General features: G+C 59.4%; 107 protein-coding genes and 1 pseudogene (2 of these 108 running past the window's edge). 59 read left to right on the forward strand and 49 right to left on the reverse strand.

Going from position 1 to position 113828, the window contains the following annotated elements; genetic code table 11:
- Nucleotides 1-439 carry the beginning of a LacI family DNA-binding transcriptional regulator gene (locus tag ABLV64_RS03395; RefSeq protein WP_004205987.1) on the reverse strand. 626 nt of this gene lie to the left of the window's left edge, so 439 of the gene's 1065 nt are visible here — the first part of the coding sequence; it begins with the start codon at nt 437-439; its stop codon lies off the left edge, out of view.
- A gap of 196 nt (nt 440-635) precedes the next feature.
- On the opposite strand from ABLV64_RS03395, the gene ABLV64_RS03400 reads away from it, so the two are divergent.
- A complete protein-coding gene (locus ABLV64_RS03400) occupies nt 636-3743 on the forward strand; it encodes a beta-galactosidase (protein ID WP_062913928.1) in 3108 nt (1035 codons plus the stop codon).
- A gap of 54 nt (nt 3744-3797) precedes the next feature.
- On the forward strand, nt 3798-5063 hold the full coding sequence (locus ABLV64_RS03405) for an MFS transporter (RefSeq protein WP_004205989.1): 1266 nt from the start codon (nt 3798-3800) through the stop codon (nt 5061-5063).
- A 30-nt stretch (nt 5064-5093) separates the two neighbouring features.
- Here the strand turns inward: ABLV64_RS03405 and ABLV64_RS03410 are convergent, their stop codons facing one another.
- The 3 genes from ABLV64_RS03410 to ABLV64_RS03420 form a co-directional block, all read right to left on the reverse strand.
- Nucleotides 5094-6182 carry an AAA family ATPase gene (locus ABLV64_RS03410; protein WP_004205990.1) on the reverse strand — a complete coding sequence of 363 codons (1089 nt, stop codon included), beginning with the start codon at nt 6180-6182 and terminating at the stop codon, nt 5094-5096.
- An 86-nt stretch (nt 6183-6268) separates the two neighbouring features.
- Nucleotides 6269-6529 (reverse strand): hypothetical protein, encoded by a 261-nt coding sequence (locus ABLV64_RS03415; RefSeq protein WP_004205993.1) that lies wholly within the window; start codon nt 6527-6529, stop codon nt 6269-6271.
- Nucleotides 6513-6644, reverse strand: a complete 132-nt coding sequence (locus tag ABLV64_RS03420) for a hypothetical protein (RefSeq protein WP_023318188.1) — start codon at nt 6642-6644, stop codon at nt 6513-6515. The genes ABLV64_RS03415 and ABLV64_RS03420 overlap by 17 nt, the downstream gene beginning before the upstream one ends.
- 181 nt (nt 6645-6825) lie before the next feature.
- On the opposite strand from ABLV64_RS03420, the gene ABLV64_RS03425 reads away from it, so the two are divergent.
- The gene (locus ABLV64_RS03425) at nt 6826-7686 is read left to right on the forward strand and encodes a broad-spectrum class A beta-lactamase OKP-B-7 (protein ID WP_057215100.1); all 861 of its coding nucleotides are present in this window, start codon (nt 6826-6828) and stop codon (nt 7684-7686) included.
- A 20-nt stretch (nt 7687-7706) separates the two neighbouring features.
- Here the strand turns inward: ABLV64_RS03425 and ABLV64_RS03430 are convergent, their stop codons facing one another.
- Nucleotides 7707-8468: a DeoR/GlpR family DNA-binding transcription regulator gene (locus ABLV64_RS03430; RefSeq protein ID WP_004205996.1), complete on the reverse strand. Its 762-nt coding sequence runs from the start codon at nt 8466-8468 to the stop codon at nt 7707-7709.
- Nucleotides 8469-8728: 260 nt separating this feature from the next.
- On the opposite strand from ABLV64_RS03430, the gene ltnD reads away from it, so the two are divergent.
- The 5 genes from ltnD to ABLV64_RS03455 are packed head-to-tail and all read left to right on the forward strand — an operon-like array spanning nt 8729 to nt 13729.
- Complete coding sequence (gene ltnD, locus ABLV64_RS03435) at nt 8729-9631, forward strand: L-threonate dehydrogenase (RefSeq protein WP_004205998.1); 903 nt, start codon at nt 8729-8731, stop codon at nt 9629-9631.
- Nucleotides 9632-9642: 11 nt separating this feature from the next.
- Complete coding sequence (gene otnK / locus ABLV64_RS03440) at nt 9643-10908, forward strand: 3-oxo-tetronate kinase (RefSeq protein WP_348842954.1); 1266 nt, start codon at nt 9643-9645, stop codon at nt 10906-10908.
- Complete coding sequence (locus tag ABLV64_RS03445) at nt 10901-11521, forward strand: aldolase (RefSeq protein ID WP_017900343.1); 621 nt, start codon at nt 10901-10903, stop codon at nt 11519-11521. The genes otnK and ABLV64_RS03445 overlap by 8 nt, the downstream gene beginning before the upstream one ends.
- A gap of 4 nt (nt 11522-11525) precedes the next feature.
- The gene (locus tag ABLV64_RS03450; RefSeq protein WP_043519529.1) at nt 11526-12308 is read left to right on the forward strand and encodes an HPr family phosphocarrier protein; all 783 of its coding nucleotides are present in this window, start codon (nt 11526-11528) and stop codon (nt 12306-12308) included.
- Between the two features lie 56 nt (nt 12309-12364).
- On the forward strand, nt 12365-13729 hold the full coding sequence (locus ABLV64_RS03455) for a GntP family transporter (protein ID WP_004206005.1): 1365 nt from the start codon (nt 12365-12367) through the stop codon (nt 13727-13729).
- A gap of 26 nt (nt 13730-13755) precedes the next feature.
- Here ABLV64_RS03455 and ABLV64_RS03460 read toward each other — a convergent pair whose 3' ends face one another.
- The gene (locus ABLV64_RS03460) at nt 13756-14664 is read right to left on the reverse strand and encodes a helix-turn-helix domain-containing protein (protein WP_048294827.1); all 909 of its coding nucleotides are present in this window, start codon (nt 14662-14664) and stop codon (nt 13756-13758) included.
- Nucleotides 14665-14975: 311 nt separating this feature from the next.
- On the opposite strand from ABLV64_RS03460, the gene kbvR reads away from it, so the two are divergent.
- Complete coding sequence (kbvR, locus tag ABLV64_RS03465) at nt 14976-15587, forward strand: LuxR family transcriptional regulator KbvR (protein WP_004206009.1); 612 nt, start codon at nt 14976-14978, stop codon at nt 15585-15587.
- Nucleotides 15588-15616: 29 nt separating this feature from the next.
- Here the strand turns inward: kbvR and ABLV64_RS03470 are convergent, their stop codons facing one another.
- The gene (locus ABLV64_RS03470; protein ID WP_137910593.1) at nt 15617-15736 is read right to left on the reverse strand and encodes a small membrane protein; all 120 of its coding nucleotides are present in this window, start codon (nt 15734-15736) and stop codon (nt 15617-15619) included.
- A gap of 397 nt (nt 15737-16133) precedes the next feature.
- On the opposite strand from ABLV64_RS03470, the gene ABLV64_RS03475 reads away from it, so the two are divergent.
- Complete coding sequence (locus ABLV64_RS03475; protein ID WP_135721955.1) at nt 16134-17351, forward strand: diguanylate phosphodiesterase; 1218 nt, start codon at nt 16134-16136, stop codon at nt 17349-17351.
- A 20-nt stretch (nt 17352-17371) separates the two neighbouring features.
- Here the strand turns inward: ABLV64_RS03475 and ABLV64_RS03480 are convergent, their stop codons facing one another.
- From ABLV64_RS03480 to ABLV64_RS03490, 3 genes and pseudogenes are all read right to left on the reverse strand, one after another.
- Nucleotides 17372-17884 (reverse strand): 2-oxo-tetronate isomerase, encoded by a 513-nt coding sequence (locus ABLV64_RS03480; RefSeq protein ID WP_023289595.1) that lies wholly within the window; start codon nt 17882-17884, stop codon nt 17372-17374.
- A 168-nt stretch (nt 17885-18052) separates the two neighbouring features.
- Nucleotides 18053-18526, reverse strand: coding sequence for an Hsp20 family protein (locus tag ABLV64_RS03485; RefSeq protein ID WP_044522839.1), 474 nt, complete (start codon nt 18524-18526; stop codon nt 18053-18055).
- A 452-nt stretch (nt 18527-18978) separates the two neighbouring features.
- Nucleotides 18979-19071: pseudogene (locus ABLV64_RS03490) on the reverse strand (hypothetical protein); the annotation flags it as partial.
- Here ABLV64_RS03490 and ABLV64_RS03495 point away from each other — a divergent pair.
- Nucleotides 19031-19126: a YnaM/YnfT family protein gene (locus ABLV64_RS03495; RefSeq protein WP_272481999.1), complete on the forward strand. Its 96-nt coding sequence runs from the start codon at nt 19031-19033 to the stop codon at nt 19124-19126. The pseudogene ABLV64_RS03490 and the gene ABLV64_RS03495 overlap by 41 nt on opposite strands.
- 338 nt (nt 19127-19464) lie before the next feature.
- Nucleotides 19465-20136: an SOS response-associated peptidase gene (locus tag ABLV64_RS03500; protein ID WP_004206016.1), complete on the forward strand. Its 672-nt coding sequence runs from the start codon at nt 19465-19467 to the stop codon at nt 20134-20136.
- 78 nt (nt 20137-20214) lie between these two features.
- Here the strand turns inward: ABLV64_RS03500 and ABLV64_RS03505 are convergent, their stop codons facing one another.
- From ABLV64_RS03505 to dcp, 4 genes are all read right to left on the reverse strand, one after another.
- Nucleotides 20215-20751: a GNAT family N-acetyltransferase gene (locus ABLV64_RS03505; protein WP_049093273.1), complete on the reverse strand. Its 537-nt coding sequence runs from the start codon at nt 20749-20751 to the stop codon at nt 20215-20217.
- A 110-nt stretch (nt 20752-20861) separates the two neighbouring features.
- On the reverse strand, nt 20862-21551 hold the full coding sequence (locus tag ABLV64_RS03510) for a VIT family protein (protein ID WP_032455996.1): 690 nt from the start codon (nt 21549-21551) through the stop codon (nt 20862-20864).
- Nucleotides 21552-21602: 51 nt separating this feature from the next.
- A complete protein-coding gene (locus tag ABLV64_RS03515; RefSeq protein WP_099441783.1) occupies nt 21603-22184 on the reverse strand; it encodes a cytochrome b/b6 domain-containing protein in 582 nt (193 codons plus the stop codon).
- 303 nt (nt 22185-22487) lie between these two features.
- On the reverse strand, nt 22488-24533 hold the full coding sequence (dcp, locus tag ABLV64_RS03520) for a peptidyl-dipeptidase Dcp (protein ID WP_348842955.1): 2046 nt from the start codon (nt 24531-24533) through the stop codon (nt 22488-22490).
- Between the two features lie 130 nt (nt 24534-24663).
- On the opposite strand from dcp, the gene ydfG reads away from it, so the two are divergent.
- Together ydfG and ABLV64_RS03530 are read left to right on the forward strand one after the other, a co-directional pair.
- Entirely contained in the window at nt 24664-25413 is a 750-nt protein-coding gene (gene ydfG, locus ABLV64_RS03525) for a bifunctional NADP-dependent 3-hydroxy acid dehydrogenase/3-hydroxypropionate dehydrogenase YdfG (protein WP_094311648.1), read from the forward strand.
- 91 nt (nt 25414-25504) lie between these two features.
- On the forward strand, nt 25505-26191 hold the full coding sequence (locus ABLV64_RS03530) for a GntR family transcriptional regulator (RefSeq protein ID WP_004206025.1): 687 nt from the start codon (nt 25505-25507) through the stop codon (nt 26189-26191).
- A gap of 51 nt (nt 26192-26242) precedes the next feature.
- Here ABLV64_RS03530 and ABLV64_RS03535 read toward each other — a convergent pair whose 3' ends face one another.
- The 4 genes from ABLV64_RS03535 to ABLV64_RS03550 form a co-directional block, all read right to left on the reverse strand.
- On the reverse strand, nt 26243-26674 hold the full coding sequence (locus tag ABLV64_RS03535; RefSeq protein WP_004206026.1) for a universal stress protein: 432 nt from the start codon (nt 26672-26674) through the stop codon (nt 26243-26245).
- Nucleotides 26675-26941: 267 nt separating this feature from the next.
- Nucleotides 26942-28405, reverse strand: coding sequence for a fructuronate reductase (locus ABLV64_RS03540; RefSeq protein ID WP_243826942.1), 1464 nt, complete (start codon nt 28403-28405; stop codon nt 26942-26944).
- 269 nt (nt 28406-28674) lie between these two features.
- Complete coding sequence (locus tag ABLV64_RS03545; protein ID WP_064150104.1) at nt 28675-29958, reverse strand: MFS transporter; 1284 nt, start codon at nt 29956-29958, stop codon at nt 28675-28677.
- Nucleotides 29959-30072: 114 nt separating this feature from the next.
- The gene (locus ABLV64_RS03550; RefSeq protein ID WP_072140454.1) at nt 30073-30435 is read right to left on the reverse strand and encodes a YnfA family protein; all 363 of its coding nucleotides are present in this window, start codon (nt 30433-30435) and stop codon (nt 30073-30075) included.
- Between the two features lie 108 nt (nt 30436-30543).
- Here ABLV64_RS03550 and ABLV64_RS03555 point away from each other — a divergent pair, with 108 nt between their 5' ends.
- Nucleotides 30544-30885, forward strand: coding sequence for a DUF1283 family protein (locus tag ABLV64_RS03555; RefSeq protein ID WP_085846172.1), 342 nt, complete (start codon nt 30544-30546; stop codon nt 30883-30885).
- Nucleotides 30886-30951: 66 nt separating this feature from the next.
- Nucleotides 30952-31512, forward strand: a complete 561-nt coding sequence (gene speG / locus ABLV64_RS03560; protein WP_004206037.1) for a spermidine N1-acetyltransferase — start codon at nt 30952-30954, stop codon at nt 31510-31512.
- Here speG and ABLV64_RS03565 read toward each other — a convergent pair.
- The gene (locus ABLV64_RS03565) at nt 31506-32216 is read right to left on the reverse strand and encodes a YnfC family lipoprotein (protein ID WP_017900332.1); all 711 of its coding nucleotides are present in this window, start codon (nt 32214-32216) and stop codon (nt 31506-31508) included. The genes speG and ABLV64_RS03565 overlap by 7 nt on opposite strands.
- A gap of 101 nt (nt 32217-32317) precedes the next feature.
- Here ABLV64_RS03565 and ABLV64_RS03570 point away from each other — a divergent pair, with 101 nt between their 5' ends.
- The 6 genes from ABLV64_RS03570 to clcB all read left to right on the forward strand — a co-directional run bounded on the left by ABLV64_RS03570 (nt 32318) and on the right by clcB (nt 38739).
- Nucleotides 32318-32587, forward strand: a complete 270-nt coding sequence (locus ABLV64_RS03570) for a DUF1161 domain-containing protein (protein WP_004206039.1) — start codon at nt 32318-32320, stop codon at nt 32585-32587.
- A gap of 150 nt (nt 32588-32737) precedes the next feature.
- Entirely contained in the window at nt 32738-35173 is a 2436-nt protein-coding gene (gene ynfE, locus ABLV64_RS03575) for a selenate/tellurate reductase subunit YnfE (protein ID WP_348842956.1), read from the forward strand.
- A gap of 10 nt (nt 35174-35183) precedes the next feature.
- On the forward strand, nt 35184-35801 hold the full coding sequence (locus tag ABLV64_RS03580; protein WP_004206041.1) for a DMSO/selenate family reductase complex B subunit: 618 nt from the start codon (nt 35184-35186) through the stop codon (nt 35799-35801).
- Between the two features lies 1 nt (nt 35802).
- Entirely contained in the window at nt 35803-36660 is an 858-nt protein-coding gene (locus ABLV64_RS03585; protein WP_048294820.1) for a DmsC/YnfH family molybdoenzyme membrane anchor subunit, read from the forward strand.
- 41 nt (nt 36661-36701) lie between these two features.
- Nucleotides 36702-37310 carry a Tat proofreading chaperone DmsD gene (gene dmsD / locus ABLV64_RS03590; protein WP_348842957.1) on the forward strand — a complete coding sequence of 203 codons (609 nt, stop codon included), beginning with the start codon at nt 36702-36704 and terminating at the stop codon, nt 37308-37310.
- Nucleotides 37311-37443: 133 nt separating this feature from the next.
- Entirely contained in the window at nt 37444-38739 is a 1296-nt protein-coding gene (gene clcB / locus ABLV64_RS03595) for a voltage-gated ClC-type chloride channel ClcB (protein WP_049003715.1), read from the forward strand.
- Here the strand turns inward: clcB and bioD are convergent.
- The 3 genes from bioD to ABLV64_RS03610 form a co-directional block, all read right to left on the reverse strand.
- Nucleotides 38692-39387 carry a dethiobiotin synthase gene (gene bioD / locus ABLV64_RS03600; protein WP_004206045.1) on the reverse strand — a complete coding sequence of 232 codons (696 nt, stop codon included), beginning with the start codon at nt 39385-39387 and terminating at the stop codon, nt 38692-38694. The genes clcB and bioD overlap by 48 nt on opposite strands.
- A 127-nt stretch (nt 39388-39514) precedes the next feature.
- On the reverse strand, nt 39515-40735 hold the full coding sequence (mlc, locus tag ABLV64_RS03605; protein WP_004206046.1) for a sugar metabolism global transcriptional regulator Mlc: 1221 nt from the start codon (nt 40733-40735) through the stop codon (nt 39515-39517).
- Between the two features lie 124 nt (nt 40736-40859).
- Nucleotides 40860-41762: a LysR family transcriptional regulator gene (locus tag ABLV64_RS03610; protein WP_004206047.1), complete on the reverse strand. Its 903-nt coding sequence runs from the start codon at nt 41760-41762 to the stop codon at nt 40860-40862.
- A gap of 130 nt (nt 41763-41892) precedes the next feature.
- Between ABLV64_RS03610 and ABLV64_RS03615 the strand changes: the two genes are divergently transcribed.
- Nucleotides 41893-43143, forward strand: a complete 1251-nt coding sequence (locus ABLV64_RS03615) for an MFS transporter (protein WP_004206049.1) — start codon at nt 41893-41895, stop codon at nt 43141-43143.
- A 30-nt stretch (nt 43144-43173) separates the two neighbouring features.
- Here the strand turns inward: ABLV64_RS03615 and ABLV64_RS03620 are convergent, their stop codons facing one another.
- Nucleotides 43174-43266 carry a hypothetical protein gene (locus ABLV64_RS03620; protein WP_004206050.1) on the reverse strand — a complete coding sequence of 31 codons (93 nt, stop codon included), beginning with the start codon at nt 43264-43266 and terminating at the stop codon, nt 43174-43176.
- A gap of 227 nt (nt 43267-43493) precedes the next feature.
- Here ABLV64_RS03620 and ABLV64_RS03625 point away from each other — a divergent pair, with 227 nt between their 5' ends.
- From ABLV64_RS03625 to ABLV64_RS03635, 3 genes are all read left to right on the forward strand, one after another.
- Nucleotides 43494-44981, forward strand: a complete 1488-nt coding sequence (locus ABLV64_RS03625; RefSeq protein WP_023318168.1) for a carboxypeptidase M32 — start codon at nt 43494-43496, stop codon at nt 44979-44981.
- 164 nt (nt 44982-45145) lie between these two features.
- Entirely contained in the window at nt 45146-45565 is a 420-nt protein-coding gene (asr, locus tag ABLV64_RS03630; protein WP_053810423.1) for an acid resistance repetitive basic protein Asr, read from the forward strand.
- Nucleotides 45566-46505: 940 nt separating this feature from the next.
- Nucleotides 46506-47318, forward strand: coding sequence for a serine protease (locus ABLV64_RS03635; protein ID WP_004206054.1), 813 nt, complete (start codon nt 46506-46508; stop codon nt 47316-47318).
- On the opposite strand, the gene ABLV64_RS03640 is transcribed toward ABLV64_RS03635, so the two are convergent.
- A complete protein-coding gene (locus ABLV64_RS03640; protein ID WP_225855523.1) occupies nt 47319-49421 on the reverse strand; it encodes a bifunctional diguanylate cyclase/phosphodiesterase in 2103 nt (700 codons plus the stop codon).
- On the opposite strand from ABLV64_RS03640, the gene ABLV64_RS03645 reads away from it, so the two are divergent.
- Entirely contained in the window at nt 49393-49506 is a 114-nt protein-coding gene (locus ABLV64_RS03645; RefSeq protein WP_224052065.1) for an ArsR family transcriptional regulator, read from the forward strand. The genes ABLV64_RS03640 and ABLV64_RS03645 overlap by 29 nt on opposite strands.
- A gap of 74 nt (nt 49507-49580) precedes the next feature.
- Here ABLV64_RS03645 and kpnF read toward each other — a convergent pair whose 3' ends face one another.
- Complete coding sequence (gene kpnF, locus ABLV64_RS03650) at nt 49581-49910, reverse strand: multidrug efflux SMR transporter subunit KpnF (protein WP_004206057.1); 330 nt, start codon at nt 49908-49910, stop codon at nt 49581-49583.
- Nucleotides 49897-50259: a multidrug efflux SMR transporter subunit KpnE gene (gene kpnE / locus ABLV64_RS03655; protein ID WP_004206058.1), complete on the reverse strand. Its 363-nt coding sequence runs from the start codon at nt 50257-50259 to the stop codon at nt 49897-49899. The genes kpnF and kpnE overlap by 14 nt, the downstream gene beginning before the upstream one ends.
- A gap of 442 nt (nt 50260-50701) precedes the next feature.
- Between kpnE and ABLV64_RS03660 the strand changes: the two genes are divergently transcribed.
- From ABLV64_RS03660 to mdcH, 9 genes are all read left to right on the forward strand, one after another.
- A complete protein-coding gene (locus ABLV64_RS03660; RefSeq protein WP_004206059.1) occupies nt 50702-51736 on the forward strand; it encodes an AI-2E family transporter in 1035 nt (344 codons plus the stop codon).
- 221 nt (nt 51737-51957) lie between these two features.
- A complete protein-coding gene (mdcA, locus tag ABLV64_RS03665; RefSeq protein ID WP_348842958.1) occupies nt 51958-53613 on the forward strand; it encodes a malonate decarboxylase subunit alpha in 1656 nt (551 codons plus the stop codon).
- Nucleotides 53613-54455 carry a triphosphoribosyl-dephospho-CoA synthase gene (locus ABLV64_RS03670; RefSeq protein ID WP_348851548.1) on the forward strand — a complete coding sequence of 281 codons (843 nt, stop codon included), beginning with the start codon at nt 53613-53615 and terminating at the stop codon, nt 54453-54455. The genes mdcA and ABLV64_RS03670 overlap by 1 nt, the downstream gene beginning before the upstream one ends.
- A 17-nt stretch (nt 54456-54472) precedes the next feature.
- Complete coding sequence (mdcC, locus tag ABLV64_RS03675; RefSeq protein WP_017900317.1) at nt 54473-54772, forward strand: malonate decarboxylase acyl carrier protein; 300 nt, start codon at nt 54473-54475, stop codon at nt 54770-54772.
- Nucleotides 54765-55598: a biotin-independent malonate decarboxylase subunit beta gene (locus ABLV64_RS03680; RefSeq protein WP_348842959.1), complete on the forward strand. Its 834-nt coding sequence runs from the start codon at nt 54765-54767 to the stop codon at nt 55596-55598. Before mdcC ends, ABLV64_RS03680 begins: the two co-directional genes overlap by 8 nt.
- Complete coding sequence (gene mdcE, locus ABLV64_RS03685; protein ID WP_153668912.1) at nt 55598-56398, forward strand: biotin-independent malonate decarboxylase subunit gamma; 801 nt, start codon at nt 55598-55600, stop codon at nt 56396-56398. Before ABLV64_RS03680 ends, mdcE begins: the two co-directional genes overlap by 1 nt.
- A 140-nt stretch (nt 56399-56538) precedes the next feature.
- A complete protein-coding gene (locus ABLV64_RS03690) occupies nt 56539-57498 on the forward strand; it encodes an AEC family transporter (protein WP_057215020.1) in 960 nt (319 codons plus the stop codon).
- 3 nt (nt 57499-57501) lie between these two features.
- Nucleotides 57502-58119 (forward strand): malonate decarboxylase holo-ACP synthase, encoded by a 618-nt coding sequence (locus tag ABLV64_RS03695; protein WP_017900313.1) that lies wholly within the window; start codon nt 57502-57504, stop codon nt 58117-58119.
- Nucleotides 58119-59021 carry a malonate decarboxylase subunit epsilon gene (mdcH, locus tag ABLV64_RS03700; RefSeq protein WP_064187270.1) on the forward strand — a complete coding sequence of 301 codons (903 nt, stop codon included), beginning with the start codon at nt 58119-58121 and terminating at the stop codon, nt 59019-59021. Before ABLV64_RS03695 ends, mdcH begins: the two co-directional genes overlap by 1 nt.
- On the opposite strand, the gene ABLV64_RS03705 is transcribed toward mdcH, so the two are convergent.
- The 4 genes from ABLV64_RS03705 to ABLV64_RS03720 form a co-directional block, all read right to left on the reverse strand.
- Complete coding sequence (locus ABLV64_RS03705; protein WP_004206070.1) at nt 59011-59937, reverse strand: LysR substrate-binding domain-containing protein; 927 nt, start codon at nt 59935-59937, stop codon at nt 59011-59013. The genes mdcH and ABLV64_RS03705 overlap by 11 nt on opposite strands.
- Nucleotides 59938-60093: 156 nt before the next feature.
- Entirely contained in the window at nt 60094-61704 is a 1611-nt protein-coding gene (gene mqo / locus ABLV64_RS03710) for a malate dehydrogenase (quinone) (RefSeq protein ID WP_228958665.1), read from the reverse strand.
- A gap of 307 nt (nt 61705-62011) precedes the next feature.
- Nucleotides 62012-62932, reverse strand: coding sequence for an N-acetylmuramic acid 6-phosphate etherase (locus ABLV64_RS03715; RefSeq protein ID WP_017900310.1), 921 nt, complete (start codon nt 62930-62932; stop codon nt 62012-62014).
- Nucleotides 62933-63131: 199 nt separating this feature from the next.
- Nucleotides 63132-63455, reverse strand: a complete 324-nt coding sequence (locus tag ABLV64_RS03720) for a hypothetical protein (protein ID WP_172972448.1) — start codon at nt 63453-63455, stop codon at nt 63132-63134.
- A 152-nt stretch (nt 63456-63607) separates the two neighbouring features.
- Here ABLV64_RS03720 and ABLV64_RS03725 point away from each other — a divergent pair, with 152 nt between their 5' ends.
- Entirely contained in the window at nt 63608-65224 is a 1617-nt protein-coding gene (locus ABLV64_RS03725) for a sensor histidine kinase (protein ID WP_004206077.1), read from the forward strand.
- Nucleotides 65221-65940 (forward strand): two-component system response regulator DcuR, encoded by a 720-nt coding sequence (gene dcuR / locus ABLV64_RS03730; protein ID WP_017900307.1) that lies wholly within the window; start codon nt 65221-65223, stop codon nt 65938-65940. Before ABLV64_RS03725 ends, dcuR begins: the two co-directional genes overlap by 4 nt.
- On the opposite strand, the gene ABLV64_RS03735 is transcribed toward dcuR, so the two are convergent.
- On the reverse strand, nt 65921-66871 hold the full coding sequence (locus ABLV64_RS03735; RefSeq protein ID WP_048324073.1) for an FAD:protein FMN transferase: 951 nt from the start codon (nt 66869-66871) through the stop codon (nt 65921-65923). The two genes, dcuR and ABLV64_RS03735, sit on opposite strands and share 20 nt — an antisense overlap.
- Before the next feature lie 65 nt (nt 66872-66936).
- Nucleotides 66937-69714, reverse strand: a complete 2778-nt coding sequence (locus ABLV64_RS03740) for a flavocytochrome c (protein ID WP_348842960.1) — start codon at nt 69712-69714, stop codon at nt 66937-66939.
- A 642-nt stretch (nt 69715-70356) separates the two neighbouring features.
- Between ABLV64_RS03740 and ABLV64_RS03745 the strand changes: the two genes are divergently transcribed.
- The 3 genes from ABLV64_RS03745 (at nt 70357) to ABLV64_RS03755 (ending at nt 75356) form a co-directional block, all read left to right on the forward strand.
- Nucleotides 70357-71868: an anion permease gene (locus tag ABLV64_RS03745; protein ID WP_049092623.1), complete on the forward strand. Its 1512-nt coding sequence runs from the start codon at nt 70357-70359 to the stop codon at nt 71866-71868.
- A gap of 54 nt (nt 71869-71922) precedes the next feature.
- Nucleotides 71923-73575 (forward strand): class I fumarate hydratase FumA, encoded by a 1653-nt coding sequence (fumA, locus tag ABLV64_RS03750; protein WP_048294808.1) that lies wholly within the window; start codon nt 71923-71925, stop codon nt 73573-73575.
- Between the two features lie 164 nt (nt 73576-73739).
- Nucleotides 73740-75356: a mechanosensitive ion channel domain-containing protein gene (locus ABLV64_RS03755; RefSeq protein ID WP_065904147.1), complete on the forward strand. Its 1617-nt coding sequence runs from the start codon at nt 73740-73742 to the stop codon at nt 75354-75356.
- A gap of 755 nt (nt 75357-76111) precedes the next feature.
- Here the strand turns inward: ABLV64_RS03755 and pcaC are convergent.
- From pcaC to ABLV64_RS03785, 6 genes are read right to left on the reverse strand one after another with little or no spacing between them, the layout of a single operon-like run.
- The gene (gene pcaC / locus ABLV64_RS03760) at nt 76112-76501 is read right to left on the reverse strand and encodes a 4-carboxymuconolactone decarboxylase (RefSeq protein WP_004886998.1); all 390 of its coding nucleotides are present in this window, start codon (nt 76499-76501) and stop codon (nt 76112-76114) included.
- A complete protein-coding gene (pcaD, locus tag ABLV64_RS03765; protein WP_048294806.1) occupies nt 76491-77258 on the reverse strand; it encodes a 3-oxoadipate enol-lactonase in 768 nt (255 codons plus the stop codon). Before pcaD ends, pcaC begins: the two co-directional genes overlap by 11 nt.
- Nucleotides 77248-78600, reverse strand: coding sequence for a 3-carboxy-cis,cis-muconate cycloisomerase (locus ABLV64_RS03770; RefSeq protein ID WP_017898693.1), 1353 nt, complete (start codon nt 78598-78600; stop codon nt 77248-77250). Before ABLV64_RS03770 ends, pcaD begins: the two co-directional genes overlap by 11 nt.
- 9 nt (nt 78601-78609) lie before the next feature.
- The gene (gene pcaF / locus ABLV64_RS03775; RefSeq protein ID WP_004887005.1) at nt 78610-79812 is read right to left on the reverse strand and encodes a 3-oxoadipyl-CoA thiolase; all 1203 of its coding nucleotides are present in this window, start codon (nt 79810-79812) and stop codon (nt 78610-78612) included.
- Between the two features lie 10 nt (nt 79813-79822).
- A complete protein-coding gene (locus tag ABLV64_RS03780; protein WP_004887008.1) occupies nt 79823-80479 on the reverse strand; it encodes a 3-oxoacid CoA-transferase subunit B in 657 nt (218 codons plus the stop codon).
- 10 nt (nt 80480-80489) lie between these two features.
- The gene (locus ABLV64_RS03785) at nt 80490-81176 is read right to left on the reverse strand and encodes a 3-oxoacid CoA-transferase subunit A (RefSeq protein ID WP_004887011.1); all 687 of its coding nucleotides are present in this window, start codon (nt 81174-81176) and stop codon (nt 80490-80492) included.
- Nucleotides 81177-81345: 169 nt separating this feature from the next.
- Here ABLV64_RS03785 and ABLV64_RS03790 point away from each other — a divergent pair, with 169 nt between their 5' ends.
- A complete protein-coding gene (locus ABLV64_RS03790; RefSeq protein WP_049116847.1) occupies nt 81346-82152 on the forward strand; it encodes an IclR family transcriptional regulator C-terminal domain-containing protein in 807 nt (268 codons plus the stop codon).
- On the opposite strand, the gene smrA is transcribed toward ABLV64_RS03790, so the two are convergent.
- Both smrA and ABLV64_RS03800 read right to left on the reverse strand, forming a co-directional pair.
- Nucleotides 82149-82712 carry a DNA endonuclease SmrA gene (smrA, locus tag ABLV64_RS03795; RefSeq protein WP_004887017.1) on the reverse strand — a complete coding sequence of 188 codons (564 nt, stop codon included), beginning with the start codon at nt 82710-82712 and terminating at the stop codon, nt 82149-82151. The two genes, ABLV64_RS03790 and smrA, sit on opposite strands and share 4 nt — an antisense overlap.
- A 101-nt stretch (nt 82713-82813) precedes the next feature.
- Nucleotides 82814-83722, reverse strand: a complete 909-nt coding sequence (locus ABLV64_RS03800; RefSeq protein WP_064177883.1) for a LysR family transcriptional regulator — start codon at nt 83720-83722, stop codon at nt 82814-82816.
- A gap of 166 nt (nt 83723-83888) precedes the next feature.
- Here ABLV64_RS03800 and ABLV64_RS03805 point away from each other — a divergent pair, with 166 nt between their 5' ends.
- The 3 genes from ABLV64_RS03805 (at nt 83889) to abgT (ending at nt 88293) form a co-directional block, all read left to right on the forward strand.
- Nucleotides 83889-85199, forward strand: a complete 1311-nt coding sequence (locus ABLV64_RS03805) for a M20 family metallo-hydrolase (RefSeq protein WP_032455958.1) — start codon at nt 83889-83891, stop codon at nt 85197-85199.
- On the forward strand, nt 85199-86644 hold the full coding sequence (locus ABLV64_RS03810; protein WP_186933910.1) for a M20 family metallopeptidase: 1446 nt from the start codon (nt 85199-85201) through the stop codon (nt 86642-86644). The genes ABLV64_RS03805 and ABLV64_RS03810 overlap by 1 nt, the downstream gene beginning before the upstream one ends.
- A 122-nt stretch (nt 86645-86766) precedes the next feature.
- The gene (gene abgT, locus ABLV64_RS03815; RefSeq protein ID WP_023318148.1) at nt 86767-88293 is read left to right on the forward strand and encodes a p-aminobenzoyl-glutamate transporter; all 1527 of its coding nucleotides are present in this window, start codon (nt 86767-86769) and stop codon (nt 88291-88293) included.
- 32 nt (nt 88294-88325) lie between these two features.
- On the opposite strand, the gene ABLV64_RS03820 is transcribed toward abgT, so the two are convergent.
- Nucleotides 88326-88484: a hypothetical protein gene (locus ABLV64_RS03820; protein WP_032455956.1), complete on the reverse strand. Its 159-nt coding sequence runs from the start codon at nt 88482-88484 to the stop codon at nt 88326-88328.
- A 267-nt stretch (nt 88485-88751) separates the two neighbouring features.
- On the opposite strand from ABLV64_RS03820, the gene ogt reads away from it, so the two are divergent.
- From ogt to uspE, 3 genes are all read left to right on the forward strand, one after another.
- On the forward strand, nt 88752-89267 hold the full coding sequence (gene ogt, locus ABLV64_RS03825) for a methylated-DNA--[protein]-cysteine S-methyltransferase (protein ID WP_004887029.1): 516 nt from the start codon (nt 88752-88754) through the stop codon (nt 89265-89267).
- A 194-nt stretch (nt 89268-89461) separates the two neighbouring features.
- On the forward strand, nt 89462-90214 hold the full coding sequence (gene fnr, locus ABLV64_RS03830; protein ID WP_004887031.1) for a fumarate/nitrate reduction transcriptional regulator Fnr: 753 nt from the start codon (nt 89462-89464) through the stop codon (nt 90212-90214).
- 138 nt (nt 90215-90352) lie between these two features.
- Nucleotides 90353-91303, forward strand: coding sequence for a universal stress protein UspE (gene uspE, locus ABLV64_RS03835; protein WP_004887033.1), 951 nt, complete (start codon nt 90353-90355; stop codon nt 91301-91303).
- 119 nt (nt 91304-91422) lie between these two features.
- On the opposite strand, the gene ABLV64_RS03840 is transcribed toward uspE, so the two are convergent.
- From ABLV64_RS03840 to pntA, 3 genes are all read right to left on the reverse strand, one after another.
- A complete protein-coding gene (locus ABLV64_RS03840; RefSeq protein ID WP_004887037.1) occupies nt 91423-91611 on the reverse strand; it encodes a YdiH family protein in 189 nt (62 codons plus the stop codon).
- A gap of 148 nt (nt 91612-91759) precedes the next feature.
- Nucleotides 91760-93148 carry a Re/Si-specific NAD(P)(+) transhydrogenase subunit beta gene (gene pntB / locus ABLV64_RS03845; RefSeq protein WP_348842961.1) on the reverse strand — a complete coding sequence of 463 codons (1389 nt, stop codon included), beginning with the start codon at nt 93146-93148 and terminating at the stop codon, nt 91760-91762.
- A 10-nt stretch (nt 93149-93158) separates the two neighbouring features.
- Entirely contained in the window at nt 93159-94688 is a 1530-nt protein-coding gene (pntA, locus tag ABLV64_RS03850) for a Re/Si-specific NAD(P)(+) transhydrogenase subunit alpha (RefSeq protein WP_023318147.1), read from the reverse strand.
- 521 nt (nt 94689-95209) lie between these two features.
- Between pntA and ydgH the strand changes: the two genes are divergently transcribed.
- The 3 genes from ydgH (at nt 95210) to folM (ending at nt 98479) form a co-directional block, all read left to right on the forward strand.
- Nucleotides 95210-96160: a DUF1471 family protein YdgH gene (ydgH, locus tag ABLV64_RS03855; protein WP_004887044.1), complete on the forward strand. Its 951-nt coding sequence runs from the start codon at nt 95210-95212 to the stop codon at nt 96158-96160.
- Nucleotides 96161-96337: 177 nt separating this feature from the next.
- Nucleotides 96338-97720, forward strand: coding sequence for an amino acid permease (locus ABLV64_RS03860; RefSeq protein ID WP_032455954.1), 1383 nt, complete (start codon nt 96338-96340; stop codon nt 97718-97720).
- 36 nt (nt 97721-97756) lie between these two features.
- Complete coding sequence (gene folM, locus ABLV64_RS03865) at nt 97757-98479, forward strand: dihydromonapterin reductase (RefSeq protein ID WP_004887050.1); 723 nt, start codon at nt 97757-97759, stop codon at nt 98477-98479.
- On the opposite strand, the gene ABLV64_RS03870 is transcribed toward folM, so the two are convergent.
- Nucleotides 98476-98811 (reverse strand): GlpM family protein, encoded by a 336-nt coding sequence (locus ABLV64_RS03870; RefSeq protein ID WP_004887053.1) that lies wholly within the window; start codon nt 98809-98811, stop codon nt 98476-98478. The genes folM and ABLV64_RS03870 overlap by 4 nt on opposite strands.
- Before the next feature lie 128 nt (nt 98812-98939).
- Here ABLV64_RS03870 and rstA point away from each other — a divergent pair, with 128 nt between their 5' ends.
- From rstA to tus, 4 genes are all read left to right on the forward strand, one after another.
- Nucleotides 98940-99656: a two-component system response regulator RstA gene (rstA, locus tag ABLV64_RS03875; protein WP_017898700.1), complete on the forward strand. Its 717-nt coding sequence runs from the start codon at nt 98940-98942 to the stop codon at nt 99654-99656.
- A gap of 232 nt (nt 99657-99888) precedes the next feature.
- Nucleotides 99889-100251: a hypothetical protein gene (locus tag ABLV64_RS03880; protein ID WP_004887058.1), complete on the forward strand. Its 363-nt coding sequence runs from the start codon at nt 99889-99891 to the stop codon at nt 100249-100251.
- Nucleotides 100252-100514: 263 nt separating this feature from the next.
- The gene (gene rstB / locus ABLV64_RS03885) at nt 100515-101816 is read left to right on the forward strand and encodes a two-component system sensor histidine kinase RstB (RefSeq protein ID WP_004887061.1); all 1302 of its coding nucleotides are present in this window, start codon (nt 100515-100517) and stop codon (nt 101814-101816) included.
- A gap of 75 nt (nt 101817-101891) precedes the next feature.
- The gene (gene tus / locus ABLV64_RS03890; RefSeq protein ID WP_057214892.1) at nt 101892-102824 is read left to right on the forward strand and encodes a DNA replication terminus site-binding protein; all 933 of its coding nucleotides are present in this window, start codon (nt 101892-101894) and stop codon (nt 102822-102824) included.
- Here the strand turns inward: tus and fumC are convergent.
- Both fumC and fumA (ABLV64_RS03900) read right to left on the reverse strand, forming a co-directional pair.
- On the reverse strand, nt 102814-104214 hold the full coding sequence (fumC, locus tag ABLV64_RS03895; protein ID WP_004887066.1) for a class II fumarate hydratase: 1401 nt from the start codon (nt 104212-104214) through the stop codon (nt 102814-102816). The two genes, tus and fumC, sit on opposite strands and share 11 nt — an antisense overlap.
- Nucleotides 104215-104552: 338 nt before the next feature.
- Complete coding sequence (fumA, locus tag ABLV64_RS03900) at nt 104553-106199, reverse strand: class I fumarate hydratase FumA (protein WP_023318141.1); 1647 nt, start codon at nt 106197-106199, stop codon at nt 104553-104555.
- A gap of 200 nt (nt 106200-106399) precedes the next feature.
- On the opposite strand from fumA (ABLV64_RS03900), the gene manA reads away from it, so the two are divergent.
- Together manA and ABLV64_RS03910 are read left to right on the forward strand one after the other, a co-directional pair.
- Nucleotides 106400-107578 carry a mannose-6-phosphate isomerase gene (gene manA, locus ABLV64_RS03905; RefSeq protein ID WP_004204108.1) on the forward strand — a complete coding sequence of 393 codons (1179 nt, stop codon included), beginning with the start codon at nt 106400-106402 and terminating at the stop codon, nt 107576-107578.
- An 86-nt stretch (nt 107579-107664) separates the two neighbouring features.
- Nucleotides 107665-109224 (forward strand): YdgA family protein, encoded by a 1560-nt coding sequence (locus ABLV64_RS03910; protein WP_100051032.1) that lies wholly within the window; start codon nt 107665-107667, stop codon nt 109222-109224.
- 39 nt (nt 109225-109263) lie between these two features.
- Here ABLV64_RS03910 and ABLV64_RS03915 read toward each other — a convergent pair whose 3' ends face one another.
- Nucleotides 109264-110292 carry a Mal regulon transcriptional regulator MalI gene (locus tag ABLV64_RS03915; protein WP_032455951.1) on the reverse strand — a complete coding sequence of 343 codons (1029 nt, stop codon included), beginning with the start codon at nt 110290-110292 and terminating at the stop codon, nt 109264-109266.
- A gap of 173 nt (nt 110293-110465) precedes the next feature.
- Here ABLV64_RS03915 and malX point away from each other — a divergent pair, with 173 nt between their 5' ends.
- On the forward strand, nt 110466-112058 hold the full coding sequence (malX, locus tag ABLV64_RS03920) for a maltose/glucose-specific PTS transporter subunit IIBC (protein WP_348842962.1): 1593 nt from the start codon (nt 110466-110468) through the stop codon (nt 112056-112058).
- Between the two features lie 52 nt (nt 112059-112110).
- Nucleotides 112111-113283 (forward strand): MalY/PatB family protein, encoded by a 1173-nt coding sequence (locus tag ABLV64_RS03925; protein WP_151385509.1) that lies wholly within the window; start codon nt 112111-112113, stop codon nt 113281-113283.
- A gap of 13 nt (nt 113284-113296) precedes the next feature.
- On the opposite strand, the gene ABLV64_RS03930 is transcribed toward ABLV64_RS03925, so the two are convergent.
- On the reverse strand, nt 113297-113828 hold the 3' portion of the coding sequence (locus ABLV64_RS03930; RefSeq protein WP_032455948.1) for a CorA family divalent cation transporter. Its footprint extends 497 nt past the window's final position; 532 of the gene's 1029 nt are visible here — the last part of the coding sequence; its start codon lies off the right edge, out of view; it ends in the stop codon at nt 113297-113299.

The following is a 113828-nucleotide window of genomic DNA, read 5'->3' on the forward strand; positions in this document are numbered from 1 at the left end:
AGGCCATATCCGGGTTCTCTTTAACCAGTCGCTCGGCGGTAGCGCTTTCCAGCGGCAGACTAACGATCACTCCGCGAATATGCTGGGCGCGCAGTTCGTCCAGCCGGGCCTGCAGCGCGGCGAAGTCGGCCTGCGCCGGCATCGCTATTGCCACCTCCAGCTGGTGCAGGCTGGCATGGCTCTTTACCGCGGCGGCGATCTGCGAGGGAGCATGCAAGGTCAGCGAGGCAGTGATAAGCCCAATGGAGGGCGCTGCTTTGCCGGCGAGCAGCTGCGCCGAGCGGTTAGGTACGTAGTGCAGCGCCTGCATCGCGCGGATTACCTGCTCGCGGGTGCGGGCTGACACCACTTCAGGACGGTTCAGGACCCGGGAGACGGTCTGTTGGGAAACCCCGGCCGCGCGAGCGACATCCTCCAGGGTAGCGGTACGACGCGGCATTTTTTCTCCTCAGCAATAACAATGTCGTGCGCTAACATTTTATGTTTAACGCGCGACAAAAAACAGCGCTTTACCCTCGCTTTCGTGATCGTCTGTTAATTTCATTTCCGCCGTCGTTGCTGGACAAAACAAATTATCCGATAACGTTCTTTATCCTGTTTAGCGATCGACATTTTCTGACTTACCGGGGATTACTATGCCAATAAGCGATACCAGTCGCCGCCACGCGCCTGACTTCCACGCCGTCCTCGCCCGCGAAGACTGGCAGAACCAGACCATTACCCATCTCAACCGCCTGCCAGCGCATCCCGCGTTCGCCAGCTGGCGCGATGAGCTTGCCGCCCGCGATAATCGCCCTTCGCCTCGACGTCGTCAGCTGGACGGCGAATGGCAATTTGCTTACGCCCGCAGCCCGTTTGCCGTCGATGCACAGTGGCTGACGCAAGACCTGCCAGGCAGCCGCGGGACGCCCGTGCCCTCCAACTGGCAGATGGAGGGCTATGACGCGCCGATCTACACCAACGTCCGCTACCCCATCGACACCATCCCGCCGCGGGTGCCGGAGGATAACCCAACCGGCTGTTACTCCCTGCACGTTGCGATCGATGACGCCTGGCGCACGGACGGACAGACGCAGATTATTTTCGACGGCGTCAACTCAGCGTTTCATCTGTGGTGCAACGGCGCCTGGGTCGGTTACTCCCAGGACAGCCGCCTGCCGGCGGCGTTCGATCTCAGCCCCTTCCTGCGCCCGGGCGACAACCGCCTGTGCGTGATGGTCATGCGCTGGAGCGCCGGCAGCTGGCTGGAAGACCAGGATATGTGGCGAATGAGCGGTATTTTTCGCTCGGTGTGGCTGCTGAATAAGCCGCACCAGCGGCTATGCGACGTGCAGCTGACGCCGACCCTTGACGCCCTCTGCCGCGACGGCGCTCTGCAGGTTCAGGCGACCGTCGAAGCGACAGAGGCGGCGCTTGCCGGGCTCTGCGTCGGGGTTAGCCTGTGGCGCGGCGAGCAGCCTGTCGCCGCCCATCGTCAGCCGTTAGGCACCCCGGCGGTGGATGAGCGCGGCCACTATGCCGAACGGGTCGATTTCTCCCTGGCGGTAGCGGCGCCGGCGCACTGGAGCGCGGAAACCCCGAACTGTTATCGCGCCGTGGTCACCCTGTGGCGTGGCGACGAACTGCTGGAGGCCGAGGCGTGGGATATCGGTTTTCGCCGCATCGAGATCGCCGACGGTCTGCTGCGCCTTAACGGCAAACCGCTGCTGATCCGCGGCGTTAACCGCCATGAACACCACCATTTGCGCGGTCAGGTGGTCAGCGAGGCGGATATGGTGCAGGACATTCTGTTGATGAAGCAGAACAACTTTAACGCCGTCCGCTGCTCACACTACCCCAACGCGCCGCGCTGGTATGAGCTGTGCAACCGCTACGGTCTGTACGTGGTCGATGAAGCCAATATTGAAACCCACGGCATGGTGCCGATGAACCGGCTGTCCGACGATCCGGCGTGGCTGCCAGCCTTCAGCGCCCGCGTCACCCGGATGGTACAGAGCAACCGCAACCATCCATGCATTATCATCTGGTCGCTGGGTAACGAATCTGGCGGCGGCGGCAACCATGAAGCGCTGTACCACTGGCTGAAGCGCAACGACCCGAGCCGTCCGGTGCAGTACGAGGGCGGCGGCGCGGATACCACCGCTACCGATATTATCTGTCCGATGTACGCCCGCGTCGAACGCGACCAGCCGATCCCGGCGGTACCGAAGTGGGGGATCAAAAAATGGATCAGCCTGCCCGGCGAGCAGCGGCCGCTGATCCTCTGCGAGTACGCCCATGCGATGGGCAACAGTCTCGGCAACTTCGCCGATTACTGGCAGGCCTTCCGCGAGTATCCGCGGCTGCAGGGCGGGTTTATCTGGGACTGGGCCGACCAGGCGATCTGCAAAACCTTTGACGACGGCAGCGTCGGCTGGGCCTACGGCGGCGACTTTGGCGATAAGCCGAACGATCGCCAGTTCTGTATGAACGGCCTGGTGTTCCCCGATCGCACGCCGCATCCGTCGCTGATCGAGGCGAAGCACGCCCAGCAGTATTTCCAGTTCGCCCTGCTGTCGACCTCGCCGCTGCGCGTGCGCATCGCCAGCGAATACCTGTTCCGCCAGAGCGATAACGAAGCGCTGCGCTGGCAGGTGCAGGCGGCCGGTGAAACCCTGTATCACGGCAACCTGACGCTGGCGCTTCCCCCGGAGGGCAGTGACGAGATAACGCTGCTTGATGACCTGATTATACCGCCAGGCGCCCGCGCGGTGTGGCTGACGCTGGAGGTGGTCCAGCCCCGGGCGACCGACTGGTCCCCGGCGGACCATCGCGTCGCCTGGCAGCAGTTTCCCCTGCCCGCCCCGCTGGCGCTGCCGGCGCCCACGGTGCCTGCCGGCGCCCCGGATCTGGTCGTCAGCGAGGAGGCCTGGCAGATCCGCGCCGGCACGCAGTGCTGGACCGTCGATCGGCGGACCGGTTTGCTGAGTGGCTGGTCGCTTGCCGGTCAGGAGCAGCTGCTGACCCCCCTGCAGGATCAGTTTATCCGCGCGCCGCTCGACAATGACATCGGGGTCAGCGAAGTGGAGCGCATCGATCCCAACGCCTGGGTGGAGCGCTGGAAAAGCGCCGGCCTGTTCGACCTTGAGGCGCGCTGCGTGCAGTGCGATGCCCAGCGCCTGGCGAATGAGACCCTTGTCGACAGCCGCTGGCACTACCTGCGCGGCGACGAGGTGGTGATTGTCAGCCACTGGCGCATGCGCTTTACTGCGGACGGAACGGTACGGCTGACGGTGGACGGCGAGCGCGCGGAAACGCTGCCGCCGCTGCCGCGGGTCGGACTGCATTTCCAGGTGGCGGATCAGCAGGCGCCGGTGAGCTGGCTGGGGCTGGGACCGCATGAGAACTACCCCGACCGGCGGAGCAGCGCCTGCTTCGCCCGCTGGGAGCAGCCGCTGGCGGCGATGAGCACGCCCTACATCTTCCCGACGGAAAACGGCCTGCGCTGTGATACCCAGGCGCTGGATTGGGGACGCTGGCACGTCAGCGGTCATTTCCACTTCTCCGTTCAGCCATGGAGCACCCGTCAGCTAATGGAGACCGACCACTGGCACAAGATCCAGGCTGAAGACGGGGTGTGGATCACCCTCGACGGCCTGCATATGGGAGTGGGCGGCGATGACTCCTGGACCCCAAGCGTGCTGCCGCAGTGGCTCCTGACCCAAACGCGCTGGCAGTACGAGGTCTCATTGCGTTGCCTTTAATCCGTGGGGGCGGCAGCCCCCACCCTACAAACAGAATAACAAGGGATCATGGTGATGAAATTCTCTGAACTGGCGCCGCGAGAACGGCATAATTTTGTCTATTTCCTGCTGTTCTTTTTCTTTTACTATTTCATTATGTCGGCCTATTTTCCTTTTTTTCCGGTGTGGCTGGCGGACGTTAACCATTTAACCAAAACGGAAACCGGGATCGTCTTCTCCTCCATCTCGCTGTTCGCAATTATTTTTCAGCCGGTATTTGGTCTGATGTCGGATAAGCTTGGCCTGCGCAAACATCTGCTGTGGACCATCACGGTACTGTTAATTCTGTTCGCGCCGTTCTTTATTTTCGTTTTCTCCCCGCTGTTGCAGATGAATATTATCGCCGGTTCGCTGGTGGGCGGGATCTACCTGGGGATTGTTTTCTCCAGCGGCTCCGGGGCGGTGGAAGCCTATATCGAGCGCGTCAGCCGGGCAAACCGCTTTGAATATGGCAAAGTGCGGGTCGCTGGCTGCGTCGGCTGGGCGCTGTGCGCCTCGATAACCGGCGTGCTGTTCGGCATCGACCCCAATATTACCTTCTGGATCGCCTCCGGCTTTGCGCTGGTGCTAGGTCTTCTGCTCTGGCTGTCGCGCCCGGAAAGCAGCAACAGCGCCCAGGTTATTGAGGCGCTGGGAGCCAATCGCCAGGCCTTTTCGCTGCGCACCGCGGCCGAGCTGTTACGTATGCCGCGTTTCTGGGGCTTTATCGTCTATGTGGTGGGAGTCGCCAGCGTCTACGACGTGTTTGATCAGCAGTTCGCCAACTTTTTCAAAAGCTTTTTCGCCAGTCCGCAGCGCGGTACCGAAGTGTTTGGCTTCGTCACCACCGGCGGCGAGCTGCTCAACGCGCTAATTATGTTCTGCGCCCCGGCCATCGTTAACCGCATCGGCGCCAAAAACGCCCTGCTGACCGCCGGGATGATCATGTCGGTGCGCATTCTCGGATCGTCGTTCGCCTCATCGGCGGTAGAGGTGGTGATCCTCAAGATGCTGCATATGTTTGAGATCCCCTTCCTGCTGGTCGGGACCTTTAAATATATCTCCTCCGCCTTTAACCCGCGGCTCTCGGCCACCCTGTTCCTGATCGGTTTTAACCTGTCGAAACAGCTGTCCGGGGTGGTCCTTTCCGCCTGGGTGGGCCGGATGTATGACACCGTCGGCTTCCATCAGGCCTATCTGATCCTCGGCTGCATCACCCTGAGCTTCACCCTGCTCTCGTTCATCACCTTACGCGGCGGCAAAAGCCTGCTGCCAGCAGCGGAGACGCAGACCCCCGCCTGATCCCGGCGCTCCCGTCAGGGATGACGGGGTTTACGCCACAATGCGCGTTTCTCCGCCGCTATTCTCCAGCGCATAGCGCTGACAGGGCGCCCCAGCGGCGATAAGCTCCGCCAGTTCAGCCGAGTGGCTGGTCAGCCAGATCTGGCTGTAGCGGGAGGCCTCGATTATCAGCCGGGCCAGCGCCGGGAGCATGTCGCGATGCAGGCTGTTCTCCGGCTCATTGATCGCCAGAAACGCCGGCGGGCGCGGGCTGAGCAGCGCGACGGCGAGACAGAGAAAGCGCAGCGTGCCATCGGACATCTCCGCCGCCAGCAGCGGCCTGCGGATCCCCTCCCGGCGCATTTTCAGGGCGAAACGCGAGTGCTCGTTTTCACAGTAAAACTGGCAGCCGGGAAAGGCGTCGGCGAGGATCTCGTGCAACATCTCCTCCGCGCCAATCTCGACAATGGTCTGAAAGGCAGCGGCCAGATTATGGCCATCGCTGTCGAGCACCGGCGAACGATACCCCACGGCCGGCTGGCGCAGCGGCGAGTGGCGACCAATGGCGAACTCATGGTAAAACCGCCAGCGGCGCAGGGTCTCCCGCACCCGCGACACTTCGGGAAAACGGTGCGGCTCGCCAAGCTGACCGAACACCGACTCGTTTTCATAAATACTCTCGGTGAAGGTGCTTTTCTCCCCGGTGACATCGACGAGGAACGCCGCCTGATTCTTGCGCTGCAGTACGCGGGAGGAAGGCCGACGGGAGTAGCCTGCCAGCCAGATGTGCTCTTCTTTGACGATGGGATCGAGCATGAACTGCGTCGGATAGGGTAATTTTTCCGGGAAACCTACCTGCAGTTCATAATCAAAGCTCTCCGTCCGACAGGCGATTTGCAGCCGGCGGGGATGGCGATCGAGGGGGGAACGATCTCCGGACCACATCATATTTTCCAGGCCGCCCTCTGCGCTGATAAACCCCGACAGCCTGCCGTCGGCAGCCGCGGTCAACAGATGGATGGCGTTGTAAATATTGGATTTGCCGCAGCCGTTAGGACCGAAGACAATGTTCAATGGCCCCAGCTCCAGTTCGATATCCCTGACTGAGCGAAAGTTTTGTATATGGATGTACTGAATCATGATGCGTCCTGGCCCGGAGAGAGAAGGCTGCCACAGTAGCAAAGCCGCGGCATGGATACTATCGCATCCCCTCACTCCGCCCGGGTTCAACAGAACATTTTTTTCATTCCGCGGGTCAGCGCCACCCGCGTCAGCTTATCGCTATCCTGATGGGCGTCACTAAAGACGCCAAAGAAATAGCGTTCATCGTCAATGGTTTGACTTACGATACGATAGCTGAGCGGTTGCCCGGACGGCGCACCGTATTGCGCAGGCGTCACCGAGACCTCGGTCGCATCGTCGGCGACGCTGACCAGCAGTCCATCCGCCTTACCGCCCACCAGCATGACCTTAATTATCGGGTGCACCAGTTCCTCCCGGGATGGCATAGATCATTGGCAAACCGCGCAGCGCGGCGGGCGTATCGTCAGCAATCAGCGGCGCCAGCCAGCGTGCGGTCTTAAGTACTTTCTTATAGTTCATTGCGGCCTTGAGTCAAAAAATAGCGTGCTTAGGCTGAGCTAAATATTGATTATTCGAAATAAAAGATGACAAATGATGAAGGAAAAAAGAGGAATTGTGAATCAGCAAAATACCGGGTTATTCTAATTCGTCACACCTTTTCTCGCCTTTATCGGCCCTTACACAAGGAAGTATTACGGTTATGCGTTATGTTCGCCTGTGCCTTATCTCCCTGATTGCCGCCCTGCCACTGGCGGTATTCGCCAGCCCTCAGCCGCTTGAGCAGATTAAAATCAGCGAAAGTCAGCTGGCGGGCCGGGTGGGCTATGTTGAAATGGATCTGGCCAGCGGCCGCACGCTGGCCGCCTGGCGCGCCAGTGAGCGCTTTCCGCTGATGAGCACCTTTAAAGTGCTGCTCTGCGGCGCGGTGCTGGCCCGGGTGGATGCCGGCGACGAACAGCTGGATCGGCGGATCCACTACCGCCAGCAGGATCTGGTGGACTACTCCCCGGTCAGCGAAAAACACCTTGCCGACGGGATGACCGTTGGCGAACTCTGCGCCGCCGCCATCACCATGAGCGACAACAGCGCCGGCAATCTGCTGTTGAAGATCGTCGGCGGCCCTGCGGGATTGACCGCTTTTCTGCGCCAGATCGGTGACAACGTCACCCGTCTTGACCGCTGGGAAACGGAACTCAATGAGGCGCTTCCCGGCGACGTGCGCGACACCACCACCCCGGCCAGCATGGCCACCACCCTGCGCAAGCTGCTAACCACCCCCTCTCTGAGCGCCCGCTCGCAGCAGCAGCTGCTGCAGTGGATGGTTGACGACCGGGTGGCCGGCCCGTTGATCCGCGCCGTGCTGCCGGCGGGCTGGTTTATCGCCGATAAAACCGGGGCCGGTGAGCGGGGCTCACGCGGCATTGTCGCCCTGCTCGGCCCGGACGGCAAAGCGGAGCGTATCGTGGTGATCTATCTGCGGGATACCGCGGCGACCATGGCCGAACGTAACCAGCAGATCGCCGGGATAGGCGCGGCGCTGATCGAGCACTGGCAGCGCTAGCCCGGCGAAGGCCGCGCGCCTTACCCGGCGCGCAGCACCTCGCAGGCGTGCCGGGTGATATGGGCGGCGGCGGCATCGGAGAGATGCCGGTCGGTAATGATGGTGGTAAAGCGAGTCAAGGGCAACGCCATAAACGTGGCCACCTGATTGTATTTCGAACTGTCGCACAGCAGGATGCTTCTGGCGCTAACCTGGCTGACGGTCTCCTTGACGGTGACTTTGTTCTCATCAGGGGTGAAAATTCCGCGGCTGTCCCAGCCGCTGGCGGAGATAAAGGCCGTATCGATAGCCAGGTGGCGCAAGGTGCGCGCCGCCGACTCGCCGACGCAGGAGCGGTTCTCCCGGCACAGGGTGCCGCCGGTGTGGATCACCCCGCACTGGCTGGCATCTATCAGCAGCTGGGTTATCTCAAAATCATTGGTGACCACCTGCAGGTCGTCCCGGTCGAGGATGGCCCGCGCCAGCGCCAGAGTGGTGGTGCCGGCATCGAGATAGATGCAGCTGTTTTTGGCAATGAGACTGGCCGCCAGCGCGCCGATGGCCTGCTTCTCTTCACTCTGCAGGGTGCTTTTCACCAGATGACTGGGCTCTGCGGCCAGCCGGCTGACGGCGCGCACGCCGCCCGAGACGCTGACCAGCAGCCCCTGTTCTTCCAGCTTACTGACGTCCCGACGGATAGTCATATGGGACACGCCGAGGATCTCCGTCAGCTCATTAATGCTTACCGCCCCACGCTGCTCCACCAGGGCTAAAATACGCTGATGACGTTCAATTGGAATCACCGCTCTCCCCTTACCATTTTTTCACACCAGACCACACCACTCACGCCGGGAGCCTGACGATACCCTGTACTGTTATCGCGCTTGACCACTGTTTTTACGCTATTTTAGGGCAAGAATCGCCGTCGCGCAGCCACTTTCCGCCTGTGAATTTTTTATATTCATGTGGGTTATTCGTGATAACTCTCACATAATTTCACATGATAACGCTTTATTCTATCATTAAATCACATTAATTAACGAATATTCACAAGGAGACCATCATGACTGCACACACTAACGTCTGCGTGATTGGACTGGGTTCGATGGGCATGGGCGCCGCCCGCGCCTGCCTGCAGGCGGGCCTGAACACCTGGGGGGTGGACATCAACCCCGACAACTGCCGCGCGCTGCTGGAGGCGGGCGCCAAAGGCGCAGGCTCCAGCGCGGTGCCTTTCGCCGCTGAGCTGGATGCGGTCGTACTGCTGGTGGTCAATGCCGCCCAGGTACGGGGGATCCTGTTCGGCGAGAGCGGCCTCGCCGCCCATCTGAAGCCGGGCACCGCGGTGATGGTGTCGTCAACCATCGCCGCCGCCGATGCCCAGGCGATAGCCGTAGCGCTGGCAGAATACCAGCTCTTGATGCTCGACGCGCCAGTATCGGGCGGCGCAGTGAAAGCGGCCGCCGGCGACATGACGGTAATGGCCTCCGGGAGCGATGCCGCCTTCGCCCGCCTCGCGCCAGTGCTGGATGCGGTGGCCGGCAAAGTCTACCGCATCGGGAGCGACATTGGCCTCGGCTCGACGGTGAAAATCATCCATCAGCTGCTGGCCGGGGTGCATATCGCCGTCGCCGCCGAAGCGATGGCCCTCGCCGCCCGCGCCGGCATCCCGCTGGAGACGATGTACGACGTGGTGACCCACGCGGCGGGTAATTCGTGGATGTTTGAGAATCGTATGCAGCACGTCCTGGATGGCGATTACTCGCCAAAATCCGCCGTCGATATTTTTGTCAAAGATCTCGGTCTGGTGAATGACACCGCCCGGGCGCTGACCTTCCCGCTGCCGCTCGCGACCACCGCGCTGAATATGTTCACCTCCGCCAGCAACGCCGGATTCGGCCGGGAAGATGACAGCGCGGTGATCAAGATTTTCAACGGCATTACCCTGCCGGGCCATAAACAGTGAGGAGAGACAAGATGCAGCTTGGTGTCATTGCCGATGACTTTACCGGCGCCACGGATATCGCCAGCTTCCTCGTGCGCAACGGCATGCCGACCGTGCAGCTAAACGGCGTACCGCCCCACGAACTGCCGTTGACCAGTGAAGCGGTGGTGATCAGTCTGAAAACGCGATCCTGCCCGGTGGAAACCGCCGTCAGCCAGTCCCTGGCGGCCCTGCGCTGGCTGCAAGCCCGGGGCTGTCAGCAATTTTATTTTAAGTATTGTTCCACTTTCGACAGCACCGCGCAGGGTAACATTGGCCCGGTACTGGATGCGCTGCTGGCAGAGCTGGACGAGACGCGGACGGTGATATCACCGGCGCTGCCGGTGAACGGCCGCACGGTCTATCAGGGGTATCTGTTTGTCGGCCAGCAGTTGCTCAATGAGTCCGGCATGCGCCACCATCCGGTGACGCCAATGGAGGATGCCCACCTCGGCCGCTTAATCGAACGCCAGGGCGGCGGTAAAGCGGCGCTGATAGCCTGGCCGATTGTCGATCAGGGGCCGGAAGCGGTCGCTGCCGCGCTGGCGGCCATCAGCGATCCGGCGGTGCGCTATGTGGTGCTCGATGCGCTTAGTGAACAGCATTTGCTGACCCAGGGGGCGGCGCTGCGGGAGATGAAGCTGGTCTCCGGCGGCTCTGGTCTCGCCATCGGCCTCGCCCGCGACTGGGCGCAGCGCCACGGAACCCAGGGTGAAGGATTCCTGGCGGGCATGCCGCTACCCGGCCCGGCTGTGGTGCTCTCGGGCTCCTGTTCGCTGATGACCAACAGCCAGGTGGCGGCCTATCGTGAACAGGCTCCCGCCCGCGCCGTTGACTTAAGCGCCTGCTTTACCGATCTCGAAGGCTATGTCGGGACGCTGGCAGCCTGGGTGGACGCAAACCGCGATGCGCCGCTGGCGCCGATGGTCTATGCCACCACCGAGCCGCAAACGCTGCAGCGGATCCAGGCGCAGTATGGCGACAAGGCCAGCAGCGAAAGGGTGGAACAGTTGTTCGCCGCCCTCGCCGCCGCGCTGAAAGCGAAAGGATTCACCCGCTTTATTGTGGCCGGAGGGGAAACGTCGAGCATCGTGGCGCAGACGCTGGGGGTCGAGGCGTTCCATATCGGGCCGACGATCTCCCCTGGAGTTCCCTGGGTGCGTGACACCCGCCAGCCGCTCTCCCTGGCGCTGAAGTCAGGGAATTTCGGCGATATCTCGTTCTTTGCCCGTGCCCAGCAGGAGTTTTGTCATGACTGAGCAACAGCTGCGAGATGAGATGGTGCAAATTGGCGCCTCGTTGTTTAACCGCGGTTATGCCACCGGCTCCGCCGGCAATCTGTCGCTGCTGCTGCCGGACGGCAACCTGCTGGCGACGCCGACCGGCTCCTGCCTGGGCGAGCTGCAGGCGCAGCGGTTGTCGGTGGTCACCCTGCAAGGCGAATGGCTCGCCGGCGACAAACCGTCGAAAGAGGTCGCTTTTCACCGGGCGGTCTATTTGCATAACCCGGCCTGCAAGGCGATCGTCCACTTGCATAGCCACTATTTGACCGCGCTCTCCTGCCTGCAGGGGCTCGATCCGCACAATTGTATTCGCCCCTTTACTCCCTACGTGGTGATGCGGGTCGGCGACGTCCCGGTGGTTCCCTACTACCGACCGGGTGACGACCGCATTGCCGAGGCGCTGGCCGGGCTGGCGCCGCGCTATAACGCCTTTTTACTGGCCAACCATGGTCCGGTGGTCACCGGCTCATCGCTGCGCGAAGCCACCAACAATACCGAAGAGCTGGAAGAGACCGCGCGGCTGATGTTTACCCTCGGCAATCGCGAGATCCGTTACCTGACCGCTGACGAAGTGGATGAACTGAGATAAAACCATGCCAAAATTCGCTGCAAATTTATCCATGCTGTTTACCGAACTGCCGTTCCTGGACCGCTTTGCCGCCGCCGCCCGCGCCGGTTTCGAAGCCGTGGAGTTTCTGTTCCCCTATGAGTATGCCGCCGGGGAAATTAAACAGCGCCTGCAGGAAAACCAGCTGCAGCTGGTGCTGTTTAATACCCCGCCCGGCGACGTTAACGCCGGGGAGTGGGGTCTCGCCGCCCTGCCGGGCAGGAGCGCCGAGGCCCGGCGTGATATTGAGCTGGCGCTGGAGTATGCCTGCCAGCTGGATTGTCCGCAGGTGCATATCATGGCCGGCGTGGTGCCGCCGGGGATGGATCGCGCGGCCTGCGAGGCCGAGCTTTTCGATAACCTGCGCTACGCCGCCGAGTGCTTTGCCCGCCACGACAAGCGAGTGCTCATTGAAGCCCTGAATCCGCAGACCAAACCGGGCTATCTCTACCACAGCCAATATCAGACGCTGGAGATAGCGAAGCGGGTCGACCGGCCAAACATCGCGGTGCAGTTAGATCTGTTTCATGCGCAGAAAGTGGACGGTAATTTAAGCCATCTTATTACAGAGTATGCCGGTCAGTACCGCCATATTCAGATAGCCTCCCTGCCCGACCGCCATGAACCGGACGAGGGCGAGATTAATTATTCATGGATCTATGCGTTACTGGATAAAGCGGGCTATGACGGTTGGATCGGCTGCGAATATATCCCCAGGGCGGATACCCTTTCCGGACTGGAATGGTTTTCGCCCTACCGGAAAAAATAAAGCGCGGTACTAAAAATATAACTCTCTGTATACCTGTTAATACCCGAGGCAAAACTATGTCGACATCGGCGCTGTTACTTATTGCGTTAGCCAGCGTAGTGCTGTTGCTCCTGCTGGTGATTAAAGCGAAAGCGCATCCTTTTGTGGCGCTCCTGATCGTCAGCCTGCTGGTGGCGTTCGCCACCGGCATTCCGGCGGATAAGATCATTACCACCATTGAAAAAGGGATGGGCGGCCTGCTCGGCCATATCGCCAGCATTATTATTTTGGGATCAATGCTGGGGGTGCTCATTGAAATATCCGGCGGCGCCGAATCGCTGGCGAAAACGCTGACCGGCGTGCTGGGTTCTAAACGGACGATTGCCGCCTTAACCATCGTCGCTTTTATTCTCGGCACGCCAGTCTTCTTTGAAGTCGGCTTTATTATCATCATTCCGTTAATTTACGGCTTCAGTAAAGTCGCTCATATGTCGCCGTTGAAGTTTGGCCTGCCAATGGCCGGAGTGATGTTAACCGTCCACGTGGCATTGCCAACCCACCCTGGCGCGGCGGCCGCGGCAGGTATTCTGCATAGCGATGTCGGCTGGCTGATGCTGGCGGGGATTGGGGTGTCGGTCGTGGTGGGTATCGTGGGTTATTTTGTCGCCCGGTCGATCAATCAGCGCCATTATCATCTGTCGATTAACGTGCTGGAACAGCAGCAAACGGCCGAGGTGCCCGACCTCTCCGTCAACGCGCAGCAGACCCGACTGGCGCCGCCGAATGCGCTGGTTATCGGCGGGCTGATCGTGGTGCCCATCGTGCTGATTGTTTCCGGAACGCTGTGTCAGGCCTTGCTGCTGCCGGAAAACGCGATTCGCCAGCTGATGACCGTCATTGGCACCCCGCCCGTCGCCCTGCTGATCTCCCTGGGGCTGGCCAGCTGGACGCTGGGCATCCGGCGGGGTATGAACCTGAAAAAGCTGGGAGAAGTGACCGGCAGCGCGATCCCCTCCTCGGCGGACGTTATCCTTGTCGCTGGCGCCGGCGGCGCCTTTGGCGGGGTGCTGGTCGCTTCCGGCATCGGCAATGCCTTAGCCGAGGCGCTGGAGACGATTCATCTGCCGCTGATGCCCGCCGCTTTCCTGCTGTCGCTGGTGCTTCGGGCCTCGCAGGGCTCGGCCACCGTGGCGATCCTCACCACCTCCGGCCTGCTGTCACAGGCAGTTGCCGGGCTGGAGCCGCTGCAGCTGGTGCTGGTGACGCTGGCGACCTGCTTCGGCTCACTCGGATTGTCACACGTCAACGATGCCGGATTTTGGGTGGTCACGCGCTATCTCGGGCTCTCGGTGCCGGACGGACTCAAAACATGGACCGTACTGACAACCATCATGGGGGTGACGGGCTTCCTCATTACCTGGCTGCTGTGGTTTTTACTGTGAAGTTTATTTGGGTGGCTCCGGCCACCTTATTGGGTCCCCCTCGCGGGGACTGACTCATTATCGCTGCCCGGCTGCTGAGCCGCCGCTTTCAGCGTCACCGGTATAAAATAGCGTACGTGATAGCACCTCTCTTCTGTATCTCCGCCTTCCGTATGGCGTGCCATGAAACATTCTATGTCATACCCGTCGCGACGGCTTACCCCCAGCGTTGGCAGCAGATCCAGATAGAGATCGCTGGACAAACGGGCATAGCGTGACCAGCTGCCGTAGAAATCAACTCCGACATAGAGTCCCGACCGGGCGGTCAACGTGGACGATGGCTTTCGCGTCTCATGACAACCAACAAAGGCGTTAATCTCGACGTTAAGCTCATTTTGACGCGCCGCGGCGTAATCAGAGAGTATGGAAAGCGAGCCTTCTCCGGCGGTAAAAAAACGGTCAACCTTTTGTCTGATAGCCGTCTTGGCGGTGCGTTGCAGCACCATATCCGACAGGCGCAGTTCATACTTCATCGGGTAGCCATAATAGACCCGCTCCGGCAGGGAACAGATCCGCGCCAATGGCAGACGTTCATCATCAGGGGAGAATTTTTTTAACAGTTTTGCCGTATCCCAGTGCGCTGCGCATCGGTATTCCCGTGGCGAAAGCGAGAACCGTTTCTTAAACTCGCGGGAAAAGGTCTGCGGCGAATCGTAACTTAACTGCCAGGCTATGGCGGCGATCGGTTGCCGCGTTAAGCGCAGACTGACCGCTGCGATGGTCAAGCGCCGCAGGCGAATATACTGCCCGATGGGTAACCGGCCGTATTGATAAAACACCTCATACACAAACCGACGCGAATAGCCCATATACTGTGCCAGGTCATCGATCGCCGGGTTACAGTAGATATTATCCTCCAGCCACGCCAACATTTTTAAATAGAGTTTCTGCTTCATAAGCACTACATACTTCCTGTAATCTTGTCCTCCGCTAATTCTAACAACAGATACTGGCTATCACTAAGCTTTTTATGCATCGCAAAAATAAAAAATCATCAAAACGCTTAAAACGCTGATCGATATATCCTTAACATTTTGTTTATTAGGAACTTTCGCATACCAATACACCGATATCTCACTTTTCCAGGCAGATATTGCATTAATGAAAAACATCCCTTAGATTACCCCGGCTAAAAAACGTCTGCACCTCACCATTATATTCTTTAATTTATTCTGATACCTTTTTTAATACCCAACAGGGAAGTTATATGACGAATTTTTTGATCAATATAAAAAATCACTATTTGCGGGTTGCTATTGCGGAACTGGTGGATGAAGCGATGAAGACCTACGGGGGATCAGAGTATCAGTTTTCTCAACAATGGAACGCGGATGGGATGGCGCAAGCTAATGTGATCTTCACGGAAATGGTGGCGGGAGAATGGTACCTGTGTCATGACCTGTTTCAGCATGCCCCAGAGCAATACACGCTTTTTATTTTTCAGGATAATGAACAAGCTACCGCCGAAGAGGGTTTACCCAACTGTCTGCGGCAGGCGGTGTTTATGCCTCCCCACGCTCCCGTTCAGCTTCTTAAAGATGAGATAGCCAGCGCGATTCAGCGCTCCCTGCCACCTCATCATGACCCATCCTTCAATCGCCTGCGGCGTTGCATCAATTGCGCCTGCAAGACGGTCAGCGATGCGCAAACCAAAGTCATTTACGCATTCAGTATTGGATTAAGTCCGCATGAAGTCGCCGCGGCGCTTAAAATTAGCCATAAAACAATTCATTCGCATAAAAAGAATATTATGTGCAAGTTCAATTTAAACAGCCGCCAGCAATTTAACAACCTCGTAAAACTACTCGCAAGACGTTAATACAATCGCCATTGTATTACCTCTGCAGATTATCTTCTGGAACGGAAGACGTAGCGTCTTTTGCGTCTTTCCTGAATATAAGAAAGACCACTCCACAAAGAAATTACGGGACAAAAAATCAAACACAAAATAATAAATAAGTCGCTCATATCAGACCTGAAAAAAGGAATTAAACTTACGTTGATAATATGGATTTGCTTTTAATCAGGCAAGACCAGTATCTCTTTTTAAGAGCGGGCAATATAATGGCAGGATAATTCCTGGTGGCGAATGTTAACCGATAATTTAAGGTGGTGGACCAATACCGCAGGAGGAGTGAGCGGCCTGTTTCCCCCTTTTGCATCGTAAATGAGAAAAAGATAGCTAAACCTCAGATTCCCTGTAGAGTGAAGGTAATCACAAAGTGAAACTCCCGTTCCGCGTAGCGGACATCACGGTTGGTTAAATGTCATAAAAAACAGCCTCCCTTCTCCGAGGGTCTGGCCATACCTCCCTAAATACGCGCTGTGCGGACCATTACGCGCTGCCGCAGCGACCGGAATGATTATGCTAACCACCCTGATATACCGCAGCCAGGTTAATCCTGCCCGCCCGCCCACCGATCTCGACGCTTTAATTCATCGCGCCAGCGGGAAAAACATGCCTCTTGGCATCACCGGTATTCTGCTGTTTAACGGCCTGCAGTTCTTCCAGGTGCTGGAGGGAAGCGAGGAAGATCTTGAGTCGTTATTCCACGAGATACAGAGCGATCCGCGCCATCGCGACGTGGTGGAACTGATGCGCGACTATTCGGCCTACCGTCGTTTTCACGACACCGGGATGCGCCTGCTGGATCTTCGTCTTTTCGAAGCCGAAAGCGCGCTGGAGGAGCTCCTGCGCTTTAGCTCGTTTGGGGTCACCGAGCCGGTCAACGACCGGATGTTCCGCCTGATTAGCGCCTTTATCGCCGACGGTGGGCGCTATTGTCTACCCGAGCCGCTGCAGCCTTCTCGCTGGACGATGATGCCTGCCCCGGCCACTGCTACGGCGCGCCACCTGCCCGATCAACCTTGCCAGTTTGCCCTGCAGGCCATCGTCGAGCCGGCCAAAAAGCGGGTCTCTTCCTTTGAAGCGCTGATCCGCAGCCCCACCGGCGGATCCCCTGTGGAGATGTTTGCCGCCATCCCGGCGGAGGATCGCTACCGTTTCGACCTTGAGAGCAAAGCGTATGCCTTCTCTCTCGCCGGTCAGTTACCGCTTGGTAAAAACCAGCTGGCCATTAACCTGCTGCCCGGTTCGCTGTATAACCACCCTGACGCCGTAGGCTGGCTGATGAACAGCCTGCTGGCGGCCGGCCTCCGGCCGGACCAGGTGCTGATAGAGGTTACCGAAACGGAGGTGATCACCTGCTTTGACCAGTTCCACAAGGTGCTCAAAGCGCTGCGCGTCGCGGGCATGAAGCTGGCCATCGACGACTTTGGCGCGGGTTACTCCGGCTTGTCGTTACTGACCCGCTTTCAGCCCGATAAAATCAAAGTGGATGCGGAGCTGGTGCGCAATATTCATATCAGCGGCGCCAAGCAGGCGATTGTCGCCTCGGTGGTGCGCTGCTGCGAGGATTTGGGCATCACGGTGGTGGCGGAAGGCGTCGAAACCCTGGAAGAGTGGTGCTGGCTGCAGTCGGTGGGCATTCGCCTGTTTCAGGGGTTCCTTTTCTCCCGACCGTGCCTGAACGGCATCGGGGAAATTTGCTGGCCGATAGCGCGTCAGGCCACGGATCTGTAAGGCCGCGGTAGGCGGCAGCGTCACTGCCAGTGGGGGAGCTTTTCGCCCAGCGCCGCCAGGGCGAAGCGCACCGCTTTCGCCACCACTGTCTCGCAGTCGCCGGTAAAGCGCAGCCGTTGAGTTTCGATCTGGCCGCGAAAGTTCCAGGCAAACCATACCGTGCCGGCGGGGGTACCATCCTCTCCCCCCTCCGGTCCCGCATAGCCGCTGATGGCGATGGCGATATCGGCCCCGGCTATCGCCAGCATACCGCTGGACATCTCCTTCACGCACGCTTCGCTGACAGCGCTGTGTTCCGCCAGGGTTTCCGCGCGCACCTGCAGCACATTGCGCTTGGCTTCATCGCTGAAGGTGACCACGCCGGTATCATAAAAGGCCGCAGTATCAGCCTGAGCACAGAGCGCTGCCGCCAGATTGCCGCCGGTGCAGGATTCCGCAGTGGTGAGCCGCCAGCCGCGCGCGATAAGCGCGCGGGCCACCTCGGCGGTCAGTTGATGAGTATGTTGTGCGTCTTTATCGATCTCGTCAGCCATTCTGACTCCTCGCCGAATTTGAAAAGTATCACCGCCTCACTGCCCTGTTAACAGGATAGCATAGTGATTTCTCTCGTCGCCTGGAGGCCGTTTACGCCACCCTGAGTGGATAAAATAAAGGCCCGCTGCGCGGGCCTTGAAAGGAACTACCTTGGCACAGAAGCGGAATCACACTTTGTGTTCGATCACCCGCCCCTGGTTCTCAATGGCAATTTTGCGCGGTTTTTCGCTCTCGGGGATCTCCTGATGGATAGCGATTTTTAAGATCCCGCTCTCCAGCTGCGCCTGATTAATCTGGGCGTGTTCGGGAAGCGAAAAACTAAGCTGGAAATCAGCCCGACGAATGCCTTTATAAATCCAGCCCTGGCTGTTTCCGGAATGATTGTCGGTTTGCGCGCGTTTACCGGTAATATGCAGATTACCGCCTACGGTCTCTATTTCCAGTTCATCATCTTTCCAGCCTGGTACGCTGACGCTGAGCAGAAAATTACTGTCATCCACTTTCTGTAAATCGTAGGCAGGTAAGGTACCCACCGGCGTATCGCCAGTTAACTGGCTGAAAAGACGGTCAATACGATTAAAGCGATCGGCAAAAAGGGAATCAGCAAATACCGGGAGTGCTGACAAGGTTTTGAGTGCCATCATTAACCTCCTGAATATCCATTCAAAAGCTCAACATAAAGGCAAGCATTGCTTGTCCGCTATATAAAATAATAGCTAAAGCGCGTTTTTCAAGACCTGAAATAAAAATTTTCTTCGTCAGTCACCGTGAGAAATAACCAGGTCAGGTGGCAAAGTAACCCCCGCCCGACGGCGGGGGCTGGGGTGCTTCTGAGTCCCATAACTGATGCTGTTTAACATTCAATAAACAGAAGCGTCATGTATATATTACTTGTACAATGGGATGTCAACGCCCGAAACGCGACGCATCCCCCTGCCAGTGGCTTCCTGCAACAGCGCAGGGAGAAACACGGCTCCCCCGCATTATCCCTCCGTCAAGAGCGGTGCCTCGATATGACATCCGCCTCGCTGGCGCCAGACGGAAAGACGCTGGTGAAAAGATAATCCGTCAGGGAAGGAACCTTTCTCGTCCCCCCGTGCCTAATAATCTGCATACGCACTTTCTGAGGCATCATAATGACCAGCATTTTTATCTCTACCACCCTGTTCGCCCTCTTCGCGTCGATGTTGATCGGTCTGGGGATGGTATGGAGAGGCATCTCCAACAACCCGGATAACTAATCTTTTTCTACGCCGTTGCCTTTCGTCTGTTGCAGCGGCGGGTAAACACCCCACCTTCAACTCCATCTACACGCCTTGTTCAGGCGACATATACTCAGTACTTGCGCCTGCGTACATTTTTCGCAATAGCAATTCACATGGTGAATACGTAACTTCAATTAATATATTTCAGGCCAGAATTATGGCCTGCAATATAGGCAACTTAAACAGTATGTGCCCAGGCGTCAGCCTTACGCCTGAGGGAAGGGATCACAATCGCATGATTTCAAAATCATTTCTCACAACGCCCCCTCCCTGATGAACTATGCTTTCCTTTAGACATTATGCTGGAGGTGGCGATGTGCGGACGTTTTGCGCAAGCACAGACGCGGGAAGAATATCTGGCTTATCTTGCCGAAGAGGCTGAATACGATATCCCCTGGGACCCGGCGCCGATTGGGCGGTATAACGTGGCACCCGGGACAAAAGTGTTACTCCTGAGTGAAAGGAATGCGCAACTCCACCTCGATCCCGTTTACTGGGGTTATGCGCCAGGATGGTGGGATAAACCCCCGCTGATCAACGCCCGCGTTGAGACCGCAGCCACCAGCAGGATGTTCAAACCGCTGTGGCAGCACGGGCGGGCGATCTGCTTCGCCGACGGCTGGTTTGAGTGGAAAAAGGCCGGAGAGAAAAAGCAGCCCTACTTCATCCAGCGCAAGGATGGCCAGCCGATATTTATGGCCGCTATTGGCAGCACGCCCTTCGAACGCGGGGATAGCGCCGAAGGATTTTTGCTGGTGACCGCTGCCGCCGATCGCGGTCTTGTCGATATTCATGACCGCCGGCCGCTGGTCCTGGCGCCGGAAGCCGCCCGGGAATGGATGAGGCAAGAAGTCACCGGCGCGGAAGCGGTGGAGATTGCCAGGGACGGAGCCGTCACCGCCGACGATTTCATCTGGCATGCGGTATCGCGGGCGGTCGGCAATGTCAACAATCAAGGGCCAGAGTTAATTGAGCCAGTAGAATGAACGCATGATTCTGTGAGCAATCCCCACCTGATGCGCCGGCTGCGGTGCGATCCAGTCTTGCGAATAAGCGCCCGCGGGTTACCCCGACTGGCTTAACCACTCGCTTAAGGTCAACGAATAGAGCAGACTCGGCGGCGCATCTTTTACATCAGCAATATCGTTAATGTACCTCATCCCGGCTTTCTCGAGAACTTTCTGCGAAGCCAGATGGTTAGCCCGGACAACCGCTGACATCTCCTTAAGTTTAAGCGCCTCGAAGCCATATCTTATCGCGCCAATCGCAAACTCGGTGGCCAGGCCTTTTCCCCATGCCTCAGTGGAAAACCGATATCCGAGATTGTTAATGGTGACATCGTTATAACTGCGTAGACTTACGCCGCCAAAGCCAATGATTTTTTCCGGGGTATCACGCGCCGATATGGCCCAGTTGCCAAATCCGCGATCGTGCCAGTGGGCAAGCCAGCGCTGGAGAACCGTACTGGCATAGTCAATATCCGGATAGGGCCCTGCGGGGTTAAAGGTATTTGTCGCCGGATCGCCATAAATTCGGTATAGATCGACAACATCTTCAGCCATGACAGGGCGAAGACGCAGGCGATGAGTCTCAATATGCAAACGTATCTCCTTGACGAATGAGGTGGGCAGTGCTCCTCCCTGCCGATTAAAACCCCACGATGAGCTCAACCAGTGATGAGGAGCGGTCGAGGAACAGACCCTCGACAATTCTACAATAGTATCTGCCCGGCGATACGCCCAATCCCCATCGAAAAAAGCATGGCCAGCGAGCTCCAGAACGTAATTCTGATGATCGCCCTGACAGGCGGTGCGTTACTCACAACGGAAGAGAGATAGCCCAGCGCAGCCAGTGAAAAAAGTGTAGAAAAGAAGATAGAGATGGATATCAATTTTGCTGGCGATAACAAGGCAACGATCAAAGGCAACCCCGCCCCGACGGAAAAACTCACTGCCGAAAAGAGAGCCGCCTGCAAAGGTCGCGCAGAAAGGACATCCGTTAACCCCAGTTCTTCGCGGGCATGAGCCTCCAGAGCGTCTTTAGCCATAAGCTGCTCTGCTACCTGCCGGGCAAGCGCTGGCTCCACACCACGTTGGATATAAAGTGATGTCAACTCCCGCACCTCTCCCTGATAATCTGCGTCAAGCTCGCTTTTTTCCTGGGCAAGCGCCGCGGCTTCGGTATCCGCCTGGGATGATACCGAAACATATTCTCCTGCGGCCATAGACATGGCGCCAGCAACCAGCCCGGCGACCCCCGCCAGTAGTACACCCGAAGAGCCGCTGTTTGCAGAGGCGACGCCGAGCACCAGGCTTGCGGTTGAGACAATCCCGTCATTTGCTCCCAGAACCGCAGCCCTTAGCCAGCCGACGGTTTCGATGCTGTGTCGTTCAAGATGCATGTCGTTTCCCTTTAAATACGCATCCTCATCGGAATTAGAAAGTGCAGAACATTAATCAATAATCGCTTGTTTCCTTTGACGGCGAAAGGAGAGAAAGATATGCAGCACTCCCATCGCACCATGTGCCCAGAAATAGGTTTCAATGAACACCGTCAGAAACTTATGCCAATGAAGGACTGTTTCCGCCAGCGACGGTGACGCCCATGACGCGGTGTCCAGTACAAACCAGAGTCCACCACAGAGTGCGACCGCTAACAGTGCCAGTACGCCAAGCCCCTGAATAATTGCCGCTATGCCCCCGGCATGGGCTTCAGGAAGACGAAATGTCATCAGCTGTTTACTGTCTTCAACCACACCACGAAAATCAAACGTCGACCAGGCAAAATAGTATCGAAACCCGCGCGTATTAAGCATCCAAACCAGCATCACCGCACCAAGCGCAATCAGCGCTAATCCCGAGACAATATGAAACCATGTGGCGACCCCGGTAATATTCAGGTCGCGAAGCGCCTCACTTTCAGTGAAATTAGAGCTAATAATCTGCAGCAGAATCAGGGTGGCGACAATAATATGCAGCATGCGGAAAAAAGGGGTGTCTTTATGCGGTAGTGCATTACGTAACTGTTCGTTCATGATTTGGCCATTTTATGAGAGGATTGGCGAGGTCAGTATCCTGCCTGTTTGTTAATTAAACCTTAACACCCGTGTTTGCAGGGAAATAAGTGGCGCCTGATGTCCTCTTTTTCTGTGTTTGGAAAACGGACAAAGTCGCTGTCACCTGCGCCGCCCCGTTACTGCGACGGAAATATCGCCGGTATAGTTCTTTCTCAGAATTTGAGGGGGGACTGGGGAGAACAGTGTGGAGACATTTGAGGAACAAAAAGGGGCCAATAAACCGGGCATCGAGCCCGGTTATCGTGTCAGCCCGAAATGACCCTACGCACTCATCCCACGGTTTTCCAGCATCGGCTCAATCTGTGGATCGTGTCCGCGCCACTGGCGATAAAGTTCAGCTAAATCAGTGCTATTGCCGCGCGACAGAATTGCTTCCCGGAAGCGCTGACCGTTCTCACGGGTCAAACCGCCCTGCTCCACGAACCACTGATAGCCGTCATCGGCCAGCATCTGGGTCCACAGATAGGCGTAATAGCCTGCCGCATAGCCCCCGCCGAAGATATGGGAGAAGTAGCTGCTGCGATAGCGCGGGGGAACGGCCGCCAGATCCAGTTGCTCATCCCGAAGTATTTTCTGTTCAAACGCATCCACCTCTTCCGGTAACGAAGTGGTCGACAGCGTGTGCCAGAGCATATCGAGCAGCGCGGCGGCTAGCAGCTCGCTCATGTCATATCCTTTATTGAAAGTTGCCGCACGCAACATATTGTCGCGCAGCGCCTCCGGCATCGGCTCTCCGGAGCGATAATGCTTCGCATAGTGGGCAAATACCTGCGGATGGCTGGCCCAGTGTTCGAAGATTTGCGACGGGAACTCGACAAAATCCCGCGGGGTATTGGTGCCGGAGAGGCTGGCATAACGCTGATTGGCGAACAGCCCGTGCAGGGCGTGGCCAAACTCATGGAACAGGGTGATCACCTCATCCCATGACAACAGCGCGCTCTGCTCGCACTGCGGCCGGGTGTAGTTGCAGACGTTATAGATAACCGGGCGCTGCTCCCGCAGGGTCGACTGTTCGACAAACACGTCCATCCAGGCGCCGCCGCTCTTTGAATCGCGCGCGAAATAATCACCATAAAACAGCGCCATCCCTTCGCCATTGTGGTCGAAGATCTCCCAGACCCGCACATCCGGGTGGTACACCGGGATGTCAAAGCGCTCCACGAAGCGGAGCCCAAAGAGCTGCGATGCCGTCCAGAAGACGCCGTCCTGCAGCACGCGCTCGAGGGCAAAATAGGGTTTAAGCTGCGCGTCATCAATGGCATAGGCAGCCCGCCGCACCTGCTCGCTGTAGTAAAGCCAGTCCCATGCCTGCGCGTGAAACGCCCCGCCTTCGTTGTCGATCACCTGCTGGATGTCCGCCAGCTCACGTTCCGCCCTCGCCCGCGCCGCCGGCGCGATCTGACGCATAAAGCCCAATGCCTCCGCCGGGGAAGCCGCCATTTGATCGGTCAGCGCCCAGCTGGCGTAATCTGCCGCCCCCAGCAGTTCCGCCTGCTGCGCGCGGATCGCCGCCAGCCGCAGCACCAGACGACGGGTATCATGCTCATCGCCCTGCTGATTGCGCGTCCAGCCGGCGGCGAAAAGATTTTCCCGCGTTTGCCGGTCGCGCAGCGCAAGCAGCTGCGGCTGCTGGGTGGTGTTGGTCAGCGTCAGCAGCCAGCGATCGCTGAGCCCTTTTTCGCACGCCGCCTCGGCCGCCGCCGCTATCTCCTCATCGTTCAGGCCATCCAGTTGATGCCGGTCATCGACCACCAGGCCGCCGCTTTTCGCCGCCCCCAGCAGCCGCTGCTGGAACTGACTTTGCAAAGTGGCCGCTTCAGTGTTCAGCGCGCGCAGCACCGCCTTCTGCGCCGGGTCCAGCGTTGCCCCGGCGTGAACAAAACGTTGCCATGTCAGGGTCAGGAGACGCAGGGATTCGCCGTCAAGCGCGAGCGTCTCGCGCTGTTCGTAGACGCTGTTCACCCGCTGGAATAAGGCCTCGTTGAGCCAGATATCATTCCCCAGCCCGGCGAGCTCGGCGGAAAATTGTTCATCCAGTGATTGAAGATAAGGGTTGGTATGGGCGCCGGCCATGGCGAAAAAGACCCGCGTCACCCGCGCCAGCAGCTGTCCACTCTGCTCCAGCGCCTCGAGCGTGTTGGCGAAACTGGCCGGCTGCGGATTGTCGATAATGGCGCGGATCTCCTCGCGCTGCTGCCGAACGCCCTCATCAAACGCCGGCCGATAGTGACTGTCTTCGATTAGATCAAACCGCGGCGCCTGGTAAGGCAACAGACTGACGCTAAAAAAGGGGTTTTGTTCGGACATCTTTCTCTCCTGCACAGGCTAATCCTGTAAGATTAGGCTTCTCCTTAAGGGGTCGCAATGATTTCCGTTACCGGTCGCCGCCTGTGCGTGCTATGGTATGAAAACACAAAAAGCGTTGAGGAACAGTAAGATGATTATCATGGTCACCGGCGCCACTGCCGGTTTTGGTGAAAGTATTACTCGCCGTTTTGTCGCTAACGGTCATAAAGTGATTGCCACCGGACGTCGCGAAGAGCGCCTGAAGACGCTGAAAGACGAGATGGGCGATAATCTTTATATCGCGCAACTGGACGTCCGCAACCGCGCCGCTATTGAGACGCTGATTGCCGACCTGCCCGCCGAGTGGCAGGCTATCGATGTGCTGGTGAACAACGCGGGTCTGGCGCTCGGCCTGGAGCCGGCGCACCGCGCCAGCGTGGAAGACTGGGAAGATATGATCGACACCAATAATAAAGGGCTGGTGTACATGACCCGCGCCGTCCTGCCGGGCATGGTGGCGCGCAATCGCGGCCATATCATCAACATCGGCTCCACGGCGGGCAGCTGGCCTTATGCTGGCGGTAACGTCTATGGGGCGACCAAAGCCTTTGTGCGCCAGTTCAGCCTCAATCTTCGCACTGACCTGCACGGCACCGCGGTGCGCGTCACCGACATCGAGCCGGGCCTGGTGGGCGGCACCGAGTTCTCTAACGTCCGCTTTAAAGGCGATGACGCCAAAGCCGGTAAAACCTACGAGAACACCGAAGCCCTGACGCCGGAAGATGTGACCGAGGCGGTCTGGTGGGTGGCCACCCTACCGAAACACGTCAACATCAACACCCTGGAGATGATGCCGGTGAGCCAGAGCTTTGCCGGGCTCAGCGTTCACCGCCAGGGCTAACCGTCAGCCACCCGGCCTGATGGCCGGGTATGGGCGGAACCGCAAAAAACGCGTAAAATAGTGCGCATAACCCCATAAAAAGTAACCATCAATGGCCGCAGAATCGCAACTGAATCCGACGCAACCCGTTAATCAGCAAATTTATCGCATCCTCCGCCGGGATATCGTTCACTGCCTCATCCCGCCTGGCACGCCGCTGTCGGAGAAAGAAGTCTCCGTGCGTTTTGCGGTATCTCGTCAGCCGGTGCGCGAGGCCTTTATTAAGCTGGCGGAGAATGGACTTATCCAGATCCGTCCCCAGCGCGGCAGCTACGTCAACAAAATCTCCCTGTCTCAGGTGCGCAATGGTTGCTTTGTCCGCCAGGCGATTGAGTGCGCGGTGGTCCGCCGTGCCGCTGGCATGATTAACGATGAGCAAGTCTATCAACTGGAGCAGAATCTCCATCAGCAGCGTATTGCCGTCGACCGCCAGCAGTTAAACGATTTTTTCCTGCTTGATGATGAATTTCACCAGAAGCTTTCGGTTATCGCCGATTGTCAGCTGGCCTGGGATACGGTGGAAAACATCAAAGCCGCCATTGACCGCGTGCGCTACATGAGCCTTGACCATGTCTCCTCCCCGGAGATGCTTCTGCGCCAGCATCACGAAATTTTTACCGCGCTGGAAAAACGCGACGCTGAGGCAGTCGAGAAAGCCATGAGTATTCATTTGCATGAAATCAGCGAATCTGTGCTGCTGATCCGCCAGGAGAATCGCGACTGGTTTAGCGAAGAGTAAGGACCAGACGGCTGCGAAATAAGGCTGACGCAGCCGTCGTGACGGAGGGGATTATCTGACCACCAGCACCGGCGTTTTGGCGTAGCGCAAAATGGACTCGGCGTTGGAGCCCAGCAGATGGGTGGAGATCCCCGGTTTGCGGGAGCCAATCACTATCACATCGAACGCTTCGTTGTTACTGATAGCCAGAATTTCATCGCGCACGTTACCAAACACGACCCGGGTATGGATCCGTGACATTGGCAGGTCGAACAGTCGCGCCACCTCGCGCATCTTTTTCTCTGACTCTTCCTGCATATAGGCTTCGAATTTACGAATATCCGCCGTAAATCCGCGTAATAACGAACGGCTGCTGTTCGGCAGGACGTTGAGCAAGGTGATCTCGCCATTTTCCGCCGATGCGAGAAATTCCGCGTGACGCACTGCCTTATCGCTTAAATCCATTTCAAAAACATCAACAGGCAATAAAATCTTTTTATACATGGCCCGCACTCCTTTTCCAGAGAAAATGATTTTTCAATAACTTAACTATGCCATTTTTGCGGTGAATGACCAGCCATTATTCGGAAAAATAACAGCTAATTATCTTTAGTAAATCAGGGAAATATAGAGTTATGTAAGGACATTGCGTTCGATCATATTTTTAGCCTGCTAAAAGCGATCAACAGCAAAAAAGATTTATCAGCGGAACCGTGCAGAAACAGCAGAAGAGCCGGTGTCGACCCCATGACCGACACCGGGAACAAATGATTATTGCGCCTCAGCCCATGCGGCAACGGTGGCTTTCGCCCCCTGACGCTGTAGCGCTACATAGGCGCGGGTCACCGCCGAGACGAACCGCGCTTCCTGCGGCAGCTCCCGGCCAAAGATGGCCTCAATGCCCAACAGCGCTTTGACGCGCGCTTCGCCATCGGCGCTGGCGGCTACCGCCTGCTGGATCACCGGCAGCAGCGGATCGCAAATTTCGATTGCCTGGCCGGCGTCGTCAACACCGCCGACATAGCGCATCCACCCCGCCACGCCCAGCGCCAGCAGCGTGAAGTCATGCTGGTGCACCAGATGCCAGCGTACCGAGTCCAGCATGCGCTGCGGCAGCTTCTGGCTACCGTCCATCGCAATCTGCCAGGTACGGTGTTTGAGCGCCGGATTGCAGTAGCGGTCAATCAGCAGACTGGCATAGTGTGACAGATCCACCCCCTGCACTTTTAAGGTCGGGGCCTGCTCGTCCAGCATCAGCGCCAGCGCCGCGCGGCGGTAGTTGTCATCCTGCATACAGTCGTTGATATGCTGATAACCGGCCAGATAGCCGAGATAGGCGAGGAACGAATGGCTGCCGTTGAGCATCCTCAGCTTCATCTCTTCGAAAGGCACCACATCGGCGACCAGCTCCGCCCCCGCTTTCTCCCACTGTGGACGACCGGCGACAAAGTTATCTTCAATCACCCACTGGCGGAACGGCTCACAGGCCACCCCAGCCGGGTCGCGCACGCCGGTCAGCTGTTCAATTTTATCGAGGGTTTCCGCGGTCACCGCCGGGACAATGCGGTCCACCATGGTCGACGGAAAGGTGACGTTCTGTTCTATCCATGCCGCGAGGTCCGCGTCCAGCGCCCGGGCGTAGGCGCAAACGACGTTGCGCATCACATGACCGTTTTCCGGCATGTTATCGCAGGACATCACGGTAAAGGCAGGCAGCCCTGCCGCCCGGCGGCGCGCTAAAGCCTCCACCACCACGCCCGCTGCCGATTTCGGCTGGCGCGGGTTAGCGAGATCGGCGGCGATCAGCGGGTGATCGAGCTGCAGCTCGCCGCTGGCGGGCGAATGGCAATAGCCTTTCTCGGTAATGGTGAGGGAGACAATGGCCACCTGTGGCTCACACATCGCCGAAAGCACGGCCTCGAGACCATCGACCTGGGCATGCAGCGCCTGCTTCACCACCCCGACCACGCGCGCGGTCCACGCGTCGGCGGACATTTCGGCCACGGTATACAGCAGATCCTGCTGCCGGAGATCGGCGATCTGCTGCTCGCCGCCAATCAGGTTGACTTCAGTGTAGCCCCAGTCACTGCCGTACTCGCTGGCCAGTATATCGGCGTATACCGCCTGATGGGCGCGGTGAAACGCGCCAAAACCCAGATGGACGATACGGGGGACCAGCGCGTGGCGATCGTAGCCGGGCAGGATGGCGTTAGCGGTTAAGAAGGTGTTTTCCATGGTAACTCTCGTTGTTATGTGGCTCATCAACCATTCTCTGGGAGAACTCTCGAGGAGAATGCCTTTGTGCCTCAACCATCTCACGCAATTGGTATAACATCTTTGATTTCTGTCAACTACCATACAAGAAGCTTTTGCCGGGTTGTGCTCGCTGGCGAGCGGTCACAAAATCTCTGAGATGACAGGAGAAAATCCGCCACGAAGCGGTAAGAGAAGACGGAACATGGCACAGGCCACGCCTCCCTGCGGGCCTGTTGCTTCCAGGCCGGTTAATCGATGCGGGTTTTGACGATAAAGAAGTAGCACAGCGCCCCGGCGAAGGTCACGCCGGCGGCGATCACCAGCGCCAGATTGAAAGAGTGGGTGGTATCCACAACCCAGCCGGTGACGATCGGCGCGAAGGAGGCAAACACAAAGCTGCCAAAGTTCTGGATCGCCGCCACCGACGCCACTTTATGTTCCGCCACCAGCACCTGTACCAATCCCCAGGCCGAGGTGCCAGCGAAATGGACGCAGAACAGCGCCATGGAGATAAACGCCACCGCCTGGGTCGGCGTGTTTGATTGCACCACCAACAGCGTGCCGAGCGCGGAAAGCACCAGTCCGGCTACAATCGCCGTTTTGCGGGTTTTCGCCAGATCGTAGCCTCTGCGCGCCAGCGCATCGACCACCAGCCCATTGACCCACATGCCCACCGCCGCAGCGAGAAACGGGATCGCCGCCACCCAGCCGGTTTTAGCAAGGCTCAATCCCTGCTGCGCCTGCAGATAACCCGGCAGCCACGCGATATACAGCCAGCCGGTATAGTTCACCCCGGAGAAGCCGAGGATCATCCCCCAGGTGGTACGTCGTTTAAACAGCGCCAGCCATTCGCTCAGTTTCAGCGCCGGTCGGGCCGCCTCCTCGCTGGCCAGATAGCGTTGCTCCTCCTCCTGCAGGGTGAATTGCCGCCGGTTACGGTATCCCACATACCAGCACAGGCCGACCAGGATACCGGCTAAACCAATCACCACAAACATTGTCCGCCAGCCCCAGGCCAGCTGCATGATGACCAGCGCCGGCGGGGCGATGGCCTGACCCAGCACCGTCGAGGAGTTAAATATCCCCACCGCTGTGCCGCGCTCTCGTTGCGCATACCAGTCGTTGATCGATTTCACGCCGGCGGGCATAAACGGCGCTTCGCCGATCCCGAGGCCAATGCGCAGCAGAATAAAATGCGAGAACGAATTGACTATCCCGGTCAGGGCCTGCATCGCAGACCAGAATATTAGCCCGGCGCCCAGCACAACCCGCGGTCCGAGGCGATCCAGCAAAATGCCCGAGGGCAGTTGCGCGAAGCCGTAGGAGAGCGAAAAAGCGGAGAGCAGCACCCCGAACTCGGTGGCGCTCAGACCCAAATCGGCGCGTATCGCCTCCCCGGCGACGCTCAGGGAAGAGCGGTCCAGAAAGTTAACGATACCGGCGATAAACAGCAGCGTCAGGGTGATCTTCTGCACCCGACGGATGCGCAGCGGCGTTGCCCCCGCCTGTGGGGCAAATGTCTCAATAGCCATCGTTGTTCCTTACAGAGTCATAACCCAATATGATGTCTGATAAGTAAGGCAACAGGTCGACTACCATACAAGAATTAGGGTTTAAAAAAGTGGCAGGGATCACATTAGACGGGCTTATGCCCGTCCCCAGCCCGCCACGATGATCAGCATCCCGCACAGCGCGATGGCCGCCCCCGCCCAGTCATAATGGGTTAATTTGACTCCGTCAACGACCCGCAGCCAGAGCAATGCGGTACAAACATACACGCCACCGTAGGCGGCATATACCCGCCCGCTGGCGGTTGGATGGAGCGTCAGGAGCCAGACGAACAGCCCCAGCGCCAGGCCGGCGGGGATCAGCAGCAGCGGCGTGGCCCCGCGTTTTAACCATAGCCACGGCAGATAGCAGCCGACGATTTCACACAGAGCGGTGGCAAAGAACAGCAGCGTGGTTTTGAGCATTAAAAGATTCGTAAAAGAGACAAAGCGTTGAACTATTCTACGCGATAATAGCCCTTTCCCTACGCTGTTTTGTCGGCTATGCCCGGCAAAACAGCTGTAGTAAACTTAACCTGAGGGTTAACCCATCACCTAAAGGAAATCGTGATGAACATGACACTGAACAAACGCTGGTGCCTGACCGCCATTCTGGCGTTAAGCGCCGTGGTCTATATCTCCAGCTCATTCGCAGCCACCGACCGGCTGGTGATTGAGTCAGGCGACAGCGCGCAAAGCCGTCAGCAGGCGTCGATGGAAAAAGAGCAATGGAACGACACCCGCAGCCTGCGCCAGAAGGTGAACAAACGGGCGGAAAAAGAGTGGGACAAAACCGATGTCGCCTTTGACGCGCAGGATAACTGCCAGAAGAGCGCCAACGTCAATGCCTACTGGGAACCAAACACCCTGCGCTGCCTTGACCGCCGTACCGGCCGGGCGATCAATCCCTGAGCACGCTGGCGCCTGCGGGCGCCGCCTTTCCGTCCCCTCTTTTTCGCTTTAACCACAGGAATTCCCATGACCGACGCGCTACACGTCAGACTCCGCCCCCTTGAGCGCGAAGATTTGCGCTTTGTTCACCAGCTCGACAACAACGCCAGCGTGATGCGCTACTGGTTTGAAGAGCCCTATGAAGCCTTCGTTGAGCTTTCCGATCTGTACGACAAGCATATTCACGACCAAAGCGAGCGTCGCTTTGTGATCGAATGCAATGGCGATAAAGCCGGACTGGTGGAGCTGGTTGAAATCAACCATGTTCACCGCCGGGCCGAGTTCCAGATCATCATCTCGCCCGACTTCCAGGGAAAAGGTCTCGCCACCCGCGCCGCGCGGCTGGCGATGGACTATGGCTTTACCGTGCTCAATCTGTATAAGCTGTATCTGATTGTCGATAAAGAGAATGAAAAAGCGATCCATATTTACCGCAAGCTCGGCTTTATGGTCGAGGGTGAACTGATCCATGAGTTTTTCATTAACGGCGAGTATCGCAACACCATCCGCATGTGTCTGTTCCAGCATCAGTATCTGGCGGAACACAAAACGCCGGGGCCGTCCCTGCTGAAGCCGACGGCTCAGTAATAATCAATGCGGTTTTTAATCGTGTAGTGGCGGGTCAGCGGCGGCTGGACGCTTTCATCGATCACCTGCAGCTCACAGCTCAGCGGATTGTCATGGCGATCGTAGTCGCAGGTCTGGCGCACTGTGCCCAGCGTGCGGTCGTTGAAGGTGCTGATGGCGGTATAGTCCATTTTCTTGCGCGGATCCTTCGACGGCGTTGAGGCAACGGTAAATCGCTCCTCTTTGGCGGTGGTGGTTTTCCCCAGCGGATAGCCATCGCTGTCGTAGCGGTAGGTGGCGGTGGTCTCTTTGCCGCGGGCGCTGATAATAAAGCCGTTATCATCCGTTTCCCAGCTCACGCCGGTGGCGGGCATCTCCGCCAGCTGACATTTCCCCTGCAGACGCAGCCGCTTCTCATGGGTGCGGCCATCGACGTAATAGTTGGCGTCCAGCAGCAGCGTAGCGCCGGTGTTATTCTCCACATCCTCCAGCGTCAACAGATCGAAACATCCCTCTTTTGACAGCTGCGCGCTCACCTTTTTGACCACCACATCGTGTTCGTCCAGGAGCGTCTGGCTAAAATCTTTCACCGGTCCGCGCAGCGGATCGAACTCAAATTCATTGGAAAAACTCGCCATCTCCGGGGTGAAGGCTTCCGGGACGCTTTCGCGGTCGCACGCCGTCAGCAACAGCGCGGTCGGGATCAGCCAATACAGTCTTTTCACAGGTGATTCCTTTTGTGTACATCCAATCATATTAGCAAATACAATTGTTTACACCAGTTCTGCTATGCTTAAATCTGGATAACATCGATAAGGAGCGTAAGATGAAACTATCCCTCTGGACAGGCGCCGCGCTGCTGCTGTGCTCCACGACCGTACTGGCGGCGCCCGACTCTTGCGAGCGGGTCAAAAATGATATTCAACAGAAGATCATTAACAATGGCGTACCGGAAACGGCCTTCAGTCTGGCCATTGTGCCCAACGACCAGGCGGACCAGCCCGGCGCTCAGGTGGTGGGTCATTGCGCCAATGACACCTTCAAAATCACCTACACCCGTAACAGCGACAGTCCCGCCGAAAACGACGCACAGTAAGCCCACTTCGCTTTCAAACGAAAGATCTTATCCCTGCATTGACCAGGGATAAGATCTGCCGGCTACCCATAATGTATTATCGCTCACCCCGGCGTCTGTTAATGACGCGGCGGCCCTTCTCCGCCCAGCATAACCATCATGGAGTGAGCAATGTCGAATCAGGAATCTTCCGGCGGCGTCACCCGACGCGCGTTACTTAAATCCACAGCCCTCGGTTCTCTGGCGCTGGCCGCCGGCGGGCTTCCCCTCCCCTTTACGCTGCGCAGCGCCGCGGCGGCAGTACAACAGGCTGCCGGCGACAACACCCGCATTGTCTGGGGCGCCTGTTCGGTCAACTGCGGCAGCCGCTGCGCCCTGCGGTTGCACGTGCGTGATGATGAAGTGGTGTATGTCGAAACGGATAACACCGGCGACGACCGCTATGGCGATCACCAGGTCCGCGCCTGCCTGCGCGGGCGTTCGATTCGCCGGCGCATCAACCACCCGGATCGCCTTAACTATCCGATGAAGCGCGTGGGAAAACGCGGAGAAGGTAAATTTGAGCGTATCAGCTGGCAGGAAGCGCTGGATACCCTTGCTGACCGCCTGAAGCGCGTCGTCGCGGAATATGGCAACGAAGCCGTGTACATTAACTACTCATCAGGAATTGTCGGCGGGAACATCACTCGCTCCTCGCCTTCCGCTTCGCCGGTGGCGCGGCTGATGAACTGCTACGGCGGCTCGCTTAACCAGTACGGTACCTACAGCACCGCGCAGATCGCCTGCGCCATGCCCTACACCTACGGCAGTAACGACGGCAACAGCACCTCAGATATTGAAAACAGCAAGCTGGTGGTGATGTTCGGCAACAACCCGGCGGAAACCCGCATGAGCGGCGGCGGCATTACCTGGTATCTGGAACAGGCCCGCGAGCGCTCCAACGCGCGGATGATCGTTATCGATCCGCGCTACACCGATACCGCCGCCGGTCGCGAAGATGAGTGGATCCCCATTCGCCCCGGCACGGACGCCGCGCTGGTCGCCGGTATCGCCTGGGTGTTGATTAACGAGAATCTGGTGGATCAGCCGTTCCTTGATAAATACTGCGTCGGCTACGATGAGAAGACGCTGCCGGCCGGGGCGCCTGAGAATGGCCACTATAAAGCCTATATCCTCGGCGGGGGCGACGACGGCGTCGCCAAAACGCCGCAGTGGGCCTCGCGTATCACCGGCATCCCAGCCGATCGCATCATTAAGCTGGCGCGCGACATCGGCATGATCAAACCGGCCTATATCTGCCAGGGCTGGGGGCCGCAGCGCCAGGCCAACGGCGAGCTCTCGGCCCGGGCAATCGCCATGCTGCCGATCTTAACCGGCAACGTCGGCATTAACGGCGGCAACAGCGGCGCCCGCGAATCGACCTACACCATCACCATCGAGCGTCTGCCGGTGCTGGAAAATCCGGTGAAAACCGCCATCTCCTGCTTCACCTGGACCGACGCCATCGCCCGTGGTCCGGAAATGACCGCCACCCGCGACGGCGTGCGTGGCAAAGAGAAGCTGGATGTGCCAATCAAATTCCTGTGGAACTACGCGGGCAACACCCTCATCAACCAGCACTCCGACATTAATAAGACGCACGATATTCTGCAGGACGAGAGCAAGTGCGAAACCATCGTGGTCATCGACAACTTTATGACCTCGTCGGCGAAATATGCCGACCTGCTGCTGCCCGACCTGATGACCGTTGAGCAAGAGGATATCATTCCCAACGATTACGCCGGCAATATGGGCTATCTGATTTTCATCCAGCCCGCCACCTCGGCGAAGTTTGAACGCAAACCGATTTACTGGATCTTAAGCGAAGTGGCGAAACGGCTCGGCGACGATGTCTACCAGCGTTTTACCGAGGGGCGCACGCAGGCGCAGTGGCTGCAGCATCTGTACGCCAAAATGGTGGCGAAAGATCCGGCGCTGCCGGCCTACGAGGAGCTGAAGCGAATGGGCATCTACAAACGCAAGGATCCGAACGGCCACTTCGTCGCCTATCGCGACTTCCGCCGCGATCCCGAAGCGCATCCGCTCAACACCCCGTCCGGCAAAATTGAGATCTACTCCAGCCGGCTCGCCGAGATTGCCGCCCGCTGGCAGCTGGAGAAAGACGACGTCATCAGCCCGCTGCCGGTCTACGCCTCCACATTTGAAGGCTGGGACGATCCGCTGCGCAGTCAGTATCCGCTGCAGCTATTTGGATTCCACTATAAGGCGCGCACCCATTCCAGCTACGGCAACGTGGATGTGCTGCAGGCCGCCTGCCGTCAGGAAGTGTGGATCAACCCGCTTGACGCGGAAAAACGCGGGATTAATAACGGCGATCTGGTGCGGGTGTTCAACCAGCGCGGCGAAGTCCGGCTGCCGGCGAAAGTGACGCCGCGCATCATGCCGGGCGTGTCGGCGATGGGCCAGGGCGCGTGGCACGACGCCAATATGGCCGGCGACCGGGTTGACCATGGCGCCTGCATGAATACCCTGACCACCCATCGCCCGTCGCCGCTGGCGAAAGGGAATCCGCAGCATACCAACCTGGTCGATATCGAGAAGGTTTAAGGAGTAAACCATGAGCACGCAATATGGATTCTTTATCGACTCCGCTCGCTGTACCGGGTGCAAAACCTGCGAGCTGGCCTGTAAGGACTATAAAAACCTGACCCCGGAAGTCAGTTTCCGTCGCATCTACGAGTATGCCGGCGGCGACTGGCAGCAGGACAACGGCGTCTGGCAGCAGAACGTTTTTGCCTATTACCTCTCCATCGCCTGTAACCACTGCGCCGATCCGGCCTGCACCAAAGTCTGCCCGAGCGGGGCGATGCACAAGCGCGAAGACGGTTTTGTGGTGGTGGATGAAGAGGTGTGCATCGGCTGCCGCTACTGTCATATGGCCTGTCCGTACGGCGCGCCGCAGTACAACGCCGACAAAGGCCATATGACCAAGTGCGACGGCTGTCATGAGCGCGTCGCCGAGGGGAAAAAGCCGGTCTGCGTCGAGTCCTGCCCGCTGCGGGCGCTCGATTTCGGGCCGATTGCTGAACTGCGTGCTAAGCACGGCCAACTGGCGGCGGTAGCCCCGCTGCCCTCGGCGCACTTCACTCAGCCGAGCATCGCGATCAACCCTAACCGCAACGCCCGGCCGTGTGGCGATACCACCGGTTATCTGGCAAACCCGAAGGAGGTGTGAGATGGGAAGCGGATGGCATGAATGGCCGCTGGTGCTGTTTACGGTACTGGGGCAATGCGTGGTGGGCGCGACACTCATCAGCGGTCTGGTCTGGCTCGAGCTGGCGGACCAGCGCGAAGCGCGGCAGCGTCTGGTGCGCAGCATGTTTTTTATCTGGCTGCTGATGGGGATCGGCTTTCTCGCTTCAGTTATGCATCTCGGTTCGCCACTGCGCGCGTTTAACTCGCTGAACCGCGTCGGCGCCTCGGCGCTGAGCAACGAAATCGCCAGCGGCGCCTTGTTTTTCGCTGTGGGCGGATTCTGGTGGCTGCTGGCAGTGCTGGAAAAAATGCCGGCGGCGCTGGGCAAAATCTGGCTGGTGATCACCCTGCTGTTGGGGCTGCTGTTTGTCCTCGCGATGACCCGGGTTTATCAAATCGATACTGTACCGACATGGTACACTGGCTACACCACCAGCGCCTTCTTCCTGACGATACTTCTTAGCGGGCCGCTGTTCGCCGCCCTGCTGTTGCAAATGGCGAAAGTCGACGTTAACGGCTGGTTTATTGCTGGGTTGAGCGTGGCCGCGCTGGTCATCAGCGCCGCGGTGATCGTCATGCAAAGCGCCGGGCTCAGTACTATTCACAGCTCCGTTCAGCAGGCGGCCAGCCTGTTGCCGAATTACGGCAGACTGCAGGCCTTACGCCTGATCCTGCTGGCGCTGGGACTCGGCTGCTGGCTGTGCCCGCTGATCCGTCGCCAGCCGCCGCGCGCGGCGGGGCTACTGGCTGGTCTGCTGCTGGTCTTGATTGCTGAATGTATTGGCCGCGGCCTGTTTTATGGGCTACATATGACCGTCGGTATGGCGGTTGCCGGTTAATGAGACGGCGCGCCGGCGCGCGCCGCAGAAAGGAATAAGTGATGATGCCGTTCCCACACCGCGACGCCGTCGCGTTAAGCGCCCGTACCCTGGGCGCGTTGTTCTCTTATGCGCCGAATAACGCGCAAATCGCGCCGCTGGTCGCCGCCTTCCAGGACGGCAGCTGGCAGCAACAGTGGCCCTACCCGGTTGCCGCCCCGCTGGCATCGGGGTTTGCCGCGTCGGTTGAAGAGTCGTTGCCGGAAGCCTGGCAGCGCCTGTTTATCGGACCATGGGCCCTGCCGGCGCCGCCATGGGGATCCGTCTGGCTGGATAAAGAATCGGTGCTGTTCGGCGAATCCACGCTGGCCCTGCGCGAATGGATGCGCGCGAACGGCATCGCACTGGACGCCGATCGCAACGAGCCGGAAGACCATTTCGGCACCCTGCTGCTGCTGGCGGCGTGGCTGTGCGAAACGGATCAGGAGGCGTTGTTTGGCCAGCTGCTGGCCTGGCATCTGCTGCCGTGGTCCGGACGCTTCCTGAGCGTCTTTGTCGAACGCGCTGCCCACCCCTTCTACCAGGCGCTGGGTCAGCTGGCGCAGGCGACCCTGGCGCAGTGGCAGGAGAATCTGCCGATCGCCGTGGCGGAAAAGCCGCTCTATCGCTAATCCCTTTACCGCGCCGGTAGTCGGCGCGGTTTCCTTATTTGCACGCCTGACCGTGACCCGCACTTATCGCTTTTGCATATAAGGTTATTCCCTATCACAATAAGGCCATGTTTTCCGAATCTCGCCATGACCGATGCACCGTCTTCATCCCTATCCTGACGTGCAGGTGATGTTTCGTCGCCTGCTGATCGCCACGCTGATTGGCCTGCTCGCCGCCCTGGCGGTGGCCCTGTTTCGCCATGCCATGGTGGTGCTGGAAACGCTGTTTCTCGGTAACGACAGCGGGAGCCTGGTCAACGCCGCGCAGTCGCTGCCGGCGTGGCGGCGACTGATTACCCCGGCGCTGGGGGGACTGGCGGCAGGGACACTTCTCTGGCTCTGGCAGCGGCGCAGCATTGCCCGCCCGCGCGCCGCCACCGATTATATGGAAGCCCTGGAAACCGGGGACGGTTGCTTCGATACGCCGGCAAGCCTGGTGAAGTCGCTGGCCTCGCTGCTGGTGGTGGTCACCGGCAGCGCGATTGGCCGGGAAGGCGCCATGATCCTGCTGGCCGCGCTGGCGGCCTCGCTGTTCGCCCGCCGCTTCACGCCGCAGGCAGAATGGAAGCTGTGGGTCGCCTGCGGCGCCGCCGCCGGGATGGCCAGCGCCTATCATGCCCCGCTGGCCGGCAGCCTGTTTATCGCTGAAATTCTCTTTGGCACGCTGATGCTGGCCTCGCTTGGGCCGGTTGTCATCTCGGCGGTGATCGCCCTGCTGCTCACCCAGTTTCTCAACGGCGGCGCCGCGCCGCTGTACCATGTCGTCCTGCAGCAGGACCTTAGCGCGCTGCACTATGGCCTGATGCTCGCCACCGGACTGCTGGCCGGGCTGTGCGGGCCGCTGTTTATCTGGCTGATGGCATACAGCCACCGCGGGTTCGTCAGGCTGAAGCTGGCGCCGCCGTGGCAGCTGGCGCTGGGCGGGCTGATAGTCGGCGGCTTATCGCTCATCACTCCGGCGGTGTGGGGCAACGGCTACAGCGTGGTGCAAAGCTATCTCCTGCTGCCGCCGCCCGGCGCGCTGCTGGTGGCGGTATTCCTGTGCAAACTGCTGGCGGTGCTGGCCAGCAGTGGCTCCGGCGCGCCGGGCGGGGTGTTTACCCCCACGCTGTTTGTCGGTCTGGCGATGGGCATGCTGTTTGCCCGCTTCAGCGGGCTGTGGCTACCGGGGGATCAGGAGATGGCTTTGATGATGGGACTGACCGGCATGGCGGCGTTTCTTGCCGCCACCACCCATGCGCCCATTATGTCGACCCTGATGATTTGTGAGATGACCGGGCAGTATACGCTGCTGCCCGGCCTGTTGATCACCTGCGTGGTGGCGTCGGTGCTGTCGCGGACGTTACGCCGGGATTCGATCTATCGCCATCACGTTGCCGAGCATGTCTAAGTCGACGTAGCGGCTTAGCTCACGCTGCTCGGCGCGCGGCAGATACGGCAGCTCGCCAATGAGCGGCGCCGGCAGCTTTTTGCTGAGCACATCGATGATTTCGGCGTAGTGCGCCAGACCGGGGTTAATGCGGTTGGCCACCCAGCCGATCAGCGGTAGCCCGTCATTGGCGATCGCCTGGGCCGTCAGCAGCGCATGGTTGATGCACCCTTCCTGGATCCCCACCACCATCAGCACCGGGAGCTGCTCCTGTACCACCCATTCGGAGAGCGGTCGCAGGTCGTTCATCAGGCTGCGCCAGCCGCCGGTGCCTTCAACCACCACATGTTCAACCTGCCCGGTCAGCCGCTGCAAACCATCCGACAGCAGACCGTAGTTGATCGGGCAGCTGTGCGCCACGCTGCTTTCGTCTTCGCTTAAGGCGATGGGATTGACAGCCTCATAGGGTAACGCCAGCGTGGAGACGCTCTGCAGCACCAGCGCGTCTTTGTTACGCAAACCGTCCGGCGTCTCTTTGCTGCCCTTCGCCACAGGCTTGTACCCGGCCACGCTTTTGCCTCTGGCAGCAAGTGCCTGCAACAGCGCACGGGAAACCACTGTCTTCCCGACAGAGGTGTCTGTACCTGTAATAAAGAAACGCTTAAACATCACTAACCCCACAGTTTTGTCGATGAAATATACGGGAGAGAAATAATCAACAGTGGGCAAAGTCTACGTGAAGCCGCTGGGGGTCAGCTTGAGATAGCGCAATTTTTGGTGTGACTATGAAAAAATGTTAACCCTGTAACAGTCGTATGAGTAAGGATCCGTTATAGAGCGCATCCTTGACCAACGCCGCGCCAGCCATCGTTCCGCGGTTGGAGAACTGGGTGCTTTCAACCGCGATATGCTGGCTGTAGGCCGGGAGTGATTGTTGCCGAATGCAGCTGGAAATTGCCGGAAAAAGAATGTCTGCCGCCAGGTTAAACGGCGAGCCAATCAGGATTTTCTGCGGGTTAAACAGATTGACCATGATCGCCAGAATGCGGCCGACGTGATTACCGACGCCGCTGATAATGTCCCGGGCCAGCAGATCGCCCTGCAGCGCCGCCTGACATAGCCACTCCACGCTCAGCGGACGCTGATGCAGTAGCGAGCTCATCGACTGCGCCATCCGCATCTGCGCCAGCTCCAGCACGCTCTCCACGCTGGCGATCGTTTCCAGACAGCCATGGTTGCCGCAGTAGCAGCGTTTGCCGTAGGGGTCGACCTGGGTATGACCGATCTCCACGAGACTGCTGCTGCCGGCGTGCAGCAGACGTCCATCGGTGATAACCCCGGCGCCAACGTTGTGATCGATCACTACCTGAATGACATCCCGGGCGCCGCGCGAGGCGCCAAACAGCGATTCCGCCATGGTCCAGGCGCTGATGTCATGCTGAATATAGACCGGCACCCCGGTATGGTTGGCCAGCGTTTCGCCCAACGGGACGTCTTTGACTTCTTCATAAAACGGCATGCGATGAATAATGCCGTTTTCAGTATCAATGATACCCGGCATCGTGATGGCGATGGAGGTGAGACGTTCCAGCTTCTTCTGGTGGCGAATAAAGAAGCGATCGATATGGTCGATAATCCGCGTCAGAAACGGCGTGCTGTCGGCAAGCGCCAGCTCCAGCTGCTCCTCCACCACCAGCTGGCTGCTTAAATCACGCAGCGAAAGGTGGATCTCGCCGCGGCTGATGCGCACCGCCAGATAGTGCCATGCCTCGGTTTCCACCATCAGCCCCACCGCCGGCCGCCCGCGGCTGCCGGGCTCCTGAATTTCGGTCTCCTGCACCAGGTGCGCTTCCAGCATTTCGCGGACAATTTTGGTGATGCTGGCGGGCGCCAGTTGCGCAAATCGGGAGAGGTCGATACGCGATACCGGGCCGAGCTGATCAATCAGGCGATAGACGGCGCCCGCATTGGTCTGCTTGATTTGATCGATATGGCCTGGTTGACTATCCGCTACCACCATTGACTCCCTTTATTTTCGCGCTTCGAAATAAACTTTCGGCTATGGTGAAGCACTTCGATGGTGAACGTCAAATTTTTGCTTAGCCTTGTGATTTACCGCACATTTCCAGCCCATTTTTGCTTCAATTGCGCTCGCTTTTCCAGGCCAGCAGCGTGTCACGAAAGCGTTTTGCCAGCGCTCCCTGCTCATGGTGTTTCGACCACACCAGCCACATCTCTGACACCGCATCCTGTTCGTCGATCGGCAGCCAGCGCATTTCGCTGAGCTGCACGCGCTGAAAGGAGGCCGGCAGGATCGACACCCCCAGCCCGGCGGCCACCAGGCCAATAATGGTCATCGCCTCCCCCACCTCCTGGGCAATCACCGGCGTATGGCCGTAGCGGCGCAGCAGGCCAAGGATATCGTCATACAGGCCGGTACCGACATGCGGGTCGAAAAAGACGAACGGCTCCCGCGCCAGCGCCGCCAGGCTGACCGAGGGCAGGCGGGCCAGCGGATGGTCCGCCGGGACCATCGCCAGCAGCGGCTCACGCAGGACCCGCTGCCACGCCAGGGTGTCCGGCAGTTGAGTATTACGCAACAGGCCAAGGTCGAGGGCCCCCTCGCTCAGCGGGACAATCTGTTCGCGGGTATTGGTCTCGCGGGTGAGAATATGCACATCCGGGTAGCGCTGACGAAACAGCGACAGCGTATCGGATACCGCCTTGATGAAAGGGGCCGAGGAGGTAAAGCCGATACGCAGTTCGCCCGTTTCCCCATGGTGCAGGCGGGCGGCGCGGGCGGCGGCGTCCTCCACCTGGGCGAGAATTTGTCGGCTGTCGGCGAGAAACTGTTTGCCCGCCGCCGTCAGGCTGACGCTGCGGTTGGTGCGGGCGAACAGGCGGGCGCCGGTCTGCTGCTCGAGGATCTGAATTTGCTGGCTTAACGGCGGTTGAGAGATGTTCAGTCGCGCCGCGGCGCGGCCAAAATGCAGCTCTTCGGCGACGGCGACAAAGTAGCGCAGATGACGCAACTCGATATTCATATTTAAAACGTCTTATTTGAGATTATTAATATATTAGACAGAATATTTACATTTTCATACCCTAAAAATGTGAGCTGAATGGTCACAACACTCTGTTGGTAAGCAGCAACTTCTATCCAAGGAATTCTCTGTGAGTCGTACAACAACCGTTGACACCGTGCCGGCGGACGAGGTCAGCGTCGCTGGTGCATCCCGCCCGGATCAATTTATTAAGCGCGGCACCCCGCAGTTTATGCGCGTCACTCTCGCGCTGTTCTCCGCCGGTCTGGCCACCTTTGCCCTGCTCTATTGCGTGCAGCCGATCCTGCCGGTGCTGTCGAACGAGTTCGGCGTATCGCCGGCCAGCAGCAGTATCTCTCTCTCCATTTCCACGGCGATGCTGGCGGTGGGCCTGCTGTTTACCGGCCCACTATCGGACGCCATTGGCCGCAAGCCGGTGATGGTCACCGCCTTGCTGCTGGCCGCCTGCTGCTCGCTGTTGTCGACCATGATGACCAGCTGGCACGGCATCCTGATTATGCGCGCCCTGATCGGCCTGTCGTTGAGCGGCGTGGCGGCGGTCGGCATGACCTACCTGAGCGAGGAGATCCACCCCAGCTTCGTGGCCTTCTCCATGGGACTCTATATCAGCGGCAACTCCATCGGCGGCATGAGCGGCCGCTTGCTCACCGGGGTCTTTACCGATTTCTTCGGCTGGCGCGTGGCGCTGGCGGTGATCAGCGGCTTCGCTCTGGCAGCGGCGATTATGTTCTGGCGTATCCTGCCCGAGTCGCGCCATTTCCGCCCGACCTCGCTGCGGCCAAAAACGCTGCTGATTAATTTCCGCCTGCACTGGCGCGATCGCGGCCTGCCGCTGCTGTTCGTCGAAGGTTTCCTGCTGATGGGGGCCTTTGTCACTCTGTTTAACTACATTGGCTACCGTCTGATGATGTCGCCGTGGTCGTTAAGCCAGGCGGTGGTGGGTCTGCTGTCGGTGGCGTATCTCACCGGAACCTGGAGCTCGCCGAAAGCGGGCGCCATGACCGTACGCTATGGCCGCGGTCCGGTGATGCTCGGCTTTACCGGCGTGATGCTTTGCGGACTGCTGATGACGCTCTTTTCTTCCTTGTGGCTGATTTTCATCGGCATGCTGCTGTTCTCCGCCGGCTTCTTCGCCGCGCATTCCGTCGCCAGCAGCTGGATTGGCCCACGCGCGCGCCGCGCCCGCGGTCAGGCGTCATCGCTATATCTGTTCAGCTATTATCTTGGCTCAAGCCTGGCGGGGACGTTAGGCGGGGTGTTCTGGCACCGCTACGGCTGGAACGGCGTCGGCGGATTTATCGCGCTGCTGCTCCTTGCCGCGCTGTTGACCGGCACTTGCTTGTATCGCCGACTAAAATAATCGCCCGTGACGTGGCCTGCGGGCCACGTTTCACCACATGCCCATGATAGATGACAAGCCCATCAGCTCTCTGACGGCATCAACGGACAGTAAGGCAATAAACAGCCAGGTGAACGGATTCATAAACCACCCCCGAACCTCCAGACCTGTGTAATCGATCACAGTTTAGTCACGATACGTTACCGATTTCTGCAATACCGCTCACAGAGCCACGCTTTTTTTCCTGCTATCACCCGGCTGATGCTATACCACGCCTCCTGCGCGCAACGCTCGACCCGCCAGGCGTATCAGGATAGTGTAGAGGCATACCGATAATCTGTTCATTCACCTGTCACGGACCGAACGCTACTATGACTGAAAATACGCCTTATCAGCAGCTTACCCGCACGTTTCAGCGCCTGTCGCGCTTTTCGCATCTCTCCGCCATCGCCGGCTGGGATATGTTCGCCATGATGCCTCCGGGCGGTAGCGCCGCCCGCGGCGAAGCGCTGGCGGAACTCGGCGTGCTACAGCATCAGATCCTGACCGATAAAAAAGTGGGCCAATGGCTGCAGGCGGCCCGCCAGCAGGATCTCAACGACCTCGAACAGGCCAACCTGCGGGAAATGCAGCGTCAGTACGATCAGGCGGCGCTGCTGCCGGAAAGCCTGGTGGAGGCCAAATCACTGGCCGGTAGCCGTTGCGAACATGCCTGGCGCAGCCAGCGGCCGGCTAACGACTGGGCTGGCTTTGCCGAAAATTTGCGCGAGGTGGTCAGGCTGAGCCGCGAGGAAGCGCAGATCCGCGCCGACGCCCGGGGCGGCTCACGCTATGACGCGCTGCTTGATATTTTCGAGCCGGATATGACCAGCGCCCGGCTGGACAGCCTGTTTGCCGACCTCAAGTCCTGGCTACCTTCCCTGCTGCGGCAAGCGGTCGACAAGCAGGCGACGCGAACCTTGATCGCCCCGCAGGGGCCGTTCCCGATCCCTGAGCAGCGCGAGCTGGGTCTGCAGGCGATGCGCATCCTCGGCTTTGACTTTGACGGCGGGCGTCTGGACATCAGCGCCCACCCGTTCTGCGGCGGCGTCCCTCAGGATGTGCGCATCACCACCCGCTACAACGAAAACGACCTGCTAAGCGCCCTGTTCGGCGTGATCCACGAGACCGGCCACGCCCGCTATGAGCAGAACCTGCCCCGCCCGTGGATCGACCAGCCGGTAGGACTGGCCCGCTCTACCGCCATTCACGAGTCGCAAAGCCTGTTCTTTGAAATGCAGCTGGGACGCAGCGAGCGCTTCCTCCACCGCCTGTTGCCGGCGGTGCGCGAACGCTTTGGCGATCGGCCGGCCTTTAGCGAGGAGAATTTTGTCGCCTGGAACCAGCGGGTGAAACCAGGCTTTATTCGCGTTGATGCCGATGAGGTCAGCTACCCGGCGCATGTGATCCTGCGTTATGAAATTGAACGCGCGCTGATCGACGGCGAGATCGAGGTGGAAGATATTCCGTCGCTGTGGGATGAGAAAATGCAGCACTGGCTGGGACTGTCGACCACCGGCAACTACCGGGACGGCTGTATGCAGGATATTCACTGGACCGACGGCGGCTTCGGCTACTTCCCTTCCTATACGCTGGGGGCGATGTACGCCGCGCAGCTGATGGCCGCCGCCCGCCGCGCGCTGCCGACGTTAGACCGCGATATCGCGGAAGGGGATTTCAGCGCCCTGTTTGACTGGCTGCGGCAGAATATCTGGCAGCATGGCAGCCGCTTCACCACCTCGCAGCTGATCCAGCAGGCCACCGGAGAGGATCTTAACAGCCGCTACTTCCGCGACCACCTTACCGCCCGCTATCTGTAATCGTCCGCGCCGGGCTGCCCGGCGCGTCCTTCGCTCCCCGCCTTGTACATTCGGTTACACGCCGATACCAAACACTCACGGAAAGCCCGAAAAGACAAGCATATAGTAATTTCACCGGCCCCGCAGTGGGGTTGAAATTAAGAAAACTTTTCGAGGATATCAGAATGAAAAAAGTATTAGCTCTGGTCGTTGCCGCTGCTATGGGTCTCTCTTCCGCCGCTTTCGCTGCTGACGCAGTAAGCACCACTCAGGCACCTGCTGCTACCCACAGCGCTGCTGCCAAGACCACCCATCATAAAAAACACCATAAAGCCGCAGCAAAACCAGCTGCAGAGCAGAAAGCTCAGGCTGCCAAAAAACACAAGAAAGCTGAAGCGAAACCAGCCGCTGCCCAGAAAGCCCAGGCCGCTAAAAAACACAAAAAAGCAGAAGCTAAACCAGCCGCTCCGCAGAAAGCCCAGGCCGCTAAAAAGCACCACAAAGCTGCCGCTAAACCGGTAGCCCAGAAAGCCCAGGCAGCGAAAAAACACCACAAAACCACCAAACACCAGGCCGCTAAACCTGCTGCACAGCCGGCAGCATAATTCCTCCCGGTGAACCAACCTTCTTAAATAATCGGCGCTGTTTCAGCGCCGTTTTTTCTGGAGAGCACTATGCTGCGGCGCTATCGTTTTGAGCTCATCCTGATCCTGTTAATCATTTGCGCAGTGGTTGCGACCCGCTTTTTCCTCTATTAATTGTTTCGCCCCTTCTCCCGTTTTGCCGCCTGGCCCAGACTTCCCGGAAGGTGAATGTCGCGCAAATATTATTGCCTGCCTCTTACCACTCTCTGTACCCTGCCGCTGCCAGCGGCGCAAATAATGCCCGGCGCCCGAAGACGCCAGACACGTTAGCAAGAAACCATCGCGCGCCTGGCCCCCACGCGGCGGCCAGACTCATCACAAAGCACGTACCGCTTCCATCACCAGATAGCCGGTTGCGCCCCAGATGGCCACGGAGACCAGGGAAACATAGACCAGTGCGCGAATACCTTTTTTAGACATATACCCTCCGAACGCCGGGGAAATAGAATTCAGGCTATCATCGCCGGTATTACCTCTCTATTTACTCAACGGCGGGGTGACGGTAACAATGTTTTCGGTGAGAAAATGTTTCGCATTGAAAATTATTACGTGAGGCGTAAAGAAGTGCGAATTCTGGTGAAGTTCTGGCGGGTAAACGTATTATTTTTGCGCATTCCGCTGACAAACCAGGAATAACCTTAAAGAAGTGTTGCTGCATTATTCGCCAATTTCAGTACGTTCTGATACACGAATGTTCTTGCGCCAGACCGCGCTTTCTGCGGAAATAGCAGCAGAAGGTTACTGGTATTAACCGATTGAAATCAGACGGTTTTACCCGCGCCAGGGCCCACCGCGCGCAGATGAGACATGCCGTTTGGCCTGATAAGAATTATTGTTTACTTTCATAAACTTAAATCTCCTGCTACTGTCAATAGACATCATAGCCTCCCCAGAGAGTGATATGCGTAGAAACGTTCTGTTATTACTGTGTTCATTTTATCTGTTACCTCTGGGCGCACATGCCGATGATAACGGACTGAGCGCCAAAGATATTAAGACGTTGTTTTTCGGTCACGATGACCGTAAAGCGGTGAGCCGTCCGGAGGAGAGCCCGTGGGACGCGATTGGCCAGCTGGAGACCGCCAGCGGCAATCTGTGCACGGCGACGCTCATCTCCCCCAACCTGGCGCTGACCGCGGGCCACTGCCTGTTAACACCCCCGCGCGGCAAGCCGGATAAAGCGGTCGCTCTGCGCTTTATTTCCCGCAAGGGGAACTGGGTGTATGAGATCCACGGCATTGACGGACGAGTGGATCCCGGCTTAGGCAAGCGCCTGAAAGCCGACGGCGACGGCTGGATCGTTCCCTCCGCCGCGGCGCCCTCGGATTTTGGCCTGATCGTGCTGCGCTATGCTCCCTCAGGCATCACGCCGATCCCGCTCTTCCCCGGCAGTAAGGCCGATTTAACCGCGGCGCTGAAGGCGGCGGACCGGAAAGTGACCCAGTCAGGTTATCCTGAAGATCATCTGGATAATCTTTATAGCCACCAGGACTGCATCGTCACCGGCTGGGCGCAAAACAGCGTTCTGTCGCACCAGTGTGACACCCTGCCCGGCGACAGCGGCTCGCCGCTGCTGCTGAAAACCGCAGACGGCTGGCAAGTGATCGCCGTGCAAAGTTCGGCTCCCGGCCCGCAGGATCGCTGGCGAGCGGACAACCGCGCCATCGCGGTGACCGGCTTTCGCGATAAGCTGGAGGCGCTGGCCGGAGAGTAATTACCCCTGCTGCTGGCGCCGCTGCAACAGGTCGGCGATCGGCATCGGTTTACTGAAGTAAAAGCCCTGTAGCCGGTCGCAACCGGCCCGCCGCAGCAGCGCCAGCTGTTGCGGATCTTCAACCCCCTCAGCCACGACCGTCATCCCCAGCGCGCGGGCGATGCGCACCGTGCCGCGCACCATCTCCGCCGCCTGCGCATCACAGTCCACCCGCCCGGCGAGGGATTTGTCAATCTTCAGGCTGTCAAAACGAAAGCGGCGTAAATAGCCGATGCTCGAATAACCGGTGCCAAAATCGTCCAGCGCCACGGCGATGCCCTGGGCCTTCAGATTCTCCACCACCGCCTGCGAACGTTCCGGATTTTCCAGCACATAACTCTCCGTCACCTCCACTTGCAGGCGTGACGGCGGAAAGCGGCAGGCAGCGACCGTCTCCATCACCCGGCTTTCAAAAGCCGGATCGCGAAATTGCGCCGGGGAGATATTCACCGACAGCAGCAGATCGCTCACCGGCTGCAGATCGCTGCAGGCACGTTGCAGAACGAACTGGCCGAGGGTGTCAATCAGGCCGCTGCTCTCGGCAATGGCGATAAATGCATCCGGCGCCAGCGCACCCTGCGGGCGACGCGGCCAGCGCAGCAGCGCTTCAACGCCGGTCATCGTCAGGGTATCGGCATCGACTACCGGCTGATACCAGACCTCAAATTCATCCTGCTCCAGCCCCTGACGGATGCCATTCTCGATCATCAGCTGATGACGTCGCACGGCATCCAGCGCATCGTCATACCAGGCCGTCTGCCCCTTGCCGCTCTTCTTGGCGTGGTACATGGCGATATCCGCCCGGCGAAACAGTTCGGTACTGGAGCATTCCGCCGGGGTTCCGCTGGCGATGCCGATGCTGGCGCCGATATAAATTTTGCGTTTGCTCAGTGCCACCGGCGCTTTCAGCAGCTCCAGCGCCGCCCAGGCGAACGCCGCCGCCCGGTCGATCGCTTGTTCGCCGCTCACCGCCATGGCGAATTCATCCCCGCCCATTCTTGCCAGCATGGCCTCCGCCGGCACCCGTTTTTGCAGCGCGCTGGCGATATGGCGGATCAGGGCGTCGCCCACATCGTGGCCATAGTTATCATTCACATCTTTAAATCCGTCCAGATCGATAAACACCACGCACTGCATGTCGTGCTTACTCGTGTCGCACACCTGGCTTAACCGCAGCAGCAGCGCTCGTCGGTTGGGCAGCCGGCTGAGCCAGTCAATCAGGGCGATCTCCCGCGCCTGACGTTCGCCGCGGGCCAGCTTATACATGCCGAGGCTGCTGAACAGAATAAACAGCAGGATCAGGCTGGCGGCCACCCCGGCGATCAGCCGCATACTGCCTGATGAGGCCAGGGCCGCTTCGGCGCCGGGCAGACGCGGCTGCCACGCCAGATAGCCCAGCACCTCGCCTCCCTGCGTGCGCAGCGGAATACGGTGTTCCCCGGGGCCGTCGCTGAGATGGAGATGACTTATCTGGAAGGTGTCGCCTAAACGCTGCAGCAGCTGAGGACTGATGTGCCGGGTAATGACCAGATAGCGCCGGGTATCGTCAGCCACCTGCAGCCGGCCGGTCGTCGGCCGGATCAGGCCGATGCCGACGAAAGCGATCCCTGCCTCGGTGCGCGTGATGCCAGCGAAGGCGTTTTTGCCCTCGCGCAGAGCCTTTGCATGATAACGGATCAGACTGGTCAGCCCGGCGCCGAGAAATGAAAGGTCTGTCCGGGGCATCACCTGACTCTGAAAGGCGCCCCACAGAATGTGATAATGTTCATCAAGGACAAAGGTGCCGTCGTACAGGTTATTGATTTTGAAGCCCGATCCCCAGGTGTCGTACAGCCATTTTTGATCCAGTCTGGGGGCGTAAGTCTGGGTCACCGCATCGTCCCAGATGGCATTGTCCAGCACCAGGGACAGCACCCGGTTGACCGATGTCTGCACCGCCCCTTCCACCGACAGGACCGAACGCTGCTGGTCAATTTCATTGGATTTGCTGGCAATGAGGTGTTGCGACAGGTAAAGCAGGGAGATCACCGACGCGGTGAGGCCGAGCCCGGCGAGAAAAATCATTATTGACAACGTCCTGGCGGAAGGAATTTTCCGCCAGCCGAAAGCTGTGAACATGCGCAGTCCTCATCGTCACCGGGCACAATAACTGCGGGGCCGGTCTTGAGGTAAGCATACTACAGCGGACCCGTTTTGCCGCCTGGCTTTGCAGGCGGCGCGACGTCAGGCGAGTTTAATTAACACCATGCCGGCAACCAACAGGATGACTCCCGCCCAGCCTTTGTTATTCAGGCGCTGGCCAAACAGCACCCAGCCAGCGGCAATGGTCGCCGCGATACCGAAGCCGCCCCACAGCGCATAGGCAACCGACAGATCGATGCCTTTTACCGCCTGCGAGAGGGCGCTGAATGCGCCCAGCACCGCCGCCAGCGACAGAATGCCATAGACCTTGCGGCGGAAACCGTCGGAAAACTTCAAAAAGACGTTGGCAATAATCTCCAGAACAATGGCGATAGCCAACCAGGCGGCGTGGATCCACTCAAACTGCTGCATGAGCCACCTCCTGCTTCGACGACGCTTTTTTCTGGGTGCCGGACTTAATCAGGACGATCCCCACCACCAGTGTGGTCAGACCGGCTATTTTCAGCAGCGATAAGCTTTCATCAAATAACAGAACGCTGAACAGGGTGATCAGCAAAATGCCAATCCCTTCCCATAACGCGTAAGCCACGCCGAGGGCAATTTTTTTAACTGCAAAGGCGAGAAAAATATATGACAGAGCTATCATGGCCAGCATTAAAATATAGCCGGTATGCCCACCGCTGATGCTTGCCCATTTCATCGACAACGTGCCGGTAATTTCAGCAACAATAGCTAAAGCTAATAAAATCCAATAAAACATGATCCCTTCTCCTGCTTGAGAATATAATCCATTACCGTTTACGAGACGCGTAAACCGGAAAATTTCTGACGTAGATTTCGCTGTGCGCTTGGCGCCAGCTCAGGCAGAAAGAAGGTGACTATAGCGCCGAATGCCAGTGCTGTTCGCCGGCAAAACGGGAAAAAGTGAGGGATACTGCGGGGTGATTTAAAATATACATCCTGAACTGATTGTCCATAAAATTACAATTATCCGCGGTGTTGCTTCTCGTCCGGTGCGGATGGAAATTGTCCTCAGTAGTTAAACACAGGTAGATTTGTAGCATAGTGCTACATTTAATTCAAAGACTTTGCAATTCTTTACGCCGCGGTTTTGCAGCAATGCGTTTTTTCTGAAAAAAAACGTCATTATGCTAATGTAACGCAACCTGTTAACAGGCAAGGAAGATTGAGGACGGGATCCTATGGCTAAACCTATTATTACACTTAACGGACTAAAGATGGTCATCATGCTGGGCATGCTGGTGATCATCCTGACCGGCATTCGCTTTGCGGCAGACATTATTGTCCCGTTTATTCTCGCGCTTTTTCTGGCGGTGATCCTTAATCCGCTGGTGCAGCTGCTGGTCCGCTGCCGGGTGCCGCGCGTGCTGGCGATCTCACTGCTGATAGGCCTTATCGTGATGTTAGCCGTTGTGCTGCTGGCCTCGCTGGGGACCTCGCTTAACGAGCTGGCGCGCACCCTGCCGCAGTACCGCAACTATCTCTACGAACCGATGCAAACCATCGCCCCCTGGCTGCAGCGCCTGGGTTTTACCGTCTCGGTGGTGGAGCTTAACAAATACATCGACCCCAACGCCGTGATGACCCTGGTCACCAGTCTGCTCACTCAGCTGTCGAACGCCATGTCCTCGATTTTTCTGCTGCTGCTGACGGTGGTGTTTATGCTGCTGGAGGTGCCGCAGCTCCCCGCTAAACTCCAGCAGCTGATGTCCCGCCCGGTAGAAGGCATGGGGGCTATCCAGCGCGCTATCGACAGCGTGTCGCATTATCTGGTGCTGAAGACCGCGATTAGCCTGGTCACCGGGCTGGTGGTCTGGGGAATGCTGGTTCTGCTGGACGTGCGCTTCGCCTTTATGTGGGGGCTACTGGCCTTCGCGCTGAACTATATTCCCAATATCGGTTCCGTACTGGCGGCCATCCCGCCGATCCTGCAAGTGCTGGTGTTCGGCGGCCTGTACGAGGCGCTGGTGGTGCTGGCCGGCTATCTGATCGTTAACCTGGTGTTCGGCAATATTCTCGAACCGCGGATCATGGGGCGCGGCCTGGGGCTCTCCACCCTGGTGGTGTTCCTGTCATTGATCTTCTGGGGCTGGCTGCTGGGTCCGGTCGGTATGCTCCTGTCGGTGCCGTTGACGATTATCGTCAAAATTGCCCTTGAGCAGACCAGCGGCGGGCAGAGCATCGCCTTCTTACTAAGTGATGTGAGCAAACAGTAACCCTTCCCCGGGCCGGTGGCTGACCGGCCCTCCTCTCCTTGTCAGCTGCAGTAGACCACTACGCCTTTTGTATTATTGATCCTCATCACAAAGGGCCACTCACCATTGTTACTCTCAGGCTAACGATTGGCCGCCGTGCTTAATTGATGCTCCGCGCCCCGCGTCGCACACTACCCTCCACCAGGACAAACAAAACGATTTGTCGAATCAGGAGGTTAATAATGAATGCCGAACAAACGACGGGGCGGGTCTGGAACCGTCGCCGGACGGAAAAGCAACGGCGGCTGGCCAAGGCCAACATCCCGGGCAAAGTCATCCCCACTGACCAGCTGGTCAGCGTACTGGAAAACCTGCTCGCCCCCGGCGACCGGGTGGTGCTGGAAGGCAACAACCAGAAGCAAGCCGATTTTCTCTCCCGCATGCTGGCGGAAGTCAATCCGCAGAAAATCCACGATCTGCATATGATCATGCCCAGCGTCGGGCGCAGCGAGCACCTTGACCTGTTTGAAAAAGGCATCGCCCGTAAGCTCGATTTCTCCTTCTCCGGTACCCAAAGCCTGCGCATTTCGCAGCTGCTGGAAGATGGGCTGCTGGAAATCGGCGCCATTCATACCTATATCGAACTCTACTCCCGCCTGTACGTGGATCTGTCGCCTAACGTCGCGCTGATCGCCGGCTACAAAGCCGACCGCAAAGGTAACCTCTATACCGGGCCGAGTACCGAAGATACCCCGGCGCTGGTGGAGGCCGCCGCCTTCCACGACGGCATTGTTATCGCTCAGGTCAACGAACTGGTGGACGACGAGTGCGATCTGCCCCGCGTCGATATTCCCGGCTCGTGGATTGATTACGTGGTGGTCGCCGACAAGCCGTTCTTTATTGAACCACTGTTCACCCGCGACCCGCGCCTGATTAAGCAAGAACACATTCTGATGGCGATGATGGCGATCAAGGGCATCTACGCAGAGCATCAGGTGCAGTCCCTCAACCACGGGATCGGCTTCAACACCGCCGCTATCGAACTGCTGCTACCGACCTACGGCGAACAGCTCGGCCTGAAAGGCAAAATCTGTAAACACTGGACCCTGAACCCGCATCCGACCCTGATCCCGGCGATCGAGAGCGGCTGGGTGGAGAGCGTGCACTGCTTCGGCGGCGAGCTGGGGATGGAAGAGTACATCCGCGCCCGCCCGGATATCTTCTTTACCGGCCCGGACGGCTCCATGCGTTCCAACCGCGCCTTCTGCCAGCTGGCGGGTCAGTACGCGGTGGATATGTTTATCGGTTCGACCCTGCAGGTGGATGGACTGGCTAACTCCTCGACCGTCACACGCGGCCGCCTTTCCGGCTTCGGCGGCGCGCCGAACATGGGCCACGATCCGCACGGCCGCCGCCACGCTACCCCTGCCTGGCTCAATATGATCACCGAGCCGGACCCAATGCAGCGCGGTAAAAAACTGGTGGTGCAGATGGTCGAAACCTTCCAGGCCGGCGTGAAACCGACCTTCGTTGAGACCCTCGACGCGGTCGACGTCGCTAAAACCTCCGGCATGCCGCTGGCGCCAGTGATGATTTACGGCGATGACGTCACCCACGTGCTGACCGAAGAGGGTATCGCCTATCTGTATCGTGCGGAAAGCCTGGAAGAGCGCCGGGCGATGGTCGCCGCAGTGGCCGGGATCACCGACATTGGCCTCGGGGTGGACGCAAAACGCGTGGCTGCCCTGCGTCAGAGCGGCAAAGTGGTCTACCCGGAAGATCTGGGTATTCGCCGCAGCGAGGCAACCCGTTCACTGCTGGCCGCCGGCAGCGTCGCCGACCTGGTGGAATGGTCCGACGGACTGTACAACCCACCGGCAAAATTCCGGAGCTGGTAATGAAAATTCTCTCTCCCCTGCACGCCGAAAGTCTTGTCAGCTGGCTGGCGGACACCGCCAGCGCCTGCCTGATTGACGAAGCCCGTCTGAGCCCGAAACCGGGTCTGGTCGACAGCCGCGGCAGTGGCGCGCATCAGGACCTCACGCTGGCGCTGATGGAACGCTCCGCCCGCAGCCTGCAGCCGACCTTCCACGCGCTGGCCCAGCAAAGCTGGCGCCGCCCGGCGGATATCGCGCTGCGCGAAACCGTCGGCCGCCTCGGTCGCGAAGGCGAAGCGCAGATGATGCAGGCCACCGGCGGGGTCAATACCCACCGCGGCGCCATCTGGGCGCTGGGGCTGCTGGTCAGCGCGGTGGCGATGTTGGGTGGAGAGGGTCAATCACAGACGATCGCCGACACCGCCGCCGCCCTCGCCCGCCTGCCCGACAGCCTGGCGCCGAAAAGCTTCAGTAAAGGGCTGCGCGCCAGCCGCCGCTGGCAGGTGCCTGGCGCGCGCGAAGAGGCGCAGCGCGGTTTCCCGCATATCACCGCCCTGGCGCTGCCGCAGTTACAGCAAAGCCGCGCCCGGGGCGCCAGCGAGCCGCAGGCGCGACTTGACGCGCTGATGGCCATCATGACCTCGCTGAGCGATACCTGCGTGCTGTCGCGCGCCGGCATGAGCGGCCTGCAGACCATGCAGCAGGGCGCCCGCGAGGTGCTGGCGGCCGGCGGTTGCGCCAGCGCCCCCGCCCCCGCCGCCCTGGCGCGGCTTGACGCGCAGATGCTGGCGCACAACGCCTCGCCGGGCGGCGCCGCCGATCTCCTTGCCGCCACCCTGTTTCTCGACCGGGTTGCCGGCTAACGCATTCAGAGGATGTTATGGAACAGATTACATTGTCATTTCCTGCCAGCCGCGCCCTCAGCGGCAGAGCGTTGGCAGGGGTTGTAGGTTCAGGCGATATGGAGGTGCTCTATACCGCCGCCGGGAGCGATACGCTCCGCGTGCAAATTACCACCTCGGTGGATAACAGCCAGGCGCGCTGGCAGGCGCTGTTCGACAGGCTGAACCTGATCAACGGCCTGCCCGCCGGGCAGTTGGTTATTCACGACTTCGGCGCCACGCCGGGCGTCGCCCGTATTCGTATTGAACAAGTCTTTGAGGAGGCCGCTCATGCGTAACGATCGCAGCTTTATCGAACTGCGCGCTCGCGAACGCGCACACGCCCTGCTGGACGACGGCAGTTACCGCGAACTGCTGGATCCGTTTGACGGCATTATGTCGCCGTGGCTCGGCGCGCAGGGCATCGTCCCGCAGTCCGACGACGGTATGGTGGTCGCCAAAGGCACGATCAACGGCCAGCCGGCGGTGGTGATTGCCATCGAAGGCACCTTCCAGGGCGGCAGTATGGGCGAAGTCTCCGGCGCCAAAATGGCCGCCGCGCTGGAGCTGGCGGCGGAAGATAACCGCAACGGTATCCCGACCCAGGCGGTGCTGTGCCTCGAAACCGGCGGCGTCCGGCTACAGGAGGCCAACCTCGGTCTGGCCTCCATCGCCGATATTCACGCCGCAATTGTCGACCTGCGCCGCTACACCCCGGTGGTCGGCATTATTACCGGTACCGTCGGCTGCTTCGGCGGTATGTCCATCGCCGCGGCGCTGTGCAGCTACCTTATCGTCACCCGTGAAGCCCGTCTCGGCCTCAACGGCCCACAGGTTATCGAGCAGGAAGCCGGCATTGAAGAGTACGACTCACGCAACCGGCCGTTTATCTGGAGCATGACCGGCGGCGAAATTCGCGCCGCCAGCGGCCTGGTCGACGCGCTGGTTAACGATGGCGTCAACGCGGTCAAAACCGCGATGAACGAGGCGATCGCCAAAGGCGTACCGGCGCAGCACCGCAGCGACAATTATGACGATTACCTGCGCCGTTTAAGCCAGTTCGACACCCGCCAGCAGGCGGATACCGCGCAGATTAAACAGCTTTTTGCCCGGGAGGAGAAATAATGAGCCAGTTCCCAAACCGCGCCGCGCTGTGGCTGAACAAACTGGCGCCCGACGCGCCGCTGATGAGTGGTCTGTGCCCTTCGGTGCAGGTCGCAGATGGCCAGATTGATGGCGAAAGCGTCCGCTTTATCGCCGTGGTACCTGACGCTAACAACCACTACCCGCGCGCCGCCGGCGGCGAAGTCGGCCTGCTGGAAGGCTGGACGCTGGCGAAAGTGGTCAACGAAACCATCGCCGCTGACGCCGACCAGCCTGGTAAACGGCCGATCGTCGCCGTGATCGATGTGCCGAGCCAGGCCTATGGCCGTCGCGAGGAAGCTTTTGGTATTCACCAGGCGCTGGCCGGAGCGGCAGGCGCCTACGCCAAAGCCCGTCTGGCCGGCCACCCGGTGATTGGCCTGATTGTCGGCAAAGCGATGTCCGGGGCGTTTCTGGCCCACGGCTATCAGGCCAACCGCCTGATAGCCTTTAACGATAGCGGCGTGCTGGTTCACGCGATGGGGAAAGCATCGGCAGCGCGCATTACGCTGCGTACCGTAGAGGCGCTGGAGAAACTGGCGGCGACCATCCCGCCGATGGCCTACGACGTCAGCAACTACGCTACGCTCGGCCTGCTCTCCGCCCTGCTTGATATCAACCATCCGGATGCGCCAGACGAAGGCGATCTGTCACTGGTCAGCCGTACCCTGCGCGACGCCATCGCTGACGCGCGCCAGGATCCCTCGCTGAAGTGCCGCCTGGGTGCGGAAAACCGCCGCAGTTCGCAGCAGGTCCGCGACCTTATGCGCGCCAGCTGGTAAGACGTTCGTTCGTACGTAAGTAGTAGAAGAAAACCTGCCGGAAGCCGTCCCCCGGAGCGCGTAATAACCGCGCCGGGCAGGGACGGCTTTTAGAAAAAATAACAATCGCGCCAGTACTCTATTTTATTTACAGGTGATTTATGACTTATGTGATTATTCATGCTCTTGCGCCGATTTTCGTCATTATGCTGCTGGGCTTCTGGGCCGGTAAGGCCGGTATGGTAGATAACAAAAACGTCTCGCTGCTTAATATTTTTGTAATGGATTTTGCCTTACCCGCCACGCTGTTTAGCGCGACGGTACAAACGCCGTGGGCCGGTATCGTCGCCCAGTCGCCGCTGGTGCTGGTGCTGACCGGCGCGATGTGGATCACCTACGCCGGGATCTACTTCCTCGCCACCAGCGTGTTCAAACGCACCCCGCAGGATGCCGCGGTGCTGACCCTCACCGTCGCGCTGCCGAACTACGCCGCGCTGGGCCTGCCGATCCTTGGCAGCGTGCTCGGCGAAGGCGCATCGACCTCGCTGTCGGTGGCGGTCTCTATCGCCTGCGGTTCGGTCCTGATGACCCCCTTCTGCCTGCTGATTCTGGAGCGTGAAAAAGCCCGCGCCGCGGGGGAAAACAGCGGTTCTACGCTGGCGATGCTGCCGGTGCTGATGTGGCGTTCAGTGAAAAAACCGATCGTCTGGGGCCCGCTGCTTGGGGTGGTGCTTTCCGCGATCGGCATTAAAATGCCGGACCTGCTGCTGGCCTCCATCAAACCGCTGGGCCTGGCCGCTACCGCAGCAGCGCTGTTCCTCACCGGGGTAATCCTCTCGGCGCGTAAACTGCAGCTCAATGCGCTGATCGCCACCTCCACCCTCGTAAAACTGCTGGTACAGCCGTTTATCGCCTGGGGTCTGGTGATGCTGCTGGGTCTGCATGGCTCCATCGCGATTACCGCGATCCTGATGATTGCCCTGGCCGCCGGCTTCTTCGGCGTGGTGTTCGGCAACCGCTTCGGCGTGCAGTCCCCGGATGCTGAAGCCGTGCTGTTGTTAAGCTCGGTTCTGTGTATCCTGTCGTTACCGCTGTTTATCTCTTTGACTTCAGGACTGTAAACCATGTCATCAACGCCGCGTCCCCACGATTTAGTTTGGTTAAACCACGCCAGCGCCCTGGAAGATATTGCCGAGCCGTGGGTGGTTCAGCAGTGGCGAGCCGCGCTGCCGGTGGTGGTGAGGCGCGACGTTGACGGCCAGGCCCGCATCCCGGTTGGGGTGCGGGGCATGAAGCGCGAGCAGCGCGCCGCCGGCTGGGTACAGGCGCAGAATATCGTGCGCAGCGTCACCCCGGAGATGCTGGTGGAGCGCGAGCGCCTGCTGGGCTCTCCTTTTGTTTCGCAGCCGCCGGTGCAGGCGGCTATCGCCCTGACGCTGGACGACTGGCCCTGGCGCTGGGGCGTCACCGGCAGCACTGGCTACGCGCTGGCGACCGAAATCCCGGTACTCCATGCAGCAAGCGATTTGGATCTGCTGATCCGCGCGCCGCAGCCGCTGGCCCGCGAGGCGCTGCTGGAATGGCAGTCCCGGGTGGCCAAGCTCCCGTGCCGCGCCGATACCCAGGTCGAAACGCCGTACGGCGCCTTCGCCCTCAATGAGTGGCTACGCGATGGGCGGGCGCTGCTGAAAACGTCACACGGTGCGCGCTTAACTACTGCGCCGTGGCGCAGGGAGGAATGATGAAGATTTTGTTTACTTTTCCCGGACAGGGCGCCCAGCGTCCCAACATGCTGGCGGCTATCCCCGACCGCGAAGCGATCCTCAGCCAGGCGCGCGCCGTGCTGGGGGATGAAGTCGAGACTCTCGATAGCGCTGATGCGCTAAAACACACCCGTGCGGTCCAGCTCTGTCTGCTGATCGTCGGGGTAGCCTGGGCGCGCGAGCTACAGCGCCAGGGCGTTAATCCGCAGATGGTCAGCGGCCTCTCCATCGGCGCCTTTCCCGCAGCGGTCATTGCCGGCGCGCTCGATTTCGCCAGCGCGCTGCGGCTGGTAGCCCTGCGCGGCGATCTCATGGAACAGGCCTATCCTGAAGGTTACGGGCTGACGGCGATTATGGGCCTGACCCGCCCGCGGGTTGAGGCGCTGATGCAGGGCCACGAGGTCTATCTCGCCAACCTCAACGCCGAAACGCAGATTGTAATCGCCGGACGCGATGAAGCCATGGCCGAAGTGGCACAGCTGGCGCTGCAGGCGGGCGCCAGCAAGGCGCAGCGGCTGGCGGTCAGCGTGCCATCGCACTGTGCGCTGCTGGATAAACCCGCCGCAGCGCTGGCAAAAGCCTTTGCCAACCTGACCTTAACGCGCCCGCAGTGCGCCTATTTAAGCGGCTCGACAGCGCGCGTGCTGTGGGATCCGCAGCGGATCGCCGACGATCTGGCGATGAACATGGCGCGCACCGTCCACTGGCAGGAGGCGATGATCGCCGCCGATGAACGCGACGCGAGACTGGCAATCGAGATGCCGCCCGGCGGCGTGCTCACCTGCCTGACCCGCCAGGCGGGCTGGCGCGGGGAGACCCTTTCGCTGGAACGCAGCGGCGTGGACGTTGCCCGCCATCTGGCGCAGCGGCTTAACGAATAAGGCTCCGGGCGTACATCCTTCCTTCCGCCGCCAGCGCCAGCAGGTCGGCATCGCGCTCGCGATGGTGTGAATAGACAATCGAGATCAGCTGGCGCATCTGGTACGGCTCCGCCAGCTTTAACAGCTGTACATCTTTTTCATAGACTTTCTTCATTCGCCCCGGCAGCAGCGCAAACCCGACGCCCGCCTGCACCAGGCTAATCATCGAAAAGATGTCATTCACCCGGGTGACGATCTCCGGCTCGAAACCAGCGATATGGAATGCTTCCCGAAATCCGGCATAGGTGGCGAACCCCTCCGCCAGCGACACAAACTTGCGATCGGCGTAATCGCGCAGGTCGGCGAGTTGTGAGGCATCCAGCTGCTCCGTCGCCGGGGCGGCGAGAAAAATATCGTCCTCAAACAGCGGCACCACGTCGAAAGCGGTATTATTGAATTCCCCTTCATTGGTGGCGATCAGGATAGCGTCGAGAGCGTCGTCTTCCAGCATATCCAGCAGCATCTGGTTAGAGCCCATGGTCAGATCCAGCTCCAGCTCAGGGCGCCGCAGCTTCATGCCCATGATAATGCGCGGGACGGTTTCCAGGGTCAGGGAATAAAGAGTGCCGATGCGCAGCCGCCCCTGGCCGACGCCGGCGACTTTGCGCGTCGCCTCAAGCCCCCGGCTCATCAGACTCATCACATCCTGACAATATTCCAGCAGCGTCCATGCCGCCTGCAGCGGCAGTAAATTGCGCCCTTTGTGAACAAACAGCGGGCAGCCCACCCCCTCTTCCAGCGTATGCAGCGCGCGGTGGACGCTGACGCTGCTGAGCTTCATCGCTTCGGCGGTTCTGGCGATATTGCCTTTCGCCATAAACATCATAAAGACCGACAACTTGCGGAAGGTGATCTCCTGGTTGATATCGTCTTGCATAGCCCTTCCACACTCCTGATTTGCTTTTCTTTTTCAATTCAAATCAGTATATCGTTTATGACGGCAAAGTTGCAGGCAGAGCGCGGCGCAGGCGGGGAATGGACGCAAAAAAGGGAAGACCGTGGTCTTCCCTTTTGTTCACTTTCAAGTTTGCTTTTACAGCGCCATATCATGCTGCGGCGAGGCGTCGCGCTGAGGCTCAACCGGCTTCGCGGTCGCGGTGGGCGCAGCCGCTGGCATCTGGATCACCGGCGGTTTCGTCAGCTGCAGGGTCGCGGCGGTATCATCCCAAACCTGCTGGGTCAGCGCCACGTTGCCGTTCAGCTTCTGGCCGTAGCTCGGCACGATCTGGTGGATACGGGTCTGCCACTCCGGCGAGTTAAACTGCGTCGGGAACATCTGCTTGAGCACATTGAGGGTGATCGGCGCAGCGGTGGAAGCCCCCGGCGACGCGCCAAGCAGCGCGGAAATGGTTTTCTGCTGATCGACCACCACTTCGGTGCCCAGTTTCAACACGCCGCCCTTCTCTGCGTCTTTCTTAATGATCTGCACGCGCTGGCCGGCCTGGATCAGCTTCCAGTCCTCTTTACGCGCGTCAGGGTAGTACTCTTTCAGCGCGGCGAAGCGGTCATCATCGCTGAGCATCACCTGGCTGACGAGATATTTCACCAGATCGAAGTTGTCGAGACCGACGTGGGTCATCGGCAGCACGTTGTCAGTGGTAGTGGTGCTCAACAGGTCGAAGAAGGAACCGTTCTTCAGGAACTTGGTCGAGAAGGTGGCGAAAGGCCCAAACAGCACCACGCGCTTGCCATCGAGGTAGCGGGCGTCAAGGTGCGGTACCGACATCGGTGGTGCGCCGACCGAAGCCTGTCCATACACTTTCTCGAGGTGCTGCGCGGTGACCGCCGGGTTCTCGGTCATCAGGAACGAACCACCCACCGGGAAGCCAGCATAGTTGTCCGCTTCCGGAATACCGGTTTTTTGCAGCAGCTTCAGCGCACCGCCGCCGGCGCCAATAAAGACGTATTTCGCATCGATGGTCTGCGCCTCGCCGCTCTGCACGTTCTTAATGGTCACGTGCCAGGAGTTATCGGCATTGCGTTTGAAATCGGTGACCTCAGAGGAGGTTTGCAGGGTGAAATGGCTGTTTTTCTTCAGGCTGCCGATCAGCTGCCGGGTGATTTCGCCATAGTTAACGTCGGTACCCACCGGCGTCCAGGTGGCAGCCACTTTCTGCTGCGGATCGCGGCCTTCCATCACCAGCGGCGCCCACTGTTTAATTTGCGCGTGGTCGGTGGAGAATTTCATCCCCTGGAATAAGGTGGTCTGCTGCAGCGCGGTATAACGCTTCTGCAGATAGTCGACATTATCGCCCCAGACGAAACTCATATGCGGCGTGGAATTAATAAAGGAGTGCGGGTCGTGCAAAATACCGCGCTTCACCTGTGCCGACCAGAACTGACGGGAAATCATGAACTGTTCGTTAATATCCAGCGCTTTGCTGACGTCAATCGATCCGTCCGCCCGCTCCGGCGTATAGTTCAGCTCCATATTCGCCGAGTGACCGGTACCGGCATTATTCCAGCCGTTGGAGGATTCCAGGGCCACGCCGTCCAGTTTCTCCACCATCGTCAGGTTCCAGTCCGGCTGCAGCGCCTGCAGCCAGGTGCCAAGCGAGGCGCTCATGATCCCGCCGCCAATCAGCAGGAAGTCGGTTTTTTTAGAGGTATCCGCTTCAGCATGCGTCGCCGCGCTGACGAACATCGCTAATGCGGTAAAGGAAATAATCGTTTTTTTCATTGCAGGCATAATAGAATTATCACGTAGCACACGGTAATAAGAGGCAGCATATTAACGCACTTTTACTTTATTTTAAAATATCATTTACACTCTCGCATTTTTAATCAAATAATTATTTAACTTAAAAAATCAGAGCGGCACTAAAAAATAAGCGTCGGCGTAAAATCTCACTGAAAATTCAGCGCAATTACCGGAATAAATAGAGGAGAGGAATTTCTTTAGTTAATAAAGTGCAGGCGCGCATACCGTTTGTGCGCGCCTGGCTAAAGGCTTAATGGGCGGGAGTGACAGCGCTGCGCTGGGCTTCGCGCAGGGCGAGACGCAGATGATCGTGATGTTTGGTCAGCAGCTCCCGCGCGTGCCAGGCGTCCAGCCCGCTGAGCAGCATCAGGATGGCGGTGCGGCACTGGTGGTGGCAGCTGGTCAGCGCGGCTTTCGCTTCGCTGCGCGTGCAGTCGGTGGCCGCCATGACAATCGCCACCTGCCGCTCCGCCCAGTGTGGACTGTCAGCCTGCAGATCCACTCGCAGGTTGCTGTACACCCGGCCGTCACGGATAGCGAGGCCCGTCGACACCATGTTAAGGATCTGCCGCTGGGCCAGCCGGGCCTTCGGATTGGTCAAGCCCGCCACCGCTTCCGGCCCGGTTTGCGGAGCAATAATAATATCCGCCAGCTGCGCCGCCTCGCTGGCCGCCTGCTGAGTCACCACCGCGATCGGAGCCCCCAGCGACCAGGCGTGGCGCATCGCCCCCCAGACCCATGGGGTCTTGCCGCTAACGGTAAGCGCCAGCAGCATATCGTGGCTGGAAAAGTCCAGCGACTGCAGCTCGAAGGCGCCTAGATCGTAATTATTCGCCGCGGTCTCCCGCTCGGCCATCGCCGGCGTCTGCCCACCTGCAATCAGCCCCACCAGCGCGTGTTTGCCTTCCGGAGAGTAGTCGCTGACCGCCTGGACAGCCGTGCGGCCTGATTCCCCGGCGCCGATAATAACCAGACGCCCTCCCCGGCTCATTGTCGCGGTGGCGATATCAATCAACCGGGCGATATCCGGCAAACAGGCGCCAACCGCCTCCGATATCTGCTTATCATCCTGATGCAGCATCGCCAGCATGTCGGCGGTGGCGAGGCGATCGATGTGGGTGGTATCCGGGTGACGACGTGCCTGCATTGACGCGGTTAGCGAACTGCTCATAACAACCTCCATTTACGACAGAAAAAGCGCATCTCGGCGAAATCAGCGGCCTGATGCATATCCTTATATTCATCAGGACTATTTAACCTCTGTCGCCACTATAAGGGGAATCTTCCGCGCTTTACCGCCGTCGGGGTCACAGTTTACCGTCCCGATCGCCCGTTCACGGGCAATTGCCGATTATCTGAACAATCCTGTCTCAGCTCTCATCTTCGCCGTCCGCCTGCATGGCCAGCCAGAAGGATTGCTGACAGAGGTTATAAAATTGTTTGCGCATTGGCTGCACCACCAGGCCGGCGCTATCGATAACCTGCCACTCGATCCAGCACTCCGGGCAGGAGGCGGCATCCTGTTGCGGAAGTTCGAGTTCGTAGCGGTGCTGGATCACCACCCCGCTGCGATGTCGCCAGCGCGCGATCTGCCACTCTGCTTCCGCTTCATGGTCCTGTTCACGATGCTGTGCCAGTTGTTCAACGTGCTGTTGCCGGAGAATATCCCGGACCAGAGATGCCAGTTCCATCATGTCTGCCTTAAGCCTGTGGCGAAAAGCGACAGTTTATCGTGGACGGGACGAGGCTACCGTAGCAAAAGCGGCCTTTTGCTTTGATTACACGGCTTTATGAATGCCACGCTATCAGCGATAATAATCATTTACTGACTCTATCCGGGATCGTCATGAAGGCATCAGAGCACCCGCCTCGCGTTCGTCAACGCGCCTTACCGTTAAAGCTGAGCACCGCCGTCTCCTTGATGATCGGCAGCGTGATCGGCGCCGTGCTGCTGCTGGTCTATGCCCTGTGGTATATGCAGATCAGCAATGCCACTCGCGATGGTCTGAAAGAGACCGCGCTGGCGGTGGCGCGCACCATGGCCGATATGCCGCAGGTGAAGCGCGGACTGGAGGCGCCGCCGCAGCAGCAAATTATTCAGCCGCTGGCGCAGACCATCACCCGGCGCAACGACCTGCTGTACGCTATCGTCACCGATATGCAGGGTATTCGCTATTCGCATCCGGATAGCTCAATTATTGGCAAACCCTTCATCGGCCACGATATCCAGCCGACGCTGCAGGGAAAAGAGAACGTGGCCATTAACCACGGCGTGCTGGCCCCGGCGCTGCGGGTGTTTACCCCGGTGTTCAACGATCAACATCAGCAGATTGGCGTGGTGGTGGTCGGCATTTCGCTGAGTAAAGTGGACGAGCAGATCGCCAACAGCCGCTGGGACGTGCTGCTGACCATCCTGTTCAGCGCGCTGGTTTGCGCCCTCGGCACCTGGAGCCTGGTGCGCGGCCTGAAGCGCGTCCTGCTGGGGCTGGAGCCGCACGAAATCTCCACTCAGTTTCAGCAGCGTCAGGCCATGCTTCACGCCCTTAAGGAGGGGGTGGTGGCCGTCGATGCCCATGGTGAGGTTAACCTGATCAACCCGGCGGCGCGCGAGATCCTCTTTTCCGGGCCGGACAAGACGCTCGCTCATACCCCGCTGCTCGCTGACCTGCAGACGGTTTTGCACAGCGGCGAGCCGATGTATGACCGCGAGCTGGGATGCAATGGCCTGTTGCTAATCAGCAACACGGTGCCTATCCGCAGCCAGGAGGCCGTGGTCGGCGCCATCTGTACCTTCCGCGATAAGACCGAAGTCAGCCAGCTGCTGCAGCGGCTGGACGGTATGATGAGCTATGTCGATGCCCTGCGCACCACCTCCCATGAATTTATGAATAAACTGCACGTGATCCTCGGCCTGCTGAATATGAAAAGCTATGGCAAACTCGAGGAGTACGTGCTGCAGACCGCCCATCGCTACCAGGCGGACATCGGCGATATTCAGCACCGCATAAAATCCCCAGTGGTCGCCGGCTTTCTGATAAGTAAAATGCAGCGCGCCACCGAGTGCGGCTTTACCCTTAAGCTGGCGGAAGAGAGCCTGGTGCCGGATTGCCCGAATGAGAAGCAGGTCACCGTGCTGGTGACGGTGCTGGGCAACCTTATTGAGAACGCGCTGGATGCCATGAACGGTCAGGCGGAGGGCGAGATCGGCCTGCTGCTGCACTATCAGGACGGCTGGCTAAGCGGTGAAGTGAGCGACGACGGGCCGGGGATCCCGGAAAACAACATCGACGCTATCTTTAACAAAGGCTTCTCCACCAAAGGCGAGAATCGCGGCGTCGGGCTGTTTCTCGCCAACCAGCAATTACGCGAGCTGGGCGGCACCCTCGCCGTCGAGTCGGAACCCGGCGTATTTACTCAATTTTTTGTTCATCTCCCCTGGGATAGTAAAAGGAAACGTGCGTGATAAATGTGTTGATTGTTGACGATGATGCCATGGTGGCCGAACTGAATCGCCTGTACGTGGCAAGGGTTCCCGGCTTTCGTTGCAGCGGGAGCGCTTCGACGCTCAGTCAAGCCCAGGAGATGATTAACGATCCGCAACAGGAGATCGATCTGGTGCTGCTGGATGTCTATATGCAGCAGGACAGCGGGCTCGATCTGCTGCCGACTATCCGTCAATCGGGGCGCGCCATCGACGTCATCATGATCACCTCAGCGGCGGATGCCGCCACGGTGCAGACCGCCATGCATTACGGGGTAGTCGATTACCTGATCAAACCCTTCCAGTTTCCCCGTTTTGAAGAGGCGCTCACTACCTGGCGGGAGAAGCGCAAGCTGATAACCGGCCAACCCTATTACGAGCAGGCCGACGTTGACCGCCTGCTGCACGGCGGCACGCCGGAGGCCAGCGACGCGCGCAAGCTGCCCAAGGGGCTGACCGCGCAAACCCTGCGCACGCTGTGCCAGTGGATTGACGCCCACCCGGACGTTGAATTCTCTACCGATGAGCTGGCGGCGGCGGTGAATATCTCCCGCGTTTCCTGCCGTAAGTATCTGATCTGGCTGGCGCAGATCAATATTCTCTATACCACTATCCACTACGGCGCCACCGGGCGGCCGGTCTATCGCTACCGGCTGGTGGCCGAACAGTACAGTTTGCTTAAGCAGTACAGTCAATAACGCGGTAGCCGCTATCCAGCGGCGCAAAGCGCAATCGCTGCGGCGATGAAAGTATAATGTCGCGATTTTTGGTGACGAAAATCGCGTCGATATCCTGCCGTTGACGCAGCGCTGCGCAGCCTTTCTCGACGCCGAGACCGAACAGCAGCGTGGTCCAGATATCGCCGTCTAAAGAATCAGTGGAAATCACCGTGACGCTGTCGAGTTCGTTATCCAGCGGGTAACCGCTGCGCGGGTCGAGAATATGGTGCCAGCGCCTGCCATCCTGCTCGAAATAACGTTCGTAGGTGCCCGAGGTGACCACCGACTGTCCGTTAACCGTCAGAGAGCCGATCAGCGCCTGCGCATCGGCAAACGGTTTTTTCAGGCCAATGGCCCATTCGCCAAGGGTATGCACGTTGCCGCCGAGGTTGATCAGCGCCTTTTCCACCTGCTGCTGACGAAGATAATCACGCACCCGGTCAGCGATATAGCCTTTGGCGATCGCCCCAAGATCCAGCTCCATCCCCGGCTGCTGAAGAAACACGCTGCCGGTTGCCTCATCCAGGATCACCTCTTGCGGGCGGGTCAGCGCCAGCCGGGCCCTGATTTCGCCGGCGTCAGGCACACGGTGTCCCTGAAAGCCAATTCGCCACAGCTTCACCAGCGGCCCAATCGCGAGGTTAAAGGCGCTGTCGCGCACCATGCTGGCGGCTTTGGCGCACTGAATGAGCTGAAAGACCGGGCGGCTGACCGTCACCGGGTGACGTCCGGCGGCGTGGTTGATATCCATTACCTGCGACTCGGCGCGGTTAACGGTAAGCAGATCTTCGTAGCGTTTGATTAACTGAAATACGCGGGAGGCCAGCGCCTCATTATGGGAGCAGAGTTTGAGCAGGATGGGAGAACCCATCAGAACGGCGGAGTAGCTATAGACGCGGTTATCAGACATCGGGCTCTCCTTAGAAGGGATAAGCCGGGCGGCGAGAGCGCCAGCCCGGCATCAGCAATTACGTCTTATCCTCTGGCGCGTTTCGCCGCCTGGCGACCCGCGAGGGTGCCGAAAATGATGATATCCGCCACCGCGTTACCACCGATACGGTTGCCGCCGTGGATCCCGCCAACCACCTCACCGGCGGCGTAGGCGCCGCGGATCGGCTGCCGGGCAACGTCCAGCACTTCGCCATCGGTGTTAATGGTCACGCCGCCCATGGTGTGGTGCACCCCCGGGGCGATACGGATGGCATGGAACGGACCTTCGTTAATCGGCGCGCGCAGCGCGGTGGTACGGCCAAACTGTTCATCATGCTGTTTTTCCACCGCCCCGTTGTAGCACTCGAGGGTGGCGAGAAAGGCATGGTAATCCATCCCCAGTTTATCCGCCAGTTCACGCGGCGAGCTGGCGCTGGTGACGAAGCCTTTGGCGATATACTCATCGGCGGCTTTGTTTTTCGCCCGCACATGTTCGTCAAAGACGATGTACGCATAGTGTTCCGGTAGGGCGATAATCGCCGCGGAGACTTTATCGCGGGTCTCCATTTCGTTGAAGAAGCGGTTACCCTGCTGGTTGACGAGGATCGCCCCGCCGCCGCGAATCGACTCGGAAATCAGATAGGAGGTCTGCTGTTCAACGGTCGGGTGGATTTGAATTTCGCCCATATCCACGGTACCGGCGCCAATGCGCTCCAGCAGCGCGATACCGCTCCCGGTGGCCCCTTTGTGGTTGGTGGTGACGAAGCCTTCGAGGTCAGGACGATACTTCACCACCATCGCGCTGTTGGCGCTGAAGCCGCCGGTGGCCACCACAATGCTTTTAGTCTGGATCTCTACGATCTCGTTTTCGTCGTTGATCAGACGCACACCGCTGACTTCATCGCCGCTCATCAGGATCTCTTCCACCGAGGTATCCAGCAGGACGTCGATGCCGCGTTTGGTGATGTTGCGCACCAGGCCGCTAATCAGATAGCCGCCGACCGCTGACCCGTCGCGCGGACGGTGGGTGCGGTCAATGCTCATCCCGCCGGTGGTGGTGATATCATTGAGCATAATGCCGCGGTCCGCCAGCCATTCAATGGCTTGCGGGGCATTCTCCACAAAGCGGCGCAGCAACTGCGGATTGTTTTTATTGTGCCCGCCCCTCAGGGTTTCCTGATAGAACAGCTCTTTGCTGTCCTGAATGCCTTTCACGCGCTGGAAGCGGGTCTCCGCGGCGTTCATCCCGGCGGAAGCCTTGATGGTGTTCCCGCCAATGGTCGGCATTTTCTCGACGATCAGCACGCTGGCGCCTTCGTCGTGAGCCTGAATGGCGGCCGCCAGGCCGGCGCCGCCGCTGCCGACGACCACCACATCATAGCTTTTCGGCGCGGCGTCATTGCCGCCCTCTTCCGCCGCCAGCGCTTTGCTCGATTTCAGCATCGCTTTGGCGACCGCTTTTTTCACCGCCTCGCTCTGGCTGGTGGCCCCGGAAATGGCGTCGACGTGCGGGGTATTGGCGGTGAGAATACGTTCGCGGATCTCTTCGAAGCTGGTGGTGAACTCCACGGTCTGCACCGGGCTCGCCGCCAGTTCGATATCGGCGATATGGTCATTTTCGAGGCTGACGTTGATCACCAGTTCATTGGCGTCATCCTGAACGGTTTCAACAAACATCCCCGGCTTAAATTTAGCGTCGCCCATGCTCATGTCGCGGATCATCGCTTCCACCAGCGAGAAGCGCCACAGCGGTTCCGGAATGTGCAGCGCTTCGCGCTGGGTGCTGTCGATAAACAGCTCCAGCTCTTCACCCGCGGCGATACGAGCCGCCCAGTCAGGATAGGCGATGCAGGCGCGGCCCACAGCGATCAGGTCATAGCCGTGATCGAGGCCCAGCTCGGCATCGGCAACGTTAACCACCCCGCCGACGCCCATCACCGGCACCTGAGCCAGAGTGTCAGAGCGCATGGCGCAGTATTTCTCGATCAGCGGCGTCGGGTCGCTGGTATCGACGATAGAGGGACGCAGGGTCGCGCCCACCGAGAAGTGCAGATAATCGACGCCGCGAGCGGCCAGTTTTTCCAGCAGATACATGGTGTCATCGAAGCGGATCCCCGGGACCTCCATCTCTTCTGGCGAGAAGCGGTAGCCGATGATAAAGGCATCGTCAGCGTACTGGCGGGCCATTTTAAGGGTGATGTCGAGAACCGCCAGCGGGAAGCGGGCGCGATTGTCGCGGCTACCGCCCCATTCGTCGTCGCGCTGGTTGGAGTTTGGCGAATAGAACTGCTGAATAAGGTAGGTGTTGGCGCCGTGAATTTCGACCCCATCGAAGCCGGCAAGGATAGCGCGGCGGACGCCCTCGCCAAACTTGGCGATCATCCCCTCCACTTCTTCTCCGCTCAGCGCCCGCGGCATCGCGGCGCCCTCACGCGGGGCGGCGATGGCGCTCGGCGCCACGGGCTGACGTCCGCCAATCAGCTGCGGGTCGACCATGCGGCCGCCGTGATAGATCTGCAGAATCGCTTTCGAACCTTCCGCTTTAATTGCTTCAGCGATTTTCGCCAGGCCGGCGATTTTTTCATCGTTATCGATACCGATAGCGCCCGGGAAGGCCAGACCGTAGTCATCAATAAAGCAGCACTCAACAATAATGGTGCCGATACTGCCGGCGCGGGCGCGGTAGTACTCCACCAGCTCGCTGGTGACAGTCCCGTCGAAATAACCGGTGCAGGTGGTCATCGGCGCCATCAGCAAACGGTTTTTCAGTTCCGTACCATTTGGTAAAGTAAATGGCTGCAAAATACGTTCGTTACTGGTCATAAGTTACGCTCCAGATTTTGAAATATTAAAAATTCAGAATGGGGTGACGGAATCATTAATGGTTGTGGTTTTTTAATTCCTGTTGTCATGCTAATAATATAGCGACTTTTTTAGTTACTAAATCAATTACGTTAGTTATAAAACTATTTAACCCCAGCAATAACATCGCTACCCCTATTGTATTATTAAAATAATAAATAGCATTTACATAATACAAATGAAGGATAACATTTTAGATACTTGCGTTAACATTCAAAACGACCAACCATCAAAATTATTTGTCATTATTTCAAATACATACACATGCATAGAGTAAAAAAAGCATTAGTTGTACATTTTTTATTTTAACATTTATCGATATTTTCGCCAAAATAACACCTCATCAGATAGGGTTATATCGAAAATAAAAAAATAGTAAGATCACCTGCTTTTCTTGATCTCGATCAATTGCAACGACCATTGAAAGCGCAATATATAAATAACCAACAAATTTAATTTAACGCCCATCAAACCGCGTTAAATAATCGCCACGACGATACTCAGAAACGCAAAATAAAAACTAAAGTAACTTTTGTAATTAAAGAAATCACTGAGCGCATCGCTGGCGGAAACGTTATTTTCAACAACTTGCAGATACTCATTATGAAAGAGAAAAAGACAACCATACCGCCTGCCGGTGCAGTCAATCCAACGACTGCGAATAAAAAACGTCTCCTGATGATGGCGCTGCCGATTATCGTTGCTGTGCTGTTACTCTTCGTCCCGGTCCCGGACGGCCTGCCGCCGTACGCCTGGCACTACTTCGCTATCTTCGTCGGGGTGATCGTCGGGTTGATTTTTGAACCACTGCCTGGCGCCGTTATCGGCATCACCGGCGTGGTGGTCATCGCCCTGTGCAGTCAGTGGCTGCTGTTCAGCCCGGAACAGATGGCCGCACCCGGCTTCAAAATGGCTGGCGCCTCCTTTAAGTGGGCGGTGAGCGGCTTCGGCAACTCCACCGTGTGGCTTATCTTCGGCGCCTTTATGTTCGCCGCCGGCTACGATAAAACCCAGTTCGGCCGCCGCCTGGCGCTGATTCTGGTGAAATATCTCGGCCGTCGCAGCCTGACGCTGGGCTACGCCATCACCTTCGCGGATCTGCTGCTGGCGCCGTTTACGCCGTCGAATACAGCGCGCAGCGGGGGCACCATTTACCCAATTATCGCCAACCTGCCGCCGCTGTACGGTTCAAAACCGAACGATCCGAGCGCGCGTAAAATCGGTTCCTATCTGATGTGGGTAGCGATCACCGCCGCCTGTATCACCAGTTCGATGTTCCTGTCGGCACTGGCGCCGAACCTGCTGGCGCTGGCGCTGGTAAAAAGCATCGTCGGTATCAACATCTCCTGGGGCACCTGGTTCATCGCCTTCCTGCCGCTTGGCGTACTGCTGATCCTGACCATGCCGCTGCTGGCCTACTGGTTCTACCCGCCGGAAGTGAAAGTCAATAACGAAGTGCCGCTGTGGGCCGCTCGTGAACTGGAAAAACTGGGCAAACTGTCGCGCAATGAGATCCTGCTGCTGGTGTTCGTCTGCTTCGCGCTGATGATGTGGATCTTCGCCGCCGACTGGATTGAACCGGCCCTGGCCGCCCTGCTGGTTATCGTGCTGATGCTGTGGACCGGCGTGCTCTCCTGGAGCGATATCACCAACAATAAAGCGGCGTGGAACACCTTTGTCTGGTTCGCCACCCTGGTGGCGCTGGCCGACGGCCTCTCCTCCACCGGCTTTATCGCCTGGCTGGGTAAAGAGGGCGGCGCGCTGATGAGCGGTATCTCCCCGGGGATGGCGACCATCGTCCTGCTGCTGGCGTTCTACCTGCTGCACTATCTGTTTGCCAGCACCACCGCGCACACTACCGCGCTGCTGCCGGCCATGCTGACCATCGCCGCCACCATTCCGGGAATGAATATGGAAGTGTTCGTTCTGCTGATGGTGACCTCGCTGGGCGTGATGGGGATCATCACCCCGTACGGTACCGGCCCGAGCCCGATCTACTACGGCAGCGGCTATCTGCCGACCAAAGATTACTGGCGCCTCGGCACCATCTTTGGTGCCATCTTCCTGGCCGCCCTGCTGCTGATTGGCTATCCGTGGATGTCCATGATGTTCTGATTCATAACCGCCGGGAGCACCCCGGCGGTTTTTATCTTTATGGAGTAAGTGATTATGTCGACTAAACCGTTTGTTTATCAGGATCCATTCCCGCTGGCGCACGACGATACCGAATACTATCTGCTCAGCAAAGAGCACGTCTCCGTCGCCGAGTTTGACGGCCAGGAAGTGCTGAAAGTGGAACCGCAGGCGCTGACCCTGCTGGCGCAACAGGCCTTCCACGATGCCGCCTTTATGCTGCGCGTCTCCCATCAGCAGCAGGTGGCCTCGATTCTGCTCGACCCGGAGGCCAGCGATAACGATAAGTATGTCGCCCTGCAGTTCCTGCGCAACTCGGAAATCGCCGCCAAAGGCGTCCTGCCCACCTGTCAGGACACCGGCACCGCCATCATCATGGGTAAAAAAGGCCAGCGCGTCTGGACCGGCGGCGGCGACGAAGCCGCCCTGGCGCAGGGCGTGTACAACACCTATACCGAAGATAACCTGCGCTACTCCCAGAACGCCCCGCTGGATATGTATAAAGAGGTCAACACCGGCACCAACCTGCCGGCGCAGATCGATCTCTACAGCGTAGACGGCGACGAATATAAATTCCTGTGCATGGCGAAAGGCGGCGGTTCCGCCAATAAAACCTATCTCTATCAGGAAACCAAAGCGCTGATCACCCCGACGAAGCTGAAAAACTATCTGGTCGAGAAGATGCGCACCCTCGGTACCGCCGCCTGCCCGCCGTACCACATCGCCTTTGTCATCGGCGGGACTTCGGCGGAAGCGACGCTGAAGACCGTCAAGCTGGCCTCCACCCGCTACTACGACGGCCTGCCGACCGAAGGCAACGAGCACGGTCAGGCGTTCCGCGATGTGCAGCTTGAACAGGAACTGCTGCAGGAAGCGCAGAACCTCGGCCTCGGCGCGCAGTTCGGCGGCAAATACTTCGCCCACGATATCCGGGTGATCCGCCTGCCGCGCCACGGCGCCTCCTGTCCGATCGGCATGGGCGTCTCCTGCTCCGCCGACCGCAACATCAAAGCCAAAATCAACCGCGACGGCATCTGGATTGAGAAGCTGGAGAGCAATCCGGGGAAATATATCCCTGAGCATCTGCGTCAGCAGGGCGAAGGCAAGGTGGTCAGCATTAACCTGAATCAGCCGATGAGCGAGATCCTGGCGCAGTTGTCCGCCCATCCGGTTTCCACCCGCCTGAGCCTCAACGGCACCATTATCGTCGCCCGCGATATCGCGCACGCTAAGCTGAAAGAGCTGCTCGACAACGGCGAGGAACTGCCGCAGTACGTAAAAGATCATCCGATCTACTACGCCGGCCCGGCTAAAACGCCTGCCGGTTACGCCTCCGGCTCCCTCGGCCCGACCACCGCTGGCCGCATGGACTCTTACGTCGATCTGCTGCAGTCCCACGGCGCGAGCATGGTGATGCTGGCGAAAGGCAACCGCAGCCAGCAGGTCACCGACGCCTGCCACCAACACGGCGGCTTCTACCTCGGCAGCATCGGCGGCCCGGCGGCGGTGCTGGCGCAACAGAGCATCAAGAGCCTCGAGTGCGTGGCCTACCCGGAACTGGGGATGGAGGCTATCTGGAAAATCGAAGTGGAAGATTTCCCGGCGTTTATTCTCGTCGACGATAAAGGCAACGATTTCTTCCAGCAGATCCAGAACAAGCAGTGCGCTGGCTGTAAACAGCACGGCTAACACCCCCTTCTGGCGCTAACAGCAGGCCGTCGCCGTTCAGGTGACGGCTTTTTTTATGCCCGCGCCGCGCCAGCTTGAATTCACTTCCTGCCAGGCTATGCTCAACTACAAGTCCTACCTTGCTTGCTGAAAAATAACAATAATTCTCTTTCTCAGGTGCTTCTATGAACAGGATAAGCGTGGTTATCCTCTGGGTACTGGCGCTGCTGGCGTTACAGCCGGCGCTGGCCGCAGAGCCGCGGCAGCAGCCAACCGCTCGCGAAAAGGCGCGCACGGTATATATTTTCCACCAGCCGGTAGTGATGTTGCAGGCGACCTTTGGCCAGACGACGCCAGAAGAGCGCGTGCTGCGCACCCGCAGCGCCCTGCGCGCATTTACCGAGGAGGATATTCGCCAGCCGCTGCGGATCGTGCCGGTTATTCGCTATGGTCAGCCGGGACGGCTGTTTCTGATGAACGGCAAACCGGTGCTGCTGTTGAGCCAGGCGGATCTCGACGAAGGTGATGATTTAACCCTCGACCAGGCGGCCCAGCGGGTGCTGGCGCGGATGGAAGCCCAGCGCACCGGCCTGCAGGAACAGTTCAATCAACGCTATCTGCTGATCTCCGCCGGTAAGGCCCTCGCCGGGGCGCTGCTGCTGGCGCTGTTTTACTACGGCGCCTTCCGCACCTGGCGGCGGGTACGGCGCTTTTTCCAGCTGCGGATCCTCGAAAAGCGCAGCGCTATTCCCCAGCACTGGCGGCGCTTTCTCGGCAATATCGAGGTCCGATTGTATGCCGCGCTGGCGATCTTCGTCGGTGTCCTGGCCTGTTACATCTGGCTGAGCTGGGTCTTCAGTCTGTTTCCCTGGACGCGCGTATGGAGTGAATCGCTGGGTGACTGGTCGCTGGGGGTGATCCGCGATATCTCGCTGTCGATTGTCGCTTCCCTGCCGGGGCTGATAATCGTGGTGCTTATTTTTCTCATTACCTGGCTCATCATTCGCCTGGTGAAAGTGGTTCTCGACCAGGTCGCCGCCGGCCGCATTCAGGTTCCCGGCATTCATCCGGAGACCGTGAGCGCTACCCGTCGGCTTATCTCGGTGGTCATCTGGTTGTTCGCCCTCTCCGCCGCCTACCCGTTTCTTCCCGGCGCCAACTCCCTTGCCTTCAAGGGCATCAGCGTGTTCTTCGGCCTGATGCTGACCCTCGGCTCGACCGGGGTGATGACCCATGCGATGAGCGGCCTGGTGCTAATCTACTCCCGGGCGCTGCGTAAAGGCGACTGGATCCGCCTCGCTGACAATGAGGGACAGGTCAGCGAGATTGGCGTCCTGGCGACCAAGATCCTCACCCGTGAAAATTACATCGTGACGGTACCGAACGCGGTGGTGGTGAGCGGCAAGATTGTCAATCTCAGCGCCGAGAGCAGCGACGGCGGGTTCAATCTCACTACCAGCGTCACCATCGGGTACGATACGCCCTGGCGCCAGGTTCATGCGCTGCTGGAGCTGGCGGCGAGACGCACCCCCGGGGTCGATCAGCAAATTGCGCCGGTGGTGCGTAAGCTGGGGTTGCTCGACTGGTACACCTCGTATGAGCTGCAGGTGCGCTTATTACCCGCGACGAAGCTGCCAGATGGCCGTAACGCGTTACACAGCTGCATTATCGATGTGTTTAACGAATTCGGGGTGCAGATTATGTCGCCGAACTATGTGATGCAGCCCCGAGCCGCAGTGGTGGTGCCGCAGGAAGCCTGGTACGCCGCCCCGGCTGTCGCGCCGCAGGAGCCTGAGAAATAAGGGTTAACGTATCGGGAATGTCGCCGGGTGGCGGCTACGCCTTACCCGGCCTACAGGATCCTCTCACAGGCTTACACCTCGCAGGCCCGGCAAGCGCTGCGCCGCTGCGCAATCTATCGGCGCCGTACCCGCCATTATGCCGGGTGGCGGCTACGCCTTACCCGGCCTACGTACTTACGACCTGCCGTTAATTTATTCACCATTGTTGCTGAAACTGCCGATGCTGGCGGCCTCAAAATCGCTGAGACGTTCCCGGAAGGCCGGGGCAGCCCGCATGGATGCGGGCTGAGGGCCGTGTTTTGCATGGACGCTGCCTCGGCCCGACCCGAAGCCTGCAGGGATAAGTCGAAGGGACCGCGCAGCGGCGATTTTGCTGGCCGGAGCCCGGGGGTACAGGGGGCGGCGGCGACTGGCCGCCCCCTGTGCGCTCCCTGCGCCATAAGAGACATAACGCAGAAGATCAACCGGGAGCGCAATCTGCCCGAAATTAACATAGACGTTGTAGCCCTGCCAAACGTTGTGGCCCTGCCAAACATAGTGCGAACAGGGACATTTCCGGTTGTGCCGTTATTTCGCCGGGTGGCGGCTACGCCTTACCCGGCCTACGGGGTCTACAGGCGATCTTCGCTTCCCAGGCCCGGCAAGCGCTGCGCCGCCGGGCAATCTATCGGCGCCGTACCCGCCATTATGCCGGGTGGCGGCTACGCCTTACCCGGCCTACAACAACTGCCGGGCAATCCGACTCGGACGACGACTTAACCCCGCCCGGCGTCGATGTCGTCAAACACCTGCTGCGCCAGATGCATCGTGGCATTGGCTGCCGGCAGCCCGCAATACAGCGCAGAGTGCATGATCAGCTCTTTCAGCTCATCGCGGGTCACCCCGTTGTTAAACGACGCGCGTAGATGCATCTTCAGCTCCGCCTCGCGATTGAGAGCGATCAGCATGGCAATGGTGATCATGCTGCGGGTGTGGTGGTCGAGCCCCGGACGCGTCCAGGTCTCACCCCAGGCGTAGCGGGTGATAAAGTCCTGAAACTCGTCATTCAACGGCGTCAGATGCTGCAGGGTACGGTCGACGTGGGCGTCGCCCAACACTTTGCGCCGCACCGCCATTCCGTCCTGGTAGCGCTGTTTATCCTCCATGGCGTTCTCCCTGGAAAAAGCTCAGCAGCGCTGAAGTAAAGCTTTTCGCCGCCTCAATGTTTGACAGATGCGATGCCGGCAGAACCACCACCTGGGAAGCGGGGATCTGCTGCTGCAGAAAATTGGCGTCAGCGACCGTGGTGACAGGGTCACTTTCCCCGGCGATGATTAATGTCGGCAGCGGGATCTTCCCCGCTTCGCCCCGCAGGTCGGCGGCGGCCAGCGCCTCACAGCAGGCGGCATAGCCTTCGGCATCGGTATGGGTCAGCTGGTGACACAGGGCCTCCACCACCTCCGGCGCCTTCTGGCGAAACGCGTGGGTGAACCAGCGGTCCGCCGCCCCGGCGGCCACCACCGCCATTCCTTCCTGGCGTACCGCCCGCGCCCGCGACAGCCAGCTGGCCTGATCGCCGATGCGCGCCGCGGTGTTGGCGACGGCCAGACCATAAAAACGCTCTGGCGCAAAGCGGCCCAGCCACAGACCGGTCAGACCGCCCATCGAAATCCCGCAGAACCAGGCCCGGTCGATATTCAGATGATCGAGCAGCGCAATTACATCTTCCCCCAGCTGGGCGAGGGTCACTTTGCCATTTTTCGTCGTTTTACCGTGGCCGTGGGTGTCGTAGCGCAGCACCCGGAAATGGGCGGTTAGCGCCTCAATCTGCGGCTGCCACATCGCCCGGGTGGTGCCCAGCGAGTTGGAGAGAACGATAACCGGCGCACCTTCCGGTCCGTCGAGTTGATAATCAAGATTCATCATGTTGCTCCTGATAACGCGCCAGCACCTGGCGCACAAAGCATTCGGCGCTGCCGGTCGCCGTTGCCGGGTCCAGCAGCGTGGTTAAACGTTCGCGGGAGAGATACTGGCTGACCTGCGGATCCGCCGCGAGCAGATCGACCAGCGGACAGTGGCGGTCCAGCGCCTGACGGCACAGCGCCTCAATATGATGATGCGCCTCGGCTTTGCCGATGAATTCCGCCAGCGCCAGGGTCACCGCCTCAGCCATGATCAGCCCGTGGGTAATATCGAGGTCGGCGCGCATCTTCTGCGGGAAGACCTGCATGTCGCGCACCAGCGCCTCGCTTTGCGCCAGCGCCCCGCCCACCAGGGTAATCAGCTCCGGCAGCGTCTCCCACTCCGCCTGCCAGCCGCCCAGCGCCCGCTCGTGCTGCTGAATCTGGCTGGCGTAGAGGGTCGCCATCAGCCCCGGCGTGCGCTGGGCGGCGGTCAGGATCGCCGCGCAGGCCACCGGATTACGCTTATGCGGCATCGTCGACGAGCCGCCGCGCCCTTCCGCTACCGGCTCGCCCACCTCAGCCACTTCGGTCTGCATCAGCAGGGAGAAGTCGTTAGCGAATTTCCCCAGGGTGCCGCAGACGCCGGCGAACCAGGCGCCCGCCTCCAGCAGCCGATCGCGCTGGCTGTGCCACGGGGTATCCGGCAGCGTCAGACCAAGATTCTGCGCCAGCGCCTGGCCAACCGCCGGCCCTTTCTCTTTTAGCGCGTCCAGGGTCCCCGCGGCGCCGCCGAACTGCAGCACCAGCAGACGCGGACGCATCTCGCGCAGCCGCTGCTGCCAGCGCAGGAGCGCGTCGAGGGTACCCGCCAGCTTCAGGCCAAAGGTCACCGGCAGCGCGTGCTGCATCCAGGTCCGGCCCGGCATCACGGTATCGCGATAACGATCCGCCTGCCCGGCGAGGGCCGCCAACAGCTGCTCAAGCAGGGTCTCAGCGGCCTCCAGCGCCCCGCGCAGCTGGAGCACCAGACCTGTGTCGATGGCGTCCTGACTGGTGGCGCCCCAGTGAACGTAGCGCGCGGCGTCCGGATCGCGCGCTTTTACCTGGGCCGTCAGCTGTTTCACCAGCGGGATCGCCAGGTTACCCGCCCCCACCGCCGCCTCGCCGAGGGCGGTAAAATCGATCGCCTCGTGGCGGCAGGCGGCGACAATCGGCCCGACCGCCGCCGTCGGCACCATGCCGCAGGCGGCCTGCGCCTGGGCCAGCGCCGCTTCAAAATCCAGCATGCCCTGCACCCGCTGCGCGTCGCTGAACCAGTCGGTCAGCGGACTGCTGCGCAGCATCGGGGTCAACAAACTCATTCTGGCTCCTTAAACACGTTCAATAATCAGGGCGATCCCCTGCCCGACGCCGATGCACATGGTGCACAGCGCGTAGCGGCCGCCGGTCCGTTTCAGCTGGTAAGCCGCGGTCATCGCCAGGCGGCCGCCGGAGGCGCCGAGCGGATGCCCCAGGGCGATCGCCCCGCCGTTGGGGTTCACATGGGCGGCATCGTCCGGTAAGCCCAAATCGCGGGTCACCGCCAGCGCCTGAGCGGCGAAGGCTTCATTCAGCTCAATCACGTCCATCTGGGCTAACGTCAGGCCGGTCTGCGCCAGCACCTTCCGCACCGCCGGCGCCGGGCCAAAGCCCATAATGCGCGGCGCCACCCCCGCCGTCGCCACGCCGACCACCCGGGCCAGCGGTTGAAGATCGTTGGCCGCCAGCGCGGTTTCGCTGGCCAGCAGCAGCGCGCAGGCACCATCGTTAACGCCGGAGGCATTCCCGGCGGTGACGCTGCCGTCGGCGCGCACCACGCCGCGCAGTTTAGCCAGCGCCTCCAGCGAGGTGCTGCGCGGGTGTTCATCGCGGCTAAACCGCAGCGGCTCGCCTTTGCGCTGCGGCACCTGGACGGCGATCAGCTCATCGGCGAAACGTCCTGCCTCCTGGGCCGCGGCGGCGCGCAGTTGACTGCGCAAGGCGAACGCGTCCTGATCGGCGCGGGAAATGGCAAACTCATCGGCGACGTTTTCCGCCGTCTCCGGCATGGAATGGACACCGTACAAGGCTTTCATCTGCGGGTTAATAAAGCGCCAGCCGATGGTGGTATCTTCCATCTGCATGTTGCGGCTAAAGGCGCTCTCCGCTTTACCCATCACAAACGGCGCCCGGGACATGCTCTCCACCCCGCCGGCGATCATCAGCTGCGTTTCACCGCTTTTAATCGCCCGCGCCGCGACGCCGATCGCGTCGAGGCTGGAGCCGCACAGGCGGTTGATGGTGCTACCGGGCACGCTCTCCGGCAGCCCGGCCAGCAGCAGCGCCATGCGCGCCACGTTGCGGTTGTCTTCCCCGGCCTGGTTGGCGCAGCCCAGAATCACATCGTCAATGCGCGAGGGATCCAGCCCCGGGTTACGCTCCAGCAGCGCTTTCAGCGGCAGCGCCGCGAGGTCGTCGGCGCGCATCGTCGCCAGAGTACCACCAAAACGGCCAAAGGGTGTACGCACCGCATCACAGATAAATGCCTGATTCATCATAGGTTCCTTACGCGCTTTCCGCCAGTTGTTCAAAGGTCAGCGTCACCGGAGTGATGCGCTGCAGCTCTTCAAAAGAGAGACCGTTAAAGATTTCCCGCACCACCGGGCCGCGGTCGGTAATGTCGATCACCGCCAGGTCGGTATAGATCCGGCTAACGCAGCCGACCCCGGTCAGCGGATAGCTGCACTGTTCCACCAGCTTGCACTCGCCGTCGCGGGTCAGATGGTCCATCATCACAAACACCTGGCGAGCGCCGATGGCCAGATCCATCGCCCCGCCGACCGCCGGGATAGCGTCCGGCGCGCCGGTGCTCCAGTTGGCGAGATCGCCGCTGGCGGAGACCTGATAGGCCCCCAACACGCAGATATCGAGATGGCCGCCGCGCATCATGGCAAAGGAGTCGCCATGGTGGAAATAGCAGCCGCCCTGCAGGAGGGTGACGTACTCTTTTCCGGCATTGATCAGCTCCGGATCTTCTTCGCCAGGCAGCGGTTTCGGCCCCATGCCCAGCAGGCCGTTCTCGCTATGCAGGAACACCTCTTTGTCGGCGGGCAGGTAATTGGCAATCCGGGTCGGCAGGCCAATACCGAGGTTAACGTAAGCGCCTTCGGGGATATCGCGGGCCACGCGCTGGGCCATTTCGTCACGGGTCAGTTTTTGCATCTCGGGCTCCTCAGGCGCGTTGTGCGGCAGTCAGGTTTTCCAGCGAGAAGAGGCGCTGGACGAAAATGCCGGGGGTGATAATGTGTTCAGGGTCGAGGTCGCCCAGCGACACCAGCTGCGAGACTTCAACGATGGTGGTTTTCGCCGCCGTCGCCATAATCGGGCCAAAGTTGCGTGCCGCCTTGCGATACACCAGGTTGCCCCAACGGTCGCCCTGGTGAGCTTTAATCAGCGCGAAATCGGCTTTGATCGGATACTCCAGCACATAGTGGCGGCCGTCGATTTCCCGTGTCTCCTTCCCTTCCGCCAGCGGCGTGCCGTAGCCGGTGGGGGTAAAGACCGCGCCCAGCCCGGCGCCGGCGGCCTGGATCCGCGCCGCGAGGTTGCCCTGCGGCACCAGCTCAAGCTCCACTTTGCCGCGGCGATAGAGGTCATCAAAAATCTGTGAATCGACCTGGCGCGGGAAGGAGCAGATCATTTTGCGCACCCGGCCAGCCTTCAGCAGCGCCGCGAGCCCCACTTCGCCGTTACCGGCGTTGTTGTTAATGATGGTCAGGTCGCGGGCGCCCTGGTCTATCAGGGCGTCAATCAGAAAGGTCGGCTGGCCGGCAGGACCAAAGCCGCCGATCATAATAGTCGCCCCGTCGTGGATCCCGGCGATGGCCTCGCTCAGCGTCGATACGCTTTTATCAATCATCAGGTCGCTCCATTGATGTGCGGTAATCGCACTTTTATTCGTTGTTCGCACAAAATGTGACCCGCTTAACGATGTCGGTCAAGGGCGATAATCGAAATATGGTGCGATAATCGAACATCGGTTATCTTTAGCGAAAGAATGTGATCGATGGCAAATATGGGGAACAGAAATGGATAAGCATCCAGACGATTTACTGACCGGCGACGGCGATCCGTTTAAGGGCGATCCTAACTTTATGGCCTCGCTGGCGCGCGGCCTGGAGGTCATTCAGGCATTCACGCCGCAGCGGCCCCTGCTGTCTATCTCACAGATCAGTCAGAAGACCGGTATTCCGCGCGCCGCGGTGCGCCGCTGCCTGTATACCCTGAGCAAGCTGGGGTTCGTCTATGCCGAAGACGGTAAAAACTTTCAGCTACGGCCGCGGATCCTGTCCCTCGGTCACGCCTGGCTGGCCTCGACGCCGCTGGCGCGTTCGGCGCAGCCGGTGCTGCGGCATCTGAGCGAAATGCTCAACGAGTCCTGCTCCATCGCCACCCTCGATGGCGACGATATTCTGTATATCGCCCGCGCCTCCAGCTCGCGGATCATGACCATCGACCTCGATATCGGCAGCCGCCTTCCGGCGTGGGCGACCTCGATGGGCCGGGTGCTGCTCAGCCATCAGCCAGAGGAGAAGCTCAACGATATGCTGGCCAGGGTAACCATGATCCGCTATACTCCGCAGACGGTGGACTCGGTGGCGAAGCTGCGCGCCGAGCTGAAACGGGTGCATCAACAGGGGTATGCCCTCAACGATCAGGAGCTGGAGATGGGCCTGCGCTCCCTCGCGGTACCGCTGTTTAACGCCCAGGGTCAGGTGCAGGCGGCGCTGAACGTCGGGGTGCATGCGGGCCAGATGTCGGCCCGCGAAATGATCGACCGCGTGCTGCCGGAGCTGCAAAAAGCCGCCCGCGAGCTGACGCTGCTGATGCGCTAACGGCTGCGCTTGGCGTGCTGCTCCCAGGTTTCCTGCTTCGCTTCGGCCGATTTACGCAGCGCGACATAGCAGGCGCCGCTGCCGCCGTGGTGCGGAAGCGCGGCGCAGAAGGCCTGCACCTCCGGCAACTCTTCCAGCCAGCGCGCCAGATAGCTGCGGATGATATTGGCGTGGGACTGATCGTCGCGGCCTTTGCCGTGAACGATCAGCACATTGCGTAACCCCTCTTTCTGCGCCTGCACCATAAAGGCGAAGAGCATCTGCCGGCACTGCTCCACCGGCTGGCGCAGCAGGGAGAGGCTCGCCTGCTGGCCGTATTTCCCCCGCCGCAGCTTATCCAGCACGCCGCTCTGCAGCCCTTCGCGCTTAAACTCCAGCGGCGTGGCGAGCGGTACGATATCGAGATAGCCGGTAGTGAGAAAATTATCCAGTTGCAGGGTGTCGACGCGCTGCGGGGCGCGACTGTTGCGCCCGGGATGCCAGTGCACGTCATTGTTACGTTTCAGGGGCTGGACATCTTCCATGGCGTCAAGAAACAGGGATTTGTCATCAAGGTTCATGGGCTCTCCTCCAGCGGCTGTCGCCAGCTACTATAGCCGCCTCGTGCTCCCCCCTCAATGCGTTTATCCCCGTCTGCTGGCAAAGTGAGCGCGACGGGCGGTTAAGGAAACCATTGTCGACTCTGGCGGCGAAACAGGGTGATCAATGACGCCGTTAGCGGCGTCTGTCGGGTGTCGCGCCGCTGGATCAGAAAATAGGCCGCCGTCGGCAACGCTTCGCGGACGGGGATCATCATCAGCTTGTCCGCCATCAGCGGATCGTTGCCGAGCTCCACCGGCAGGATACTGAGAAAATCGCTTTTCACCACCAGGCTGATGCACGACGAGAAGGTCTCGCACACAATATTCACCTTTGGCGCCAGCCCGGCCTGATTAAACCTGTCCTGCAGCTGTTTAAAGTAGCTGCCGCGCGGCGTCGGCATGGTCCAGTGGTGATCCATCAGCTCCACCAGCGAGGTGGCCTGCGCCGCCGGATGCCCCGCGCGAGCGAACACCGCGAACGGTTTCTCAAACAGTTTTTCAAAGCTGAACTCATGGTCGTACGGCCCGGGATAGTAGGTATTGATGGTGAAATCCAGCTCTCCCTGGCGCAGCTCATTGATCATCGCCAGCAGCTGGCCCTCCATGATCCGCACCGTCACCTGAGGATGCTGCTGATGAAAGCGGCAGATCACCGACGGCATCAGCGACCGGGCGACGCTGGCGCCAAGGCCAATATTGATCTGCCCGGCCTGCTCTCCCTGACGCTGCAGCAGTTCATCCTGCGCCGCCCGCAGCTCCTCAAGGATCAGGCTCGCATGTTGATAAAAACTTTCGCCATTGTCAGTCAGCGCCACCCCCTGGCGGCGGCGGACGAACAACTGAGCGGAAAGCCCCTCCTCGAGCTCTTTAATCGCTTTGGTCAAGGCCGGCTGCGAGATCGCCAGCGAGCGGCTGGCGCCGCGAATACTCCCTTCCCGGGCCACCTCGACGAAGGCGCGAATTTGATGAAATTTGATCTGAAAGGCCATGCTTTTGGTGATAACCGTTGTTTATCAGACGCAAGAAAATGACATCTACTGTAATCCATCAGGCTGTGGCAGGTTAAGAGCGTTAAGGCCTGTAGCGTGTCAGTGATAAACAAAAGCTATCACATCGTGAACGCCATCACATTTTTTACTTATGACAGGATAAGCTATGCCGCAACTTGATGAATACCTGCGCCAGCTGGCGCCAGCCATGACCCAATGGCGCCGCGATTTTCACCTGCACGCTGAATCCGGCTGGCTGGAGTTTCGCACCGCCAGTAAGGTGGCGGAGATCCTCGACGGGCTCGGCTACCAGCTGGCGCTGGGGCGCGACGTCATCGATGCCGACAGCCGGATGGGGCTGCCGGATGAGGAGACCCTGGCCCAGGCTTTCGAGCGCGCCCGCGAGCAAGGGGCGCCGGAACGCTGGTTGCCGGCGTTTGAAGGCGGGTTCGCCGGCGTGGTGGCGACGCTCGACACCGGACGTCCCGGCCCAACCCTGGCCTTTCGCGTCGACATGGACGCCCTCGACCTCAATGAGCAGCACGATGACAGCCATCGCCCCCATCGCGACCATTTCGCCTCCTGCAACGCCGGCATGATGCACGCCTGCGGCCACGATGGGCATACTGCCATCGGGCTGGGGCTGGCGCATGTGCTCAAGCAGTATGTCGCCCAGCTCAATGGCGTCATTAAACTGATTTTCCAGCCTGCTGAAGAGGGTACCCGCGGCGCCCGCGCGATGGTGGCCGCCGGCGTGGTGGACGAGGTGGACTATTTTACCGCCATCCATATCGGCACCGGCGTCCCGGTCGGCACCGTGGTGTGCGGTGGCGACAACTTTATGGCCACCACCAAATTCGATGTGGAGTTCAGCGGCGTGGCCGCTCATGCCGGCGGCAAGCCTGAAGATGGGCGCAACGCGCTGCTCGCCGCCGCCCAGGCCGCCCTTGCCCTGCACGCCATCCCACCGCACAGCGCCGGCGCTTCGCGGGTCAACGTCGGGGTGATGCAGGCCGGCACCGGACGCAACGTGGTGCCCTCCTCGGCTCTGTTAAAAGTGGAAACCCGCGGCGAAAGCGAAGCCATCAACCAGTATGTTTTTGACCGGGCGCAGCACGTCATCGCCGGGGCCGCGGCGATGTATCAAGCCGGGTACGAGTTACGCATGATGGGGGCCGCCACCGCCAGCGCCCCGTCGCCGGCGTGGGTGGCGTACCTGCGCGAACAGGCCGCGCGGGTGCCCGGCGTGCAGCAGGCGGTGGATCGCATCGCCGCCCCGGCGGGATCGGAAGACGCCACCCTGATGATGTCCCGGGTCCAGGCGCGCGGCGGCCTTGCGTCATACATGATATTCGGCACCGAACTGAGCGCCGGTCATCACAACGAGAAGTTTGACTTCGACGAGAGCGTAATGACGGTCGCGGTCGACACCCTGGCGCGCGTCGCGCTTAACTTTCCCTGGCAGCGGGGGGTGTGATGGACCCGATTTTTCAGTTTGTTGAAGAGGTAATTGAGGCAAGCCGCGAGACCTATTGCGCCATCGCCGATGATATCTGGGACCACCCGGAGACGCGCTTTGAGGAGTTCTGGTCCGCCCGGCGGCTGGCGGACGCCCTGGAAGCGGAAGGTTTCCAGCTGACCCGTGATGCTGGCGGGATCCCCAATGCTTTTATCGCCAGCCTCGGCGAGGGCCAACCGGTTATTGCCCTGCTGGGCGAGTTTGACGCCCTGGCGGGTCTCAGCCAGCAGGCGCATTGCGCGGAGCCGACATCGTCAACGCCGGGGGGCAACGGTCACGGCTGCGGGCACAACCTGCTCGGGACAGCGGCTTTCGCCGCGGCGGTTGCCGCCAAAAAATGGCTGCAGCAGCACGGCGGCGCGGGCACCCTGCGCTTCTACGGTTGCCCGGGGGAAGAAGGCGGCTCGGGCAAAACGTTCATGGTGCGCGAAGGGCTGTTTGATGACGTCGATGCGGCCCTCACCTGGCATCCGGAGGCCTGGGCCGGGATGTTCAGCACCCGCACCCTCGCCAACATTCAGGCGGCGTGGCGCTTTACCGGCACCGCCGCCCACGCCGCCAATTCGCCGCACCTGGGGCGAAGCGCCCTGGACGCAGTCACCCTGATGACCACCGGCAGCAACTTCCTGAATGAACATATTATCGAGAAGGCGCGGGTTCATTACGCCATTACCGATACCGGCGGCGTCTCGCCCAACGTCGTCCAGGCCCAGGCGGAAGTGCTGTATCTGATCCGCGCCCCGGAGATGGCAGATGTAGAGCAGATCTTCGCCCGCATTGAGAAGATTGCCCAGGGGGCCGCGCTGATGACCGAGACCCACGTCAGCTGCCGCTTTGAAAAAGCCTGTTCCAGCTATCTGCCCAACCGCACGCTCGAAGCGGCGATGTATCAGGCGGTAGCGCATTACGGCACGCCGGCATGGAGCGACGACGATCGCGCCTTTGCCGCGGCGATCCGCGCCACGCTCAGCGCCAACGATATCAACAACAGCCTGAACAATATCGCCGGCACCGGCGGCGAGGCGGGGAAAACCTTCGCTCGTCGCCACCGCGATACGCTGCTGATTGATGAGGTGGCGCCGTGGGCGGCCACGGATACGATTCTCGCCGGCTCCACCGACGTCGGCGACGTCAGCTGGAAAGCGCCGGTGGCCCAATGCTTCAGCCCCTGCGTCGCGGTGGGTACCCCGCTGCACAGCTGGCAGCTGGTGAGCCAGGGACGCACCGCCATCGCCCATAAAGGGATGCTGCTGGCGGGGAAAGTCCTCGCGGCGACGGCGATCCGTTTATTCAGCGACCGCGCGCTGCTGGAGGCCAGCCAGCGAGAGCTCAGGCAGGCGCTGGCCGAACATCCTTACCGCTGCCCGATTCCGGCGGAGGTGAGACCGTCGGTTTTACGATAACCATAAGACCAGACCGCTCCTGACAGACGCTGACCGGCATAGCGGCACGCACCGACCATAATAACCGCCGGCAGTACGGGAGCAGGCCTGCCCAACACAACAACGACAACAGAGGAACGCCCATGAGTATGTCATCCATACCGTCGCCTTCCCCCGCCGGAAAGCGCTATGGCTGGGTAGAGAAGATCGGTAATAAGGTCCCGCACCCGTTTTTGCTGTTTATCTATCTTATCGTGGCGCTGATCGCCGCCACGGCGATACTCTCCGCCTTCAACGTCGGGGTGCAAAACCCTGCGGACGGGTCGCGGGTGGTGGTCAAAAACCTGCTCAGCGTGGAAGGGCTGCACTGGTTTTTACCGAACGTGATTAAAAACTTCAGCGGTTTCGCGCCGCTGGGGGCGATCCTCGCCCTGGTGTTGGGCGCCGGCTTTGCCGAGCGGGTGGGCCTGTTGCCCGCGCTGATGGTCAAGATGGCCTCCCACGTTAGCGCCCGTTATGCCAGCTATATGGTGCTATTCATCGCCTTTTTCAGCCATATCTCTTCCGACGCCGCGCTGGTGATCATGCCGCCGCTGGGGGCGCTGATGTTTCTCGCTGTCGGTCGGCATCCGGTCGCCGGCCTGCTGGCGGCGATAGCCGGCGTGGGCTGCGGCTTTACCGCCAATTTACTGATCGTCACCACCGACGTGCTGCTCTCCGGGATCAGCACCGAGGCGGCCAAATCCATCGATGCCTCTCTGCACGTCAGCGTGATCGACAACTGGTACTTTATGGCGACCTCGGTGATCCTCCTGACCCTCGTCGGCGGTTTAATCACTGACAAGCTGGTGGAGCCGAGGCTCGGACAGTGGCAAGGCAGCCGCGACGAAAAGCTGCAAACCCTGACCACTGAGGAGCGTTTCGGCCTGCGCATCGCCGGCGTGGCGACGCTGGCGTTCGTGGCGGTCATCGCCCTGATGGTGGTTCCTGAAAACGGCATTCTTCGCGATCCGGTTCAGCACACGGTGATGCCCTCGCCGTTTATCAAAGGCATCGTGCCGCTGATCATCTTTTTCTTCTTTGTCGTGTCGCTGGCTTACGGCATCGCCACTGGCAAAATTCGCCGTCAGGCCGATCTGCCGCAGTTGATGATTGAGCCGATGAAAGAGATGGCCGGATTTATCGTGATGGTCTTCCCGCTGGCGCAGTTCGTGGCGATGTTCAACTGGAGCAATATGGGCAAGTTTATGGCCGTTGGCCTGACGGACCTGCTGGAGAGCGCCGGCATGAACGGCGTCCCGGCGTTTGTCGGTCTGGCGCTGCTGTCGGCTTTTCTGTGCATGTTTATCGCCAGCGGCTCGGCCATCTGGTCGATTCTGGCGCCGATCTTCGTGCCGATGTTTATGCTGCTGGGCTTCCACCCGGCGTTTGCGCAGATCCTGTTTCGCATCGCCGATTCATCGGTGCTGCCGCTGGCGCCGGTTTCACCGTTTGTACCGCTGTTTCTCGGTTTTTTACAGCGCTACCGACCCGACGCCCGCCTCGGGACTTACTACTCGCTGGTGCTCCCTTACCCGCTGATTTTTCTCGCCGTCTGGCTGCTGTTGCTGGTGGGCTGGTATCTGGCAGGACTGCCCATCGGCCCTGGCATTTATCCGCGGCTCCCTTAAGCCGCTGAAGCGCCAGGGACGGCTGCTTACTCTTAACGCGGCACCTTCATTTTGACCTTACGGGGGACATCTGCGGCTCCGGCGAAGATGCCGAAAAGCGCGCGATACCCGCGTTCGAGCAACAGCGTGAGGCCGTGGATAACCAGGCCGCTGAAGATCAATACGATTACACCAGTCAGTATATATTGCATAGCCCCACCTCTGAGTTATTAACCGCGCCGCGACGACGCGGTGGCACCTTCCCGGGCGCGCAAAGCGGCGCGGAGGACCGGCGTCGTCAGCTTAAAAGTAGCAAAAACCATGCCCGATAACCCGCCAGGATCGATCCAAAAATAAATCAACGTACAGGCCGCAGGAAGCCGGCCGGGGATACGGGTTTATCTTTTGGGAGTATAGTTGACCGCCGCCGGCGCGTGGTATCGTGTGGCCCTCGTGTACGATGGTGGATGACTGAAACGATGTTGACCTTGCTGCAGGATAAAATGGATACCCCGCTGGGGGCGCTGTGGGTACTCTGCGACGAACAGTTTAATTTACGCGCCGTCGAGTGGGACGAGCACCGCGATCGGATGGAAACCCTGCTCGACGTACACTATCGCCGGGAAGGCTATCAGCGCGTCGACTGCCGCAATCCGGGCGGTCTCAGCAGTAAGCTGAACGACTATTTTGCCGGCGACCTGGCCGTTATCGAGACCCTGCCTACCGCCACCGCCGGCACCCCTTTCCAGCGCCAGGTCTGGCAGGCGTTGCGCGATATCCCCTGCGGCCAGGTGATGCACTACGGTCAGCTGGCCGAAGCGCTCGGTCGTCCCGGCGCGGCACGCGCGGTGGGGGCCGCCAATGGCGCCAACCCGGTGAGTATTGTGGTGCCTTGCCATCGGGTCATCGGGCGTAACGGTACGATGACCGGCTATGCCGGCGGCGTGCAGCGTAAAGAGTGGCTTCTGCGCCACGAGGGCTATCTGTTGCTTTGACTGAAAATGCCTTTTCTGGAATTTTCAGGTAATTTTACAATCAAATGTGGCTGAATAATCTATTTTTAATCAAGCAGATATCAGCCTGTTTTGATTTCCCCTGCTGATATTACGTGTTTCAGAGCCTGAAGACTTACCTGCTCATCAAAAAGATGTTAAAATTGACCAATATCAATTAAGGCCTGAGCAGACATATGATCCCTGAGAAGCGAATTATTCGACGCATTCAGTCTGGCGGTTGTGCTATCCATTGTCAGGATTGCAGTATCAGCCAGCTCTGCATCCCCTTTACTCTGAACGAGCACGAGCTTGATCAGCTGGATAATATTATCGAGCGGAAAAAGCCCATCCAGAAAGGTCAAACCTTGTTCAAAGCCGGTGATGAGCTGAAATCGTTGTATGCCATTCGCTCCGGGACCATCAAAAGCTACACCATCACCGAGCAAGGCGATGAGCAGATTACCGGCTTCCACCTGGCGGGCGATCTGGTGGGCTTTGACGCCATCGGCACCGGCCTGCACCCGAGCTTCGCCCAGGCGCTGGAAACGTCGATGGTATGCGAGATCCCCTTTGAAACCCTCGACGATCTTTCCGGAAAAATGCCGAATCTGCGTCAGCAGATGATGCGCCTGATGAGCGGTGAGATCAAAGGCGACCAGGATATGATCCTGCTGCTTTCCAAAAAGAACGCCGAAGAGCGCCTGGCCGCGTTTATCTATAACCTGTCCCGCCGTTTCGCGCAGCGCGGTTTCTCTCCCCGTGAGTTCCGTCTGACCATGACCCGCGGCGACATTGGCAACTATCTCGGCCTCACCGTCGAAACCATCAGCCGTCTGCTGGGGCGTTTCCAGAAGAGCGGCATGCTGGCGGTGAAAGGCAAATACATCACCATTGAAAACGGCGACCTGCTGGCCCAGCTGGCCGGTCAGGCGCGTAACGTCGCTTAATCTCCGCGCAACACCTGGTCAGGATCGGCAATTTTTTCAGATTTGTTGATCTGACCAGGCTCCTCCCCTGTTTCAATTCATCCATATAGGTTATCTTTTTAATAACTGACGGTAGCTGCAGTTGTAAGGAGACCCTGTATGGCGAAGTATCAGAGCATGCTGGTAGTAATCGATCCTAACCAGGACGACCAGCCGGCGCTAAGGCGAGCGGTGTACCTGCACCAACGGATTGGTGGACGCATCAAAGCCTTTTTGCCGATCTATGATTTTTCTTATGAAATGACCACCCTGTTGTCGCCGGATGAACGGACGGCGATGCGTCAGGGCGTCATTGCCCAACGAACGGCCTGGATCCGCGAGCAGGCGAAATTCTATCTTGAATCCGGTGTGCCGATTGACGTGAAGGTGGTGTGGCACAACCGCCCCTTCGAAGCCATTATTCAGGAAGTGATCAGTGAGAAACACGACCTGCTGCTGAAGATGGCCCACCAACACGACAAGCTGGAAGCGGTGATCTTCACCCCGACCGACTGGCATCTGCTGCGTAAGTGCCCTTGCCCGGTCTGGATGGTGAAAGACCAGCCATGGCCAGAAGGCGGTAAAGCGCTGGTCGCCGTCAATCTGGCCAGTGAAGAAAATTATCACAACACCCTCAACGAGAAGCTGGTGCGCGAGACCCTGTCGCTGGCGGAAGAAGTCAACCACACTGAAGTGCACCTTATCGGCGCCTATCCGGTCACCCCGATCAATATCGCGATTGAGCTGCCGGATTTCGATCCCAGCGTCTACAACGACGCCATCCGCGGCCAGCATCTGCTGGCGATGAAAGCCCTGCGGCAGAAGTTTGGCATTGACGAGAAATTCACCCACGTGGAAAAAGGGTTGCCTGAGGAGGTGATCCCGGATCTCGCCGAGCATCTGCAGGCGGGGATCGTGGTGCTGGGTACGGTCGGACGAACCGGCCTCTCCGCGGCGTTCCTTGGCAATACCGCGGAGCAGGTTGTCGACCACCTGCGCTGCGATCTGCTGGTGCTTAAACCAGAGGCCTATCAGACGCCGGTGGAACTGGACGACGACGACGACGATTAATCTTCCCTCCCGGAACGTTCATCATCCCCCGCCTCGCGGGGGATTTTTTTGCCCGCTTTCCCTCAGGCACAAAAAAGGGCCGCTTGCGGCCCCGTCATGGCATGGCGACCCTGAACGACTCAGTGGATACCCAGACGCCAGGCCAGATCGATCTCTTCTTTCAGCTCCAGCGAGGAGAGCGCCATCAGGTCAGCAAACTCCAGTTCCAGCAGTTTAAGTTTTTTCAGATACTGCGCTGGAGTCATGACGGTGGTGTCGCGGCGTAAGAATTCGATGGCCATCTGCGTTGGGGTTAACTCGGTATCCATAATATCCTCTGTCTGATGTAAGAACCGGAACATTATATCACCTTTTACCGCTTATTTTATGAACAATCCCTGGCATCCTTGTGCATATAAAAAAGCCGTCTCACAGGAGACGGCTTATAAACAAACGTTGTAAAACAATAATGTTACATTACAGCGCTTTCAGGATCGCATCGACGCTGGCTTGGGCATCACCGAACAGCATATGGGTGTTCTCTTTAAAGAACAGCGGGTTCTGTACGCCGGCGTAACCGGTGTTCATCGAACGCTTAAAGACCACCACGTTCTGCGCTTTCCACACCTCAAGCACCGGCATGCCGGCGATCGGGCTCTTCGGATCGTCCTGCGCCGCCGGGTTGACGGTATCGTTAGCGCCGATGACCAGCACGGTGTCGGTATCGCTGAAATCATCGTTGATCTCATCCATCTCCAGCACGATGTCGTAAGGCACTTTAGCCTCCGCCAGCAGGACGTTCATATGTCCCGGTAGACGGCCGGCGACCGGGTGAATGCCAAAGCGCACCTTAATGCCGCGCGCCCGCAGCTTCTCGGTAATTTCTGCCACCGGATACTGCGCCTGGGCCACCGCCATACCATAGCCCGGGGTGATGATGACCGAGTGCGAATTTTTCAGCATCTCCGCCGTCTCTTCGGCGCTAATTTCGCGGTGCTCGCCCACTTCTTCATCGCCGCCGCTGGAGGAGCCATCGGTGCCGAAGCCGCCGGCGATCACGCTGATAAAGGAGCGGTTCATCGCCTTACACATAATGTAAGAGAGGATGGCGCCGGAAGAGCCCACCAGCGCGCCGGTGACGATCAGCAGGTCATTGCTCAGCATAAAGCCCGCCGCCGCCGCCGCCCAGCCCGAGTAGGAGTTGAGCATCGAGACCACCACCGGCATGTCCGCGCCGCCGATGGAGGCCACCAGGTGCCAGCCGAAGGCCAGCGCGATCGCGGTCATCACCAGCAGGCACAGGACCTGGGTGCCGGTGCTGTCGGAGCGCACAAAAATCACCATCAGGATGAAGGAAACCACCAGCGCCGCCAGGTTAAGCTTATGGCGATTAGGCAGCATCAGCGGTTTGGAGGAGATCTTGCCGCGCAGTTTACCAAACGCCACTACCGAACCGGTGAAGGTCACCGCGCCGATGAAGATGCCGAGGAACACTTCGGTCAAATGGATATTGACCAGAATCTGCTCCATGCCGGTTTCATGCTGCAGGTAGCTGTTAAACCCTACCAGCACCGCCGCCAGGCCAACGAAGCTGTGCAGGATGGCCACCAGCTCCGGCATCTCGGTCATTTCGACCTTCTTCGCCAGACGAATACCGATTGCCCCACCGATCACCATCGCGAGGATAATCCAGCCGACGTTGCCGGCGTCCGGACCCAGAATAGTGGCGATCAGGGCGATGGCCATCCCGGCGATGCCGAAATAGTTGCCCTGCTGCGAGGTTTCGTGTTTCGACAGACCCGCCAGGCTGAAAATAAACAGGATTGCAGCAACAATGTATGCAGCTGTAACTAATCCACCAGACATGTGCTACCCCTTATCCTTTGCGAAACATTTTCAGCATGCGCTGAGTCACGGTAAAACCACCGAAAATATTAATGCTGGCGATCAGTACCGCGATAAAGCTCAGGAAGCTGACCCAGCCGCCGTGGCCTATCTGCAGCAACGCGCCAACCACGATAATGCCCGAAATGGCGTTCGTCACCGACATCAGCGGCGTATGCAGCGCATGGGAGACATTCCATACCACGTAGTAACCCACCACGCAGGCCAGCGCGAAGACGGTGAAATGGCCGAGGAACTCTTTAGGCGCCACGTTGGCCAGCCAGCCGAAGAGAATAATCGCCAGCGCTATCAGCGCATATTTGCGCCACGGCGACGCCGGTTTCACCTCTTCTTTCGGCGCTTCCACTTTTTTCGCCGCGGCCTGCGGCTGAGCGGAGACCTGAATCGGCGGCGCCGGCCAGGTGATTTCGCCTTCACGCACCACGGTCACGCCGCGCACCACCACGTCATCGAAATCGATGACGATATTGCCGTCTTTCTCTTTGCACAGCAGCTTCAGCAGGTTCACCAGGTTGGTGCCGTAGAGCTGGGAGGACTGGGTCGGCAGACGGCCTGGCAGGTCGGTATAACCGATAATTTTAACGCCGTTGGCGGTGGTCACCACTTCGCCCGGCACGGTGTACTCGCAGTTGCCGCCGTTTTGCGAGGCGAGATCGACCACCACGCTGCCCGACTTCATGGCGTCAACCATTTCCCGGGTGATCAGCTTCGGCGCCGGCTTGCCCGGAATTAACGCCGTGGTGACGATAATATCGACCTCTTTCGCCTGGGCGGCGAACAGCGCCATTTCGGCCTGAATAAAGGCCTCGGACATCACCTTGGCATAGCCGTCGCCGCTGCCCGCTTCCTCTTTAAAATCCAGTTCGAGGAATTCGGCGCCCATACTCTGCACCTGCTCCTTCACTTCCGGACGGGTATCGAAGGCGCGAACAATCGCCCCCAGGCTGTTGGCGGCGCCAATCGCCGCCAGACCGGCCACCCCGGCGCCGATAACCATTACCTTGGCGGGCGGAACTTTGCCTGCCGCGGTAATCTGCCCGGTAAAGAAACGGCCGAATTCATGGGCCGCTTCAACGATAGCGCGGTACCCGGCGATATTGGCCATTGAGCTGAGCGCATCCAGCGACTGGGCGCGGGAGATACGCGGCACCGAATCCATCGCCATCACGTTGATATTGCGGGCCGCCAGTTTTTCCATCAGCTGCGGATTTTGCGCCGGCCAGATAAAACTAATCAGCGTGGTTCCTGGATTCAACAGGGCAATTTCATCGTCATTCGGGGCATTGACCTTGAGGATGACATCAGACTGCCACACCTCGTCGCCGGTCACGATCTCAGCCCCCGCCTGGGCGAAGGCCTCATCGTCAAAGCTGGCCAACTTCCCGGCGCCGCTTTCTACCGCGACGCTAAAGCCGAGTTTGAGCAACTGCTCAACGGTCTTCGGCGTGGCGGCGGCCCGGGTCTCCTGGGCTAGCCTTTCTTGTGGTACACCAATACGCATAGTTTTCCCTTCCATCGGTTTTTGATGATGGTTTACTTTTCTGACCAACAACGACAGGACGGCAAAATCGTCCTCGCCGTCTTTCGCTGTCTGCAAAATGAAACAGTAACAAACTTTTTATAACCTACTGAAAATAGCGATTGTGATCTACAGCGATAAAACAGAAATTTTGATTTTATTGCTTATTGTCAGCACAGATGGTTCCGGGCAGCAATATTTACCTGAATTTGCCTTTCAGGCCTGATAATCCGCTTATCCAGTGGTATAAAACGCCATTTATCGCCATTGAGATCATTGTATTAACATTACATTAACTAATAAAAGTGGTATCGATTATCGTTTTTGCTGGTCAAGCGGCTGTTTTTTCAACATATCGAAAAATGTTATCTTTCCGTGGTATACGATTCGGGCGGCAAGCAAAAAATGACGCAGACAGTCACGGCGATTAAATGCAATAATCAAACGTTTTCAGTCAACAACAACACCAGTATATGGTTTGCGCAAGGCAAAGGATTATTTTTATGAAGCTTAAAAACACCCTCCTGGCGTCTGCTCTCCTGACAACCGCCACGTTGTCTGCCCACGCAGCGACCGAGTTGACCCCGGAGCAGGCGGCTGCGCTGAAGCCCTACGATCGCGTTGTCGTCACCGGCCGGTTTAATGCCATTGGCGACGCGGTGCAAGCGGTATCGCGCAAAGCTGACAAAGACGGCGCGGCCTCATTCTATGTTGTCGACACGTCGGATTACGGCAATGGCGGCAACTGGCGCGTCACGGCTGACCTCTATAAAGACGACGCGCCGAAAGCGGATGCGCCGAAAAATCGCATCATCAATGGCGTGATGGAGCTGCCGAAAGATCAGGCCGTTGAGCTGATGCCTTACGACACCGTCACCGTCCAGGGCTTCTATCGCAGTCAGCCGGAAGTGAACGACGCCATCACCAAAGCGGCGAAAGCGAAAGGCGCCTATGCGTTCTTCATCGTCCGCCAGGTGGACGCCAACCAGGGCGGCAACCAGCGCATTACCGCCTATATCTACAAAAAAGATGCGGAGAAACGCGTTCTGCAGAGCCCGGACGCTATCCCGGCTGATTCTGAAGCCGGCCGCGCGGCGCTGGCCAAAGGCGGCGAAGCGGCGAAAAACGTCGAAATCCCGGGCGTCGCCACCACCGCGGCGGTTGGCTCCGGCACCGGCGTAGGTCGTTTCTTCGAGACCCAGTCGTCGAAAGGCGGACGTTACACTGTCACGCTGCCGGACGGCACCAAAGTTGAAGAAGTGAACAAAGTGACCGCGGCGCAAATGGTGCCGTTCGATAACATCAAGTTCACCGGTAACTATGGCAACATGACGGAAATCTCTTATCAGACGGCGAAACGCGCGGCGAAGAAAGGGGCGAAGTACTACCACATTACCCGCCAGTGGCAGGAACGCGGCGGCAACATCACCATCAGCGCCGATTTGTACAAATAATCGCTGCTGACTGGCTAAAAAGGCGGCGCATTGCCGCCTTTTCATTTTTTTTCATCCCCCGCCATTGCATGGCCCCCGGACACTCCGTAAAATCCCGCGCCTTAGCGCAATCCTCCATTTTTATGCGATTTCGCAAAATAAATATTCTGGAACAGCCATTTTCACCTCGGGAATGCAATGGAAAAGAAACTGGGCCTGAGCGCCCTGACCGCCCTGGTCCTTAGCTCAATGCTCGGCGCTGGCGTATTCAGTTTGCCGCAAAATATGGCGGCCGTGGCCAGCCCTTCCGCTCTGCTCATCGGCTGGGCGATCACCGGCGTCGGGATCCTGTTCCTCGCCTTCGCGATGCTGCTGTTGACCCGTATTCGCCCCGACCTCGACGGCGGGATCTTCACCTACGCCCGTGAGGGGTTCGGCGAGCTGATCGGCTTCTGTTCCGCGTGGGGCTACTGGCTGTGCGCGGTGATTGCCAATGTCTCTTATCTGGTGATCGTCTTTTCGGCGCTCAGTTTCTTCACCGATACCCCTGAGCTGCGCCTGTTTGGCGATGGCAACACCTGGCAGTCGATCGTCGGCGCTTCAGTTCTGCTGTGGGTAGTCCACTTTCTGGTCCTGCGTGGGGTGCAGACGGCGGCGGGGATTAACCTGGTCGCGACCCTCGCCAAGCTGTTGCCGCTGGGGGCGTTTGTTGCCCTCGCCGCCCTGGCCTTTCAGCTGGATACGTTCCGCCTCGATTTCAGCGGCCTGGCGCTGGGCGTACCGGTGTGGGAGCAGGTTAAAAACACGATGCTGATCACTCTGTGGGTGTTCATCGGCGTCGAAGGCGCGGTGGTGGTCTCCGCCCGCGCGCGTCACAAGCGCGACGTTGGGCGCGCGACGCTGCTGGCGGTGCTTTCTGCCCTCGCGGTGTATCTGCTGGTCACCCTGCTGTCGCTGGGCGTGGTGCCGCGTAGCGAACTGGCCGAAATGCGCAACCCGTCGATGGCGGGACTGATGGTCAGACTGATGGGCTCGTGGGGTGAAATTGTGATTGCCGCCGGGCTTATCGTGTCGGTGTGCGGCGCCTATCTCAGCTGGACCATCATGGCCGCCGAAGTGCCTTACCTCGCGGCCACCCACAAAGCCTTCCCGCGCCTGTTCGCCCGTCAGAACCGCAACAACGCCCCCTCCGCCTCGCTGTGGCTGACCAATATCAGCGTTCAGGCGTCGCTGGTTTTGATCTGGCTGACCGGTTCGGACTACGGCACCCTGCTGACTATTGCGTCAGAGATGATCCTCGTGCCCTATCTGCTGGTCGGCGCCTTTTTGCTGAAAATCGCCACCCGTCCGCTGCATCAAGCGGTGGGTATCGGCGCCTGCATTTATGGCTTATGGTTATTATACGCGTCGGGACCTGTGCATTTGCTGTTGTCGGTGGTACTTTACGCTCCGGGTCTTCTGGTCTTTTTGTACGCCCGGCGTACGCACCAGCACGATCGTTCGCTCAAACGCCGCGAATTGGCGCTAATTGGTTTATTGCTGGTTGCCGCTGTGCCGGCAACGTGGATGCTGGTGGGGTAAGCGGTCGCCCTGCCGCCTAAATCAAAGGAGATACCCATGGCTGAACTACAGCCCCGCCCGGTTCTGATCACAGGAGGAGGCCGCCGCATCGGCCTCGCGCTGGCGCACCATTTTCTGCAGCAACACCAGCCGGTCATCGTCAGCTATCGCACGCCCTATCCGGCGATCGATGACCTGCGCCAGGCAGGCGCTCTCTGTCTGCAGGCCGACTTCAGCAGCGATGACGGCATTCTGACCTTTGCCGAAGCGGTTAAATCGCATACCAGCGGCCTGCGGGCCATCATCCACAACGCCAGCGACTGGATGGCGGAGAAGCCGGGAGTACCGCTCAGCACGGTGATCAACCGCATGATGCAGATCCACGTCCATGCCCCCTATCTGCTCAACCACGCGCTGGAAGAACTCCTGCGCGGTCACGGCCATGCCGCCAGCGACATTATCCATATCACCGATTACGTGGTGGAGCGCGGGAGCGATAAACATATCGCCTACGCCGCCAGCAAGGCCGCGCTGGACAACATGACCCGCTCCTTCGCCCGCAAGCTGGCGCCGGAGATCAAAGTCAACGCTATAGCCCCGTCGCTGATCATGTTCAATGAAGGTGACGACGAGGCCTATCGTCAGCAGGCGCTGGATAAATCGCTGATGAAAATCGCCCCGGGCGAGAAAGAGATCAGCGACCTTATCGACTATCTGTTTACCAGCCGCTACGTGACCGGCCGGTCATACGCCGTCGACGGCGGTCGCCCTCTGCGTTAGTGGAAGCGGCTCCAGCCAACAATCAACAGCCAGGCGCACAGCCCCCAGCACCCCACTGCGCCTGCCAGCGCTAACGGCAGGCGCATGATGCCGGTGAAGTACCACAGCGACAGCAGATAGATAAAATAGGGAACGATCGACCACATGCCGAACACGATAGTGGCGCGCAGGGCTTCAATACCACGCTCGCTGGCAACAATATAGTGGGCAATGAGCGCAAAGGTGGGAAACAGCGGAATAAGCCCGGCGATGGCGTAGTTTTTGGTTTTCGCCAGCACGCCAATCAGCACCACCACCAGCGCGCCCAGCAGCCCTTTGATTAACAGCCCCATGTCCATATGCCTTAACAATGAATCAACAAGTTAGCGCAGCATAGCGGAATTAGCGCTGTTTATAAAACAGGAATGGCGGGTAAAATAGCCGCGGTGTATGTTACTTCTTTTACTGATGTGCAATAGACATGAATAAAATCGTTTTTGTTGAGGATGATCCTGAGGTAGGAGCGCTGATCGCCGCCTATCTCGGCAAGCATGATATGGAGGTGGTGGTCGAGCCTCGCGGCGACCGCGCAGAGGAAGTGATCGCGCGGGAGAAACCGGACCTCGTGCTGCTGGACATTATGCTGCCCGGCAAGGACGGAATGACCCTCTGTCGCGATTTGCGTGGGCAATGGCAAGGGCCGATTGTTCTGCTGACCTCGCTCGACAGCGATATGAACCATATCCTCTCCCTGGAAATGGGCGCCAGCGATTATATCCTGAAGACCACACCGCCGGCGGTGCTGCTGGCGCGACTGCGTCTGCATTTGCGCCAGCATATCGCCCCGGCGGGTACAGGCGCGCCTTCGACGCTGACCCCGCACAAGACCATCTCCTTTGGCTCACTGACCATTGACCCGGTCAACCGCCAGGTGCTGCTCGGCGGAGAAAGCGTCGCCCTGTCCACCGCCGATTTCGACCTGCTGTGGGAGCTGGCCACCCACGCCGGGCAGATTATGGACCGCGACGCCTTGCTGAAAAATTTACGCGGCGTCACCTACGACGGGATGGATCGCAGCGTTGACGTCGCTATCTCGCGCCTGCGCAAAAAACTGCTCGACAACGCCACCGAACCCTACCGGATTAAGACGGTACGCAACAAAGGCTACCTCTTCGCCCCCCACGCCTGGGATAACTGAGCGGTCAGTCTGCGGCCCTGAAAGGGGCCCGTTTCACCGCCTGTTCCCCGGCGGCAAGCGCATCGCATTTTTTCGCCACCTTCGCGCTGGCTGACCGCCGCCCATTTGTCATATTGAGTAAATCAATATGTTTCGCCGTACAGAAGCCCATCACATAACCCCTCAATATGATTGTGCTCAAGGACTTAGCGTTGTCAGAGTGGCATAAAGCCTGAAAACACAGGACTTTTGCATGATGAAATACGTTGTACTTTTGGCACTTACTCTCTTCACGTCACTCTCTGGCTGGGCTTTTTCTCTCGACAACGCCGATATCCGGCTCCTCTGTCCACAGCGCGGGCAGATTAAGGTGCTTCTTCACCGCTATCAACATACCCAGCAATCCTGGGGAGATCACCATTTCGAAACCGGCGGCGGATACGTGCGCCAGGGGCCGCTGCTGGTGATCCCGTTTGCTAATCTTGATCAGATGATTTACCACCAGACCACCGGCGAATTTGCTTACTGGTATGCCGAAGCAGAACAGCTGGTGCGCTGTCGGCTGCTGAGCCTGGCCACCCTCTATCCGGTGGATATACCCTACTATCGCGAGTAGCAACCAGCGGCGCGCAGAATACGCTGGCCACAATCCTGGCCTCATGCAGACGTAAGCCCGCAATGAGTGACACTGTCACATTCTTAACGACGTCGCTACACCCGGCTGGCTATTGTCAGGGGGCATAAACCCTGCTTTGATAGCGTATCGGTTATGCCCGCGTGGGCTTCGGCTCGCCCCGGTAAATCCGTGACGTTTTCGCCCTGCCCTGCAGATGGTCCGGGGCGCCGGCAGGTTTCTCTTTTTGAATATGCGGTAATGTAATGAAAAAGCTGTTCGTGCAGTTCTATCTTCTGCTCTTCGTCTGCTTTCTGGTGATGACCATGCTGGTGGGCCTGGTCTATAAATTTACCGCTGAACGCGCCGGAAGGCAGTCGCTTGACGATCTGATGAAAAGCTCACTGTATCTGATGCGCAGCGAGCTGCGGGAAATCCCGCCTCGCGACTGGAGCAAGACGCTTAAAGAGCTGGACCTTAATCTGTCGTTCGACCTGCACATCGAGCCGATGAGCAAATTTAAATTGTCGGAAAGCTCGATGCAGCACCTGCGCGCTGGGGATATTGTCGCGCTCGACGACCAGTACACCTTTATCCAGCGCATCCCCCGCAGCCACTATGTGTTATCCGTGGGCCCGGTACCCTATCTCTATTTTCTGCATGAAATGCGCCTGCTGGACGTGGCGCTGATGGCGTTTATCGCTATCTCGCTGGCCTTCCCGGTGTTTATCTGGATGCGTCCGCACTGGCAGGACATGCTGCGCATTGAGACCGCCGCCCAGCGCTTTGGCGAAGGCCACCTCAGCGAGCGTATTCATTTTGACAGCATGTCCAGCTTTGAGCGGCTCGGGGTGGCCTTTAACCAGATGGCCGACAACATTAACGCCCTCATTGCCAGCAAAAAGCAGCTGATTGACGGCATCGCCCATGAGCTCAGGACGCCTCTGGTGCGCCTGCGCTACCGTCTGGAGATGAGCGAAAACCTCACCGAGGCGGAATCGCAGGCGCTGAACCGTGATATCGGCCAACTGGAGGCGCTCATTGAAGAGCTCCTGACCTACGCCCGTCTCGACCGCCCGCAGACGGAGCTCAGCCTGACCACCCCCGATTTTCCCGCCTGGATCAGCGACCACGTCGAGGATATCCAGATGGTCAACCCGCAGCGCGAGGTCTGCCTGGCGACGCTGACCCGCGGCAACTATGGCGCGCTGGATATGCGGTTGATGGAGCGGGTGCTGGATAATCTGGTGAATAACGCCCTGCGCTACAGCAGTCAGCGGGTGGCGGTCAGCCTGACCCTGCAGGGTGCCCGCGCGTCGTTGCAGGTCGATGATGACGGCCCGGGCATTGCCCCCGAGGAGCGCGAGCGGGTGTTCGAACCTTTTGTTCGTCTAGACCCCAGCCGCGATCGGGCGACCGGAGGTTGCGGCCTCGGCCTGGCCATCGTCCACAGTATCGCCCAGGCGATGGGGGGCGAGGTTCGCTGCGAGGCCAGTCCTCTCGGCGGCGCCCGCTTCTGCTTTAGCTGGCCGGTCTATCATCAGTTGCCCGATTTTACCTCTGCCTGAATAAAACTTGCGCAGCGGCCGCGGGCTGGGTATGCTGTAAAAATCGAATAGTATGTTGTAACTAAGGTGAATGCGATGGCCAGCTACGACCTCGTTGAACGTCTGAATGATACCTTTCGCCAGATCGAGCTGGAGCTGCAGGCGCTGCGCCAGGCGTTAACGACCTGTCGACTGCTGGCGGGCCGGGTGTTTGAGCTGCCGGCAATCAGTAAAGATGCCGAGCATGACCCGCTGGCGAACATTACTGTCGTCCAGCACACCGGGGAGGCGGCGCTGGATCTCGCCCTGCGACACTATGGCCATCTGTTTATCCAGCAGCAATCGGAAACCCGCAGCAGCAAAGCCGCCGTCCGCCTGCCGGGTGCTATCTGCCTGCAGGTCACCGCCGCGGAACAGCAGGCGCTGCTGGCGCGCATTCAGCAGATCAACGCCCTTAAGGCCACCTTCGAGAAAATCGTCACCGTCGACTCTGGCCTGCCCCCCACCGCCCGCTTTGAGTGGGTGCATCGCCATTTGCCTGGATTAATTACCCTCAGCGCCTATCGCACGCTAACGCCCCTTCTCGACCCGAGCACTATCCGCTTCGGTTGGGCCAATAAGCACGTGATCAAAAACCTGACCCGCGACCAGGTGTTGATGATGCTGGAGAAAAGCCTGCAATCGCCGCGGGCGGTGCCGCCCTGGACCCGCGAGCAGTGGCAGAGCAAACTGGAGAGGGAGTATCAGGATATCGCCGCCCTGCCGCAGCGGGCGCGGCTGAAAATTAAACGGCCGGTGAAAGTACAGCCGATTGCCCGCGTCTGGTATGCCAGCGAGCAGAAACAGGTGCAGTACGCCTGCCCCAGCCCGCTGATCGCCCTGATATCCGGCAGCCAGGGGGTCAGCGTGCCGGATATTGGCGAATTGCTCAACTACGATGCCGACAACGTGCAATACCGCTACAAACCGGAGGCGCAGTCGCTGAGATTACTGATCCCTCGCCTGCACCTCTGGCTGGCTAGCGAGTAGCCAGGCTGCCGACCATCAGCTCCGGGCGCACCCAGCTGTCGAATTCGGCTTCCGTCAGGTAGCCCAGCGCCAGCGCCGAGGCCTTCAGGGTCAGCCCCTCATGGTGCGCTTTTTTGGCGATCTCCGCCGCTTTATCATAGCCGATATGGGTATTCAGCGCGGTCACCAGCATCAGCGACTCGTTGAGCAGCTGGTTGATCCGCTCGCGATTCGGCTCAATCCCCACCGCACAGTGCTCGTTAAAGCTCGCCATGCCGTCCGCCAGCAGACGCACCGACTGCAGGAAGTTGTGAATGACCATCGGCCGATAGACGTTGAGCTCGAAGTTACCCGAGGCGCCGCCGATATTCACTGCCACGTCGTTACCCATCACCTGGCAGCAGACCATGGTCAGGGCTTCGCACTGCGTCGGGTTGACCTTGCCGGGCATAATCGATGACCCGGGCTCGTTTTCCGGGATGGCGATTTCCCCTATCCCGCAGCGCGGCCCGGAGGCCAGCCAGCGGACATCGTTAGCGATTTTCATCAGCGAGGCCGCCAGACCTTTCAGCGCGCCGTGGGCATGGACCAGGGCATCGACGGTGGCCAGCGCTTCGAATTTGTTCGGCGCGGTGACAAACGGCTGTCCGCTGAGCGAGGCCAGTTCGGCCGCCACCCGCACGGCATATTCCGGATGGGTATTCAGCCCGGTCCCCACCGCCGTCCCGCCCAGCGCCAGCTCGGCGAGATGCGGCTGGCTGGCGTCAAGATGCTTCAGGTTATGGTCCAGCATCGCCACCCAGCCGGAGATTTCCTGGCCTAAGGTGAGCGGCGTGGCGTCCTGCAGATGGGTGCGACCGATCTTAACGATATCCCTGAAGGCCACCGCTTTTTCGTTGAGCGTGGCCCGCAGCGCCTGCAGCGGCGGGAGCAATTTTTCCCGCAGGGCAATCAGCGCCGCGACGTGCATGGCGGTGGGGAACACATCATTCGAGCTTTGGCTTTTATTGACATCGTCATTGGGGTGGATTTTTCGCGCCATCCCCCGCTCACCGCCGAGCAGTTCACTGGCGCGGTTGGCCAGCACCTCGTTCATATTCATATTGCTCTGGGTGCCGGAACCGGTCTGCCAGATAGCCAGCGGAAACTCCTGGGGGTGTTTTCCGGCCAGCACTTCGTCAGCGGCGGCGACGATCGCCCCGGCTTTCTCCGGCGTCAGCAGGCCAAGATCCTGATTGACCTTCGCCGCCGCCCGCTTGGTCAGCGCGAGGGCATATATCAGTTCCCCGGGCATTTTTTCGGTCGAGATGCGGAAATGCTCCAGAGAACGCTGGGTCTGGGCGCCCCAGAGTTTATCGGCCGGGACGTCGATGGCGCCCATCGAGTCTTTTTCACTGCGATGCGTTGTCATTACTTTCTCCTTGGATGAAAAGTGCGTCATAGCGACAAAGCTCACCTGCTTAAAAGAGTAAGTATTGGCCAGATTGAAAAGTTGTTTTGGTGGTTCGTGCCGCGAAGCGGCATAAAAAAACCGCCCCGAAGGGCGGTCCAGACCGCTGACAAAATGCAATCGTCGGGATTGCCCGGCGGCGCTGCGCTTGCACGGGCCTACAGAGAATTGCTTAACTGTTTAATATTGCTGTTTTTCGTAGGCCGGGTAAGGCGGAAGCCGCCACCCGGCATTAAGGCGATCACAATAACGAAAACCGGTTTGTCATCGGCCATAGCCGCCCCGAAGGGCGGCCAGGTTTACTTCACGCAGCGGGCGCACTGCGATGTCTGGATCTGCTGGAAGAAGTCGTTGCCTTTATCATCGACGAGAATAAACGCCGGGAAGTCTTCCACGTCGATTTTCCAGATAGCCTCCATCCCCAGTTCTGGATACGCCACGCACTCAAGGCTGCGGATGCTCTGCTGAGCCAGTACCGCCGCCGGGCCGCCGATGCTGCCGAGGTAGAAGCCGCCGTGCTTGTGGCAGGCGTCGGTGACCTGCTGGCTGCGGTTGCCTTTCGCCAGCATGATCTTGCTCGCGCCGTGCGACTGCAGCAGATCGACGTATGAGTCCATGCGCCCTGCGGTAGTCGGGCCGAGGGAGCCGGAGGCGTAACCGTCCGGCGTCTTGGCCGGGCCGGCGTAGTAGATCGGGTGATCTTTGACGTACTGCGGCAGGGCTTCGCCATTATCAATAAGCTCTTTCAGCTTGGCGTGCGCGATATCGCGGGCCACGATAATAGTGCCGCTCAGCGACAGACGCGTGGACACCGGGTACTGCGACAGCAGCGCCAGGATCTCGCTCATCGGCTGGTTAAGATTCACTTTCACCGCTTCGCCTTCCCCGGCCTGGCGCAGATGCTCAGGGATATATTTCCCCGGATTGCTCTCCAGCTTCTCAATCCAGATGCCGTCGCGGTTGATTTTGGCTTTGATGTTGCGGTCGGCGGAACAGGAGACGCCCATCCCTACCGGGCAGGAAGCGCCGTGACGCGGCAGACGGATCACGCGGATATCGTGGGCGAAATATTTGCCGCCGAACTGCGCGCCGAGGCCGAGGTTCTGCGCTTCCAGCAGCAGTTCTTGCTCCAGTTGCACGTCGCGGAAAGCCTGCCCATGTTCGTTACCTTCGGTCGGCAGGCCATCGTAGTATTTGGTGGAGGCCAGCTTGACGGTTTTCAGCGTCGCTTCCGCCGAAGTCCCGCCGATGACAAAGGCGATATGGTACGGCGGACAAGCGGCGGTCCCCAGGGTGCGCATCTTCTCGACCAGATAGTTTTTCAGCTTCGCCGGGGTGATCAGCGCTTTGGTTTCCTGGTACAGATAGGTTTTGTTAGCCGAGCCGCCGCCCTTGGCGATGCAGAGGAATTTATACTCATCGCCATCGGTAGCATAGAGGTCAATCTGCGCCGGCAGGTTGGTGCCGGTGTTAACCTCTTTATACATATCCAGCGGGGCGTTCTGCGAATAGCGCAGGTTGTCCTGGATATAGGTGTTGTACACCCCCTGCGCCAGGGCGGCCTCATCGCCTCCGCCGGTCCAGACGCGCTGACCTTTTTTACCCATGATGATCGCGGTGCCGGTGTCCTGACAGGTGGGCAGAATGCCTTTGGCGGCGATATCGGAGTTGCGCAGGAACTGCAGGGCGACGTATTTGTCGTTTTCGCTGGCTTCCGGGTCGTTCAGGATATCCGCCACCTGCTGCTGATGCGCCGGGCGAAGCATAAAGGAGGCGTCGTGGAAGGCATGTTGCGCCAGAAGGGTCAGCGCCTGAGGGTCAACTTTTAGCACTTCCTGGCCGGCAAATTCGGCGACGGAGACGTAATCACTGCTGAGGAGATAATACTCGGTGTCATCCTTTTTGAGGGGAAAAGGATCCTGGTAAACAAACGGTTTATTCGACATTGTACTCTCACTTACTGCTTTGGCTGATTATGTTTCAGGCAGGGACTCCATGTGCCTGTAGAAAAGCGAGTCGATCAATCTTACACAATTTTTTAACAAAAACTGAGACAGGGACGACTTTTTCTTTCAGCAGTTGCTTCTCCAGCGTTTGCTGGTTTAATAGGGCGATAATTTTACTTTGATTGATACAGGGAATGAGAATGCAAAAGCTGATCAACGCCGTACAGAACTATGCCTGGGGAAGCCACACCGCCTTAACTGAACTGTATGGCATCGCCAACCCGGACAACCAGCCGATGGCAGAGCTGTGGATGGGGGCGCATCCGAAGAGCAGCTCGCAGGTCCTGACGGCCGATGGCCAGCCGCGTTCGCTGCGCGAGGTGATTGACGCGGATAAAGCCGCCCTGCTCGGCGAAAAAGTGGCGCAACGCTTCGGTGAGCTGCCGTTCCTGTTTAAAGTGCTGTGCGCCGCGCAGCCTCTCTCCATTCAGGTCCATCCTAACAAGCAGGCCTCCGAAGAGGGTTTCGCCCGCGAGAACGCCGCCGGCATCCCCCTCTCCGCCGCCGAACGTAACTACAAAGATCCGAACCACAAGCCGGAGCTGGTTTTCGCCCTGACCCCGTTCCTGGCGATGAACGCGTTTCGCGAGTTCAGCGAAATTGTCAGCCTGCTGCAGCCGGTGGCCAACGCACACCCGGCGATCGGCGCCTTCCTGCAGCAGCCGGACGCGACTCGCCTGAGCCAGCTGTTTGCCAGCCTGCTGAATATGCAGGGCGAGGAAAAAGCCCAGGCGCTGCAGGCGCTGCGCGAGGTGCTGGACCGTGAGCAGGGCGAACCGTGGCAAACCATCCGCCTGATCGCGGAATTCTATCCCGACGACAGCGGCCTCTTCTCCCCACTGCTGCTGAACGTGGTGAAGCTGAATCCTGGCGAAGCGATGTTCCTGTTTGCCGAAACGCCGCACGCTTATCTGCAAGGGGTAGCGCTGGAGGTGATGGCCAACTCGGATAACGTGCTCCGCGCCGGCCTGACGCCGAAGTACATTGATATCCCTGAGCTGGTGGCCAACGTTAAGTTCGAGGCTAAACCGGCGGGTGAGCTGCTGACCCAGCCGCAGCGCCACGGCGCGGAACTGGACTTCCCGATCCCGGTGGAAGATTTTGCCTTCTCGCTGCACGATCTCTCCACCGAGGCCAGCGATCTGGCCCAGGCGAGCGCGGCGATCGTTTTCTGCGTCGACGGCGAAGCCGTGCTGCGCAAAGGCGACCAGAGCCTGACCCTCAAGCCGGGCGAATCGGCCTTTGTGGCCGCCAATGAATCGCCGGTGCAGGTCAGCGGCCATGGCCGCGTGGCGCGCGTGTTCAATAAGCTCCAGTAAACGACTGACCTTTCAGGTCTCGCTTACTGATTATGACAACTCAGCCAGGCGGTCTCTCCGCCTGGCTTCATTTATGGACAAATGCTATGAAAAAATCGCTGGTCGCAGCAGGAATCATCGTGGCGCTGGGCGTGGTATGGACAGGCGGCGCCTGGTACACCGGTAAACAGCTGGAAGGCCGAATTGCCGATATGGTGCAGCAGGCTAACGCACAGCTACGCAGCAGCGCGCCGGAGTCAGGTCTGGAGCTGAGCTATCAGGACTACCAGCGCGGGCTGTTCAGCAGCCATCTGCAGCTGGTGGTGAAGCCCATCGCCGGTCAGGCTAACGGCTGGCTGGCCGCCGGACAGAGCGTGGTGCTTGACGAGGTGGTCGATCACGGCCCCTTCCCGCTGGCCTCGTTAAAAAACTTTAATCTGGCTCCGGCGATGGCTTCGGTCCACACCACGCTGGTGAAAAACGACGCCAGCCAGGCATTGTTCGAGATAGCCAAAGGCACTACCCCCTTCACCGTTGATACGCGCATCGCCTACAGCGGCGACAGCCAGTCGGCGATCGTTCTCAATGCCCTCGACTACGCCAAAGGGGATGAGAAAGTCACCTTCAGCGGCGGCCAGTTCCAGCTCGACGCCGACCGCGACGGCAAAAACATCAGCCTGAAGGGCCAGGCCGGCAGCGGTCAGATCGATGCCCTCAACGAATATAACCAGAAGGTGCAACTGCGCTTCGTCAACCTGACCACCGACGGCGCCACCGAGCTGGCCAGCTTCAACGAGCGTATCGGCCAGCAAAAAATGACCCTCGATAAGCTGGCCATCAGCGTCGAAGGCAAAGAGCTGGCGCTGGTTGACGGCATGGCGCTGGACGGCGGCTCGACGTTGACCAAGGACGGCAAAGGCGTGAACAGCCAGGTGAACTACACCGTCAACAGCCTTAAGCTGCAGGGTCAGGATATGGGCAGCGGCAAACTGACGCTGAAAGTGGATAACGTCGACGGTCAGGCGTGGCACCAGTTCAGCCAGCAGTACAGCGCGCAGTCTCAGGCGCTGCTGGCGAAGCCAGAGCTGGCGCAGAACCCGGAGCTGTACCAGCAGGCGCTTACCGAAACCCTGTTCAATGCGCTGCCGATCCTGCTTAAGGGCAATCCGTCGGTGACCATCTCCCCGCTGAGCTGGCGCAATGCCAAAGGCGAAAGCACCCTCAACCTCTCGGTTCTGCTGAAAGATCCGGCCCAGGTGACCGCTCCGCCGCAGACGCTGGCGGACAGCCTGGATCGCGTGGTGCAGTCCCTTGACGGCAAAGTGGTGATCCCGGTGGATATGGCGACGGAGTTTATGACTAAGATCGCCGGTCTGGAAGGCTACCAGCCAGCCGACGCCGCCAAACTCGCCGATCAGCAGGTCAAAGGCCTGGCGGCGATGGGCCAGATGTTCCGCATCACCACCATGGAAGATAATGCCATCAGCAGCAGCCTGCAGTACGCGAACGGCCAGGTGACGCTGAACGGCCAGAAAATGCCGCTGGAGGATTTTGCCGCGATGTTTGGTCTGGAAGCGCCTTCGCTACCGGACGGCGCGCCGCAGGACGGCCAGCCGCAGCAGGATGACGCCGCGCCTCAGCAGGACGACGCCGCCCCGCAGCCGTAACGTATCGGCTCAGGAGACGGCCACCGCGCGCCGTCTCCGTCATTTTCTCGTCACCAGCCGCGGGGGCATGATCTGGTTTCGCGTCTCGCCCGCGCCCTCCTCCAGCCGCCGCAGCATCGACTCCGCCAGCGTTTTGCCCATCTCGCGCGCCGGGGTAGTGACCCAGGTGAGCGGCAGGTCGTCAAGCGCGGCCTCGGGCACATCGGCGAACGCCGCCAGCGCCACCCGCTGCTCGAAGTAGCTGTCGACGCCATCTTCCCCGCTCTGCCTTCCAGCCCGCAGCAGACCGAACCACGCGCCGGTCGCCACCACGTTGTTGTAGCACACCACCGCGGTGATGGTCGGATTTTGCCCCAGCAGCGCGGTCATCGCCTCCGCCGCCTGCTTCTGGCTCGACTCGCACTCCAGCACCCATTCGCTGTGAAACGGCAGACCGTATTTCAGCAAGGTGGCGCAATAGCCGCCGACCCGCTCGGCGCGGGTCAGCGACGAGCTCTGGCCGCCAAGCCAGGCGATCCGCTGATGGCCGCGGCGGATCAGATGCTCGGTCACCAGCTGCGCCGCCTGCATGTTGTCCGGGCGGATCAGGTCGACATCGTCGAGGTAGCTGGCGCGGGAAGCGAACACCAGCGGCACCCTCGCCTCCGCCGCCCGCTCGCGCAGCTCGCTGCCGCGGTCGATGGCCCCGGCGATGATCACCCCGTCCACCCCCTGCGCCGCCAGCGTATCAAACCGCTGTGCCATCTTCTCGCCGCTGCGTCCCCCCTGGGTAAGAAACACCATTTTCCCCTGCCTCTCCAGGGCATCGGTGAGGCCGGCGGTTAACTCGGCATAGAACGGTTTAGAGAGATCGCTGACGATAAGGCCAATCACCCCGCTCTGTCCGCCGCGCAGCGAGGCGGCCTGACGGTTGCGCACAAATCCCAGCTGCTCGATGGCCTGATTAACCCGCTCGCCGGTGGCGCTGGAGATGCGCCCTTTGCCGCTCAGCACCAGCGAAACGGTGCTCACGGAGACGCCGGCGGCCAGCGCTACATCATTGATGGTGATCTTTTTTGCGATTGCCATAACCTGCTGGCTGACTCCCTTGCCTGTCGATAAAACGTTTTATCATTGTGCGATCTTTATAAACCTTATTATCGCTTGAATATGTGATTTTTATCGCACTAAAAAGTGGTAAAACGTTTTATCTTGCCGTGGCGTTAGTTCTTCCCGACCACTTGAGAATCAGGAACCGTGCTATGACGGCGAAAACCGCACCAAAAATCACCTTGTGGGAATTTTTCCAGCAGCTGGGAAAAACCTTTATGCTGCCCGTGGCGTTGCTCTCGTTTTGCGGGATCATGCTGGGGATCGGCAGCTCGTTAAGCAGTCACGATGTTTTGACCCTGCTGCCGTGGCTGGATATGCCGCTGCTGCAGGCCATCTTTATCTGGATGAGCAAAGTCGGCTCCTTTGCCTTCAGCTTCCTGCCGGTGATGTTCTGTATCGCCATCCCGTTGGGGCTGGCGCGGGAGAACAAAGGCGTCGCCGCCTTCGCCGGTTTTGTCGGCTACGCGGTCATGAACCTGGCGGTCAACTTCTGGCTGACGGCGAAAGGCATTCTGCCCACCACCGACGCCTCGATCCTTAAGGCCAACAATATCCAGAACATCATCGGTATTCCATCGATCGATACCGGGATCCTCGGGGCGGTTATCGCCGGGATTATCGTCTGGCTGCTGCATGAGCGCTTTCACAACATTCGCCTGCCGGACGCCCTGGCCTTCTTCGGCGGCACCCGCTTCGTGCCGATCGTCACCACCGTGGTGCTGGGTCTGGTCGGGCTGGCGATCCCGCTGGTGTGGCCGGTCTTCGCCATGGGGATCAACGCCCTCGGGAAGATGATCAATAGCGCCGGCGATTTTGGGCCGATGATCTTCGGCACCGGCGAGCGACTGCTGCTGCCGTTTGGCCTGCACCACATCCTGGTGGCGCTGATCCGCTTCACGGAAGCCGGCGGCACCCTCGACGTCTGCGGCCACAGCGTCAGCGGCGCGCTGACCATCTTCCAGGCGCAGCTGAGCTGCCCGACCACCCACGGCTTCGCCGAAAACGCCACCCGCTTCCTGTCGCAGGGTAAGATGCCAGCCTTCCTCGGCGGTCTGCCGGGCGCCGCGCTGGCGATGTACCACTGCGCCCGTCCGGAAAACCGGCATAAAATTAAAGGCCTGCTGATCTCCGGGGTGATCGCCTGCGTGGTGGGCGGCACCACCGAGCCGCTGGAGTTCCTGTTCCTGTTCGTGGCGCCGGTCCTGTATGTCATCCACGCCCTGCTGACCGGTCTCGGCTTTACCATCATGGCGGTGCTCGGCGTCACCATCGGCAACACCGACGGCAATATTATCGACTTCGTGGTGTTTGGCATCCTGCATGGTCTGGCGACCAAGTGGTATCTGGTGCCGGTGGTGGCGGCAATCTGGTTTGCGGCCTACTATGCCATCTTCCGCTTCGCCATCACCCGCTTCAATCTGAAAACGCCGGGCCGCGATATCGACACCGCCGCCAGCGTGGAGAAAGCGGTCGCTGGCACCATTGGTAAATCCGGGTATAACGTGCCGGCGATTCTGGCGGCCCTCGGCGGCGCCGACAACATTGTCTCGCTGGATAACTGCATTACCCGTCTGCGTCTGTCGGTACACGATATGAGCAAAGTGGACGCTGCCGCGCTGAAAGCCCACCGCGCCATCGGGGTGGTTCAGCTCAACCAGCATAATCTGCAGGTGGTGATTGGCCCGCAGGTGCAGTCGGTAAAAGATGAAATGGCCACGCTGATGAATACCGTTCAGGCCTGATCCCACCGGTCCCCTTCCGGCACGGAAGGGGACCCTCGCTAAGGAAGTTCCAATGTTTGATTTTTCCATACCCATCGACCGCCACGGAACCTGGTGCACGCAGTGGGACTATGTCGCCGACCGATTTGGCGTCCCCGACCTGCTGCCGTTCACCATCTCCGATATGGATTTCGCCACCGCGCCCTGCATTCTCGACGCCGTCAGCCGGCGGCTGGCCCACGGCGTGTTCGGCTACAGCCGCTGGCAGAACGAGGCGTTTCTCGGGGCGATTGCCCACTGGTACGCCAGCCGCTTTCACAGCGTCATCGATCCGCAAACGGTGGTTTACGGACCGTCGGTTATTTATATGGTGGCGGAAACCATCCGCCAGTGGTCGCAAGAAGGCGACGGCGTCGTCGTCCATACTCCCGCCTACGATGCGTTCTATAACACTATCACCGCTAACCGCCGACAGATCGCCCCGGTGCCACTGACCCTGACGAACAATCAATGGCACTGCGATATGGCGCGCCTGGAAGCGGCTCTGGCGGAGCCGAAGAATACCCTGCTGCTGCTCTGCAGCCCGCACAACCCAACGGGCAAAGTCTGGCGCCGCGAGGAGCTCCAGACCATGGCGGCGCTGTGCCAAAAGCATGGCGTCAGGGTGATTAGCGACGAAATTCATATGGACATGACCTGGGGCGACCACCGTCATATCCCGTGGAGCGAGGTGGCTCAGGGGCCGTGGGCGCTGTTCACCTCCGGATCAAAGAGCTTCAATATTCCGGCCTTTACCGGGGCCTATGGCTTTATCCCTGAGGCAAACTGCCGCGACAGCTATCTGCAGGCGCTGAAAGCGCGCGATGGACTCTCGTCGCCCTCGGTGCCGGCGCTGCTGGCTCATATCGCCGCCTACCGCGATGGGGCGCCCTGGCTCAACGCCCTGCGCGACTACCTGCAGGAGAACCTGAGCTTTGTGGCTGATACGCTCAATCGCGCCTTTCCTGCGCTACGCTGGCAGCCGCCGGAGGCCACCTACCTGGCGTGGATCGACCTGCGCCCCCTCAACATTGACGACCGCGCACTGCAGCAGGCGCTGATCGCCGGGCAGAAGGTGGCGATTATGCCGGGATATACCTATGGACCCGAAGGCAATGGCTTTCTGCGTCTCAACGTCGGCTGTCCACGCGAGAAGCTGGAGCGCGGTGTCGCAGGGCTGATAGCCGCCCTGCGCAGCCTCAGTTGACGCGCGGCACTGACTACAGATCGTCACGCCGGCGGAACGCCAGGTAGCCGGCGCCGAGGGTAAAGATGCCGACAATCACCACCAGCAGGATAAACCCGTGGTGATTGCTCGCCAGCGGGATCCCGCCGACGTTCATGCCGAAGAAACCGGCCACAATGTTAATCGGTAGCGCGAGGACCGTGATCACCGTCAGGGTGTAGAGGGTGCGGTTACTCTGCTCCAGCTGGCGGGCGCCGATCTCCTCCTGCAGCAGGCTGATGCGCTCGATCAGGCCGGACAGGTCATTAAGCACCACGCTAAACTCTTCGGTGAACTGACGAAATGCCTGCACCACCGCGCGATCCATCCACGCTGGCGGCCGGTTAAGCAGCCGGAACATTGCCGCCGGTTCCGGCGCCAGCAGCCGTTGAAAACGCAGCAGCATCCGCCGCAGCCGCGCCAGATCGGCCCGATTACGCTGCACGTGATTGCTCAGGAGTCGCTCTTCAATCAGGTCGACGTGGCGGCTGGCCTGGCGCACCACCTGCTCCAGCACCTCCTCCTGC

The organism is Klebsiella sp. JB_Kp031, from assembly GCF_040064295.1.
In the GTDB taxonomy this organism is placed as follows: Bacteria; Pseudomonadota; Gammaproteobacteria; order Enterobacterales; family Enterobacteriaceae; genus Klebsiella; species Klebsiella quasipneumoniae.

Coding starts and splice junctions, on each gene's coding strand:
- ABLV64_RS03400 (WP_062913928.1), top strand. CDS start 636: ATGCCAATAAGCGATACCAGTCGCCGCCACGCGCCTGACTTCCACGCC.
- ABLV64_RS03405 (WP_004205989.1), top strand. CDS start 3,798: ATGAAATTCTCTGAACTGGCGCCGCGAGAACGGCATAATTTTGTCTAT.
- ABLV64_RS03410 (WP_004205990.1), bottom strand. CDS start 6,182: ATGATTCAGTACATCCATATACAAAACTTTCGCTCAGTCAGGGATATC.
- ABLV64_RS03420 (WP_023318188.1), bottom strand. CDS start 6,644: ATGAACTATAAGAAAGTACTTAAGACCGCACGCTGGCTGGCGCCGCTG.
- ABLV64_RS03425 (WP_057215100.1), top strand. CDS start 6,826: ATGCGTTATGTTCGCCTGTGCCTTATCTCCCTGATTGCCGCCCTGCCA.
- ltnD (WP_004205998.1), top strand. CDS start 8,729: ATGACTGCACACACTAACGTCTGCGTGATTGGACTGGGTTCGATGGGC.
- otnK (WP_348842954.1), top strand. CDS start 9,643: ATGCAGCTTGGTGTCATTGCCGATGACTTTACCGGCGCCACGGATATC.
- ABLV64_RS03445 (WP_017900343.1), top strand. CDS start 10,901: ATGACTGAGCAACAGCTGCGAGATGAGATGGTGCAAATTGGCGCCTCG.
- ABLV64_RS03450 (WP_043519529.1), top strand. CDS start 11,526: ATGCCAAAATTCGCTGCAAATTTATCCATGCTGTTTACCGAACTGCCG.
- ABLV64_RS03455 (WP_004206005.1), top strand. CDS start 12,365: ATGTCGACATCGGCGCTGTTACTTATTGCGTTAGCCAGCGTAGTGCTG.
- ABLV64_RS03460 (WP_048294827.1), bottom strand. CDS start 14,664: ATGAAGCAGAAACTCTATTTAAAAATGTTGGCGTGGCTGGAGGATAAT.
- kbvR (WP_004206009.1), top strand. CDS start 14,976: ATGACGAATTTTTTGATCAATATAAAAAATCACTATTTGCGGGTTGCT.
- ABLV64_RS03470 (WP_137910593.1), bottom strand. CDS start 15,736: ATGAGCGACTTATTTATTATTTTGTGTTTGATTTTTTGTCCCGTAATT.
- ABLV64_RS03475 (WP_135721955.1), top strand. CDS start 16,134: ATGCTAACCACCCTGATATACCGCAGCCAGGTTAATCCTGCCCGCCCG.
- ABLV64_RS03480 (WP_023289595.1), bottom strand. CDS start 17,884: ATGGCTGACGAGATCGATAAAGACGCACAACATACTCATCAACTGACC.
- ABLV64_RS03485 (WP_044522839.1), bottom strand. CDS start 18,526: ATGGCACTCAAAACCTTGTCAGCACTCCCGGTATTTGCTGATTCCCTT.
- ABLV64_RS03500 (WP_004206016.1), top strand. CDS start 19,465: ATGTGCGGACGTTTTGCGCAAGCACAGACGCGGGAAGAATATCTGGCT.
- ABLV64_RS03510 (WP_032455996.1), bottom strand. CDS start 21,551: ATGCATCTTGAACGACACAGCATCGAAACCGTCGGCTGGCTAAGGGCT.
- ABLV64_RS03515 (WP_099441783.1), bottom strand. CDS start 22,184: ATGAACGAACAGTTACGTAATGCACTACCGCATAAAGACACCCCTTTT.
- dcp (WP_348842955.1), bottom strand. CDS start 24,533: ATGTCCGAACAAAACCCCTTTTTTAGCGTCAGTCTGTTGCCTTACCAG.
- ydfG (WP_094311648.1), top strand. CDS start 24,664: ATGATTATCATGGTCACCGGCGCCACTGCCGGTTTTGGTGAAAGTATT.
- ABLV64_RS03530 (WP_004206025.1), top strand. CDS start 25,505: ATGGCCGCAGAATCGCAACTGAATCCGACGCAACCCGTTAATCAGCAA.
- ABLV64_RS03535 (WP_004206026.1), bottom strand. CDS start 26,674: ATGTATAAAAAGATTTTATTGCCTGTTGATGTTTTTGAAATGGATTTA.
- ABLV64_RS03540 (WP_243826942.1), bottom strand. CDS start 28,405: ATGGAAAACACCTTCTTAACCGCTAACGCCATCCTGCCCGGCTACGAT.
- ABLV64_RS03545 (WP_064150104.1), bottom strand. CDS start 29,958: ATGGCTATTGAGACATTTGCCCCACAGGCGGGGGCAACGCCGCTGCGC.
- ABLV64_RS03555 (WP_085846172.1), top strand. CDS start 30,544: ATGAACATGACACTGAACAAACGCTGGTGCCTGACCGCCATTCTGGCG.
- speG (WP_004206037.1), top strand. CDS start 30,952: ATGACCGACGCGCTACACGTCAGACTCCGCCCCCTTGAGCGCGAAGAT.
- ABLV64_RS03570 (WP_004206039.1), top strand. CDS start 32,318: ATGAAACTATCCCTCTGGACAGGCGCCGCGCTGCTGCTGTGCTCCACG.
- ynfE (WP_348842956.1), top strand. CDS start 32,738: ATGTCGAATCAGGAATCTTCCGGCGGCGTCACCCGACGCGCGTTACTT.
- ABLV64_RS03580 (WP_004206041.1), top strand. CDS start 35,184: ATGAGCACGCAATATGGATTCTTTATCGACTCCGCTCGCTGTACCGGG.
- ABLV64_RS03585 (WP_048294820.1), top strand. CDS start 35,803: ATGGGAAGCGGATGGCATGAATGGCCGCTGGTGCTGTTTACGGTACTG.
- dmsD (WP_348842957.1), top strand. CDS start 36,702: ATGATGCCGTTCCCACACCGCGACGCCGTCGCGTTAAGCGCCCGTACC.
- clcB (WP_049003715.1), top strand. CDS start 37,444: ATGCACCGTCTTCATCCCTATCCTGACGTGCAGGTGATGTTTCGTCGC.
- bioD (WP_004206045.1), bottom strand. CDS start 39,387: ATGTTTAAGCGTTTCTTTATTACAGGTACAGACACCTCTGTCGGGAAG.
- ABLV64_RS03610 (WP_004206047.1), bottom strand. CDS start 41,762: ATGAATATCGAGTTGCGTCATCTGCGCTACTTTGTCGCCGTCGCCGAA.
- ABLV64_RS03620 (WP_004206050.1), bottom strand. CDS start 43,266: ATGAATCCGTTCACCTGGCTGTTTATTGCCTTACTGTCCGTTGATGCC.
- ABLV64_RS03625 (WP_023318168.1), top strand. CDS start 43,494: ATGACTGAAAATACGCCTTATCAGCAGCTTACCCGCACGTTTCAGCGC.
- asr (WP_053810423.1), top strand. CDS start 45,146: ATGAAAAAAGTATTAGCTCTGGTCGTTGCCGCTGCTATGGGTCTCTCT.
- ABLV64_RS03635 (WP_004206054.1), top strand. CDS start 46,506: ATGCGTAGAAACGTTCTGTTATTACTGTGTTCATTTTATCTGTTACCT.
- ABLV64_RS03640 (WP_225855523.1), bottom strand. CDS start 49,421: ATGATTTTTCTCGCCGGGCTCGGCCTCACCGCGTCGGTGATCTCCCTG.
- kpnF (WP_004206057.1), bottom strand. CDS start 49,910: ATGCAGCAGTTTGAGTGGATCCACGCCGCCTGGTTGGCTATCGCCATT.
- kpnE (WP_004206058.1), bottom strand. CDS start 50,259: ATGTTTTATTGGATTTTATTAGCTTTAGCTATTGTTGCTGAAATTACC.
- ABLV64_RS03660 (WP_004206059.1), top strand. CDS start 50,702: ATGGCTAAACCTATTATTACACTTAACGGACTAAAGATGGTCATCATG.
- mdcA (WP_348842958.1), top strand. CDS start 51,958: ATGAATGCCGAACAAACGACGGGGCGGGTCTGGAACCGTCGCCGGACG.
- ABLV64_RS03670 (WP_348851548.1), top strand. CDS start 53,613: ATGAAAATTCTCTCTCCCCTGCACGCCGAAAGTCTTGTCAGCTGGCTG.
- mdcC (WP_017900317.1), top strand. CDS start 54,473: ATGGAACAGATTACATTGTCATTTCCTGCCAGCCGCGCCCTCAGCGGC.
- ABLV64_RS03680 (WP_348842959.1), top strand. CDS start 54,765: ATGCGTAACGATCGCAGCTTTATCGAACTGCGCGCTCGCGAACGCGCA.
- mdcE (WP_153668912.1), top strand. CDS start 55,598: ATGAGCCAGTTCCCAAACCGCGCCGCGCTGTGGCTGAACAAACTGGCG.
- ABLV64_RS03690 (WP_057215020.1), top strand. CDS start 56,539: ATGACTTATGTGATTATTCATGCTCTTGCGCCGATTTTCGTCATTATG.
- ABLV64_RS03695 (WP_017900313.1), top strand. CDS start 57,502: ATGTCATCAACGCCGCGTCCCCACGATTTAGTTTGGTTAAACCACGCC.
- mdcH (WP_064187270.1), top strand. CDS start 58,119: ATGAAGATTTTGTTTACTTTTCCCGGACAGGGCGCCCAGCGTCCCAAC.
- ABLV64_RS03705 (WP_004206070.1), bottom strand. CDS start 59,937: ATGCAAGACGATATCAACCAGGAGATCACCTTCCGCAAGTTGTCGGTC.
- mqo (WP_228958665.1), bottom strand. CDS start 61,704: ATGTTCGTCAGCGCGGCGACGCATGCTGAAGCGGATACCTCTAAAAAA.
- ABLV64_RS03715 (WP_017900310.1), bottom strand. CDS start 62,932: ATGAGCAGTTCGCTAACCGCGTCAATGCAGGCACGTCGTCACCCGGAT.
- ABLV64_RS03720 (WP_172972448.1), bottom strand. CDS start 63,455: ATGATGGAACTGGCATCTCTGGTCCGGGATATTCTCCGGCAACAGCAC.
- ABLV64_RS03725 (WP_004206077.1), top strand. CDS start 63,608: ATGAAGGCATCAGAGCACCCGCCTCGCGTTCGTCAACGCGCCTTACCG.
- ABLV64_RS03735 (WP_048324073.1), bottom strand. CDS start 66,871: ATGTCTGATAACCGCGTCTATAGCTACTCCGCCGTTCTGATGGGTTCT.
- ABLV64_RS03740 (WP_348842960.1), bottom strand. CDS start 69,714: ATGACCAGTAACGAACGTATTTTGCAGCCATTTACTTTACCAAATGGT.
- ABLV64_RS03745 (WP_049092623.1), top strand. CDS start 70,357: ATGAAAGAGAAAAAGACAACCATACCGCCTGCCGGTGCAGTCAATCCA.
- fumA (WP_048294808.1), top strand. CDS start 71,923: ATGTCGACTAAACCGTTTGTTTATCAGGATCCATTCCCGCTGGCGCAC.
- ABLV64_RS03755 (WP_065904147.1), top strand. CDS start 73,740: ATGAACAGGATAAGCGTGGTTATCCTCTGGGTACTGGCGCTGCTGGCG.
- pcaC (WP_004886998.1), bottom strand. CDS start 76,501: ATGGAGGATAAACAGCGCTACCAGGACGGAATGGCGGTGCGGCGCAAA.
- pcaD (WP_048294806.1), bottom strand. CDS start 77,258: ATGAATCTTGATTATCAACTCGACGGACCGGAAGGTGCGCCGGTTATC.
- ABLV64_RS03770 (WP_017898693.1), bottom strand. CDS start 78,600: ATGAGTTTGTTGACCCCGATGCTGCGCAGCAGTCCGCTGACCGACTGG.
- pcaF (WP_004887005.1), bottom strand. CDS start 79,812: ATGAATCAGGCATTTATCTGTGATGCGGTGCGTACACCCTTTGGCCGT.
- ABLV64_RS03780 (WP_004887008.1), bottom strand. CDS start 80,479: ATGCAAAAACTGACCCGTGACGAAATGGCCCAGCGCGTGGCCCGCGAT.
- ABLV64_RS03785 (WP_004887011.1), bottom strand. CDS start 81,176: ATGATTGATAAAAGCGTATCGACGCTGAGCGAGGCCATCGCCGGGATC.
- ABLV64_RS03790 (WP_049116847.1), top strand. CDS start 81,346: ATGGATAAGCATCCAGACGATTTACTGACCGGCGACGGCGATCCGTTT.
- smrA (WP_004887017.1), bottom strand. CDS start 82,712: ATGAACCTTGATGACAAATCCCTGTTTCTTGACGCCATGGAAGATGTC.
- ABLV64_RS03800 (WP_064177883.1), bottom strand. CDS start 83,722: ATGGCCTTTCAGATCAAATTTCATCAAATTCGCGCCTTCGTCGAGGTG.
- ABLV64_RS03805 (WP_032455958.1), top strand. CDS start 83,889: ATGCCGCAACTTGATGAATACCTGCGCCAGCTGGCGCCAGCCATGACC.
- ABLV64_RS03810 (WP_186933910.1), top strand. CDS start 85,199: ATGGACCCGATTTTTCAGTTTGTTGAAGAGGTAATTGAGGCAAGCCGC.
- abgT (WP_023318148.1), top strand. CDS start 86,767: ATGAGTATGTCATCCATACCGTCGCCTTCCCCCGCCGGAAAGCGCTAT.
- ABLV64_RS03820 (WP_032455956.1), bottom strand. CDS start 88,484: ATGCAATATATACTGACTGGTGTAATCGTATTGATCTTCAGCGGCCTG.
- ogt (WP_004887029.1), top strand. CDS start 88,752: ATGTTGACCTTGCTGCAGGATAAAATGGATACCCCGCTGGGGGCGCTG.
- fnr (WP_004887031.1), top strand. CDS start 89,462: ATGATCCCTGAGAAGCGAATTATTCGACGCATTCAGTCTGGCGGTTGT.
- uspE (WP_004887033.1), top strand. CDS start 90,353: ATGGCGAAGTATCAGAGCATGCTGGTAGTAATCGATCCTAACCAGGAC.
- ABLV64_RS03840 (WP_004887037.1), bottom strand. CDS start 91,611: ATGGATACCGAGTTAACCCCAACGCAGATGGCCATCGAATTCTTACGC.
- pntB (WP_348842961.1), bottom strand. CDS start 93,148: ATGTCTGGTGGATTAGTTACAGCTGCATACATTGTTGCTGCAATCCTG.
- pntA (WP_023318147.1), bottom strand. CDS start 94,688: ATGCGTATTGGTGTACCACAAGAAAGGCTAGCCCAGGAGACCCGGGCC.
- ydgH (WP_004887044.1), top strand. CDS start 95,210: ATGAAGCTTAAAAACACCCTCCTGGCGTCTGCTCTCCTGACAACCGCC.
- ABLV64_RS03860 (WP_032455954.1), top strand. CDS start 96,338: ATGGAAAAGAAACTGGGCCTGAGCGCCCTGACCGCCCTGGTCCTTAGC.
- folM (WP_004887050.1), top strand. CDS start 97,757: ATGGCTGAACTACAGCCCCGCCCGGTTCTGATCACAGGAGGAGGCCGC.
- ABLV64_RS03870 (WP_004887053.1), bottom strand. CDS start 98,811: ATGGGGCTGTTAATCAAAGGGCTGCTGGGCGCGCTGGTGGTGGTGCTG.
- rstA (WP_017898700.1), top strand. CDS start 98,940: ATGAATAAAATCGTTTTTGTTGAGGATGATCCTGAGGTAGGAGCGCTG.
- ABLV64_RS03880 (WP_004887058.1), top strand. CDS start 99,889: ATGATGAAATACGTTGTACTTTTGGCACTTACTCTCTTCACGTCACTC.
- rstB (WP_004887061.1), top strand. CDS start 100,515: ATGAAAAAGCTGTTCGTGCAGTTCTATCTTCTGCTCTTCGTCTGCTTT.
- tus (WP_057214892.1), top strand. CDS start 101,892: ATGGCCAGCTACGACCTCGTTGAACGTCTGAATGATACCTTTCGCCAG.
- fumC (WP_004887066.1), bottom strand. CDS start 104,214: ATGACAACGCATCGCAGTGAAAAAGACTCGATGGGCGCCATCGACGTC.
- fumA (WP_023318141.1), bottom strand. CDS start 106,199: ATGTCGAATAAACCGTTTGTTTACCAGGATCCTTTTCCCCTCAAAAAG.
- manA (WP_004204108.1), top strand. CDS start 106,400: ATGCAAAAGCTGATCAACGCCGTACAGAACTATGCCTGGGGAAGCCAC.
- ABLV64_RS03910 (WP_100051032.1), top strand. CDS start 107,665: ATGAAAAAATCGCTGGTCGCAGCAGGAATCATCGTGGCGCTGGGCGTG.
- ABLV64_RS03915 (WP_032455951.1), bottom strand. CDS start 110,292: ATGGCAATCGCAAAAAAGATCACCATCAATGATGTAGCGCTGGCCGCC.
- malX (WP_348842962.1), top strand. CDS start 110,466: ATGACGGCGAAAACCGCACCAAAAATCACCTTGTGGGAATTTTTCCAG.
- ABLV64_RS03925 (WP_151385509.1), top strand. CDS start 112,111: ATGTTTGATTTTTCCATACCCATCGACCGCCACGGAACCTGGTGCACG.